Source organism: Streptomyces sp. AP-93 (assembly GCF_022808175.1).
Taxonomy (GTDB): Bacteria; Actinomycetota; Actinomycetes; order Streptomycetales; family Streptomycetaceae; genus Streptomyces.
This window is the reverse complement of the sequence record NZ_JALGBX010000009.1, coordinates 230686-311853: the sequence shown is the minus strand read 5'-3', so window position 1 is coordinate 311853 and position 81168 is coordinate 230686. Positions and strand designations below refer to the sequence as shown.

At 70.6% G+C, this 81168-nt stretch carries 81 protein-coding genes, 1 tRNA gene and 3 pseudogenes (1 of these 85 only partly in view); 38 read left to right on the top strand and 47 right to left on the bottom strand.

What is annotated here, in order from left to right:
• Window positions 1–270, top strand: a pseudogene (locus tag MTF69_RS17825) (IS982 family transposase); the annotation flags it as partial.
• 379 nt (window positions 271–649) lie between these two features.
• Window positions 650–793 carry a hypothetical protein gene (locus MTF69_RS17820; RefSeq protein WP_243335597.1) on the top strand — a complete coding sequence of 48 codons (144 nt, stop codon included), beginning with the start codon at window positions 650–652 and terminating at the stop codon, window positions 791–793.
• Between the two features lie 77 nt (window positions 794–870).
• Here MTF69_RS17820 and MTF69_RS17815 read toward each other — a convergent pair.
• Window positions 871–1475, bottom strand: a pseudogene (locus MTF69_RS17815) (CBS domain-containing protein); the annotation flags it as partial.
• Between the two features lie 123 nt (window positions 1476–1598).
• Between MTF69_RS17815 and MTF69_RS17810 the strand changes: the two are divergent.
• Window positions 1599–2474: a site-specific integrase gene (locus MTF69_RS17810; RefSeq protein ID WP_243335672.1), complete on the top strand. Its 876-nt coding sequence runs from the start codon at window positions 1599–1601 to the stop codon at window positions 2472–2474.
• On the opposite strand, the gene MTF69_RS17805 is transcribed toward MTF69_RS17810, so the two are convergent.
• The 5 genes from MTF69_RS17805 to MTF69_RS17785 form a co-directional block, all read right to left on the bottom strand.
• Window positions 2436–2508 (bottom strand) — tRNA-Arg (locus tag MTF69_RS17805). The genes MTF69_RS17810 and MTF69_RS17805 overlap by 39 nt on opposite strands.
• Before the next feature lie 122 nt (window positions 2509–2630).
• Entirely contained in the window at window positions 2631–4148 is a 1518-nt protein-coding gene (locus MTF69_RS17800; RefSeq protein ID WP_243335596.1) for a hypothetical protein, read from the bottom strand.
• Complete coding sequence (locus tag MTF69_RS17795) at window positions 4138–5073, bottom strand: hypothetical protein (RefSeq protein WP_243335594.1); 936 nt, start codon at window positions 5071–5073, stop codon at window positions 4138–4140. Before MTF69_RS17795 ends, MTF69_RS17800 begins: the two co-directional genes overlap by 11 nt.
• Window positions 5074–5437: 364 nt before the next feature.
• The gene (locus tag MTF69_RS17790; RefSeq protein WP_243335591.1) at window positions 5438–6208 is read right to left on the bottom strand and encodes a hypothetical protein; all 771 of its coding nucleotides are present in this window, start codon (window positions 6206–6208) and stop codon (window positions 5438–5440) included.
• A 182-nt stretch (window positions 6209–6390) separates the two neighbouring features.
• Window positions 6391–6867: a hypothetical protein gene (locus MTF69_RS17785; RefSeq protein ID WP_243335589.1), complete on the bottom strand. Its 477-nt coding sequence runs from the start codon at window positions 6865–6867 to the stop codon at window positions 6391–6393.
• Between the two features lie 544 nt (window positions 6868–7411).
• Between MTF69_RS17785 and MTF69_RS17780 the strand changes: the two genes are divergently transcribed.
• Window positions 7412–7696: a helix-turn-helix domain-containing protein gene (locus MTF69_RS17780; RefSeq protein ID WP_243335587.1), complete on the top strand. Its 285-nt coding sequence runs from the start codon at window positions 7412–7414 to the stop codon at window positions 7694–7696.
• Window positions 7697–8273: 577 nt separating this feature from the next.
• Here the strand turns inward: MTF69_RS17780 and MTF69_RS17775 are convergent.
• Both MTF69_RS17775 and MTF69_RS17770 read right to left on the bottom strand, forming a co-directional pair.
• The gene (locus MTF69_RS17775) at window positions 8274–9518 is read right to left on the bottom strand and encodes an MFS transporter (RefSeq protein ID WP_243335576.1); all 1245 of its coding nucleotides are present in this window, start codon (window positions 9516–9518) and stop codon (window positions 8274–8276) included.
• A gap of 5 nt (window positions 9519–9523) precedes the next feature.
• Complete coding sequence (locus tag MTF69_RS17770) at window positions 9524–10879, bottom strand: NAD(P)-binding domain-containing protein (protein WP_243335574.1); 1356 nt, start codon at window positions 10877–10879, stop codon at window positions 9524–9526.
• Between the two features lie 116 nt (window positions 10880–10995).
• Between MTF69_RS17770 and MTF69_RS17765 the strand changes: the two genes are divergently transcribed.
• From MTF69_RS17765 to MTF69_RS17755, 3 genes are all read left to right on the top strand, one after another.
• Window positions 10996–11355, top strand: a complete 360-nt coding sequence (locus MTF69_RS17765) for a helix-turn-helix transcriptional regulator (RefSeq protein ID WP_243335572.1) — start codon at window positions 10996–10998, stop codon at window positions 11353–11355.
• A 79-nt stretch (window positions 11356–11434) separates the two neighbouring features.
• A complete protein-coding gene (locus MTF69_RS17760; RefSeq protein WP_243335570.1) occupies window positions 11435–11758 on the top strand; it encodes a helix-turn-helix transcriptional regulator in 324 nt (107 codons plus the stop codon).
• 11 nt (window positions 11759–11769) lie between these two features.
• Window positions 11770–12243: a GNAT family N-acetyltransferase gene (locus MTF69_RS17755; protein WP_243335567.1), complete on the top strand. Its 474-nt coding sequence runs from the start codon at window positions 11770–11772 to the stop codon at window positions 12241–12243.
• On the opposite strand, the gene MTF69_RS17750 is transcribed toward MTF69_RS17755, so the two are convergent.
• Both MTF69_RS17750 and MTF69_RS17745 read right to left on the bottom strand, forming a co-directional pair.
• The gene (locus MTF69_RS17750) at window positions 12236–12784 is read right to left on the bottom strand and encodes a DinB family protein (RefSeq protein WP_243335565.1); all 549 of its coding nucleotides are present in this window, start codon (window positions 12782–12784) and stop codon (window positions 12236–12238) included. The genes MTF69_RS17755 and MTF69_RS17750 overlap by 8 nt on opposite strands.
• 90 nt (window positions 12785–12874) lie before the next feature.
• Window positions 12875–13858 (bottom strand): alkylmercury lyase family protein, encoded by a 984-nt coding sequence (locus MTF69_RS17745; RefSeq protein WP_243335563.1) that lies wholly within the window; start codon window positions 13856–13858, stop codon window positions 12875–12877.
• 83 nt (window positions 13859–13941) lie between these two features.
• Here MTF69_RS17745 and MTF69_RS17740 point away from each other — a divergent pair, with 83 nt between their 5' ends.
• The 7 genes from MTF69_RS17740 to MTF69_RS17715 all read left to right on the top strand — a co-directional run bounded on the left by MTF69_RS17740 (window position 13942) and on the right by MTF69_RS17715 (window position 17924).
• Window positions 13942–14340 (top strand): heavy metal-responsive transcriptional regulator, encoded by a 399-nt coding sequence (locus MTF69_RS17740; protein ID WP_243335554.1) that lies wholly within the window; start codon window positions 13942–13944, stop codon window positions 14338–14340.
• Window positions 14341–14596: 256 nt separating this feature from the next.
• Window positions 14597–15721, top strand: coding sequence for an ACR3 family arsenite efflux transporter (arsB, locus tag MTF69_RS17735; protein ID WP_243335553.1), 1125 nt, complete (start codon window positions 14597–14599; stop codon window positions 15719–15721).
• Window positions 15721–15921, top strand: a complete 201-nt coding sequence (locus tag MTF69_RS43740; protein WP_374323256.1) for a DUF2180 family protein — start codon at window positions 15721–15723, stop codon at window positions 15919–15921. Before arsB ends, MTF69_RS43740 begins: the two co-directional genes overlap by 1 nt.
• A gap of 108 nt (window positions 15922–16029) precedes the next feature.
• On the top strand, window positions 16030–16386 hold the full coding sequence (locus MTF69_RS17730; protein ID WP_243335552.1) for a helix-turn-helix transcriptional regulator: 357 nt from the start codon (window positions 16030–16032) through the stop codon (window positions 16384–16386).
• 133 nt (window positions 16387–16519) lie between these two features.
• Entirely contained in the window at window positions 16520–17410 is an 891-nt protein-coding gene (locus tag MTF69_RS17725; protein ID WP_243335551.1) for a permease, read from the top strand.
• Between the two features lie 48 nt (window positions 17411–17458).
• Entirely contained in the window at window positions 17459–17605 is a 147-nt protein-coding gene (locus MTF69_RS17720) for a hypothetical protein (protein WP_243335550.1), read from the top strand.
• Window positions 17606–17684: 79 nt separating this feature from the next.
• Window positions 17685–17924: a hypothetical protein gene (locus tag MTF69_RS17715; RefSeq protein ID WP_243335671.1), complete on the top strand. Its 240-nt coding sequence runs from the start codon at window positions 17685–17687 to the stop codon at window positions 17922–17924.
• 73 nt (window positions 17925–17997) lie between these two features.
• Here the strand turns inward: MTF69_RS17715 and MTF69_RS17710 are convergent, their stop codons facing one another.
• The 3 genes from MTF69_RS17710 to MTF69_RS17700 are packed head-to-tail and all read right to left on the bottom strand — an operon-like array spanning window position 17998 to window position 20203.
• Window positions 17998–19059 (bottom strand): ArsO family NAD(P)H-dependent flavin-containing monooxygenase, encoded by a 1062-nt coding sequence (locus MTF69_RS17710; RefSeq protein ID WP_243335549.1) that lies wholly within the window; start codon window positions 19057–19059, stop codon window positions 17998–18000.
• Complete coding sequence (locus MTF69_RS17705) at window positions 19056–19850, bottom strand: MIP/aquaporin family protein (protein ID WP_243335548.1); 795 nt, start codon at window positions 19848–19850, stop codon at window positions 19056–19058. Before MTF69_RS17705 ends, MTF69_RS17710 begins: the two co-directional genes overlap by 4 nt.
• 38 nt (window positions 19851–19888) lie before the next feature.
• Window positions 19889–20203: a helix-turn-helix transcriptional regulator gene (locus MTF69_RS17700; protein ID WP_243335547.1), complete on the bottom strand. Its 315-nt coding sequence runs from the start codon at window positions 20201–20203 to the stop codon at window positions 19889–19891.
• Between the two features lie 76 nt (window positions 20204–20279).
• On the opposite strand from MTF69_RS17700, the gene MTF69_RS17695 reads away from it, so the two are divergent.
• Genes MTF69_RS17695 through trxB form a run of 3 tightly spaced genes read left to right on the top strand, consistent with a single transcriptional unit; the run spans window position 20280 to window position 22388 of the window.
• On the top strand, window positions 20280–20912 hold the full coding sequence (locus MTF69_RS17695; protein ID WP_243335546.1) for a low molecular weight phosphatase family protein: 633 nt from the start codon (window positions 20280–20282) through the stop codon (window positions 20910–20912).
• Between the two features lie 44 nt (window positions 20913–20956).
• Window positions 20957–21388: an arsenate reductase ArsC gene (locus MTF69_RS17690; protein WP_243335545.1), complete on the top strand. Its 432-nt coding sequence runs from the start codon at window positions 20957–20959 to the stop codon at window positions 21386–21388.
• 7 nt (window positions 21389–21395) lie between these two features.
• Complete coding sequence (trxB, locus tag MTF69_RS17685) at window positions 21396–22388, top strand: thioredoxin-disulfide reductase (protein WP_243335544.1); 993 nt, start codon at window positions 21396–21398, stop codon at window positions 22386–22388.
• Window positions 22389–22504: 116 nt separating this feature from the next.
• Here trxB and MTF69_RS17680 read toward each other — a convergent pair whose 3' ends face one another.
• From MTF69_RS17680 to MTF69_RS17670, 3 genes are all read right to left on the bottom strand, one after another.
• Window positions 22505–23197: an ATP-binding cassette domain-containing protein gene (locus tag MTF69_RS17680; RefSeq protein ID WP_243335543.1), complete on the bottom strand. Its 693-nt coding sequence runs from the start codon at window positions 23195–23197 to the stop codon at window positions 22505–22507.
• Window positions 23185–24927 (bottom strand): phosphate ABC transporter permease subunit PstC, encoded by a 1743-nt coding sequence (gene pstC, locus MTF69_RS17675; protein WP_374323272.1) that lies wholly within the window; start codon window positions 24925–24927, stop codon window positions 23185–23187. The genes MTF69_RS17680 and pstC overlap by 13 nt, the downstream gene beginning before the upstream one ends.
• A 110-nt stretch (window positions 24928–25037) precedes the next feature.
• Window positions 25038–25946, bottom strand: coding sequence for a phosphate ABC transporter substrate-binding protein (locus tag MTF69_RS17670; RefSeq protein ID WP_243335541.1), 909 nt, complete (start codon window positions 25944–25946; stop codon window positions 25038–25040).
• A 281-nt stretch (window positions 25947–26227) separates the two neighbouring features.
• On the opposite strand from MTF69_RS17670, the gene MTF69_RS17665 reads away from it, so the two are divergent.
• Window positions 26228–26617: a metalloregulator ArsR/SmtB family transcription factor gene (locus tag MTF69_RS17665; protein ID WP_243335540.1), complete on the top strand. Its 390-nt coding sequence runs from the start codon at window positions 26228–26230 to the stop codon at window positions 26615–26617.
• Between the two features lie 63 nt (window positions 26618–26680).
• On the opposite strand, the gene MTF69_RS17660 is transcribed toward MTF69_RS17665, so the two are convergent.
• The 5 genes from MTF69_RS17660 to MTF69_RS17640 are packed head-to-tail and all read right to left on the bottom strand — an operon-like array spanning window position 26681 to window position 30954.
• On the bottom strand, window positions 26681–27388 hold the full coding sequence (locus MTF69_RS17660) for a hypothetical protein (protein ID WP_243335539.1): 708 nt from the start codon (window positions 27386–27388) through the stop codon (window positions 26681–26683).
• Window positions 27385–27759, bottom strand: coding sequence for a hypothetical protein (locus MTF69_RS17655; protein WP_243335538.1), 375 nt, complete (start codon window positions 27757–27759; stop codon window positions 27385–27387). Before MTF69_RS17655 ends, MTF69_RS17660 begins: the two co-directional genes overlap by 4 nt.
• Entirely contained in the window at window positions 27756–29294 is a 1539-nt protein-coding gene (gene gpmI, locus MTF69_RS17650; protein ID WP_243335537.1) for a 2,3-bisphosphoglycerate-independent phosphoglycerate mutase, read from the bottom strand. Before gpmI ends, MTF69_RS17655 begins: the two co-directional genes overlap by 4 nt.
• Window positions 29291–30601: a 3-phosphoshikimate 1-carboxyvinyltransferase gene (gene aroA, locus MTF69_RS17645; RefSeq protein ID WP_243335536.1), complete on the bottom strand. Its 1311-nt coding sequence runs from the start codon at window positions 30599–30601 to the stop codon at window positions 29291–29293. Before aroA ends, gpmI begins: the two co-directional genes overlap by 4 nt.
• A gap of 35 nt (window positions 30602–30636) precedes the next feature.
• The gene (locus tag MTF69_RS17640; protein WP_243335535.1) at window positions 30637–30954 is read right to left on the bottom strand and encodes a hypothetical protein; all 318 of its coding nucleotides are present in this window, start codon (window positions 30952–30954) and stop codon (window positions 30637–30639) included.
• Window positions 30955–31498: 544 nt separating this feature from the next.
• On the opposite strand from MTF69_RS17640, the gene MTF69_RS17635 reads away from it, so the two are divergent.
• Entirely contained in the window at window positions 31499–32470 is a 972-nt protein-coding gene (locus MTF69_RS17635) for a helix-turn-helix transcriptional regulator (protein WP_308401413.1), read from the top strand.
• A gap of 11 nt (window positions 32471–32481) precedes the next feature.
• Here the strand turns inward: MTF69_RS17635 and MTF69_RS17630 are convergent, their stop codons facing one another.
• The 4 genes from MTF69_RS17630 to MTF69_RS17615 all read right to left on the bottom strand — a co-directional run bounded on the left by MTF69_RS17630 (window position 32482) and on the right by MTF69_RS17615 (window position 36130).
• Window positions 32482–32778, bottom strand: coding sequence for a hypothetical protein (locus MTF69_RS17630; RefSeq protein ID WP_243335533.1), 297 nt, complete (start codon window positions 32776–32778; stop codon window positions 32482–32484).
• A gap of 869 nt (window positions 32779–33647) precedes the next feature.
• Complete coding sequence (locus MTF69_RS17625; RefSeq protein WP_243335532.1) at window positions 33648–35192, bottom strand: GNAT family N-acetyltransferase; 1545 nt, start codon at window positions 35190–35192, stop codon at window positions 33648–33650.
• Window positions 35193–35276: 84 nt separating this feature from the next.
• Window positions 35277–35531, bottom strand: coding sequence for a hypothetical protein (locus MTF69_RS17620; RefSeq protein WP_243335531.1), 255 nt, complete (start codon window positions 35529–35531; stop codon window positions 35277–35279).
• 248 nt (window positions 35532–35779) lie between these two features.
• Window positions 35780–36130, bottom strand: a complete 351-nt coding sequence (locus MTF69_RS17615; RefSeq protein ID WP_243335530.1) for a helix-turn-helix transcriptional regulator — start codon at window positions 36128–36130, stop codon at window positions 35780–35782.
• 116 nt (window positions 36131–36246) lie between these two features.
• Here MTF69_RS17615 and MTF69_RS17610 point away from each other — a divergent pair, with 116 nt between their 5' ends.
• Window positions 36247–37311: a permease gene (locus MTF69_RS17610; RefSeq protein WP_243335527.1), complete on the top strand. Its 1065-nt coding sequence runs from the start codon at window positions 36247–36249 to the stop codon at window positions 37309–37311.
• A 117-nt stretch (window positions 37312–37428) separates the two neighbouring features.
• Here MTF69_RS17610 and MTF69_RS17605 read toward each other — a convergent pair whose 3' ends face one another.
• On the bottom strand, window positions 37429–37734 hold the full coding sequence (locus MTF69_RS17605; RefSeq protein WP_243335524.1) for a helix-turn-helix transcriptional regulator: 306 nt from the start codon (window positions 37732–37734) through the stop codon (window positions 37429–37431).
• A gap of 189 nt (window positions 37735–37923) precedes the next feature.
• Here MTF69_RS17605 and MTF69_RS17600 point away from each other — a divergent pair, with 189 nt between their 5' ends.
• On the top strand, window positions 37924–38148 hold the full coding sequence (locus tag MTF69_RS17600) for a hypothetical protein (RefSeq protein ID WP_243335522.1): 225 nt from the start codon (window positions 37924–37926) through the stop codon (window positions 38146–38148).
• A complete protein-coding gene (locus MTF69_RS17595; protein WP_243335520.1) occupies window positions 38145–39392 on the top strand; it encodes a pyridoxal phosphate-dependent aminotransferase in 1248 nt (415 codons plus the stop codon). The genes MTF69_RS17600 and MTF69_RS17595 overlap by 4 nt, the downstream gene beginning before the upstream one ends.
• Before the next feature lie 14 nt (window positions 39393–39406).
• Here MTF69_RS17595 and MTF69_RS17590 read toward each other — a convergent pair whose 3' ends face one another.
• The 6 genes and pseudogenes from MTF69_RS17590 to MTF69_RS17565 all read right to left on the bottom strand — a co-directional run bounded on the left by MTF69_RS17590 (window position 39407) and on the right by MTF69_RS17565 (window position 50711).
• Window positions 39407–40495, bottom strand: coding sequence for a hypothetical protein (locus MTF69_RS17590; protein ID WP_243335518.1), 1089 nt, complete (start codon window positions 40493–40495; stop codon window positions 39407–39409).
• Window positions 40496–41451: 956 nt separating this feature from the next.
• A pseudogene (locus tag MTF69_RS17585) lies at window positions 41452–42366 on the bottom strand (IS982 family transposase).
• Between the two features lie 78 nt (window positions 42367–42444).
• Complete coding sequence (locus MTF69_RS17580; RefSeq protein ID WP_243335517.1) at window positions 42445–45732, bottom strand: type I restriction endonuclease subunit R; 3288 nt, start codon at window positions 45730–45732, stop codon at window positions 42445–42447.
• Window positions 45729–46916: a restriction endonuclease subunit S gene (locus tag MTF69_RS17575; protein WP_243335514.1), complete on the bottom strand. Its 1188-nt coding sequence runs from the start codon at window positions 46914–46916 to the stop codon at window positions 45729–45731. The genes MTF69_RS17580 and MTF69_RS17575 overlap by 4 nt, the downstream gene beginning before the upstream one ends.
• Window positions 46913–48544 carry a class I SAM-dependent DNA methyltransferase gene (locus tag MTF69_RS17570; RefSeq protein WP_243335512.1) on the bottom strand — a complete coding sequence of 544 codons (1632 nt, stop codon included), beginning with the start codon at window positions 48542–48544 and terminating at the stop codon, window positions 46913–46915. Before MTF69_RS17570 ends, MTF69_RS17575 begins: the two co-directional genes overlap by 4 nt.
• 16 nt (window positions 48545–48560) lie before the next feature.
• Window positions 48561–50711: a hypothetical protein gene (locus MTF69_RS17565; protein ID WP_243335510.1), complete on the bottom strand. Its 2151-nt coding sequence runs from the start codon at window positions 50709–50711 to the stop codon at window positions 48561–48563.
• Between the two features lie 245 nt (window positions 50712–50956).
• Between MTF69_RS17565 and MTF69_RS17560 the strand changes: the two genes are divergently transcribed.
• Complete coding sequence (locus MTF69_RS17560) at window positions 50957–51625, top strand: EcsC family protein (RefSeq protein WP_243335509.1); 669 nt, start codon at window positions 50957–50959, stop codon at window positions 51623–51625.
• Between the two features lie 44 nt (window positions 51626–51669).
• Here MTF69_RS17560 and MTF69_RS17555 read toward each other — a convergent pair whose 3' ends face one another.
• Window positions 51670–53028, bottom strand: a complete 1359-nt coding sequence (locus MTF69_RS17555; protein WP_243335507.1) for an NAD(P)-binding domain-containing protein — start codon at window positions 53026–53028, stop codon at window positions 51670–51672.
• 189 nt (window positions 53029–53217) lie between these two features.
• Here MTF69_RS17555 and MTF69_RS17550 point away from each other — a divergent pair, with 189 nt between their 5' ends.
• Entirely contained in the window at window positions 53218–53583 is a 366-nt protein-coding gene (locus MTF69_RS17550; RefSeq protein WP_243335506.1) for a helix-turn-helix transcriptional regulator, read from the top strand.
• Window positions 53580–54074, top strand: coding sequence for a GNAT family N-acetyltransferase (locus MTF69_RS17545; protein WP_243335504.1), 495 nt, complete (start codon window positions 53580–53582; stop codon window positions 54072–54074). Before MTF69_RS17550 ends, MTF69_RS17545 begins: the two co-directional genes overlap by 4 nt.
• A 77-nt stretch (window positions 54075–54151) precedes the next feature.
• Here MTF69_RS17545 and MTF69_RS17540 read toward each other — a convergent pair whose 3' ends face one another.
• Together MTF69_RS17540 and MTF69_RS17535 are read right to left on the bottom strand one after the other, a co-directional pair.
• Window positions 54152–54928: an MIP/aquaporin family protein gene (locus MTF69_RS17540; RefSeq protein WP_243335502.1), complete on the bottom strand. Its 777-nt coding sequence runs from the start codon at window positions 54926–54928 to the stop codon at window positions 54152–54154.
• Window positions 54929–54965: 37 nt separating this feature from the next.
• The gene (locus tag MTF69_RS17535; RefSeq protein WP_243335501.1) at window positions 54966–55280 is read right to left on the bottom strand and encodes a helix-turn-helix transcriptional regulator; all 315 of its coding nucleotides are present in this window, start codon (window positions 55278–55280) and stop codon (window positions 54966–54968) included.
• Window positions 55281–55394: 114 nt separating this feature from the next.
• On the opposite strand from MTF69_RS17535, the gene MTF69_RS17530 reads away from it, so the two are divergent.
• Window positions 55395–55832 carry an arsenate reductase ArsC gene (locus tag MTF69_RS17530; protein ID WP_374323246.1) on the top strand — a complete coding sequence of 146 codons (438 nt, stop codon included), beginning with the start codon at window positions 55395–55397 and terminating at the stop codon, window positions 55830–55832.
• Between the two features lie 78 nt (window positions 55833–55910).
• On the opposite strand, the gene MTF69_RS17525 is transcribed toward MTF69_RS17530, so the two are convergent.
• From MTF69_RS17525 to MTF69_RS17515, 3 genes are all read right to left on the bottom strand, one after another.
• Entirely contained in the window at window positions 55911–57101 is a 1191-nt protein-coding gene (locus tag MTF69_RS17525) for an MAB_1171c family putative transporter (RefSeq protein WP_243335499.1), read from the bottom strand.
• Window positions 57102–57103: 2 nt separating this feature from the next.
• Window positions 57104–57778 (bottom strand): hypothetical protein, encoded by a 675-nt coding sequence (locus MTF69_RS17520; RefSeq protein WP_243335497.1) that lies wholly within the window; start codon window positions 57776–57778, stop codon window positions 57104–57106.
• Between the two features lie 192 nt (window positions 57779–57970).
• Complete coding sequence (locus MTF69_RS17515; protein ID WP_243335495.1) at window positions 57971–58849, bottom strand: helix-turn-helix transcriptional regulator; 879 nt, start codon at window positions 58847–58849, stop codon at window positions 57971–57973.
• 164 nt (window positions 58850–59013) lie between these two features.
• On the opposite strand from MTF69_RS17515, the gene MTF69_RS43735 reads away from it, so the two are divergent.
• The gene (locus MTF69_RS43735; protein ID WP_374323243.1) at window positions 59014–59460 is read left to right on the top strand and encodes a response regulator transcription factor; all 447 of its coding nucleotides are present in this window, start codon (window positions 59014–59016) and stop codon (window positions 59458–59460) included.
• Between the two features lie 72 nt (window positions 59461–59532).
• Here the strand turns inward: MTF69_RS43735 and MTF69_RS17510 are convergent, their stop codons facing one another.
• Window positions 59533–60480: a hypothetical protein gene (locus MTF69_RS17510; protein ID WP_243335493.1), complete on the bottom strand. Its 948-nt coding sequence runs from the start codon at window positions 60478–60480 to the stop codon at window positions 59533–59535.
• Window positions 60481–60600: 120 nt separating this feature from the next.
• The gene (locus MTF69_RS17505) at window positions 60601–60999 is read right to left on the bottom strand and encodes a hypothetical protein (protein WP_243335491.1); all 399 of its coding nucleotides are present in this window, start codon (window positions 60997–60999) and stop codon (window positions 60601–60603) included.
• A gap of 260 nt (window positions 61000–61259) precedes the next feature.
• Here MTF69_RS17505 and MTF69_RS17500 point away from each other — a divergent pair, with 260 nt between their 5' ends.
• Genes MTF69_RS17500 through MTF69_RS17490 form a run of 3 tightly spaced genes read left to right on the top strand, consistent with a single transcriptional unit; the run spans window position 61260 to window position 64974 of the window.
• On the top strand, window positions 61260–62894 hold the full coding sequence (locus MTF69_RS17500) for a peptidoglycan-binding domain-containing protein (protein ID WP_243335490.1): 1635 nt from the start codon (window positions 61260–61262) through the stop codon (window positions 62892–62894).
• Complete coding sequence (locus tag MTF69_RS17495; protein ID WP_243335487.1) at window positions 62891–63703, top strand: ABC transporter ATP-binding protein; 813 nt, start codon at window positions 62891–62893, stop codon at window positions 63701–63703. Before MTF69_RS17500 ends, MTF69_RS17495 begins: the two co-directional genes overlap by 4 nt.
• Entirely contained in the window at window positions 63700–64974 is a 1275-nt protein-coding gene (locus MTF69_RS17490) for an ABC transporter permease (protein ID WP_243335486.1), read from the top strand. The genes MTF69_RS17495 and MTF69_RS17490 overlap by 4 nt, the downstream gene beginning before the upstream one ends.
• A 69-nt stretch (window positions 64975–65043) precedes the next feature.
• On the opposite strand, the gene MTF69_RS17485 is transcribed toward MTF69_RS17490, so the two are convergent.
• Both MTF69_RS17485 and MTF69_RS17480 read right to left on the bottom strand, forming a co-directional pair.
• Entirely contained in the window at window positions 65044–65772 is a 729-nt protein-coding gene (locus MTF69_RS17485) for a tyrosine-protein phosphatase (RefSeq protein WP_243335484.1), read from the bottom strand.
• Between the two features lie 64 nt (window positions 65773–65836).
• Window positions 65837–67600 carry a PucR family transcriptional regulator gene (locus MTF69_RS17480; protein WP_243335482.1) on the bottom strand — a complete coding sequence of 588 codons (1764 nt, stop codon included), beginning with the start codon at window positions 67598–67600 and terminating at the stop codon, window positions 65837–65839.
• 289 nt (window positions 67601–67889) lie between these two features.
• Between MTF69_RS17480 and MTF69_RS17475 the strand changes: the two genes are divergently transcribed.
• Window positions 67890–68147, top strand: coding sequence for a WhiB family transcriptional regulator (locus tag MTF69_RS17475; RefSeq protein ID WP_243335481.1), 258 nt, complete (start codon window positions 67890–67892; stop codon window positions 68145–68147).
• 34 nt (window positions 68148–68181) lie between these two features.
• Here the strand turns inward: MTF69_RS17475 and MTF69_RS17470 are convergent, their stop codons facing one another.
• The 3 genes from MTF69_RS17470 to MTF69_RS17460 form a co-directional block, all read right to left on the bottom strand.
• Window positions 68182–68661: a RidA family protein gene (locus tag MTF69_RS17470; RefSeq protein ID WP_243335479.1), complete on the bottom strand. Its 480-nt coding sequence runs from the start codon at window positions 68659–68661 to the stop codon at window positions 68182–68184.
• Entirely contained in the window at window positions 68658–69587 is a 930-nt protein-coding gene (locus MTF69_RS17465; protein ID WP_243335478.1) for a zinc-binding dehydrogenase, read from the bottom strand. Before MTF69_RS17465 ends, MTF69_RS17470 begins: the two co-directional genes overlap by 4 nt.
• A 150-nt stretch (window positions 69588–69737) precedes the next feature.
• The gene (locus MTF69_RS17460) at window positions 69738–71018 is read right to left on the bottom strand and encodes a M6 family metalloprotease domain-containing protein (RefSeq protein ID WP_243335476.1); all 1281 of its coding nucleotides are present in this window, start codon (window positions 71016–71018) and stop codon (window positions 69738–69740) included.
• Window positions 71019–71416: 398 nt separating this feature from the next.
• Here MTF69_RS17460 and MTF69_RS17455 point away from each other — a divergent pair, with 398 nt between their 5' ends.
• The 3 genes from MTF69_RS17455 (at window position 71417) to MTF69_RS17445 (ending at window position 74662) form a co-directional block, all read left to right on the top strand.
• On the top strand, window positions 71417–72106 hold the full coding sequence (locus tag MTF69_RS17455) for a TetR/AcrR family transcriptional regulator (RefSeq protein ID WP_243335667.1): 690 nt from the start codon (window positions 71417–71419) through the stop codon (window positions 72104–72106).
• A gap of 85 nt (window positions 72107–72191) precedes the next feature.
• Complete coding sequence (locus MTF69_RS17450) at window positions 72192–73727, top strand: MFS transporter (RefSeq protein ID WP_243335475.1); 1536 nt, start codon at window positions 72192–72194, stop codon at window positions 73725–73727.
• 134 nt (window positions 73728–73861) lie between these two features.
• Window positions 73862–74662: a dioxygenase gene (locus tag MTF69_RS17445; protein WP_243335473.1), complete on the top strand. Its 801-nt coding sequence runs from the start codon at window positions 73862–73864 to the stop codon at window positions 74660–74662.
• A 360-nt stretch (window positions 74663–75022) separates the two neighbouring features.
• On the opposite strand, the gene MTF69_RS17440 is transcribed toward MTF69_RS17445, so the two are convergent.
• Entirely contained in the window at window positions 75023–75667 is a 645-nt protein-coding gene (locus MTF69_RS17440) for a Uma2 family endonuclease (RefSeq protein ID WP_243335472.1), read from the bottom strand.
• Between the two features lie 498 nt (window positions 75668–76165).
• Here MTF69_RS17440 and MTF69_RS17435 point away from each other — a divergent pair, with 498 nt between their 5' ends.
• Window positions 76166–77125 (top strand): RNA polymerase sigma factor RpoD/SigA, encoded by a 960-nt coding sequence (locus MTF69_RS17435; RefSeq protein ID WP_243335470.1) that lies wholly within the window; start codon window positions 76166–76168, stop codon window positions 77123–77125.
• A 244-nt stretch (window positions 77126–77369) separates the two neighbouring features.
• Here the strand turns inward: MTF69_RS17435 and MTF69_RS17430 are convergent, their stop codons facing one another.
• The gene (locus tag MTF69_RS17430) at window positions 77370–78383 is read right to left on the bottom strand and encodes a YafY family protein (protein WP_243335468.1); all 1014 of its coding nucleotides are present in this window, start codon (window positions 78381–78383) and stop codon (window positions 77370–77372) included.
• Window positions 78384–78649: 266 nt separating this feature from the next.
• Here MTF69_RS17430 and MTF69_RS17425 point away from each other — a divergent pair, with 266 nt between their 5' ends.
• The 3 genes from MTF69_RS17425 to pfkB all read left to right on the top strand — a co-directional run.
• Window positions 78650–80053, top strand: coding sequence for an MFS transporter (locus MTF69_RS17425; RefSeq protein ID WP_279345897.1), 1404 nt, complete (start codon window positions 78650–78652; stop codon window positions 80051–80053).
• Between the two features lie 151 nt (window positions 80054–80204).
• Window positions 80205–80966, top strand: coding sequence for a DeoR/GlpR family DNA-binding transcription regulator (locus MTF69_RS17420; protein WP_243335464.1), 762 nt, complete (start codon window positions 80205–80207; stop codon window positions 80964–80966).
• A protein-coding gene (gene pfkB, locus MTF69_RS17415; protein WP_243335463.1) for a 1-phosphofructokinase crosses the window boundary here: on the top strand, window positions 80963–81168 show its 5' end (the start). 748 nt of this gene lie beyond the right edge of the window; only the first 206 of its 954 coding nucleotides appear in the window; its start codon is at window positions 80963–80965; its stop codon lies beyond the right edge, outside the window. The genes MTF69_RS17420 and pfkB overlap by 4 nt, the downstream gene beginning before the upstream one ends.

Here is an 81168-nt window from a genome sequence, read left to right as displayed (position 1 = left end):
GCTGAGCGTCACCTGAACCTGCTGCGACCGGCCCGCAAGGGAGAGGCCGAGCGGGCCGGCTCGCATCTGTTCAGGCCGCTGCGGCAGGTCATCGAGTCGATCAACCAGACCCTCAAGGGGCAACTTGACCTGGAAAGACATGGCGGCAAGAGCCCGGCCGGGGTCACGGCCCGTGTCCTCTGCCGAATCCTCGCGCTCACAGCGGCGATCTGGCACAACGACAAGACCGATCAACCAGTCAAGCGGTCACTAACCGCCTACGATCACTGACCGCAACGACACCCCTTGGACTCATTCATCTAGCGGCCTCCAACCGTCACGCACGTTGCGGTACCGCGCGCACGCGGCCCTTGTGTCCCTGCCCGTGGGCTGGCGACAATCCGGGCTTTCGGCAGTCGGGGGGCGTCGGTGGGCGGGACCATCATGATTTTGGTCGTCGGGTTCTTGGTGTTCGCGTTCTCGACGGGTTTCTACCTCCACTCCAGCCCGCTGTTGAAGCGTGGGGTGCGGACGTCCGATGTGAACGTCGGTCAGGTCGCGCAGGGGTCCGTGCTTCTGCTGGAGTACACCCCGGTGGGCGGGCCCGCGCGGCAGTACACCGTCGGCCCGTTTCCTGTTTCCGCCCGTCGCGGTCGGGGGGCGTCTTGACGTGATCTACGACCCCAAGCGCCCTCAGGAAGTCACGCTCCCGGAACGCCTCCCCAAGGGGACGCGTGGGCTGTTGATCACGATGCTCGTCTCCGGCGCGGTCGTCGTGGGATGCGTGACAGCCGTGGTGGTGGCCGCCAACTGAGCCCCGGCGAGCGCCGAGGGCGAAACGCGAAGAAGGCCGGCACGTGGTGCACGTGTCGGCCTTCTTCGCGCGTGGGATCAGGCGTCGCCGTCGTGGGCGGCGCCGACCAGTTCCTCCAGGAGGTCTTCCATCGTGACGAAGCCGATCACCGTGCCCGTGGCTGCGGCGACGGCCGCCAGGTGGGTGCCGGCGTCGCGCATCGCGGTCATGGTGTCGTCGAGTGGGGTGTCGAGGGCGACCGTATGACGGGGCGCATCGCGCTGCGCGGGAAGGGGGCCGCGCGGTCGCCGGCGGCCAGGGCGTCCTTGATGTGCAGGTAGCCCCAGATCTCCTCGCCCGGTCCGTTGACGGGGAGGCGGGAGTAGCCGTGGTCGGCTGCTGTCCGTTCCAGGCGGCGGGGGGTGATGTCGCAGGGGACGGTGACCACCTTGTCGAGGGGGAGCATCACCTCGCCGACAGGGCGGGTGCCGAGTTCGAGGGCGTCCCGGAGACGTTCCCCGTCCTCGGGGCCCAGGAGGCCGGCGGCGCTGGAGTCCTTGACGAGGCGGGCGAGTTCCTCATCGGTGAAGACGGAGCCGACCTCGTCCTTCGGTTCCACCTTCATCAGCCGCAGCAGGGTGTTGGCGAAGGCGTTGATGCCGAAGACGAACGGCTGCAGGGCCCTGGTGAGGGCGACCAGCGGCGCCCAGCAGCTCCTCACCTTCAACCCGGCCGCGCCCCGCCTGGCAAGCGGCCGAAGGCGCTCGTCTGGACCGGCGAACGCATCCTCCACTGGCAGCGGACCGGCGAGAAGCCCTCACCGGTGATGGTCTGGACGCCGGAACACACCGGCCTCTTCCTCGACCACATCGCCGAGGACCGCCTGTACGCGCTGTTCCACCTGATCGCCTTCCGCGGACTGCGGCGCGGTGAGGCGTGCGGCCGGCGATGGACCGACACCCACCGGGACGCCGGGCTCATCACGGTCGCCAAGCAACTCGTCGTCAACGGCTGGGAGGTCTACGAGGACGACCCCAAGACCGACTCCGGCGCCCGCACCATCGCCCTCGACTCCGACACCGTGCAGGCCCTGCGGCGCCACCGGGCCCAGCAGGACAAGGACCGGGCCCAGTGGGAGAGCGCCTGGGTGGAGACGGGCCGGGTCTTCACCCGAGAGAACGGGGAGCTCCTCCACCCCGCGAACGTCACGCGCCGCTTCATCGAGCTGTACGAGGAGATCGGGCTCCCTCCGGTCCGCCTCCACGACCTGCGCCACGGCGCCGCGACGCTGGCCCACGCGGCGGGGGCCGACCTGAAGGACATCCAGGAGATGCTCGGCCACGCCTCGATCACCATCACGGCGGACACCTGCACGAGCCTGCTCCCCGAGGCCGACCTCGCGATCGCCGAGGCCGCAGCCCGGCTCGTACCGCTCGCTCGGGCGACCGGCCAGGGTGCCCCTGCCAAGGCTTCCAAGGGCGCCGAGCTCGGAGAAGAAGGTGCGGCGCCCGTGCCGGATCGTGCTGATCCATCAGCAGGAATCCCGGAGCCCGCTGACACGTCCGCTCACGCACCGCTCACGCAAACGGCCCCGGACGAGGAGTCCGGGGCCGAATGGGGTGCATCCCTGGGGAGAAACCCCAGGTCAGCGACTGGCGTGCTGTGCCCTCGGCAGGATTCGAACCTGCGACACCCGCTTTAGGAGAGCGGTGCTCTATCCCCTGAGCTACGAAGGCGGGCCTTGCGTGAAACGTGGCTGAATACTCTGCGTGAGAGTCCGGCTCGCCTCGGCAAGGTCCTGGGCTGCCACAAGGGCAGCCCAGGGACAGGGTAGCGGATCAGGGCGGGGCTCCGCGGCTCAGTTCTTGGGGGATCGGGTGAGGCCTTCTGTGGTCTCGGCGTCCGCGTCGGCGTAGGTGGGGTCTTCCCGGTAGCGGGCTGCGCTGGTGGCGTTCTGGGCGAGGAGGAAGCCGAGGATCACCAGGCTCTGGGCGTCGGCGCCGAAGGCGATCATGCGGCGGTTCCAGAGGGAGCGGTCGAGCTGGGAGAAGCCGGACTCGGTGTCCTCGCGGCCGCCGTAGAGGTGTTGGTGGGTGGCGGTGTTGCCGGGGATCTGGAGGAGGTGCTCGGCGCGGTGGAAGCCGGTCTCGGTGTCGCTCTGGCCGTCTTCGCGTTCGCCGGGGGTGGTGGTGATGGAGACGGGCTCGCGGTGCTCGTGGGCGCCACGAGGGCAGGGGACGGCGATCAGGTGGTACCAGCGGTGGGTGTTCGGGCTGGCCCGGCGCTGAAGCTTGAGGATGGGCAGGGGCAGCAGTTTGGTGGTGCCGGTGTCGAGGAAGACGCGTTCGTGGGCACGGCCTTGCTGTGACCACAGCTCGTGGCGGCACAGGCCGTAGTCGAGGGTCCGCAGGTAGCGGGGTCGGGCGCCCTTGTGCTGTTTGTTGATGAGGAGGCGTCCGCGGCGGGCGATGACGTCACGGTGCATGCCGCGGAAGGCTCCGTCGTACAGGACACCGAGGCAGCCGTCCGCGGCGTCGAGGATGGCGCAGGCGAGTTCGAGGGCGACTGCGGCTTCGCCGCCCTCGGTGTTGCGGGGGACGTGGGCGTAGCGCAGAAAGACGCGGCGGAAATAGCCGCGGTGGCGGGTGGAGAAGACTACGAACTTGCTGCCCAGGACCAAGGCGGTGCCATCGTCGGTCCCAGACGACGGGTTTTCCTCGTCGTCCCTGTTCCCGCCGCCTTCCTTCTGCCAGGAGGAGGCGGGGTCGACGCGATGGCGGCGCCGTACTCCGTCCTTTTCGGTGTAGGGGACGGTGGCGAGGGTGGGTGATTTGGCGACGGTGCCGTCGCCGGCGATGAGCTGGTGGCGTTCGGGGCGGGACCAAGCGCGGCGCGCTTCGGGCGGCAGGAGCCCCTGGCTCAGGGCCTGGGCAAGAGCGAGGTCGGCGAAGGTTTCCGAGAGCTCTTCGCGCCGGGGGATGAGCAGGGTCTTCTGGGCGTGCTGCCACTGGTGACGGGTGGGTCCCTGATCGGGAAGGCGGGCGGCCTCGTCGTGGCCGAGATGGTGGGCGACGCCCTGACGAATCTGGTTCCAGACGTCCGCGTCGTTCAGCTCGGCGGCGCAGTAGCGGGCGGACCCGTGGATGCCGCGCAGGGTGAGGAAGAGGAGGTAGACGTACGGGGGGAAGGCGGGCGGGCGGCCTCCGCGTCCGCTGCCGGGAGCGTCGAGGACCGAGGCGAGCCGGTAGATGTCCTCGAAGAAGGCGACGTCCTTGATGCGGCGGGAGACGGTGCGAATGTCGGATTCCAGGGCCCGGCGTGCGGCCTTCTTGCGGACGGTGCGCGGGGCGGGGTCACCGAAGAGGTCATCGGGCATCGCGGCCGGCCTCCCTTTCTGCGGTCGGGGTCTGCCAGTGGTGCCCGATGAGGGCGGCGGTGCTGTCCAGAGAGGCCAGGCCGAGATGACGCGCGGCAGCCTCGATGCGGCCGGTGCGGGTGAAGGTCTCCCAGCCGGCGTACGCGGTCACGGAGGCAGGGCGCACGCTGCTGTCGGAGCCGAGCCCGATCCGTTTGAGGAGGTCCCGGAGCGCGACACACACCCTCGCCTGGACCTGTTCGTCGGAGCCTGCCTGGGCGGAGACCGCGAGGGGGCTAGGGCCGGCAGCGGCGATGTTCTCTAAGTGCCGGGTACGGGCGACGAGTACGCGCATGCCCCAGGCATCCAGAGGACACCATCGCGGCAGCGTCTTCGTCGAGCCGTGCATCCATACCCGGTGCCCGGTGACGTCGAGGTCGGCGGGGCGGATGTGCCCGATCTCTCCGCTGAATCCGCCGGCCAGAGCGAGAGCCGCCGCGGCGGCGTGCCGGGTGGGACGATCGACGTACTCGGCAGCGCGGCGGATCGCGATGGCCTCGTCGTCGTTCAGCGGGCGGGTGCCACCCTTCACCCGTGGCGGCAGTTCGATGCCCCAGGTCGGGTCGGTTTCGGTGAGGTGGAGCTCGCGGGCGGTGGTGAAGCACATCCGCAGGACGCTGCGCCGCAGGTAGCGGGTGGCGAGGGCGGCCGGTGCGACGTGTCCGTGCCGGGTGCGGCCGTGGGCATCGATGAATCCGGCTGCAACGGACTGGGCGATGCCGCCGAACTTCGACACGCCGTGAGCGGCGGCGAAGTGCTCGAAGCGGTGGAGGAGCTGGACGAAGCGGCCGAAGGACTGCTTCGACATCTCACCCCTGACAACCAACTCCTCCCAGACGGCCAGGACCTGGGCGAAGCCGTCGGAGAGGGGGACCTCACCCGCCATGGGGTACCGCCTGAGCGGCGCATGGGACGGAAACTGGGGTTTCGGACACGAGGGGACCTCCACGCGATTGGTGCGAACATGCACCACGGTGTGGAAGGGTCGGTCGGTCCGCAACAGGAGGGTGCCGTAGGAGTGAGCGCTACGGCCGTGCGACTGACGGACTGATGTGCGGTCAGAGAACTGGTCGTACTGGCTTGGTTCGCATGCGTACTGGTTCCTCTCGGTGGCTGGGTGTCATGCTGGTCGGCAAGGGGTGGATGGCGAGGGGATCGAACCCTCCGCGTGCGGGTCCAGAGTCCAGACGCGGACACCAGCCGCCACCCTGGAGGCGCCGGTCCGGCCGAGTGCCGGTCCGGCGCTTCCTTCAGGCGGCGGGCGAGTGGGCTCCGCGCAGGGTTTGCAGGACACCCTCCATGAAGGCGATGTAGCGGGCGTCGGGCAGCTCCTGGATCTCGCGGAGGGTCAGGCCGAACAGGAAGGCGGGGTCGGGATCTTCGGCCTCCGGCTCGGGTTCTTCTGCCTGCGGCGCGGAATGCGGGCCCGAGTGGGGCGGAGCCTGGCCGGGAAGGTGGATGTGCAGGCGGTCGTCGCGCTCGACCACCAGGCCGATGACCAGCCACTCGACGAGGTACACGCCGCGCATGGGCATACCGCGCAGGCCGGCACGCAGCAATCGGGCCAGCTCCTCCTGAGGCAGTGCTCCGCCGGCCAGGTGGTGGGCCACGGCGGCGGTGGACCAGTGGGCCCGCATGAGTGGATGGAGCAGGAGGCGGGCCTGGGCGGAGTCGCGCTGCCAGACTTCGGCGAAGACGCGTCCTTGATCGGTCAGCTCGTACCGGCCGCGCCCCGGTTCGGCCAGCCCGACCTCGGCCAGGAACCCCATGCAGTCGCTCACCGTGTCCAGGCTCCTGCCGGTACGCGCCGCCACGGCCGCACGCCCGACCTCCTTGCCGTCGGCGCCCAGCTCGGCGAGAGCGAGAATGAGCTGGATCTGCTGGGCGGGACTCGTCCGGCCGCTGGGTAGGGTCCGACGGGGTGCCTGGGAGTCGTCGCCTTCGCGCTTTCCTCCCGAATGCGCCGGCCCACCGCGAGCGGACCAGTCCGAACTGGAATCGGCGTGGGAAAAGAAGGACATGGTGAGCCCAATCCCGGCCACTGGGGGCCGAATTCTCGCAGGGCTCTCGCGTCATCGGGTGTCAGCACCTAGAATGACGGAGATGCGTGCGCCAGAAGAACGCGCGTCCATGTGCCGCCGACTGGTTCCGACGCCTCGGCGGCACTCGCGCGTTTGAAGTCATATTGGAATTCAAGCTCCCTCTACGCATCACCACCCCGGGCATCAGGCGGAATCGCGTAGGTGCCCAGCCCGACGCGGATCAGCGCTCCTGTCCTCGTCAGTCTGGTGAGCTCGGGCCCGACGCCGGTGAGCTTGATGTCGGGGCGCGTGGAGCTGAGGTGCCCGAGGATCTCCGTCCGCGTGACGTGTCCGCCGGCGCGAGCAAAGGCGAGCAGTTCCTCGCCGAGCGTCCTGACCCCATGCTGGTGGGAGGACTTGCCTGATGAGGGTGTGTCGGCCTGCTCCTCGGCGCCGAGGGGCAATAGCTCCTCGGCCTCCTGAGCCACCCGCTGTGAGATCTCGGCGCGGGTGTCCGCCGACTCGAAGAGCGAGCGGGCGAACGAAGCTTCCTGCTCCGCCTGCACGAGGCGGTCCTTCGCTTCCGTGCGCTTGGATGCGTCACTGGCGGCCAGGCGCCTCAGCTGTTCAAGTACGCCCTGCGCTCGGCGTGTGTGCATGAAACACCTCCCCGCAATTCTCCGAACCTGAATTCCTGTTGAGCGTAGCGACTGGCCTAAGAGGCCGGTAGGGCATCTCCGCAATTGCCTTTCCTGAAGCTGCAGCACAAGATATGAAAAATAATCGAACGAGACCTGGAACATGTGGCCCGCGCTTCACTGAAACAAGATGTTTCACAAAAGCGCCACCATTCTGGCCTGCGTATTCTTCTCGGCCCCTCAACTACCCAGAGTCAGTGAGGCAAGCACGCTCGGGGTGGGGGCGCACGGGAGTGAATTGGGGAGGCGGCTCCCCTGGTGCGGGGGGCAACTGCGTGTCGACGGCTGCGTCGGGTCACACTTCGCTCCGACTGCCTGATCTTGTGAAGTGTTCACGCCCCTGCGTGCCGTCGTGTCTGTGGGCGCCGAACGTGAAAGATTCATTTTGCTGCATGTATGCACCGCTCGTGACTGAATCCACCACGCGGAGAAGGGAACACCAATGGGTGCATGGGATGATCCAGGCATGCCCCGGAGCAGTAATGACAAGGTACCCAGCGCGTATGTGGCTGACGGCACCTGGCCTCACGCCGCTCTCGCCCCCGACGCGCCCGTCAGTGCCCACTTCGCGCAGGCCCTGGCCCGCAACCTCGAGCGCGGGCTCGCCTCCAGCGGGCAGAGCCTGCGAACTCTGGCGGAAACCACGGGGATCAACCACACGACGATCGGTCGCGTCCTCGGCGGCAAAGTGCTGCCGGATATCGGCACCCTGGCGCGCCTTGAGGTCGCACTAGGCTTTCAGATCTGGCCTGGGCTCGCAGCCCTGCCGGCCAGCCCTCCAGTCGAGTAGGTCCGACACGGCGGTCACCCGCCCGGCCCGCTGCGAATGCGGGGCGCCGCGCTCGGTCCTACGCTCGCGATTATGTGCATGTATGCCCCGATGGTGCGGCCTGACGTGTTCCTTGTGTGCTTCGATCAGCGCCACCGAGTGGCCCTGTTCCGAGCCGGGGCGCCAGGCGCTGATGGCCACTGGGCGCTTCCCGCGGAGCGGCGATCTGAAGGGGAGCCTCATGTTGGGGCGGCCCGTCGCCTGGCTGCGGTGATGGCGCCGGTTGGTGGGGTTCGGTTGGGGAGCCTGATGGGCAGGTTCAGGGCCGCCGAGGGCGCAGTGGGCGCTGGCGCTCATCGAAGTGAGGCCCGGATCTTCACCGGGCATGTCGGCCCCGGGGTCCCGCTTGCGCATGTCCAGGGCGGCGCGGAGTTGTGCTGGGTTCCCTACAGGCAAGTTCCCCTGGAAGTAGGGCACGTGGGCATTCCGGACTTGGGGCTGTTCCTCGAGGGCTATGTGCAGGGGTGGATCCCGGACGGCTGGATCACCCTGTGCTGAATGGACGCGCCTGATGGTGCCGATACCGGGAGCCGGCTGCTCAGTTGCGTTGCGAGCGGTGGTGAATCTCCGTCTGGGTGCTCCTCGCCTTGGAGGTGCCGAGCGCGAGGCAGGCAGCCACGACCGAGAGTGAGGCCAGGGCTGCGAAGAGGTGGGGATAGCCGCCGAGAGGGCCCGCGAGGGCGGCGCCGGCCCAGGGGGCCAGTGCTCCGGCAATGTGGGCTGGGGCGCCGAGGAGCCCGGAGAGGCGGCCGTAGTGGGTGGTGCCCCAGCGGTCGGTGACCGCGGTGGCCTGGAGCAGGGTCAGGTTGCCGCGTACGACACCTGCGATGACCGCGAGGGTGATCAGAAGGGGCATCGGGCCGGGGACGAGGGCGAAGGCCGCGCTCGTTGCGCCACCCAGGGCGATCAGGAGGACGGTGCGGGTGGTGACCGAGGTGCGGGAGGACAGGCCGGTGTACAAGGTGCGGCCGAGGGTTTGGCCTGCGCCGCCGAGTCCGAGTGCCCAGGCGGCCGTTGTCGCGTCGGCGCCGCGTTCGGTGAGGAGCGGGATGAGGCCCATGACGACGGCGTACATGGCGAAGCCGGAGAGGGTGAAGGCGACGGCCAGGAGGAGGAAGGGGCGGCTTCGGGCGACCGGCGTACGGTCGGTTGAGGGTGGGGAGGGCGGGGCCGGGGGCCAGGGGGCACGTAGGGCGAGGGCGTGGGCGGGGATGGTGACGGCGGCGAGGATCACGGCAAGGGCGGCGTAGGTGGCGCGCCAGCTGAGGTGTTCGGCCAGGGCCGCGGTCAGTGGGGCGAAGACTGTGGAGGCGAGTCCTCCCGCGAGCGTGACGATGGTCAGGGCCCGGACCCGGTCGGGGCCCCACCAGCGGGTGAGGGCGGCGAAGGCGGGCGGGTAGAAGGTGGCGGCCATAGTCAGACCCGCGAGCACCCAACCCAGGGTGAAGACGGCCAGGTTGGGGGCGGTCGCGATCACGAGGAGGGCGAGGGTGCCGAGGGCGGAGCCCGCGGTCATCACCGCGCGCGGTCCTCGGCGGTCGAGGATTCGGCCGATGGGGATGCCGGCGACGGCGGAGACGAGGAGCGCGAGGGAGAAGGCGGCTGTCGCGGCGTTGGTGGACCAGCCGGTGTCGGCCGTCAGGCGCGGGAGCAGGACGGGGAAGGCGTAGTAGACGATGCCCCAGCTGGTGATCTGTGTGGCACACAGGGCGGGCAGCGCAGCGCGCGGCCGCGACCGGACCCCCGTCCCGGTCGCGGCCGCGTCGGCCTGGGTGTGTGGCACGGAGGTCAGCAGCCGCCGGAGGGGGCCGGGGCGCCGATCGTGAGGGTGGCCGGGGCCGCGCAGCAGCCTCCGCCGCTGGTTTCCTCGGCAGCCTGGGGCTGGTCGAAGAGGCCGGCTCCGCCGCAGACTCCGGTTTCGGGGAGGGTCAGTTCGACGCGTTCGGCGGCTTCGTGGTCGCCTGCGAGGTGGGCTGCGATGGAGCGGACCTGCTCGTAGCCGGTCATGGCGAGGAAGGTGGGGGCGCGGCCGTAGGACTTCATGCCCACCAGGTAGACGTCCTTCTCCGGGTGGGAGAGTTCCTTCACGCCGTGGGGGTAGACCGTGCCGCAGGAGTGCTGGTTCGGGTCGATCAGCGGGGCGAGCGCGGCGGGGGCCTGGAGGCGGTCGTCGAGGCCGAGGCGCAGCTCGTTCAGGAAGGTGAGGTCGGGGCGCAGGCCGGTCAGGACGATGACCTCGTCTACGGGGTCCAGACGGCGGCCGTCCTCGGCGACCAGGACCAGCTGCTCTCCGGTCTTCTCGACGGACGAAGTGCGGAAGCCGGTGACCGCGTCGGCGTGGCCGTCGTCGACGGCGGCCTTGGCGGCGAGGCCGAGGGCGCCGCGCGCGGGGAGCTGGTCGGCGCTGCCTCCGCCGAAGGTGGAGCCGCTGATGCCGCGGCGGAGGATCCAGACGGAGTGGGTGCCGGACTCCTCCTTGGAGAGGTCGGCCAGGTAGGCGAGGGCAGTGAAGGCGGAGGCTCCGGAGCCGATGACGGCGGTGCGCTTGCCCGCGTAGCGGGCGCGGACGGCCGGGTCCTTGAGGTCGGGGATCCGGTACGAGATCCGGTCGGCGGCCGCCTTCTCGCCGAGGGCGGGCAGGCCGTCGCCGCCGATGGGGCTGGGGGTGGACCAGGTGCCGGAGGCGTCGATGACGGCTCGGGCGGTGAGGCGTTCCTCGGTGCCGTCGGCGTTCAGGATGCTGACGGTGAAGGGCTGGGCCTCGCGGTCGGCGTCGACGATGCGGTCGCGGCCGAGGCGGGAGACGCCGGTCACCGTGGTGCCGTAGCGGACCCTGTCGCCGAGGACGTCGGCGAGCAGCTGGAGGTACTGCTCGGCCCAGTCCGCGCCGGAGGGGTAGGTCGCACCGTCGGGAGCGGTCCAGCCGGTGGGGGCGAGGAGCTTCTCGGCGGCCGGGTCCACGAGCTCGGACCAGGTGGAGAAGAGCCGTACGTGACCCCATTCGCGGACTGCGGCGCCGGCGGCGGGCCCGGCCTCCAGCACCAGGGGCTCGATGTCCCGCTCGACCAGATGGGAAGCCGCAGCGAGGCCGGCGGGGCCGGCACCGATCACGATGACGGGCAGGTCTTCGGTGGATGCGCTCACGGCAGGCTCCCGGTTTGATTCGATGAACGTCGATGTCCTTCTGGACTCAGCATCCCACCGTGCATCGACGTACGTCAACATAGACATCCGTCGAATTTGGAGGGAGGATTGCTTTCATGCCCTCCACGAAGCTGCTGCCGATGCTCGAAGACGAAGCCACGGCACCCTGCTGCCCGCCGCTGACCGAGCGCCCGCTGACGGCCGAAGAGGCCGAGCGGACCGCGTTGATGTTCAAGGCCCTCGGTGACCCGGTACGCCTACGGCTCTTCTCCGCGATCGCCTCGCACGAGGGCGGCGAGGCGTGCGTCTGCGACATCTCCGACGTCGGCGTCTCCCAGCCGACGGTGTCCCACCACTTGAAGAAGCTCAGGGAGGCGGGCCTGCTGTCCTCGGAGCGTCGCGGCACCTGGGTCTACTACCGAGTGGAGCCCTCCGTCGTCGCCGCCATGAGCCAGATGCTGGGCCGCTCCGCCTGACCTGCTGGCCTGCGCCCCCACGCCTGTGTCGGCTGACGGCCTTCCGGGCATCCTATTCATCGACTATCGTCGATTATCGATGAATGAGACGACGAAAGCCGGTCAAGGACTGAGCCCCGAGGACGCACAGACGTACTCCGGGTGGTTCAGGGCCCTGGCGGACCCCATGCGCGTACGACTGCTGAACCTGCTGGCGGAGGAGCGGCGCCCCCTGACGGTCGGGGAGATCACCGAGCGACTGCCCATCGGCCAGTCGACTGTGTCCCACCACCTCAAGCTGCTGGCCGAGGTGCGCTTCGTCCTGCCCGAGAGGCAGGGCACTTCCGTCAGTTACGAGGTCAACACCGCGTGCCTGGAGTGCTTCCCGGCAGCCGTCTCGGCGATCCTCGGGCGGCGGCCGTGAACATCGCCCCCATGACACGGGATCACGCCGACAGGGTCCTGGAGATCTACCAGGCCGGCATCGACGAGGGCAACGCCACCTTCGAGACCGAGGCCCCCACCTGGGCGGAGTTCGACGCGGCGAAGCTGCCCGAGCACCGCTTCGCCGCTCTCGGCACCGACGGCAAGCTGCTCGGCTGGGTCGCCGCCTCCAAGGTGTCCGACCGGTGCGCGTACGCGGGGGTCGTCGAGCACTCCGTCTACGTCCACCCCGGCGCCCGGGGCCGAGGCGTGGCCCGCGCCCTGCTCGATGTGCTGATCGCCTCGACCGAGGTGGCGGGCATCTGGACGATCCAGGCCGGAATCTTCCCCGAGAACACCGCGAGCCTAGCCCTGCACCAGCGGGCCGGCTTCCGCGTCATCGGCACCCGCGCACGCATCGGCCGCCACCACGGCGTGTGGCGCGACGTCGTCCTGTTGGAGCGCCGCAGCCCGGCGATCAGCTGACCGCGCGCCCGCCGTCGAGGGTGAGCTGGCGGTGGTGGAAGTCGAAGTGCTGGGTCGGGTAGCGGTAGATGTCCGCGAGGGTCATGTAGTCCTTGAAGAAGGGGTCCCACCGGACGGGGTAGTGCATGCCGTGCGTGAGATCCGCTTCTGACTCCGCCGCGAGATGGTGGAGCAGGGAGTCGGTGACCCGGTCGAATGCGGCGCCCATGCGACGCAGGCCGTAGACCTTCACCGCCCCGCACGGACCGGCGTAGTTGATCAGGTCGAACGGAACCGTCGCCGCGTTCAGCACGCGCGTGAACACCATGCTCACCCTGCGCGGGAGCCGACCGAAGACGCGCACGAGGACGAGCAGCGCTCGGACGACCATGTAGCCGAAGAGCATGTGCCACAGCAGCTGCTCGTTGGTCCACTTGGTGCCGCTGGAGGGCCTGGCGAGGTCGTCCGGCGACGCGGTGTCGAGGAGGCGGTGGAAGGTCTGGCGGGCGCGCGCGTAGTCGTCGTACACAGCCTGCCGGTCCATCGGGGTCGGATTCGCCATGGCCTGCCGGCTCTCGGTCGGGGTCCGGGGCTCAGCCCCGGGCTTTGATGATGCCCGCTCCGGGGCTGTCTCTCACCGGCGCCGGGCGCGTCAGTCGCCCTGGAGGAGCGGGCCGAAGGTCTGCTCGGCGATCTGGACGGCCCGGTCTTGACCGACGGCCTGGCCGTTCACCTCGGGGTGCTCTTGCCGCCACTGCCCGGCCGAGGCGCGTCCGGTGAAGAAGTTCAGCGTGTCGCAGCACACCGTCGCGGCAGGGCCCGCGCCCGCGCGGCGGCCGACGAACACGACGGCGTCCGCCGGCTTCCATCGTGCGGTGCCGCCGGTGAAGGTAACGGTGACCGGCTCGCCGTTGACCGGGTCCGATGAGGAGATCCGTACGTCCTGGCCGCCGAGCATGGCCGAGATGCCCAGGGCGTCGACGGCGCACATCGACCACACCTCCACGCCTTCGGGCAGCCGCACGCGATGCCGGGTCCGGACCGCGGAGAACGGGTACGCCGCCCGGATCCGACCCGCACCGTCGAGGGTCAGGAAGTCCTCCCGGGCCAGTTCGGCCAGTACGTCGGCGGCAGTCCGGCCGGCGAGGGCGGCGACGGCCTCCAGTACGGACGGCGCCGGTGCCGTGCCTTCGGTGGTGAAGTGCCGCAGCACCGCCTGGTGGACGGCGCGCAGACCGCGCTCGTCCGGGGCTCGTCGGCCCCGGCCGGCCCGCCCGATCGGATCGAGCAAGTCCGCCTCGCAGCACTCCTGGTCCCCGGCGGACTCCCGGGCGAGAACCGCACCGGACAACACCTGGCGCAGGTCCTCCACGCTGGGCGCCCCGTCCACGCGGCCGTCGGCGTCCCGGTAGAGGCGGCAGGACACGCTCGGCGGAGCACCGGCCACCGCGAACGGGTCGGCCCCGTCGAGCAGCACGGTCGGCGAGCCGGTCATGCCCCAGCGGGCGGCCTCGCTCTGCTCGCGTACTTCGACGACCTCCACCTCGGCGCTCCGGCCGCCGAGCGCGGTGGTGATCCGCTCCCGGACCACGGGCTCGTTCGGGCAGTCCGGCACCGTCAGGATGGTGATCCGCATGTCCGCTGTGCTCCCCATTCGTGGCTTGTCGCCCGACGGTAGACCTTCCAGTGCGCTGGAAGGTCAAGGCGTAGCGTGGAGGGATGCGCATCGGTGACCTCGCGGCGGCCGGCCACGTGACGGCCAAGACCATCCGCTTCTACGAGCAGGCCGGACTCCTGTCCGCCCCGCCGCGCACTGCAGCGGGGTACCGCGACTACGCACCCGATGCCGTGAGCAGGCTGGTGTTCATCCGCGACGCACAGGGCGCGGGCCTCACGCTCGCCGAGATCCGCTCGGTCCTCGAACTGCGCGACAGCGGCGAGGCCCCGTGTGGCCACGTCGCCCGGCTCATCAGCACACACCTCGACCAGATCGAGCAGCGCATGGCCGAACTCCGCAAGACCCGCACTTTGCTGACCGGTTTGGGGCGCAGGGCAGCCGAGACGGATCCGGATTCCTGCACGGAAGGCGACATCTGCACCATCTTCCGGCAGCCCTGACGTCTGGCTGGACGGGTGGGCCGCCGAAGGGGCGGGGGATCCCCCACTGGGCCGTTCGGGGCTGATGTCAGGCTCGAATGGCATCAGCTCACGCTGATGTGAGAACATCAGCGTGAGCTGACTTCAGTCGATGCTGATGTGATCGGTCCGCCCGGTGCACCATGCAGGGTGCACCCTGCGGACTGCGGCTCCTCGACGTCGCAGCGCATCGCGCCGCGCGTTCGCCCTCACCGCAGAACCGAAAGCGAGTGCCCTCATGACCGCGACCGAACCCGGCCCGACCGTGCGGCCGCCGGGCGCCGAAAGCTCCTCGATCGTGCGGAAGCTGTCCACCTTGGACCGCTTCCTCGCGGTGTGGATCCTCCTCGCGATGGGTGTCGGCCTGGGGCTCGGCCGGCTCGTCCCCGGCCTGAACGACGCCCTCGCCAAGGTCGAGGTCGGCGGGATCTCCCTGCCCATCGGGATCGGGCTGCTGGTCATGATGTACCCGGTGCTGGCCAAGGTCCGGTACGACAAGCTCGATGCGGTCACCGGCGACCGGAAGCTAATGGTCTCCTCGCTGGTCATCAACTGGGTCGTCGGTCCGGCGCTGATGTTCGCGCTGGCCTGGGTCTTCCTGCCGGACCTGCCCGAGTACCGCACCGGGCTGATCATCGTCGGCCTGGCCCGCTGTATCGCCATGGTCATCATCTGGAACGACCTCGCCTGCGGCGACCGCGAGGCCGCAGCCGTCCTGGTCGCCCTGAACTCCGTCTTCCAGGTCGTCGCCTTCGGCGCGCTGGGCTGGTTCTACCTGGACCTGCTGCCCCGATGGCTCGGACTCGGCGACGGCCAGGGCCTGGACGTACCGGTCTGGCACATCGCCCTGAACGTCATCGTGTTCCTGGGCATCCCGCTCCTCGCGGGCTTCCTCACCCGCCGCATCGGCGAGAAGAAGCTCGGACGCACCGCCTACGAGGCGGACTTCCTGCCGAAGATCGGCCCCTGGGCCCTGTACGGCCTGCTCTTCACGATCGTCATCCTCTTCGCCCTCCAGGGCAAGACCATCACCTCGCAGCCCCTGGATGTCGCCCGCATCGCACTCCCGCTCCTCGTCTACTTCGCGGTGATGTGGTTCGGCACCTTCGCCCTCGGCAAGGCCATCGGCCTGCCCTACGACCGCACCACCACCCTCGCCTTCACCGCCGCCGGCAACAACTTCGAGCTGGCCATCGCCGTCGCCATCGCCACCTTCGGCGTCACGAGCGGCCAGGCCCTCTCCGGAGTGGTCGGCCCCCTCATCGAGGTACCGGTCCTGATCGGCCTGGTCTACGTATCCCTGGCCTGGCGCAAGAGGTTCACGGCGGGGCGGGCGGCAGCGAACCCCGGCGAGGCCCGCTGATGCACTGCCTCGACTGCCACACCCGGGACGCCCAAACCCCGGCCATCGGTGTCTGCCGCAGCTGCGGCGCCGCCGTCTGTGCCAACCATGCGCGCGTGGTCGCGTACGAGGTCCGCAGGCGTCCCCTCCTCGCCCCGCCGAGCGAGGCACCGGCCCGCAGCGTGCGCTGCTTCCCCTGCGCACAGGCCGACAGCCGCTGACTGGCCCGAACGCGCCGGATCGCCAGGGCCCGGCGGCAACACCATCGCCCGCAGCTATCAACAGCAACTGCTGTTGATAGCTGCGGGCGATGGTGTTAGCGTGTGGGTATGACAACGACTCTCCCGGTCGCGGTGACCACCCCGGCCGCCCTGCTCTCCGAAGGCGACCAGGCCCGGCTCCTGGCCCCCAAGCTCCGCGCCCTGGGGGACGAGACCCGCCTGACCCTGATGCTCCTGATCGCCGAGCGCCCGCGCACGGTCAAGGAGCTCCAGGAGGCCACCGGACTGAGCCAGACCCTGGTCAGCCACCACCTGGCCCCCCTGCGCGAGCAGGAGCTGATCAGCTCCAAGCCCCGCGGGCGCAGCAACGTCTACTCCCTGTGCTGCGCCGAGCTCGGCGGCCCGGTTCAGCTCCTGGCGAGCCTTGCCGCCCAGGCCCCCGAGGGCGCGGCGTCCTGCCAGTGACCTGAGCCGGACGGATCCCGCCCGGCCCCTCCCCGTACAGCCCCAAGACTGAACTCACCCCCCACCCGTCGGCAGCGCGTCCACGCCGGTGGGACGGCACAGCGATGTCTGCAAGCCCTGAGGTGCACCACCCGTGAACCACGTCCTCGAAGTCCTCAAGACGTTCGCCGTCATCACCGCGGAACTCGTCGCGCTCTTCATCGCGATCACCTTCCTCGTCACCTTGCTGATGCGCAGAACGGGACCCGAGAAGCTCGCCCAGTGGCTGGGCGGCAGCCACCTCAAGGGCATGGTCAAGGGCACCGCCTTCGGCGCACTGACCCCCTTCTGCTCGTGCTCGACGATCCCGGTCCTGGCCGGCATCCTGCGCGCCGGAGTGCCGTTCTCCACCGCCGTGGCCTTCCTGATCGCCTCGCCGATCCTGGACCCGTTCGTGTTCGTGGCCGTCGGAGCGCTGTTCGGCTGGAAGATGGCCGTCAGCTTCACCGCGGTCGCCGCCGGCGGGACCCTGCTCATCGCGCACGGCATGCACCGCTTCGGCTTCGCCTCGCAGGTCAAGCGCGTACGGGTCACCGGTGGTCAGGAGAAGGAGTACGTGCCCTGGCGCGGCCTGCGTGCCGAACTCCCCGGCGCCTGGCGCGAGGCCGTGATCGAGCTGAAGCCCATGGTCAAGCCGATGCTGATCGGCGTATCGATCGGCGCGCTCATCTACGGGGCCGTGCCCACCGATCTCATGGCCGCCGTGGCCGGCGACGGCAAGTGGTACGCCATCCCGCTCGCGGCGCTGATCGCCATCCCCCTCTACATGCGGGCCGAGACGGCACTTCCCATCGGCTTCGCCCTGATGGAACGCGGCATGAACCTCGGCGCCGTCTTCGCCTTCGTGATCGCGGCGGCCGCCATCAGTCCGCCCGAACTGACCCTCCTGACGAAGCTGTTCAAGCCCAAGCTCCTGACCACCTTCGCCACCTCGGTCTTCGCCCTCGCGCTGGCCGGCGGATTCCTCGTCCCCCTGGTCGCCTGACCGACCCGCAGCCCCAGTTCTCAACCCCCACGCAAGGAAACACACCTCATGAGCACCAAGACCGGCCTCTTCGCCAAGCTCTTCGGTAAGAAGGACACCGCGCCCGCCTCCGACTGCTGCGATGTCCAGATCATCGAAGAGGACGAGATCCCTCCCCAGCAGCCGGCCGATGCCCACGGCGGCTCCAACAGCTGAGCAGTACGCGGACTATCCGCACGGCAGAGGTGTACGTATGGCTGCCGCATCCTCACGCGGTCCTGGTCGTTCCCCCGTCATGAAGAAGATCATGCTCGCGGTACTGCCCGTGCTCGCTCTGTCCCTCGCCGCTCCCGTGGCGCACGCCGACAACGATTCCAACTTCGGGGGTGGCGTGAACGCGGCGAACAACTGGAACTTCACGGCCGCCGCCGTCTGCCAGCAGGAAACCGCCGTCGTACCGGTCCTCGGCGACTGGGCCGGCGACCACGCAAACAACTGCTCCAACGGCAACGTGATCGACCACTCCGGCAGGTGACGGGCCTACACGAGGGCGGGACACCCCGACCGGTACGCCGGTCGGGGTGTCCCGCCCTCCGCCGTGCCGCGCGTCAGCAGCGGCCCAGCAGCTCGGCGATCTCGCGGGCCGCGTCGCGGGCGGGGCGGCCGACGCCGATGAGGGTGGCGGAGGCGGGGCCGGTCCAGTCGCCGTAGCCGAGCAGGTGCAGGCGGGGTTCGTCGGCGGCGCGGGTGCCGGCGGTGGCGATGTGGCCGTGGCTGCCGCGCAGGCGCAGCGGGGCGAAGGGGGCGAGGGCCGGGCGGAAGCCGGTGCACCAGATGACCGCGTCGGCCTCGGCCCGGGTGCCGTCGGCCCATTCCGCACCGGTGGCGGTGAGGTGGGTGAACATCGGCTTCGCCGCCAGGAGTCCGGCGTCGCGGGCCGCGCGGACCGGGGGCACGGCCACGATGTCGCCGAGCGAGGCGACACCGCCGGTGTCGGTACGGCCCGCGTCGAGCGCTTGGCGCCGGGCGGTTGCGGCGTCGAAGAGGGCCCGGCCGTCGATGTCGTCGGGCAGGTAGCGGGGCGGACGCTGGGTGACCCAGGTCAACTCGGCGACAGGGGCGAGGTCGGCAGCGATCTGCGCGCCGGAGTTCCCGCCACCCACCACGATGACGCGCTGACCGGCGAACTCGCCGGGACTGCGGTACTGCACGGTGTGGAGCTGACGGCCCGCGAACTCGCGCCGTCCAGCGACCGCGGGCAGGAACGGGCGGGTCCAGGTCCCGGTGCCGCTGACGACCGCACGGGCTCGCCAGTCGCCGGAGTCGGTCTGCACGCGCAGGTGGTCGCCGTCGCGGTGGACGGCCGAGACCCATGCGCCCCGCTGGACGGGAAGCTCGTACCGCTTCTCGTAGTCGGCGAGGTACGAGACAACGTGCGCCGCGTCGGGATAGACCTCACCCTCCTGGACGGGCATGAAGCGGCCCGGCAGTGAGGAGTACGCGGCCGGTGAGAACAGCCGCAGGGAGTCCCAGGTGTGCTGCCAGGCCCCGCCGGCACCCTCCTGGGCGTCGAGGATGACGTGCTCGACGCCCAGTCGGCGCAGGTGGTAGCCGGCGGCGAGCCCGGACTGACCGCCGCCGATCACCAGCACGTCCGTCTGCTGCGTCATGCGGAGGCCGACCCGCCGTCCGTCTTGCCGCGCATGAAGATGACGGCGACCAGAGCCAGGCCGACGACCGCGCCCACGAGCTGCACGCCGACGAAGGCGGGGACCGAGGCGGGGGCGATGCCCGCGAAGGTGTCGGTGAAGGCGCGGCCGATGGTGACGGCCGGGTTGGCGAAGGAGGTGGAGGAGGTGAACCAGTACGCGGCGCCGATGTACGAGGCCACGGCGACGGGCGCGAAGCGCAGCCGGTCCGTCCGCGCCAGGCCGAAGATCAGCAGGATCAGCCCGGCGGTGGCCACGACCTCGCCGAGCAGCAGGTTCCCGGCGGAGCGGTCGTGCGTGGCCCACTTCACCAGGGGCTCGCCGAACATCGCGTCGGCCAGGATCGCGCCCGCGACGGCGCCGACGATCTGCGAGGGGACGTAGACGGCCAGCTCGCGCGCCGTGACACCCGCACCGCCGCGGCGGCCGGTCCACCACTCGGCGAGGCTGACCACCGGGTTGAAGTGGGCTCCGGAGACCGGGCCGAGGAGGGCGATGAGGACGCCGAGGCCGAAGACGGTGGCGGTGGAGTTGGCCAGCAGCTGGAGCGCCACGTCCTGGGTGAGCTGCGTGGCCTGGATGCCGGAGCCGACGACGACCGCGACGAGCGCGGCCGTCCCGACCAGTTCGGCGGCGGCGCGGGCCACCAGCGGGATGGCGGGCGGGCTTGCGCCGGGTGCGGGTTGGGGCGCGTCGGCGGGTATCGCGGTGACCCCTGCGGGTGGGGTGCCGACGGGCTCGGTGACGGACAACGGTTCTCCTCGGGCAGGTGAGGGGGAAACCAAGCGGGCTATGGGCAGGACCGCTTGAGGTTCGCTTCGGAAGTGGCACGCGCGGCCTGCGCGAGGTCGGCGAACTGACCGGCGATGGCCTCGACGACTTCCGGGCGGAGTCTGTAGTAGATGAAGCGGCCGCACGGTTCGGTCTCCACGACCCCCGCCTCTCTGAGCACCTTCAGGTGGTTGGAGAGGTTGGTCTGCTTGGCACCGGTCTCCTCCACGAGGTGTGTGGTGCACAGCGTCTCGCGGGAGAGCAGGGTCACGATCTGAAGCCTGAGGGGGTCTGCCAGGACTCGGATCAGTTCAGTGTCGACTGACGTCATCATGTGCTGATACTGTCACATCAGTAGGGGCTGACACCAGCCCGAGCTGACCTTACTGGCTCCTTGGAACAGGATCGCCATGCCCACGCCCTCCTCGCCCCTCCTGCCGGACGAACGCCTGGCCGCGGGGGCAGCCCGCCTCGCCACCCGGTACACCGGCCGCTTCGCGCCGGAAACCGTGCTCGGCCTGCTCGCCGACTCCTATGGACGTCTGGCCGAGCCCGCCCGGGTCCGTACGCACCTGGTCGTGCTGGCGGAACGGCTGGCCGCCGAGCGGCTGGACGCCCTCGCCCACACCCGGGGGCTGACGGGCGGCGGTCCGACGCGGGTCCTGTTCGTGTGCAGCCACAACGCCGGCCGCTCTCAGCTGGCCGCCGCCCTCCTCGCCCACCGTGCGGGCGAGCGCGTGACCGTCTCCTCCGCGGGTACCCACCCCGCCGACGAGGTGGAGCCGCACATCGCCCAGGCCCTCACCGAGGCGGGCGCGGACCTCTCGGACGCTTACCCCAAGCCGCTGACGGAGGAGGTCGTCGAGGCCGCCGACATCGTGATCACGATGGGCTGTGGTGACGCCTGCCCCGTGGTGCCCGGCCGCCGCTACCTCGACTGGCCCGTCGCCGACCCGGACGGTGCGCCGATCGCCGTCGTACGCGACATCCGCGACGCCATCGACGCCCACGTCGGCGAGCTCCTCACCCAGCTCGCCCCCTGAAACCCGCACGCTCCCCGCAGTCGCCTCACCCCAAGGAAGAACTGATGTCCTCCGCTCCTGCCGCCTCTGTCCTGTTCGTCTGCATCCACAACGCGGGCCGCTCCCAGATGGCGGCCGGGTTCCTGCGCCACCTGGCCGGCGACCGCGTCGAGGTCCGCTCCGCCGGCTCGGTCCCGGGCGACCAGATCAACCCCTCGGCCGTCGCCGCGATGGCGGAGCTGGGCATCGACATTTCCGACCAGAAGCCGAAGGTGCTGACCCCCGAGGCCGCGCAGGCGTCGGACTACATCATCACGATGGGTTGCGGCGACGCCTGCCCGTACTTCCCCGGCAAGACCTACCTCGACTGGCAGCTCGAAGACCCGGCCGGCCAGGGCGTCGAGTCCGTCCGCCCCATCCGGGACGAGATCAAGGGCCTCATCGAGGGTCTCATCGCCGAGATCGACACCAAGACCGCGAAGAAGCAGGAGAGCTGACCGCATCATGACGACGAACACCGACGCCGGCACCGACGAGGTGCGCGAGGTCATCATCATCGGCTCCGGCCCGGCCGGTTACACCGCGGCCCTGTACACGGCCCGCGCACAGCTGAAGCCCCTGCTGTTCGGCAGCTCCATATTCGTCGGCGGCTCGCTCACCACGACCACCGAGGTCGAGAACTTCCCCGGCTTTCCCGCCGGGATCGACGGCCCGGACCTGATGGACAACATGCGGGCCCAGGCGGAGAAGTTCGGCGCCGAGATGATCGACGACGACATCGTGTCGGTGGACCTGAGCGGCGACATCAAGCTGCTGACGGACTCCGAGGGCACGGTCCACCGCGCGAAGACCGTGATCATCGCGACCGGCTCCGGCTACCGCAAGCTCGGCCTGCCCAACGAGGACGCGCTCTCCGGCCGTGGAGTGTCCTGGTGCGCGACGTGCGACGGCTTCTTCTTCCGCGACCGCGACATCGTCGTGGTCGGCGGCGGCGACACCGCCATGGAGGAAGCCACCTTCCTGACCCGCTTCGCCCGCTCGGTCACCATCGTCCACCGCCGCTCCACCCTGCGCGCCTCCAAGGCCATGCAGGACCGGGCGTTCTCCGACGACAAGATCTCCTTCGCCTTCGACAGCGAGGTCGCCGAGATCAAGGAGACCGGCGGCATGCTCTCCGGCGTCGTCCTCCGTGACGTACTGACCGGCAAGACGCGAGACCTCGACGTGACGGGCCTGTTCGTCGCCATCGGCCACGACCCGCGTACGGAACTCTTCGCCGACCAGCTCGAACTGGACGCCGAGGGCTACCTCAAGACCCAGGCGCCCACGACCCGTACGAGCATCCCCGGCGTCTTCGGCGCGGGCGACGTGGTGGACCACATCTACCGCCAGGCCATCACCGCGGCCGGCTCCGGCTGCGCCGCCGCGCTGGACGCGGAGCGGTACCTGGCCGCGCTGGCCGACGTACGCGTGGAAGCCCTCGCGCCAGTCGCGTGACGGCAGCGCCGGGGCCGAGAAGCTCGGTCCCGGCAACGGACTCCGGGCCCGGTCCGTCGTGATTGCGACACGACGGACCGGGCCCGGTTCTCATTTCCTGCTGCGGTGCTCTGTGCTCAGGCGGCTGCCGCAGGAGAGCACGTCAGGGTTTCCGGCAGCTCCAGCCGTACCGTGCGGTCGCAGAGGCGCTCCACCTGCGCCGGATCGTGCGAGACGAGGAGAACCGTGCGGTTGCCGCGGAGGGCGGCCACCGATGCCTCGACCGTGTCGCGGCTCCGCTCGTCCAGCGCGCTGGTGGGTTCGTCCAGCAGCAGCGCGGCCGGTTCCAGGGCCAAGGCGCGGGCCAGGCACAGCCGCTGGCGCTGGCCGTTGGAGAGCGACTGGGCAGGAGTGTCCAGCCGGTTGCAGACCTCGTTCCACAGGCCGGCCTCCTTCAGGGCCTGCTCCACCCTGTCGTTCAGGTCGGAGCGGGAGGCGCGCACCAAGTGCCGCAGCCCGAAGAGGGCGTTGTCCAGGATGCTGCCGCCGAAGACGACGGGCGTCTGCGGCACCAGGACGACGGTGCTCCGCAGGCCGGAGTCGCCCTTGCCGTGGCGGAAGGGGCGGCCCAGTACCTCCAAGTGGCCGTCGCGGACGAGGCCGTGGGGCAGCAGGTCGACCAGGGCGCGCAGCACCGTCGACTTGCCGGCGCCGGAAGGGCCGCACAGTCCTGTGGTGGAGCCCTGCTTCAGATCGAAGGTGACCGGGCCCACCAGGGTCTTCTTGCCGTCGAGGACCCGCAGGTCGCGGACGGATATCACGTGGTCCATCGTCGTGCTCCTTCGAAGCGGTTGCGCAGGGCCACCGCCAGGCTGAGAAGTACTGCGGTGATCAGGACCAGGACCAGGGCGCTGCCCCATGCCTGAGTGATCGCCTCGGGGGCGCCGGAGTCCTGGGACAGGGTGAAGATGTGGGTCGGCAGCGCCTGCACCGGGGCGTTGACGATCCCGGTCGGCAGAGCGGGCGCCCCGAAGAACACCGTCGCGGTGAAGATCAGCGGAGCGGTCTCGCCCGCCGCGCGGGCCAGGCCGAGCAGCAGGCCCGTGAGGGTGGCCGGCCAGGTGTACGGGATGACCACGGAGCGGATGTACTGGGCGCGGGTCAGGCCGAGTGCCAGGGCGCTCTCGGTGATTTCCGGCGGCATGCTGCGGATGCGTCCCGCCGTGGTGAGGGCGATGACGGGTACGACCACGGGCACCAGCACGATGGCTCCGGCCAGCCAGGAGCGGCCCCAGCCCATGGCGGAGGAGAACAGGACGTAGCCGGCGAGGCCCAGCAGGATGGTGGGGGTTCCGCCGATGGCCACGGTGAGGGTCTCCAGCACGCGTGCCGTCTTCCCCGTAGCCCGGGTGCCAATCAGGACGCCCGCCGCGTAGCCGAGGGGCAGGGCGATCAGGGCCGTGGTCGCCAGGAGCAGGAGCGTGCCGAGGATCTGGTCGCGCACGCCACCGCCGGCGGCGCCGGTGGAGGGTGAGAACCAGAACGCCGGGTTGAGCGCGGACCCGCCCCGGGTCAGGAGGATGCCGAGCATGCCGAGGAGGAGGGCTCCCGGCAGCGCCAGTGCCCCCATCCGCAGCGCCGTCGTGAGGCGGTCGCGCGGGATGCGCATGCGGGCAGCGGCACGGTGTCCGCGCAGGCCGCGCTTCGCGGGACGGTTCGAGGACTTCCGGGTGCCCCACACGGTCGCCGCAGCCACCAGGAGGAGCAGGATGATGCCCAGGGCGCACAGCGCCGCGAAGTACGGGCCGGAGGTGCCGGCGAGCATCGGCTCAGGGCCGGCCAGCTTGGTGGTCAGCGTCTGGCCGGGGCGGACCAGGGAGGAGAAGAAGTCTCCGGCTGCCCCCGGGAGCCTTCCGTCGGCACGGCCGATCACCATGAAGACCGCTATGGCCTCGCCGAGTCCGCGGGCCAGGCCGAGCAGGACGCCGGCGCGCATGCCCGCGCGTGCCTGGGGCAGGAGGACCGACCGTACGACCTCACGGCGGGTCAGGCCGAGGGAGTACGCGGCCTCCCGGTAGCGGGCGGGGACGGCCGACAGGGCGTCGACGCTGACCGCGACGATCGTCGGCATGATCATCACGGCGAGGACGATGCCCGCGGCGAGCAGGCTGTCGCCGCCCGGTACGCCTCCCAGCATCGAGACGAACGGCCGGATCACCATGATGCCGATGAGGCCGTAGACGATGGAGGGGACCGCCGCCAGCAGTTCGACGCTCAGGCGCAGGGGCTTGGCGAAGCGGGGCGGGAGGTACTCCGACAGGGCGATGGCCGCCGACCAGCCGACCGGAACGGCCAGCAGCAGCGCCAGGACGCACACGACGGCCGAGCCGTAGATCATGGCCAGGGCGCCGAAGGCCCCGTTGACCGGGCTCCACGACGGGTCGGAGACCAGGTTCAGCCAGTCGACGTCACCGCTCGCGATGCCGGTGCCGAGGTACCCGATCAGTACCGCGAGGACGAGGACCACCGAGAACATCCCGGTGTACACCCATCCCCACACCCACCGCGCCCGCCGCGGGCGGCCGCCCTGGACGGGCGGCCGCGACGCGGCGGGGGCTGGCGTGCTGGGTCCGGGCGCCTCGACAGGGCGCTCCAGAGTGACGCTCACGGTCAGAGACCCATCTGCCGGCGCGTCAGGTAGCCGTGGACGGGCAGGAGCTTCTGGCCTTCGGGCGAGAGCAGGTAGTCGATGTACTGCTTGACGGCGCCCTTCGGCTGACCGTCGGTGATCATGAAGAGCGGGCGGGTCATCGGGTACTTGGAGGACGCGACGTTCTCCAGCGTCGGCGCGACGCCGTCGAGGGCCACGGCCACCAGGCCGTCGCGGCCGTCGATGAAGCCGGTCGACAGGGGCGCGATGGAACCCCGGGTCGAATCCAGCTTGTTGCGGGTCTCCAGGTTGCCGCCGACCACGGCGTAGTTCGCGGACTGCGGGGGCAGCGGGGGCTTCCCCTTGCCGTAGACGAACTTGTCGAGCACCTCGCGGGTGCCGCGACCGGGCTCCTTGTCGTAGACGAAGACGTTCAGGTCCGGACCGCCGACCTGCTTCCAGTTGGTGATGGTGCCCTCGAAGAGGCCCTTCACCTGCTCCTTGGTGAGGTTCTTTACGCCGGCGTCGGCGACCTCCTTGGTGATGATGATGCCGACCGCGTCCGCGCCGATCTGGGTGGGCACGAAGTCCGTGTTGGGGTACGTCTTGCGGTCCGCGTCGGCCAGCGGCTTGGAGCTCAGCGCCACCTGGATCTGCTTCGAGCCGAGCTGGGAGATGCCACCGGCGGAACCACCCTGGGTGGCCACCGTGATCTTCAGGCCCTGGCCCTTGAGGGCCTCGGCGGCGTCCGAAGCGACCGGGGCGACGGTGGTGGATCCGCTGGCCTGCACCGCGGAGGAGCTGGCCTGGGCGGAACCGGCGCAGCCCGTGAGGACGACTCCGAGGAGCAGCGCGGCGGACGAGGCGAGGCCGGCCTGCTTCCGCTTTCCGGTGAGGAGGGACGGCGCCCGGTGAAGGGTGGTGGTCATGGCAGACATGGCGGTGCCTTTGCTGGTGAACGGTGGATGGAAGGGGGCGGGTGGAGGGTGGACCACCCTGACGATCAAGAGTCTGATCGGTGGGAGAGCGCTGGAGAAGAGGTTCCGCGTGGCATGAACCGCGCCCGGCACCCACCTGCCGGGCGGCGGCCGGAGGGTGGTTGGCAGGTGGTCGGATGGAGGTCGGGATCCGGCTTAATGACGGGCCAACAATGGGTGAACAGAGTGATCTTCGATGTGGGCGTTCAACTGGTGGACGTAGGGTGACCTGTATGTCCGTAGAACAGGTGACCGGGCAGCCACCTCGGCTCCTGACCTTCATCGAAGAGGATCCGACCTGCGGGCCGCCCCTCGAAGTGGATCCGCTGCCCAGGGAGCGGGCGGAGGTTCTCGCCCGGACCCTCAAGGGCCTCTCCGATCCGACCCGCCTGCAGATCCTCAGCGTTCTCCTGGCCGCTCCGGACGGCGAGGCGTGCGTCTGTGACCTGACGCCACTGCTGGGTTTGGCCCAGTCCACGGTCAGTCAGCACATGAAGGTCCTCTCCGACGCCGGCCTCGTCACGCGCAGGAAGCGCGGCACATGGGCCTGGTACGCGGTCGCGCCCGAGCGGCGTGAGGTGCTCAACTCCCTCATCTGGGGCGACGAGGACCAGCAGCCGTAGACGCGGGGCCTGGCGGGTCGGCGCGGAGCCGACGACCCGCCCATGGCGCGTCATCGGGGAGCGTCAGGCGGCGACGACCGCGCGGGCGGCCACCTCGGCCGTGAACGCCTTGATCAGCGGGTGGACGTTGCCCGGGCCCGAGACCAGCTCCGGCTGGAACAGCGTGCCGATGAAGAACGGGTGGCCGGGGACCTCGGCGGCCCGCGGGGCCCCTTCGGTGTCCCAACCGCTGAACAGCACGCCCGCGTCGGCCAGTCGCTCGACGAAGTCGGAGTTCAGCCCGTACTTGCAGTGGTAGGTCTCGGTGGTCATCTCGGCGTCGTCATAGACGGCGGCGAGCCGACTGCCGGCCGTGAGTAGGAGCGGGGCCTGCTCGCCCGCGAGGCAGCAGGTGAGCGGCACGATGAGCGGGGTCGGCGCCTCCGGGTCGTACTGCACGTCGTCCGCGTCCGTGAGACCGACGACGGTACGGGCGTACTCGATCAGCGCGTGCTGGAAGCCGCCGCAGGTGCCCAGGTAGGGGATGCCGTTCTCGCGGGCGTGCCGGACGGCCGAGAGCACGCCGTCCTTGTTCTCGTACGGGGAACCGGGCACGACCCAGATGCCCTGGAAGCCCTGCAGGGACTCGGGCCCGGTGATGGTCTCGCTGGGCACCCATTCCGTGTCCACGTCGAGCTCGTGCCGGAAGCTGTCGAGGCGGGCGTGGGCGGGGGACTTGCCGTGGTCGCCGATCAGCGCGATGCGCGGGCGGGGGCCGGTGGCGGTGGTCATGCGGGCTGCTCCTGTGTGGCGTCGTCGGTGAGGGGGAGTTCGTCGGTGATCCGCCCGAGGCGGACGTGTCCGTACGGGGCGAGGTGCGCGACGAGCCGGCCGTCGCGCTCGGTGGTGGTGGAGGCTCCGCCGAGGAAGAGCAGCGGTCCGCGCCCGTCCGGCAGCAGCGCCTCGGGGTGGAGCTCTTGGTCGCCGTCGGTGGCGTTGCGCACGGTCAGGACGTGCACCCGGCCGGCGGTGTCGCTCGCGACGAACGCCTCCAGGGCGGGGCTGCCGGCGTCGACGGCGCGTACGTCCGCATCATCGGCGAAGGCGGGGGCGAAGGGGGCCCCGCCCGGGGTCGGGTGGCTGAGGGCGGCGGTTACGGTCACAGCAGACTCCGGCCGGTCATGGCGGGGCCGTTCGGGCGGCCCAGCAGGTGGAGGACGGTGGGTGCGATGTCGGCGAGGCTGCCGCCGTCGGTGAGGCGCTCGCCGAGGAGTTGCCCGGGGGCCGGGACGACGACGGCCGGTACGGGGTTGGTGGTGTGGCCGCCGTACGGGCGCGGGGACCCGTCGCGACCGGGCTTCGACATGCGCTCGGCGTTGCCGTGGTCGCCGACGAGCAGGACCCAACGGCCGGTGGCTGCTGCCGCGGTGAGAATCTTCTCCACCTCGCGGTCGGTGTGCTCGGCGGCCTTGACGGTCGCGTCGTGGTCGCCGGTGTGGCCGACCACGTCGATGTTGGCCAGGTTGGCGATGACCAGGGCCACGTCGTCACGCCGGGCGGCGGCGGTGATGGCTTCGGTGACCTGCACCAGGTTCATCTCGGGCCGGGCCACGTAGTCGGGAGCGGTGTCCGCGGTGATGCGGACGTGCTCCTCGACCTCGCGGACCCGGTCGTCGCGGCCGTTGACGTAGTAGGTGACGTGCTCGAACTTCTCCTGCTCGGCGATGCGTACGGAGCGCAGGCCGTGGGATTCGAGTGCGTCGGCCAGCCCGCCGGAGGCGTCCGCGCGCCCGACGAGGGCGGGGATGTCCGCCTTGGTGTCGTACTGGGTCAGGGACAGGACGTCGACGTCCGAGTCGGCCAGGACCACGACGAGGTCGTCGGCGAGCTGCTGGATGCGGTCGCTGCGGAAGTTGGTGAACAGGACGGTGTCGCCGTCGCGGACGGTGGCAAGCGGCTCGCCGTCGGCGCCGGTGAGGACGGTGGGGACGACCCACACGTCCCCGTTCTCGGCTCCGGCCAGCACCTGCCCGTAGTCGCGGGCGGTGGCGCCCTTGCCGTCTGCGATGGCCTCGCTGACCTTCGCGGTCAGCTCCAGGTCGCCGCTCTTGTCGAGGCCGTAGCCCCGCCCGGAGACGGTGGCCAGGGCGCCGATGCCGGTCGAGGCGAAGAATTCCTCGACGCGAGCCAGGTAGTCGCCCGCGGTGTGGTCGGCGACGTCGCGGCCGTCGGTGATGGCGTGCACCCACACGTGCTTCACACCGCGGGACGCCGCGATGGACAGGAGCGCGTGGAGGTGGTCGACGTGGGAGTGGATCATCCCGTCGGAGACCTGGCCGACCAGGTGGAGCGCGCCGCCGTTCCCGGCGAGCCGGTCGAGGGCTTCGGTCAGGCGGGGGTTGTCGCCGAGCTCGCCGCCGTCGATCTGCCGCTGGACCAGGACGCTGTCGTAGTCGAGCGGGCGGCCGGCGCCGATGACCATGTGGCCGATCTCGGAGTTCCCGACGGTGCCGGGCAGCAGCCCGACGTGTTCGCCGGAGGCTTCCACGAGGGTGGAGGGGTGCTTGGCGGCGATGGCGTCGAGCACGGGGGTGTCGGCGTTGGTGAGGGCGTTGCCGGGTCCGGGGGTGGCGTGGCCCCAGCCGTCGAGGACGAGCAGGATGCCGGGGGTGCCGTTCGTGGCGTGGTCGACGGTCATCGCAGGGTGTCCAGGGTGTTCCAGAAGGCCGGGAAGGACTTGGCGACGCAGCCGGGGTCGTTGATGACGACGCCGGGAGTGCGCAGGCCGATGATCGCGAAGGTCATGGCGATGCGGTGGTCGTCGTAGGTGTCGATGACCGCGCCGTGCGGGGTACCGCCGTGGATGGTCATCGCGTCGTCGTACTCGTCGACGGTGATGCCCATCTTGCGCAGCTCGGTGGTGACGGCCGCGATGCGGTCGCACTCCTTGACGCGCAGGCTGGCGATGTTCGTGATGTGGGTCTTGCCCTGCGCGAAGGCCGCGACCGCCGCGAGGGAGGGGACGACGTCGGGCATGGCGTCCATGTCGACCTCGATGCCGTGCAGTTCGCCGCCCTTGACGGTGATGGAGTTCTCGGCGATCTCCACGTGGGCGCCCATCCGGCCCAGGACCTCGGCGAGGCCGACGTCGCCCTGGTGGGAGGTGGAGCCGATGCCGGGGATGGTGACCCGGCCGCCGAGGATCGCGGCGGCGGCGATGAAGTACGACAGGCCGGAGGCATCGGGCTCGACGACCGCGTGGCCGCCCTTGAAGGACTGGCCGGCCGGGACCTTGAAGCTGCGGTAGCCGTCGCGCTCGACGGTGATGCCGTGCTCGGCGAGGGTGGCCAGCGTCATCTCGACGTACGGCTTGGAGACGAGCTCGTCGACAATCTCGATCTCGGTGTCCTGCTGGGCGAGGACCGAGCTGATGAGGATCGAGGAGGTGTACTGGGAGGAGATGGCGCCGGAGATCTTCGTCTTGCCGCCGACGAAGTTGCCGCCGGTGACCTGGATCGGCGGGGAGCCGTTGCCGCGGACCGCGACCGCTTCGACGCCGAGGGCCGGGAGGGCGGCGAGCAGGTCGCCGAAGGGGCGCTCCTGCATGCGGGAGTTGCCGGTGATGGTGGTGATGCCCTCGGCGAGGCCCGCCATGGAGATCAGGAAGCGCAGCGGGGTGCCGGCGCCGCCGACGAAGATGTCGTCCTCGGGGGCGGTCATCGGCTTGCCGGTGGGCGTGAGGGTGAAACGGTAGTTCTCGTGGTCCACCTCGACGGCGACGTGCCCGAAGGAGGCGACGGCGTTCGCGAAGTAGATGGTGTCGTCGGAGACCAGGGCGCCGTCGATCACGCCGGTCTTCCCGTCGAGGGCAGCCAGGGCCGCGATGGCGATCTGCCGGTTGGTGTAGCTCTTCGAACCGAGTACGCGAACCTCGTGGTCGATCGAGTCGATGGTCTCGACGGCGAGCTGTTCGGCCTTCAGGCGGGGGTCGTTGAGAGCGCTCATGGGGTGGGACTCCTGATGCTGGGGTGTGATCTGGGTCACGCGAGTACGGTGCCCGAGCCGGGCATGGCGTCGGGAAGCTGAGGGGTGACGGCAATTCGCCATTGCGCCAAGGTGGGGCTGGAATTCAGTGCACGGCGGCAAATCTCGGCTGCCGCGGACAATGCGCCGTCGAGGCTGCTCGTGCGGTGGAAGAAAGTCAGCTCGATGCGTCCGGAAGCCGTCTTCGCGTGGACGTGTTCGAGGTCGTCGCCCGGCATTGCGGCGGCCCACACGATGTCGGTGACGATGGCCGATTCCAGCTTCGCGGCCTCGGCTTCCCGGGCGGCGACGAGCGTGGCGGTGGCCATGAACATGGGCCCTCCAGGCCGGGCGGTAAGTCCTGGTACAGACCACACGTGCTGGTCGGCCTCGGCCTGCGTGATGGCGCTGTAGTGCTCCGTGTGGCGGCACTTGGGGCCGCAGCCGTGCCCACCGGCGGGAGAGAAGCCCAGCATGACCGCAGCCGCTCTGTTCATCAGGCGCAGGGCTCTCCGCGCAGCAGGCATGACTGTCCTCCGTGTGTGGGGGGTGGATTTGGTTTCGGGCGGGGGGCGTTCTCGACGCGCTGCGGATTCCGTTTCCAGGGACTTCCGCTGCCCTGCGATCACTAGTTTGCTGAGCATTCCGAGGGGGCGGAAGAGTTCCCCGCTGGCATGAAGTGCGACCGGCAGGCACCTGCCTGGAGGTGGCCTGAATTCCGGCCTTCGAAGACCCGAAGAACGCCCTGAAGGCTGCTCATCCTGCGGACATCTCTTGTCGGCCGCATCCCTGACCTGCCAAGATCGGCCCCCGCCGATGTATTTGAGGGGTTGTCTCGACATCTGAGACATCAAGCGGGGGGTCGCTGTGCTGGCGAGTTTGGGACTGGATGCCGAAGCCGAGTCGGTCTACCGACTGATGCTCACCCAGCAGGACTGGGGAGTTGCGGAAATCGCAGTCCACTTGGCCTGCCCGGAGGAATCCATACGCCGCTGTCTGGACCGGCTGGCCGAACTGAACCTCCTGCGAAGATCCGTACAGGCACCCGGCGGACTCAGACCCGTCAGCCCGGACCTTGGCTTCCAGCTCCTGCTCCAGCGCCAGCAGGCCCATCTGCTCGCCCAGCAGCAGCAGTTCGCCGAGAGTCAGGCCGCCATCAGCAAGCTCCTGGACGAATACTCCGAGCTGCGGACCGGTGAGCGCCACGGAGTCGAGTACCTCCAGGGCATGGACGCCATCCAGGCCCGCCTCGAAGAGCTCGCCCACCGCTCCACCAGCGAATGCCTGTCCTTCATGCCCGGCGGCGCGCAGTCCGTGGCCAGCCTGGAGGCAAGCCGCCCGCTGGACGCAGACCTGATGCGCCGGGGCGTACGGGTCCTGACCGTCTATTTGGACAGCGTCCGCAACGACAACCCGACGGTCGAGTACGCCGAGTGGCTCCACGGCAACGGCGGCGAGGTCCGAACGGTGCCGGCCCTACCCCTGCGCATGGTGCTCTTCGACCGCGAGGTGGCCCTGTTGCCGGTGGACCCGAACAACACCAAGAAGGGCGCGGTCCAACTGACCGGCCCCGGAGTACTGACCGCGCTGGCCTCCCTCTTCGAACAGGTGTGGACGGGCGCCGCCCCCATCGGCAGCGCCCGCGACCGCGACGAGGCGGGACTAACCGCGCAGGAGCGGGAGTTGCTGCGCCAGCTCACGCAGGGCGCCACCGACGAGATCGCCGCCAAGAAGCTCGGCATCGGCTTGCGCACCGCCCGCCGCATGATGTCGGAGATGATGGCCCGCCTCGGCGCCCGCAGCCGCTTCGAGGCCGGGGTCCTGGCGACGAAGGCCGGCTGGACCGACTGATCACGTACCGCCTACGGCCCCAGGTAGGACATCAGCAGGTCCGGGCCGGTCGTCCGGAGCCGCGGGTAGATCAGTACGGCGACCACAGCGGCCGGGACCAGGGTCCAGGGACTCTCGATCCCGAGCTTGGCTCCGTACCAGGTGCCCAGCCATCCGACGGCGCCCACCAGCGCGAGCGCGGCCGCGAGGTGGAGCGTCTCCTTCAACGCGGTGCGGTCCCGCACGGGTTGCAGGTCCTTGAGGTCCTCCTCGGGGAGCAGGGCGCCGAGTCTGCCGAGGGAGTAGTTCTCCGCCACGCTGAGGAGCATGCGGGACAGCTCCTTCGCGCCTTGGACCGGATCCGTGTCCAGGCGGAGCTCGGCCTGCCGGAGCGCGGCCACGACCAGGCGTGCGTGGAGCCTGAGCTGTTTGCGGCGAGGAGAGGAGCGCGGCGCTGACCCAAATCGGCTCGGGCCGAGCAGGAGGGAGCGTTCCGAGCTGCGAAGGGTCCTCGACACCCTGTTCACGTGTGCATGGCGTGAAGCAGGCGGGGTGGTCAGCAGCGTGGCACAACTCCGTATCGTGCGGATGGCGAAGACCACCGGCGCGAACTGCCGCAAGGAGCGCAGGTTGCCGCGGGCGAAGTAAGTGACCCAGAGCCTCCACAGCAGCAGCGTTGTGTACAGGACGAAGACGGGGCAGAGCCAAAGGAACGTCGCGTGACTCCCAGGCCCCTCCCCAGCTCGGGGCTGCGCATTGCCGAACGCCACCAAGCTGGGGAGGCACAAGACAGCGATCGGGATCATCGTGATGAAGGTGACCTGGTTGGCGCTGGCTTCCGCGAAGACCCGCTTTCTGATGACAGCGCGCACGGCTGGGGGCACGGCAGTTGTTGAGGTGGCGCTTTGGAGGTCCCGGGACAAGGAGGCGGTCAAGGTGATGACGCGCCTGCGAAGGTGCGGCCAGCTGCTTCGATGCGTCCCCCTCAGCATCCACCAATCGAACTTTGCCCGCTGACCGACCACTTCGCCTCACTTTCTCGGCTGCTCCCCCCTCACCGTGGCACCGCCCCTGCTCTGCGTACGGTGGTGTTTCCGACCTGTGACAGCTTCGGCCCGGCAGCCGCACGACCGGCAGGCCCGGCGCGCATCGCGCACCGGGCCTGCCCTGGGGGTGTGGAAATGTGGATCAGTGGTGACTAGCCGCAGCAGCCGCCCTCCGGCTGGAGGGGCTGGATCGGCTCGTATGCGGAGCCGCCGAGGAGCTTGGCCTTCAGGCGGCCGATCGCTGTGGTCGGCTCCTCCTCGGTGGTGGCGCCCAGCGCCTCGCGGCGGGCCGCGCCGAAGGCGGCGTGCAGCTTGGCGACCTCGGGACGCAGCGCCGTGTCGGTGACGAGGATCGCCGAGCGGATCTGGTGGGGCTTGAAGCCGCGCAGCCGCTTGGCCTCGTCCGCGCCCGGACCGGCCTCGATGGAGGTGACACCCTCGGCGTACGCGTCGCGCAGCGGGCGGTCCAGGACGATCTCGAAGTAGATGCCGCTGCGCTCGCCGAGCGCCTCGTAGTCGAAGCCGGCCCACTTCACGAACAGCCGCTTGCCCTGGCGGACGGTCACCGAGACCGCGGCGGCCACGTCGTCCTTGTAGGCGATGTAGGCGCGCACGTCGGCGCCGCCCTCGACGAGCGCGCTGAGCAGGGCGCCGATGTGCGCCTCGTCCTCGCCGCCGCCGTACTTCTGCCGGTTCTGCGTGATCAGCTCGGAGATCCGGCCGACCAGCGGACGCAGCTCCTCGCCGTCCTTGCGCTCGATGCGGGTGCCGGAGTTCGCGGCGCGGTCGCGGTCTTCCTTCACCCGGCGGCGCTTGCGGGCCGGGAGGGAGGCGAGGTACGCGTCGTAGCTGTCGTGCTGGAGGTCGAGGAGGTTGTTCTCGCCGTGGAAGGCGACGTCACCGCCGTACGCCTGGAGGGCGAGCGCGAGGACCTCGCTGTACGGGCTGTCGTGCAGCCAGGGCGCGACGATCGAGCGCACTCCGGCCTCGGTGGCGGCCGGGACGATGCGGTCGATCAGGTCCGCGACCAGCAGCGGGTCCTCGACCGAGGCGGAGGCCTCGGAGCGGTATCCGAGGGGGGAACCGAGCAGCAGCGCCGGGAAGAACGCCTCCGCCCCGAGCGCCTCGACCGTGTCGTTGGTGGTGTCGCAGCAGGACGTGGCCGAGCAGCAGGCGATGGCGCCGTTCTTGGGCTGCCAGCCCAGGTAGGTGCGCGGGTCGGCGTCCACGATCGGGTCGGCGTCGAAGAGGAAGCCGGGCAGGAAGGCGAGCTCGCCCTCTCCGCGGTCGGCCACCGTGTACCAGGGCTTGGCGCCTTCGAGGCTGGCCTCGGTGGCCTTGAGCCAGTGCGGCAGAACGTACGGCGCCGGGTCGGTGACCTGCGGAACGCTGCCACCGAGGGCGGCGACGGCGTCGTCGAGCGTGAGGCCGGTGCGTACGTCCGCCGGGTCCTCCTGCTCGGCGCTGCTGCCGCAGCAGGAGACGGGCTCGGGCTTGGCGGGGCCGCAGCAGCCGGAAGCGGCCTCGGGCTCCGGCTCGGGGGCGGGACCGCAGCAGCCGGAGGGCTCCTCGGCCTTGGCGGCCTCAGGTGCTTCCGCAGCCTCAGGGGCCGAGCAGCAGCCGGTGGCCGGCTCGTCCAGCACCACGAGCACCGGGACCGGCTCCTCAGTGGTGGCGCTGCAGCAAGTGGTGCTCATCTGTTCTTCTCCTCGGGTGGGGGCGGCTCTGGGGTGTGGGCCGGGTCAACGGGGTTCGGTACGGATGCGGGTGCGGGCCGGGGATCAGTCCCAGCCGGCGCCGTTGGTGGAGGGGTTGATGGGGGCGGCGTCCCAACCGGCGCCGTCCGTGGTCACCGGGGCGGTGTCCCAACCGGCTCCGGCCAGGGTCACGGGGGCGACGTCCCAGCCGGCGCCCGTCGGGGCGGTGTCCCAGCCGGCTCCGGCGACGGAGGCGAGCTGTGCAGAGGAGGAGCCGAGTCCGATCACGGCAACCAGGACGGTGGCGGCAAGGCTCATCGAGGTACGCGAAACAGACATGGCTATCCCCTTGGACGTGGCGTTGGCTTTTTGATGACCGGCGGCCAGCGGCCTACTGGCCGGTTCCCGCGGTCCCGGGGGCTTGTCGCCCTCCCGGTGTTCATGAGTCTGGCCGAGGTCACCCAGGGTGCGGAAGGGATCACTGCTGGCAGGAAGCGCGCCCGGCACCCTCATGCCTGAGCATGCCGAAAGGGCCGGCTGTCCGCGCGTGGCGCGAAGACAACCGGCCCTTGGCTCAAACGAGTTGGTCAGGCGGTGAGCAGCTCCGGCGAGGGGTCCAAGGCCTGGCACAGCACGGTCATGCTGCCGGTCGCGATCCGGTAGTACGTCTGACGTCCACGACGCTCGCGCTCCAGGAAGCCCGCCTCGAAGAGCACCTTCAGGTGGTGCGTGACCGTGGGCTGGGTCAGTCCCAGCGGCTCGGTGAGGTCGCAGGTGCACGCCTCCCCGTTCGGCTGGGTGCGGATCAGCCCGAGCAGACGCAGTCGGGTCGAGTCGGCGACGACCTTCAGTGCGGCAGCGAGGTCGTCGGCCGCCTCGGGGGTGAGGGGACCGGCGAGCACGGGGGAGCAGCAGAGCTCCGAGATGGGCGTAGGCATACCCGATCCAACGATGGCCATCTATGGATTGTTCCCCAAACGCATTGACAGTCATCTATGAGTCCGACAGAGTTCAACCCATCGACAGCCGTCTATGAGTTGAGTTGGAGCTCTCCGTGTTCGACACCGTCCTTGACGTCCTGGGCAAGACAGCCCAGGACGTCGGCCACACCCTTGCGGCGAACTGGCCCTTCCTGCTGATCAGCGTCATCGTGGCCTCGGCCATCCCGGTGTACATCGGCGCGGAGCGACTCTCCTCCTGGCTGCGACGCAAGACCCTCTGGGCTGTCATCGGGGCCGTCGTCCTCGCGACGCTCACCCCGTTCTGCTCCTGCGGAACCACCGCGGTCGTCCTCGGCGCCCTCGCCTCCAGCGTCCCGTGGGCTCCGGTCGTCACCTTCATGGTCGCCTCGCCGCTGACCAGCCCCGAAGAACTCGTCTACTCCATAGGCCTCTTCGGCCCCGACTTCGCCTTGACCTTCTTCATCGCGGCGATCGTCCTCGGCTTCCTCGCCGGTGCCGTCACCTGGCTCATCGAGAAGACCGGCTGGCTCGAGGGTCAGGCCCGCCTGACCTCCACCGAGGCGGAGAAGAAGGCCGAGGAGAGCTGCTGCAGCAGTGACGACGCGGAAGACGGGATCTCGGGTGGCGGCGGCGTGAGCGCCCCGGCCGGCTCCGGTGGTGGCGGCGGTCTCGCCCGTACCGCCCTGCTGAACCGCCCCATCGCCCCGGCGCCCGCCCCCGCGCCGGTCGAGACCAGCCTGATCAAGCGCTGGAAGCTCGACGAGTTCGGCAACGAGCTCAAGATCACCAGCAAGCGCCTCGCGCTCTACTTCCTGGGCTTCGCGACGCTCGGCTTCCTGATCATCAACTCGATCCCGACCCGCTACCTGACCGAGTACCTCGGTGGCGACAACTGGTACTCCGTCCCGCTCGCCGCACTGATCGGCATCCCGGTCTACCTGAACTCCGACGGCTCGCTGCCGCTCATCGCCGCCCTGATGAAGGGCGGCATGGGCCCCGGCCCGGCGATCGCCTTCCTGATGACCGGCGCGGGCACCAGCGTCGGCGCCATCAGCGGCATGCTCCTCATCGCCCGCTGGCGCGTGGTGGCCCTGGTCGTCGGCATCCTCTTCACCGGCGCGGTCATCCTCGGCTACACGGCCCCCATCTGGCTCTGACCCCCCTGCGGGTCTGATCACCACTGCACGAACGCACCAACGCACCAACACGTAAGACGGCAACGGCCCGCCCCCTGCTCCGGGGCGGGCCGCAGCCGTATGTAGGGACAGGCGCCCTCAGCAGACTGGGCTGACCGTCGCCTTCATGGCGGCCAACTGGGCTATCAGCGCATCCAAGCGGTCCGAACGCACCTGGTAGTACACCTCGTTTGCCCGCCGCTCGGAGGACAGCACGCCCGCTTCGCGCAGCTTCTTCAGGTGATGACTGATGGTCGGACCGGAGACGGAGAACTCCGAGGCGATCTCTCCCATGCAGACCTCGCCGGCCGGGCAGCAGGCCACGATGCTCGCGATCCGCAGCCGCACCGGATCGGCCAGGGCCTTGAACGCGGCCGCCAGGTCCTCTGCTTCGGCGGCGGTCATGGGCGCGGGGCAGCAGGAGGCGGATATCCCGGCAGGTGCAGGCTCGATCATGCGCACAATCTGGCCGATCGAAGCCCCCTGCGTCCAGATCTGCCCGAGAGGCGGGACGTTCCGCAAAACCCATTGACAGTCATCTATGCATTCCGACATCCTCAATCCATAGACAGTCATCTATGAATCGAGGATGTCATGCCGTTCATCCGCCGCTCCATCCGCAACCTCCGCCGGACCCGCAACGCCGCCTTCGTCGCCCGCGTCAGCTTCTGCGACAGCTGCGCCGAAGTCAGCAGCCCCGTAAGCCGCTCCAACGAGTTCCGCCGCGCCCAGGACTCCGCGATCGCCGCCTACGGCATCCGCATCTGGCCCCCACCTCCACCCCCGCCCCACCCAATCTCACCCCGAGGAGCGCCGTGAGCACCGCAACGCCCACCCCCGAAGAGGCAGGCCGCATCCGCCTCGCGCACCGTGCGGCGCAGATCCCGCCGTCCGCGACCGCGGCTCTGGACGCTCAGGCGAAGGCGCTGATCGCGCTCGGGGTGGACGTCATCAACCTCACCAGCGGCGAACCGGCCTTCCCGACCGTCGAACCCGCCGCCCAGGCCGCCACGCAAGCCATCGCCGAAGGCTTCACCCGCTACACCCCGGCGGCCGGCATCCCCGAGCTCCGAGCGGCCATCGCCGCACACCTCAACCGCCACGGCACCACGTACGAACCCTCCGCCGTCGTAGTCACCGCAGGCGCCAAGCAAGCCCTCCACTACGCCTTCACCGCCCTCCTGAACCCGGGCGACGAGGTCCTGATCCCGGCCCCGTACTGGGTCAGCTACCCCCACCTGACCACCCTGGCCGGCGGCACTCCGGTCCCGGTCCACCCGTCCCCGGACGCCGCCCTCAAGGTCACCCCCGACCAGCTCCGCGCGGCCGTCACCACCCGCACCCGGGTCCTCCTCCTCAACAGCCCGGCCAACCCCTCCGGTGTCGTCTACAGCCGCGCCGAACTGGCGGCCCTGGCCCAGGTCGCCGTCGACCACGACCTCACGATCATCAGCGACGAGATCTGCGACCACTGGGTCTTCGGCACCGCCGCCTTCACCGCCGTCGCCTCCCTCTCCGAGGAGATCGCCGCCCGCACCCTCACCGTCGGAGCCGTCTCGAAGACCTACGCGATGACGGGCTGGCGCATCGGCTGGGTAGCGGCGCCCACCCCGGTCGCCCACGCCATCACGGCCCTCCAGAGCCACACCGCCTCGGCCCCCTCCTCCATCGCCCAGAAGGCAGCCCTCGGCGCGCTCACCGCAGACCTCACCACCGAACTGGAACACCGCCGCCAGGCCCTGGACGCCCGCCGCCTGACCACCATCAAGGCCCTCGCGGACGTCCCCGGTATCGAGGTCGGCGGAACCCCGGAGGGAGCCTTCTTCCTCCTTGCCGACGTCTCCGCCACCTACGGCAGCACCCACGCGGGCCGCACCATCACCTCGGCCGCGGACTTCGCAGAACTCCTCCTCACGGAGTCCAACGTTGCGGTGGTCCCCGGCGCCGACTTCGCGGCCCCGCACCACGTCCGCATCTCCTACACGGTCCCGCCGGACCGCCTCGAGGAGGCACTGACCCGCATCGCGGACTTCGTGGCGGGCCTCGCCAACGGGCCCGTGTGAGGCAGTCCTCCGACCTATGGCCAGGGCGTGCCCTCGACCTCGCCGGCCAGGCCGCGCTTCCGCGATAGGTTCTGGTGGGGGCCTCGGTAGCCGAGCGACTCGAGGATCAGCAGGGACAGGTAGTGCCGAGTCACCAGCCACACCTCTGTGACCAGTCCTGGAATTCGATAGAGCTTCTTCTGGTCTTCCTTGGGGTGGACCAAGAAGTTCCGTACCTCCGTCACCACGGAGGGCCCGTCCCAGTCCTTCCCGGACCGTCGCTGCATTTCATCGGCGAAGGCTGCCATGGCCGGGAGCTGGTTGCGGTCCAAGGAAACCGGGACGTTGATCTCACGGAGGACCCTCCGAAGCTTCTCGTGGGCCGGCCAATCGTGCGTGTTCCGGTACTCCGCAGTACTGAGGGCGCCGCTCAGGCGGAGCCTCTGCCACATGACGTGCTCGAGTCCGGCGGCCCCGATCATGATGCGCTGTTCGACGAAGCCCTGGTCACGGATTGCCGTGATCGCGTACTTGATCTGCAACGTCAGTGACTCGCCCTGCGCGGGATCCGTGATGACCGGGACGAGTCCATCCAGGAACCTGCCGAGGGCATCGAGGTCCCACAGATCCCACCAGCCGGAAGAGTGCTGCCGCGCCGGGTCGCAGTGCAGGGCACCCCACGTCTCCCAGAGGACCTCCCCCTCGGATCCGAGGCCAACCGGGAGGAGCGGAGCGGTCCAGCGCCCGAGAGAGAAGGACATCCCGAGGTGCAGGGCCGTGAGGAGAGGCTCAGCCTCGGTGGCGGTGAACTGCTCGCCGCTGACACGGCTGATCTCCATCGTGTGCGTCATCGCGTAGAGCCGGGTCTTCAGGAGTTCCTTCCAGACCGAATCGTGATCGGGGCGCACGTCCAACACGATCTTCCAGCCGTCGACCTCGTGAGACCAACGGCCGCGGTCCCAATAACGGTCTCCGCCCTCGCTCCGATCCGTCAGGTGATGCTGCCCGCGGAACCGCGGGAGATTGAACCAGTGGGCCACGATGCGGGTCACGGGCGCTTCGCCGTCGCCCAGAGTCATTCCGTTGATCCAACCCTCGTCGAAGCCCCGGACCCAGGCGTCCACCCCGACCTCTCCATAGGGTCGTTGGAGCTGCAGCACGGCTGTGTCCGAGGAGTGCGGATACGAGTCCGGCTCGGGAGTGACGCTCCAGTCGACACTGAGAACCGGCGAGCACCGAAGGCTGACCTCCCCTGGCACCGGGGTGTCGCGCGCACCACCGATTTCCCCGTAGTGCAGCTGGACCGGTTCGCCAACGCCATTGAACGGGTGGAACGGCTTGACCGGCGGCAGAGCAGAATCCCAGCGTGAATCGGGCATGGCCCTCCTGCTTCCAGGGTCTACAGCCGGCCTCTGCGCGAGACCTGGGGCTACCGACAGGAAGGCTAGTGGGGCGCTATGAGCTGTGGTGGCGAATCCGCCCGGTTCGCTCCTCCGGGCCGGTCCGGTCGGCGCCCCTGCTGACCTGCGAAGGAGCCCCATGCGTTCCCGAAACGGGGGAGGGGCGTTCCTGAGGGCTTCCCGGTCGGGGCTCTGATCTGCGGTTTCGGAGTTTTCCGCAAGGCCCACGAAGGCGTGAGGAGCCGTCTGACCACCGACAGCGTAGCGGATCGTGCTGAAGGGGCGCGCCCCCATATGGCCACGAGTTGCCGGCGTGGCCTGTAGGGCCGCTGACCTGCGGTGGGGCTCCTTCGGGTCAGAGCCGCGGTAGGGCGTGGGAGTGGCTCGGGGGTGGCTCGCCAAGGTGGCGCGGACGACGCGACGGCGCCGCGGCCCACAGGCTGCGGCGGCGTCGCGTCGTCCGGCCGGCCGCTACTCCCCGAGGAGTGCAGCCTCGGCGTCGTAGCCGTACAGCCAGTCCTGCTTGCGCAGGTTCTGGTTGCGAGATCCACGCCCTGCGCGGGCCGCACTTCTCCTCCCTGCAGTTCCACGCCGAATCGCTGCTCACCCAGGACGGCTCGCGGATCCTGAGGGAGGCGATGACCCGCATCCTGGCCGACTAGATGATTGATTCCAAGGCCTCAGTGGTCGTAGGCGGTCAGTGATCGGATGGCCGGTCCACCGGTGTTGTGGTTGTGCCAGATCGCCGCGGTGAGGGCGAGTAGTCGCTGCAGGACCCGGACGGTGACCCCGGCGGGCGTGCGGCCGCCGTGCCGTTCGAGGTCAAGTTGTCCCTTGAGGGTCTGGTTGACCGACTCGATCAGCTGACGCAGCGGCTTGAACAGCTCGGCTCCGGCCCGCTCGGGTTCACCCTTGCGGGCCGGCCGCAGCAGCCGGACCCCGAGGTCGGCGAGGCCCCTCTCGAAGGCACGGCCGTAGTAGTTCCTGTCCGCCAGCAGCGTCGGTGGCGGCCGGTTGGCGAGCAGACCCGGTTCCACATGGAAGATGTCCAGCAGCACTTCGCGTTCGACGGCCTTGGCGCCGGTCAGCGCGAACGCTATGGGCAGGCCGTGCTGGGTGCAGACCAGGTGCAGGCGCAGCCCCCAGAAGAACCGTGAGTGGCTGGCGCATTAGCCGTACTCGGCCCATCCCGCCAGGTCGGAGCGTTTCGCGGTCTCGCGGGAGCGTCCGCACTCCACCGGTGTGGAGTCCACGATCCACACGTCATCGCCCCACAGGGCGGTGTCTGTGGCCAGCTCCCGCAGGACCCCTCTGACCAGGTCTGACGCCCGCCGCAGACGCTTGTTCCAGCCCAGCTGCTGGGGCAGGTACGGGAAGAGGTGCCGCAGGTGGGCGTGGGCATGACGCAGCCAGCGGGCCTCGGAGACGAAACCCAGCAGGGCCTGCATCACCGCGAGGGTGACCAGCTCCGCGTCGCTGAGTTTCGGTGGCCGGCCCACCCGTGGCCGCCACGGAGCAAGATGCGGCGAAGCCTTCAAAAGGTCATCGACCCGCACGTACAGTGCAGTTGCGAGGGTGTCTATCTCGGTCGTCACAAACTGAGAGTGGGCACCCTCGCGTCCGTGCAGCTACCCCTTGGAATCAATCATCTAGGCCGGGTGGGCCGGGTGGGCTCACCGTGCCGGGGGAAACGGAGCCGAGCCGTCCGGGGTGGCGTTCGTGGACCACTCGTCGGCGAAGTGCTCCATCTGCTTCAGCACCAGTTCGATGGCCTCCGGGGCCTGGTCCGGCGGGTAGTTGCGGCGGGCCAGCAGGCGCTTGATGGCGCTGCGGAGGCGGGCGCGGACCGGCTCGCGGGCGATCCAGTCCGGCTTGAGCTTGCTGCGGACCTCCGCGACCAGCTCGCGGGCGATGCCGGCCAGCACCTCGTCGCCCATGACCGAGCGGGCCGTGCCGTGGTCGGCGACCGCGTCGTAGAAGGCGAGCTCGCGCCAGTCCAGCGGCGGCTCGAACTTCTCGCCGCGCCGGGCGTCCTCCATGACCTCCCTGGCCATCTCCACGAGCTTGGCGATGAGCTCCGCGCTCGTGCACTGCTGGCGCATGTACCGGACCATGAGGTCCTGCAGCCGCTCGGAGAACGTCGTCCGCCGGACGATGTTGTGCCGGGTCACCTCGCGCATCTTCCGCTCGATGAGCCGCCGCAGGGCCTCCGCCGCCAGGTGCGGGGTCTCGCTGCTCTGCAGCTTCAGGGCGAGCGCGTCGTTGAGGTGCGTCAGGTCGGCGGTCTCCAGACCGGCCTCGGCGAGCAGGTCGCTCACCCCGCCGGTCTCGACGACCGAGGACGTCAGCTGCGCCAGGTACAGCTCGACGTCGCGGGCGACGGGGAGGCCGCGGGCCTCGCGGTTCATCGCGTCGATCTTCGCCATGTAAGCGCGGACCTCGACGAAGAACTGGATGTCCCGTCGCCAGGCCGGATGGTCCGGGAAGCGTTCGCCGATGTCGGTGGCGCTGCCGCAGAGCGCGTAGAACCGCTCCAGACGGTGGGCGTGCTCGCGGTAGCGTCGGCCGAGCGTCTGGCGGGGGTCGTCGAGCTTCTCCGGGTCGTTGCCCGCGGTGGCCGGGTCGAGAAGGTGGTTCGCGACCCGGAGCGCGGCATCGATGAACGCCGTCTTGGAGGGCACGTCCAGCCGGGGCCGCCAGGCGAAGCCGCGCAGCAGGTCGTCCAGGATGCCGTACTCGTTGCGCAGCTCGTCCAGCGCCCGGCCGAGGTCCTGGCCGAGCGTACGGTCCTCCCGGTCGGCGTCCGTGTACTCGGCGATCGCCCGCCGGAGGTTCTCGGTGAGCGGCGCGTACCCGACGAGGAGCCCGTCCTCCTTGCCCCGGAAGCGCCGGTTGACGCGAGCCAGGGCCTGCATCAGGCCGGCTCCCTTGAGGGGCCGGTCCAGGTACATGGTGTGGACGGGCGGCGCGTCGAAGCCGGTCAGCAGCATGTTGTTGACGATGAGCAGCTGGAGCTCGTCCTGCGGGTCCTTGGCCCGGTTGATGACGGCCTTGCGGCGGCTGTCGCTCAGGGCGTGGGCGAGGAGCCGCGTGGAGTCCTTGCGCGTGTTCGACGAGAACACGATCTTCATCGCGCCCTTCTCGAAGTCGTCGCTGTGCCACTCTTCCCGCAGCTCGCGCAGGGCGTCGTACACGCTGACGCAGATCTCGCGGGTGGTGCACACGATCAACGCCTTGCCGGGCGCGCCGCCCGCCCCGGAGGCGCCGACGAAGGGCTGCATCGCCTTACGGCGCGTCTCCCAGTGCCGTACGAGGTCGTCGGCGAGGTCCCGGATGCGGGCGGGCGCGCCGTACATCGCGTTCATCGTGGCGACGGCCTGCTCGACGCGGGTGCGCTCGACGTCGTCGAGGCCGTCGGTGATCCGGTCGGCCTCCTCGTCGATGGTCGTCGGATCGACGTCCCTGTCCATGACGAGCTGGATGACCCGGCTCTCGTGGAAGACCTTGACCGTCGCTCCGTCGTCGGCGGCCCGCTTGAGGTCGTAGCGGTCGATGTAGTCGCCGAAGACCTCGCGGGTGTTGTGGTCGGCCGCGGAGATCGGCGTGCCGGTGAAGGCGAGGAGCGTGGCGTGCGGGAGCGCGTCGCGAAGGTGGCGGGCGTAGCCGTTGAGGTTGTCGTAGTGGCTGCGGTGCGCCTCGTCGACGACGACGATGATGTTCCGGCGGTCGGAGAGGAGCGGGTGGTCCGCGCCGGACTCCTTCTCCTCCTTGGTGCGCCCGAACTTCTGGAGCGTCGTGAAGAGGATGCCGCCGACCCGCTTGGCCGCGAGCTCCTCGCGCAGCTCGGCCCGGGTGAGGACCTGCTTCGGCGACTCCGGGAGGATCTCGCTCTCCAGGAACGTCGAGTACAGCTGGTCGTCGAGGTCGGTGCGGTCCGTGATGACGACGACGGTCGGGTTCAGCAGGGCCGGGTCCTTCATCACCATGGTGGTGGTGAGGACCATCTCCTCGGACTTGCCCGAGCCCTGCGTGTGCCAGACGACACCGGCCTTCCCGTCCCTCGCCGCGGCCACCCGTACGGCCTCGGAGGCGCGGGTCACGGCGTGGTACTGGTGCGGCTTCGCGATCCGCTTCATCCGCTTCGACGGCACGAAGTTGATGAAGGACTTGATGAAGGAGAGGAAACGGTCCCGGGTGAACAGGCCGTGCAGGGCCAGGTTCTGGCCCGATTCCCCTATGCCCTCGGCTTCGAGCGGCTCGACCCGCTTGCCGAGCTCGTCCGTGTTCCACGGCGCGAAGTGCTCGTACGGCGTGAACGGCGTGCCGTACTTGGCGGTGATGCCGTCCGAGACGAGGACGACCGCGTTGTACCGGAACGCGGTCGGGAACTCCTCGACGTAGCGGGCGACCTGGGAGTGCGCGTCCTGGAGGGTCGCGTCCTCGTCGCCGGCGCGCTTGAGCTCCAGGACGGCGAGCGGCAGCCCGTTGACGTACAGGACGGCGTCGAAGCGGCGGCGCTTCTCACCGTCGATGACGGTGACCTGGTTGAGGACGCGGCAGACGTTCCCGTCCGGGCCGTCGAGGTTGACGAGCCGGATGGTCGGGTTGTGCTCGGCCCCGAAGGAGTCGGTGTACGTGACGGACCGGATGCCGGCGGTCAGGTGGCCGTGCGCGGTCCGGTTCTCCTCGTACGTGTCCTGGGAGCCGGGCGTCGTCGCTGCGCCGAGCGCGTCCCGGACGGCGTCCGGCGGCAGGGCCGGGTTGAGCCGCTCCACCGCCTCGCGGAGGTCCGGGTACAGGATGAGGTCCTTCCACGACTTCCGGTGCCCGGATCCGGGCGCGAACTCGTTGCCGGGGGCGGGCTCCCAGGCGAGACCGGCCAGCTCTTCGAGGGCGAGGAGTTCCCAGTCGGCCTCGTAGGGGCGGTGGTTCTGATCGGTGTCGTCGGGGGCGTCGGTCATGCGTGGTCCTCGACGGTCTTCTCGGCGTCACGGACGCGGAGGCGGCCGGACATGAGCTGGGGGAGGAGGGTGTCGCGGAGGGCGGCGAGGGTCAGCGATTCCTGCTCGGCAACGAGGGCGCGGTCCCAGAGGGGGCCGATCTCGGCGTTCAGGGTGCGCAGAGCCCCGGGCGCCGGAACGTGCACCGGTTCGTCCAGGTGCTTGCGCTGGATGTGGCCCATGGTGGTTGCCTTGTCCGCGGCGATGGCCCGGAACTCGTCGATCTTCCGGTGCACGAGTTGGCTGACCAGCCACTGCGGATACCCGTTCTTCGGGATGCACTTGAAGATGTGCTGGTTGATGATCGCCTCAGGGCGGAACCAGCGTGCCACGGTCAGCGAGCCCGACCAGGCGAACAGCACGTCGCCGGGCCTGGCGAGGTGCTTCTCCGGCACATCGATATCGTTGTACACCGTGGAGCTCCCCGGACCGCTGTTGATCTCTGCGATCCGCACCACCATGCGGCCGGTTCCGGTGGAATCCTTGGTGAATGCGCGGCCGTTGACGAATTCGGACGTCTCCGACAGGGGGCGCGCGGTGGACTGGTCCGGGGAGTGCAGCACGGCGCGGCGGAAGAGGGAGCCGGACAGTTCGTCGGCCGTGGCCGTGATGCGCTCGTTGACGGCGATCTTGTCGTCCAGGGCTCCCAGGACCGAGGCGATCGCCCGCTGTTCCTGGAGCGACGGAAGGGGAATCTCTACCGCGCGCAGTTCGCTCAGGCTCAGGTTGGCCTGGACGGACTGCACGACCCTCGACTGCGCCTTCTGTACGCGCTGCTTGTCGCGGAGGCAGTAGAGGACGAAACGCGGCTCCACCACCCGGCGATCGGGCCTGATGATGGCCACGGCCTGGTTCGTGTTCCCCGGCGTGACGTCGGCGGTCACCTGAGCCGCCCGCCCGATGGTTCCCGCGATGGTGAACAGGATGTCGTCGACCTGGAGCGCCGAGCGGCTCAGGGCCCGGTGGGTCTCCTCGTCGATGAACGCCGTCTTCCGCAGGTCGACGAGGCCGTCCGTCTGGATCGACTCGACCTTGACGAAGGGGATTCCGGACTGCGTGAATGTCCGTCCGATGCTGGTCGGGGTCGTGCCCTTGGTGACGACCAGCGATGCCCGGCCGATGGTGGTGACGTCCCACGAGGTCATTCGAGGCCTCCCGTCAGGTCTCCCAGCGCCTTGCGGACCGCCTTCTCCCGCTCCGCCGACTCGTCGAACAGCCCGAGCAGTTCCTCCGTCAGCGCGGCGATCCGCTCCGCCACTGCCTCCGGGCCGTGCTCTTCCACCTCGACGGCGCCCACGTACCGCCCCGGGGTCAGCACGTACCCGTGTTCGCGCACGGTCTCCAGGCCGGCCGAGAAGCAGAAGCCCGGCTCGTCCGCGTACGTCAGGCGCTCGTCCTGCGCCGAGGCCGTCCCCCGCCACGCGTGGTACGTGTCCGCGATCTTCGCGAGGTCCGCGTCGGTGAACGCACGCTCCGTACGGTCGACCATCTCGCCCATCTCGCGGGCGTCGACGAAGAGGATCTGCCCCCGCCGGTCCGCCAGGCCCTTCGCCCCCTGCGGCGACTTGTCCTTCGCCAGGAACCACAGGCACGCCGGAATCTGCGTCGTACGGAAGAGCTGGGCCGGCAGCGCGACCATGCACGCCACCAGGTCCGCCTCCACCATCGACTGGCGGATCTCGCCCTCGCCGCTCGACCGGGAGCTCATCGAGCCGTTCGCCAGGACGATGCCGGCCGTGCCGCGCTCGCCCAGCTTCGCGACCATGTGCTGGAGCCAGGCGTAGTTGGCGTTGTTCTTCGGCGGGACGCCGTACTTCCAGCGTGCGTCGCTCTCGTCCCTCGCCCAGTCCTTGATGTTGAAGGGCGGGTTGGCCATGACGAAGTCGGCCCTGAGGTCCGGATGCTTGTCGTCGGCGAAGGTGTCGCCCCAGCGGGCGGCCAGGTTGCCGTCGATGCCGTGGATCGCGAGGTTCATCTTGGCCAGGCGCCAGGTGCGCTCGTTGAGCTCCTGGCCGTAGACCGCGATGTCGGCCTTGTGGCCGCGGCCCCGGTGCGCCTGAATGAACTTGCTCGCCTGCACGAACATGCCGCCCGAGCCGCACGCCGGGTCGTACACGCGCCCGCTGTACGGCTCCAGGATTTCCACGATCAGCCGGACGACCGACTGCGGGGTGTAGAACTCGCCGCCCCGCTTGCCCTCGGCCCGCGCGAAGTTGCCGAGGAAGTACTCGTACACCTCGCCGAGCACGTCCTGCGCCGGCTTGTCCTCGGTGCCGCCGAAACGCGCGTCGCTGATGAGGTCGACGAGTTCGGCCAGGCGCTTCTGGTCCACGTTGTCGCGGTTGAAGATCTTGGGGAGGACGCCGGTCAGCGCGGCGTTCTCCCGCATGACCGCGTCCATCGCCTCGTCGAGGAGCTTGCCCACGCCCTGGCTCTTGGCGTTGGCCGCGATCCAGGACCACCGGGCGGTCTCCGGGACCCAGAAGACGTGGGCGCCGGTGTACTCGTCGCGGTCCTCCAGGAAGTCGCCGATCTGGTCCTCGGAGATGCCGTCCTCGGCGAGCTCCCTCGCCAGTTCGGTGCGGCGCTCCTCGAAGGCGTCGGAGACGTACTTCAGGAAGATCAGGCCGAGGACGAACTCCTTGTACTGCGCGGCGTCGATGGAGCCGCGCAGCTTGTCGGCGGCCTTCCACAGGATCGCCTGGATCTCCTTGGCGGTGGAGGCGCTGAACAACTCCTCCTGCTCGGTGGGCTTCTTCTTGCGCGGGGGCATGAGGTGGGCCACTCCTTCAGTCGTCGGTTCCGGGAAGTCCGGGCAGGTTCTGGATGGTCAGGGTGCCGTCGGCCATGCCGCCGGCCGTGATGCGGGCCAGGTCGTCGAGGGCCTCGGCCTGCTGCCGCAGCAGCTCCGCCCGGCGCTCGATCCCGGCGAGCACGGCCTCGTAGCGCTGCAGCTCCTCGCTCCCCAGGTCCGGGACGCTCAGTTCCTCGATGCCGCGCGAGGCCCGTACGGCCCCGCTGGTCCGGCCGTGCCCGGAGGCGGCGGCCCGCAGCAGCGCCGCCAGGACCCGGGGCCGGAGCGGAGGGTCGGCGTCGGGGTGCACGCGCAGGATCCGGGCGGGGGTGACGACGATCGACAGGCCCTCGGTGTCGACGCGGACGCCGAAGCGCGGGCTCGTGGTGACGACGAGGTCGCCCGGCTCGGTGAACTGGACGTGTTCGTACGCCGTGAGGACCAGGCCCCGGTCGATGCGACGGCTGCCGAATCGCGCGCTGCCGAGGATCTCCTCCGGCCCGATCACCGCGTAGTGGCCGGCGGACGAGAGGTGTTCGGGGGCGATGCGGTGGCCGGGGCGGCGGCGCAGGCGGCGGTCCTTGAGGAGACGGCGGATGGTGGTGCGGCGCACCGGTTGGTCCTCGGGGCGCAGTACGGCCCCGGTCTTCACAGGGCCGTCGGTGCCGGCCCGGCGCGTCACGCGCTCGTCGAGTGCGGCGAGGTGCCGCTCCACATCGGCGATGCGGGCGGGGCGTTCCACGACGGCGCTGGTGTACCGGGCCTCGGGGGAGCGGTGCTGAGGGCTGAATCCGGAGCCGGGCCGGTCGTCGAGTTCCTTCGCGGGGACGACGGCCGCGTGGCGGGGCTCGTGCCGGCGGTCTCCCCGCCAGTCGGATGCCCGCCAGATGGCGATGTCCTCGGCGAGCACGTCGAGGACCGTCCCGGTGAGCGGCTGGGCGGAGTAGTCGGCGAGGAGGACGCGGCCCGCGCGCTCGTCCTCGGGAGTGCGGGCCAGGATCCAGACGGCGGTGCGGTAGCCCGGGCGGTAGGCGAAGGCCCCGTCGGGCAGGCTGATCGCCGCCTTGAGGAGCCCCTTGCCGAGGAAGGAGCGGCGCAGCCGGTCCGCGTCGCCGTGCCGGGGAAGTGGGCGGACGAGCGCGTCGGCCGGGCCGAGGACGACGGCCGTCGAGCCGTCGGCAAGGTGGTCGGCGAGGTCCTGGATCCGTTGCAGAGCCCGGTGTGCGCTGCGGGTCTCGCCCGCTTCGTAGGGGAGGGCGCAGACGAGCACGTCCGGGTCGCCCCAGTCGTCCGTGGACAGCTCCTCGCCCTCGGCGACGTCCAGCGAGAACTCGAACACGCCCCGGACGAGCATCCGGCGCCGGACGAGACGGGCGAGCGTCGGATCGGGCTCGGCCGCGAGGTAGGTGTGGCCGGAGTCCTCGGGCGCCGCCGCGTGCAGGGCGGCGAGCAGGTCGCCGCTGCGGGCGTACGGGGTGGCGAGGACGGACTCGTCGGCCAGGGTGCCGACGCCGGCCAGGGCCGCGAGGGCGCGGGCCACCACGGGGGTGGGCTCGTCGGCGGCCAGGTCGTGGGAGCCGAGGCGGCGGCGGGCCTCCAGGACCCAGTCGCAGGCTTCGGCGGGGGTGTAGGCGGCCTCGGTCAGTTCGTCGGCGAGTGCGCCCAGGGCCGGGCCCAGGTGGTCCGGGTCGGGGACGGCCCGTAGCTCGGAGAGGAGGAAGGTGTCCTCCGCGTCGAGGCCGGCGGCCTGATCGAGGAGGTCGCCCCAGGTGTGCTCGCCGACGGGGGCGTCGCACTGCTGGCGCAGGCAGATCAAGGCCGTCAGCGCACCCACCAGAACGGGGGCGGAGAGGCCGGAGGACCGCCAGGCGGAGAGGGTGTGCAGGGCGGCCTCGGCCCGCAGGCGGCGGGGCTCGGCGTTGCCGCGGCCGGTCCGGACCAGCCAGTCCACGACCTCCCGGGCGTCGAAGAGCGGGCTGCCGCCCTCGCGGGTCACCGGTGCGGGGAAGTCGCGGTGGCGCCGGCTCCAGGTGGTGGGTACGGGCCGCTTCACCTGCGCGAGGGCGGCGATCTCGGCGTAACCGATACGCCAGGACAGGGGGCCGGGCAGGATGGGGGATCCGCCGACCGGCGTCGGGGTGCTCATCGGTCTCCCCTCCCGTGGGCTTGGGCTTGGGCTTTCGCGGACGCCCACGCAGCTCCGTGGAATCGCGTCCGCCGTGACGGCTCAGGGGAGCCGTCGGCGACGGACTGCAGAAGCCTACCGCCGGTCAAGAAGAGACCCGTTGATGTCCTGGTAACCCCTCTTATCAAAGCGGGGAGTTGATTTCTCCGCGTGCACAGTCCACGTTGTCCTCTGCCTGCGGTGCAACGGATCTGGTGAGGAAGCAAATGAACGACGCGACAGACGAGATCGAACCGTCCCGGCTCCAGAAGGCCGTCGAGACGATCGCTATCACGCCGGAGGCGGCCACTCAGCTCGTGGGCGGTTACCGGGCGGCTTTCGAGAAGAAGTTCAAGCGGGAGCCCGAGAGCCTGGAGGACAAGCGCAGGATCGCCGCCAAGCTCATCGGCCGGTACTCCAAACTCTCGGCAGCCGCCGGGGCGGTCACCGCGGCCCCGAGCGTGATACCGGGGGTCGGGACGGCGGTCGCAGTCCTGGGCGGCGGTCTCACTGATATCGCCGTGGTGCTCAAGCTCCAGGTCGACATGTGCATGTGCCTGGTCGAGGTGTACGAGACCGAGTTGAGCAGTGAGGACAAGAAGCACCTCGCCTTCGTGCTCGCGTTGGCGGGTTCGGCGGAACAACTGGCGGCGAAGGGCGGCAAGGCGGCGGTCCTGAAGATCGCCGAGAAGCTCGTCTACCAGTACCTGCGAGGCCCCGCCCTGATCACGATCAAGCAGTTGTTCAAGCGGGTGTCCATCACCTTCACCCAGAAGGCCATGGCCAAGGCGATACCCGCCGGCGTGGGCGTCGCTTTCAGCAGCTCGACCAACTACGTCCTGACGACGGTGGTGGGCAAGGTCGCCGTCGCCGTCCTGGCCAAGGACGTGAAGTAGCAGCGCTGCGTCGGGTGCCGGCCCGGCGGCCCGGCGCCGGTCGGTCAGCAGCCGCCGGAGGCCGTGGCGGGGGCGCCGATGATGAGGGTGGCCGGGGCGGAACAGCAGCCGCCGTCGGTCTTATCGGCTGCGGTGGGCTGTTCGAAGAGGCCGGCTCCGCCGCAGACACCGGTTTCGGGGAGGGTCAACTCGACGCGTTCGGCGGCTTCCTGGTCGCCGGCGAGGGCGGCGGCGATGGAGCGGACCTGCTCGTAGCCGGTCATGGCCAGGAAGGTGGGGGCGCGGCCGTAGGACTTCATGCCGGCGAGGTAGACGTCCTTCTCCGGGTGGGAGAGCTCGGCGGCGCCGTGGGGGCGGACGGTGCCGCAGGAGTGCTGGTTGGGGTCGATCAGGGGGGCGAGGGCCGTGGGGGCCTGGAGGCGTTCGTCCAGGCCGAGGCGGAGCTCGTCCAGGAAGGTGAGGTCGGGGCGGAGGCCGGTCAGGACGATGACCTCGTCGACCGGGTCCAGGCGGCGGCCGACCTCGCCGACGAGGACCAGGCGGCCGTCGGAGTCCCGCTCGACGGCTTCGGTGCGGAAGCCGGTGACGGCGTCGGCGTGGCCGTCGTCGACGGCTGCCTTGGCGGCGAGGCCGAGGGCGCCGCGCGCGGGGAGCTGGTCCGAGGCGCCGCCGCCGAAGGTGGAGCCGGAGATGCCGCGGCGCAGGATCCAGGCGGCGTGCGTGCCGGACTCCTGCTTCGCGAGGTCGGCCAGGTGGGCGAGGGCGGTGAAGGCGGAGGCTCCGGAGCCGATGACTGCGGTGCGCTTCCCCGCGTATCGGGCGCGCACGGCCGGGTCCTTGAGGTCCGGGACGCGGTACGTGATGCGGTCGGCCGCTGCGTGCTCGCCGAGGGCCGGAAGGCCGCTGCCGCCGGCCGGGCTCGGCGTGGACCAGGTGCCGGAAGCGTCGATCACGGCGCGGGCGAAGACGCGGGCCTCGCTGCCGTCGCCTGCGGTGTAGTGGATCACGAAGGGCTGGGCCTCGCGGTCGGTGTCGACGATCCGGTCACGGCCGGTCCGGGACACGCCGGTGACGGTCGCGCCGTAGAGCACGCGCTCGCCGAGGACGTCGGCCAGGGGCTGGAGGTAGAGCTCCGCCCAGTCCCCGCCGGAGGGGTAGGTGCCGGCGTCGGGCTTGGTCCAGCCGGTGGGGGCGAGGAGCTTCTCGGCGGCCGGGTCGACGACCTCTCCCCAGGTGGAGAAGAGGCGTACGTGCGCCCACGCGCGGACCGCGGAGGCGGCGGTGGGGCCAGCCTCCAGTACGAGGGGCTCGATGTCCCGCTCGACGAGCCGGGTCGCGGCCGCGAGGCCGATCGGTCCGGCGCCGATCACGACGACGGGCAGGGCTTCGGTGGACGCGTTCATGACGGGCTCCCCTGGCTGCTTCACTGGGCCACTTCACTGGGCCACTTCACTGGGCTGCTTCACTGGGCCGCTTCGCGCGGCCCGCTCTCTGATTCGACATCCATCGATGCCCTCGCACCTCCAGGCTGGCACGCTGTATCGACGTTCGTCAACATAGACATCCATCTAATCGCCGGGGATGATGGGCGCATGTCCCTTTCCGAGGTGATGCCGCTCCTGGAGCCGCAGCCCATTGCGCCCTGCTGCCCGCCCCTGTCGGAGCGCCCGCTGACGGCCGAGGAGGCCGAGCGGACCGCGGTGATGTTCAAGGCCCTGGGTGACCCGGTGCGCCTGCGGCTGTTCTCGGCCGTCGCCTCGCACGAGGGCGGAGAGGCCTGCGTGTGCGACATCTCCGACGTGGGCGTCTCCCAGCCGACGGTCTCCCACCACCTGAAGAAGCTCAAGGACGCCGGCCTGCTCTCCTCCGAGCGGCGCGGCACCTGGGTCTACTACCGTGTGGAGCCCGCCGTCCTCGCCGCGATGGGCGCCCTGCTGACCCGGGCGGCCTCGGGATGAGCATCCGCATCGAGCCGCTGGCCCGGGCGCACGCGGACGAGGTCCTGGCGATCTACGAAGCCGGGATCGACGAGGGCAACGCCACCTTCGAGACGGAGGCCCCCGCCTGGGAGGCCTTCGACGCGGCCAAACTGCCCGGACACCGCTTCGTCGCGGTCGGCCAGGAGGGGAAGCTGCTCGGCTGGGTGGCCGCGTCCAAGGTCTCGGACCGGTGCGCGTACGCGGGCGTGGTCGAGCACTCCGTCTACGTGCACCCCGGCGCCCGGGGCCGCGGCGTCGCCCGCGCCCTGCTCGACGCGCTGATCGCCTCGACCGAGGCGGCGGGCATCTGGACGATCCAGTGCGGGATCTTCCCCGAGAACACCGCGAGCCTGGCCCTGCACCAGCGGGCCGGCTTCCGCGTCATCGGCACCCGCGCGCGCATCGGCCGCCACCGCGGCGTGTGGCGCGACGTCGTCCTGCTGGAGCGCCGCAGCCCGCGGATCGACTGAAGACTTCGGATCGACTGAAGACTTCGGGCGCGCCGAACTCCTCGGCGCCTGGATCACCACCACGTCCGTCTACTGCGTCATGCGGAGGGCGACCCGCCGTCCGTCTCGCCCCGCATGAAGATGACCGCGACCAGGGCCAGGCCCATGGCGGCACCGAGCAGCTGCACGCCGACGAATGCCGGGACCGAGGCGGGGGCGATGCCCGCGAAGGTGTCGGTGAAGGCGCGGCCGATCGTCACCGCCGGGTTCGCGAAGGAGGTGGAGGAGGTGAACCAGTACGCGGCACCGATGTACGAGGCCACCGCTACGGGCGCGAAGCGCAGGCGGTCTGTCCGCGCCAGGCCGAAGACGAGCAGGATCAAGCCCGCCGTGGCCACGACCTCGCCCAGGAGGAGGTTCCCGGCGGAGCGGTCGTGCGTGGACCACTTCACCAGCGGCTCGCCGAACATCGCGTCGGCGAGGATCGCGCCCGCGACGGCGCCGACGATCTGCGAGGGGACGTAGACGGCCGCCTCGCGCGCCGTGACGCCCGCTCCGCCGCGGCGGGCGGTCCACCACTCGGCCAGGGTGACGGCCGGGTTGAAGTGGGCGCCGGACACCGGGCCGAGGAGGGTGATGAGGACGCCGAGGCCGAAGACGGTGGCGGTGGAGTTGGCCAGGAGCTGGAGCGCCACGTCCTGGGTGAGCTGCGTGGCCTGGATGCCGGAGCCGACGACGATCGCGACCAGGGCGGCGGAGCCCACCAGCTCGGCGGCGGCGCGGGCGATCAGCGGGGTGCGGGGCGGGGTCGCGCCGGGTGCGGGCTGGGGCTCGTCACCGGCTATGGCGTCGGTGGCGGGCTCGGGGGCGGTCACGGCAGGTTCTCCTCGGGCAGGTGAGGGGGTGAGCGGGCTACGGACAGGACCGCTTGAAGTTCGATTCGGCAGTGAGGCGCGCGGTGGACGCGAGGGCGGCGAACTGACCGGCGAGCGCTTCGATGACGTCCGGGCGCAGGCGGTAGTAGGTGAACCTTCCGCACGGCTCCGTCTCCACGAACCCGGCCTCGCGCAGCACCTTCAGGTGGTTGGAGAGATTCGTCTGCCTGGCACCCGTCTCCTCGACCAAGTGCGTGGTGCAGAGCGTTTCCCGGGCGAGGAGGGTCACGATCTGGAGCCTGAGCGGATCGGCGAGAACCCGGAGCAGATCAGTGTCGACTGACGTCATCATGGACTGATACTGTCACATCACCCAGGGCTGATACCAGTCCAGGCTGATCCGTTGCCGCCTGAGCGCGATGGCCGGCCCGGTCGACCCTTGGCCCTGCTGATGAAGGAAGTACCGATGCTGTCCACCCCGCCGCTCGCCTCCGTGCTGTTCGTGTGCATCCACAACGCGGGCCGCTCGCAGATGGCTGCCGGCTTCCTGCGCCACCTCGCGGGAGACCGGGTCGAGGTCCGTTCCGCGGGATCCGTTCCCGGCGAGCAGATCAATCCCTCGGCCGTCGCCGCCATGGCCGAGCTGGGCATCGACATCTCCGACCAGAAGCCGAAGGTCCTCACCCCCGAGGCCGCGCAGGCCTCCGACTACATCATCACCATGGGCTGCGGCGATGCCTGCCCGTACTTCCCCGGCAAGACCTATCTGGACTGGCAGCTGGAGGACCCCGCGGGCCAGGGCGTCGAGGCCGTGCGCCCCATCCGGGACGAGATCAAGGGCCTGATCGAGGGCCTCGTCGCAGAGATCGACGCCACGAACACGCAGCAGGAGCAGGGGAGCTGACCGCATCACGGTCGGCGCCGAGATGATCGACGACGACATTCGTCTCCGACCCGCGTACGAGTGGGCCGGCCGAGAGGGTCATTCGCTGTGCCCGGCCGGTGTGGTGGCCTGCCGTGTCGCTTGCACCCGTGGGGAGTGCCGCATGGCGGTGGCCATGTCGAGGAGGTCTTCGGAGTCTTCGGTGGAGGTGACGGTCCATCGTTGTTCCGGTGTGACCGGGGGCAGGGTTGAGCCCTTCTGGATGACTGCGCGGGCCAGGACGGAGGCGTCGGCTTCGCTGCGGGCCCGGCGGTTCTCGGAGTGCTCGGCCAGGGCGAGTCCGTAGGCCTTCGTGCCGGTGGCGTGGTCGAACCACGGGGTCAGTCGCAGTACTGCGTCGAAGATGTCCGTCTCCCGCTGCATGAGCCGGCGTTCGATGGGCTTCCACCACGGCATCGGTGGTGGGCTGGCGGGGGGTACTTCGGGGCGGATTTCCGACCAGAGGGGCTGCAGGCGGCGAAAGCGGTGAAGGGCCCGCCAGCGGGAGACTGCTCCTTGCCCGACGGCGGGCACCAGGAAGCCGATCGTCGTCAGGGCGGCGCCGAGTCCTGCGAGGGGAGGCGCGACATCGGTGCTGAGCGAGTCCCATCCGTCCGTACCGGCCCATCGGGCACCGACGGCCAGGAGTTTGAGCAGGGCGAACGACAAGCCGAAACCGAACGCGACCACAAGGATGAGCAGGCCCCTGTGGGTCCATGCCGCCTGGAGATCCCGAAGCTCACGGGCCCACCGCCAGCACCTCGTTGCCACCACGAGAGTCGTGGCGAAGTGCGCGACCAGATAGAGCACGATCACCTCCCGCACGAACGGCGTGTTCGCGTAGAAGGTGTCGAAGTCGCGCGGCCGCTCGACGGGCACGCTGCCGAGGTAGAAGAGAACGCAGAACGTCACGATCAGTGCAGCGGTTGCTGCGATCCACATCCTGGTGCGCCCCCGGAGGACCTCTTCGGCACCCCCGCGCCAGTGGATGAGGAGCACATTCGAGCCGCACGACAGGCACGGCAGAACGCAGTAGACGATGAGCGCCGAGATGTTCGGGACACCGGTGAACCGGTTGACCCGCTCGATCGTCGGCGGAGCGCCGAACACGAAAGCCGCTGCCGACGCCGTGAGCATCACGAAGATCGATTTGGTCATGGGCGAGTGCCGACTGCGCCAGAAGGAAGGAGACTTCACCACCAGAGCGATGGCCAAGGCGCCGGCCGGAACGTAGTAATCCGATCCGGTCATGCTCAGTAGCCTCTGCTTCGGCCTATGCTCGACTGGATCCGGCCGGCCAGACCAGTTGTCGGTACGGTACCGCCGCCTTTCAGGCAGTCCCGCAGCCGGGCTCCCATCTGCAGCCCGAACTCCTCCGCGTCGCTTTCCTCCTGGGTGTCGACGTGGCTCCTTGCGGCCAGGGCTATGAGGTCGTCGCCTGCCAGTTCGCCGCCGAGTGACCTGGCAGCTGCCGAGGCGGTGTCGCTGTGGGCCCCGTGAGAGAGGCACTCTCCCTTCAGGACGTGCCACATTTCGTGCGCGAAGATCACGAATTGGTGGAGTGTGGTCGTTCGGCTTTCGATGATGATCGCGATCCGGTCGTCGAACGTCGCGGTGAGGCCACTGGCCGTATCCACGGGGAACCTGCGGAAGTACAGGAGGACCGGACGGAACGGGAGTTCCGCGTGCTGCTCGTTGAAGCGCCGCTCCACGTCGGCTCTCAGTACCTCGAACAGGCTGTCCGGGTCCGTGGGAATCGGCCTGTCGAGGCCCGCGAGAACCGCGTCGGAGAACTTTGCGATCTCCCGCGCGCTGGATCGTCGTGCCAGGTGGGTTCCCGGCGCGGCGAGCAGGCCCTGACGGGATGGCAGCCGGCCGAGAGCCGCGAGCACCCTCCGGCGAATGCCGGTCATCCGCCCGTCGTTCATCCGTGTGCCCCCACTGTGCGTTCCCCTCCGATGGGCGGTGGAGTCGCGCCCCGCCCCGCCGCTTTCTGTGACTGAAGGTCAGATCGGTTCCAGCGTCCGGACCGACTCTAGGGGCCGGGAGTCTTCTCGTGTGATCGCGTCCAGGAAGGGCATCAGTGCCGTGATCTCGGCGGTCGCGTCCGGGTCGTGGAATCAGCTCGAGGCCTGGGGCGGGGAGGCGTCACCGCCCTGGAGCCCTCCTCCGAACATGTAGGCGGCCCAGCGCATGAGTTCGGCGTTCTGTGAGTCGCTCTCGGCTCCGCGGGCCGCCATGGCGGTCAGGCCGATGCGCGCCGCTCGCAGGCTGGTGACGACGGCCGTGACCTCCGCGTCGCCGGTTTCGAAGAACATGGCGGGCACGTCGAGGGCGGCTGCCAGGGCTTCCAGGACCTCGGGGTCGGCGTGCGTCGACCGGCCGAGGCGGAGGCTCGTCACGAGGGGGCCGCTCAGGACCGCGCGGCCCGCCTGGGCGTTGCCGCGTGCGGCGAGTTCGGCATCCGTGGGACGGTCCTGCTCGGCGGTCCCCTCGAGGAGGGTCGTGATCCTCTTCGCGATGCTGTACGGCCCCACGGGCTGCCGGGCCTGGGGATGCTGCGGCGCTGCCGCGACGTCCTCGCCGAAGGAACGCTCCTCCGCGGCGAGCAGCTCTTCGACGCTGACGCCGTACGCCTCCGCCAGAGGGGCGACGTAGTGGGGGGCCAGTCTGCGCCGTCCTCCTTCAGCCGCCCGCACGGGAGAGGGCGAGCCGGTCTGCGTGACGGCCGCGGTGTCCTTCTGCGTCATGCCCGCGTCGCACCGGAGGTCCGCGAGGGTCGGCAGGCCGGAGCGCGGGAACAGGTCGTCCACGCGCTCGCCCACCAGTGCTGCGAGCCGAGCCAGCTTCTCCGGGGGCGGGGACGCGTCTCCGCTCTCGTAGCGCGAGACGACGGACGGGTCCTTGACTCCGAGCGCGGCGGCCACCTGCGCCTGGGTCAGGCCCTTCACGGCGCGTGCGCTGCGGAACCCGGAGGCGTCAAAGCGGCGTTCGGGCATGGGTACTCCACGGTGCGGTGCCGGGACGGCGACCTAAACTGCTTGATCAGATCGCTGGATGCATATAACTTGCATCTGGCGACCTCGAGGGGGGATCCCGCGTAGCCCTCCACGCTATCAAGCACGCCTGTCGGATCGGCCCGCCCATCGTCCGAAGGGACGTCATGAAACTCATCCCGGGAGGAGCTCGGGGCGGCCAGACCGCCACCGGCGATGCGCGGGCTCCCTTAGGCGGGTCCTTCTCTCGCTGCGGGAGAAGGAGCGAGTGCGACGTGAGTCCGTGCTGCACCTCCCGCGAACCCGGCGAACAGGGGCGACGGGAAAAGGAGACGGAATGGATCCGTCAAGGGTTTCTCCGGCTGCCCGATCTCACGGACCGGGAGCTCCAGATGTTCCACGCGATGGCGTACGGCCCGTCGAATGACGAACTCGCAGTGAGCCTCGGCTTGTCCATTCGCACGGTGAAATTCCATCTGGAGAACATCCGCGGAAAGCTGGGTGGGATATCCCGTGTCCAGACCTGTCTCCTCGCGGTGCACCACCGCTTGGCCACCTGCTCCGCCGGACAAGGCTGTGGGGATGCTCGCGGCACTGACAGCCCGTGCGCGTAGCGGCCGTTCGCGTGGGGCGGATGACGGCGGCGGGGCCATGGCCGCGCCGATACGGCCTCACTCGTCCACGGTTCAGGTGCCGGCGATGAGCGTGGCGGCGAGCTTCAGGCGCGCGTCGAGTTGCTTCCTGGCCCGGTCCAAGGTCTCGGCGTTCTGCTCGATGACCCGGTTCTCGTAGGCGACTTCCACCGTGTACCAGATGCCGACGAGGTTGGTTTCCCTCTTGCATCCCACGTCCTGCTTGGCCATGGCGATCGCCTGGGGGCTGCTGATGCCGGAGCTGTCAATGCCGGGCGGCTGGCCCATGGGGCTGTCGTCGGTGTATCCGTGCCTGCCCATGCACTCGCTCCATGACTTGAACGCCCCGACGACCCTGCTGTCCTTCTGGGAGCGGGCGTAGGAGTCAAGGCCGAAGCCCTGTACATCCGTGGACGCCACCGAGTCCTTGGTGGGTGAGAACAGCTTGAGGGCGCTTTCACGCAGGCAACCGCCCGCCGGTACCTTCTGGCCGGCGACGACCGTGGTCGCCACGTCGGACTTCTCCGCCTCGTCCTGGCTCATCGGGACGGGCAGGGACGGGTCCACCTCCAGTCCGTGCAGCACGAGCTGCTCGTTGGGACCGAGGGCCTGCTGCGGAGGTCTCTGGGCCTGGCCTTCCGGCGGGTTGGCGTACCCGTACCGGGCAGCCTCGGCCGGATCGGAAAGTCCGTACAGCCGATTGTTGTCCCGTTTGACCGCCGGCTCCTTCCGCCGCAGCTGGTAGCGGAAGCCGAAGCGCTGCATGCACTGGTCGACGAGTACGTCCTGTGCCTCGCTGAGCATCGCGTGCTGCCGGTTGTCCGGGAGGTAGGAGGCCATCGGCAAGGTGAGGTTCCGGCTTTCGAGGAGCGTCGGCACAGCGCCGATCCCGGGTTCCGCGTCGGATCCGCCGCCGTCCGACTGCGCGCACCCGGTCAGGAAGAGCGCCAGTGCGGCTGCGGAGGCCGTCAGGACGGGACGGGGGGAACGCGGCGAGAACATGGTGGCTCCGATGCGGGGACGGCTAGGGTGCGGGGAGCGGCAGCTCCGCCCGGCGCTTACGGGCGGAGCTGCCGTCTCACATGTGCGGGTCTGGGCGGATGTGCTTAGAGGCGGATGTGGTTAGAGGCGGATGTACGCCGAGGAGAGCTTGTTCCCGTAGAGCGAGTTGAAGTTGCCCTTTTCCGTGGGGTTGAGGTGCGTCTGGTAGCCGCCGCGCTGCGGGTCGGTGTAGACGTCCCACGTGAAGGTGTCGCGGTTGTGGTAGGACTCGGTGTAGTCGTCCGTGGTGTGCCCGGCGCAACTCTGCGAACCCTTGAAGAAGTCGTCCGGGAAGTAGCCGTCGGAGGTGTAGAGGTCGAAGACCGAGTTCCCCTGGTTCGCGGTGCAGAACAGGCCGAACTCGCCGGCCTCGAGCCAGCCGTCCTTGCCGGCGGCGGAGGCCGAACCGGCGCTGACGGCGACGGCGCCGAGGATAAGGCCGGCAGCCGCGAAGGTGCGCAGGGAATTGCGGAGCTTCATGGTCTTCCTTTCGATTGGGGCAAGACGGATTTCGGCGGGTGAGGCCCCTGTTGTTTCAGGCCGAACCCGACGACCCGGAGTCGATCACGTGGCAGATTGCTTTCACAACTGTCCCTGAGTACAGGTTGGTTGATCACTTCTCGGTTTAGGGTGACCGTGATCGCAAGATGTCCCAGGAGGTCTGCTGTGCCGTTTCGACGGGATTCATCCGTAGTCGCCCCACTGTTGGGTTCGGCCACTTTTCTGCTGTCCGGCTGCTAATGAAGGGCGACACGCAAGACCTTGAACCGGCCGAACTCGTCCCGCCTCCTCAGCAGTCCGGGCAGGTCGGGGAATCCGGGGGCGCCGAGCCCTCCGCCGGGCTGTCGGCCGGGCCCTCCGCCGGGCTGTCCCGGCGACGTGCGTGGCTGGCGGCCGTAGCGGCGGGGGCCGTGCTGCTCTCCGCCGCCGGTGTCGGCGCCTCGCTCGTGATCAAGTCGCCGGCGCAGGCCGCGGCCGAGGCGGGCCCGCCGCCCTTGGACGTACTCGTCGCGCGGGTCGAGAAGCGCGTGCTGCGCGACACCCTCATCGTGCGCGGCACGGTCACCTCCGCCCAGGCCGTCCAGGTCACCCCGACGGTCGCGGGCGGGGAGGGCTCCGCCCAGCCTGTGGTCACCAAGGTCGCCGTTCGGCAGGGGGATCCCGTCCTGGCGGGCAAGGTGCTCCTGGAGGTGTCCGGGCGCCCCGTCTTCGCGCTGCCCGGGGCGCTGCCCGTGTACCGGGACCTGAAGCCGGGTGCCACCGGTGATGACGTGAAGCAGCTCCAGAAGGCCCTCGCCGGGCTCGGCCACGGCACGGGATCCGACAAGGCGGGCACCTTCGGCGCGGGGACCAAGGCCGCGCTCGGCGCGTTCTACAAGTCGATCGGCTACGACCCGCTGCCCGCGGTGGCCGACGGCGGCGAGGCCCTCAAGGCTGCCGAGGACGCGGTCACTTCTGCCGAACGAGCCCTGGAGGACGTCAAGGCCGCCGCCAGGTCCGCCGGGGGTGGCACCGGTACGGCCGCTACGACCGGTGGTACGGGTAGCACCGACGGCAAGGGAACCTCGGGTGCCACGGGCACCACCGGCGGCAAGGGCGCCGCCCAGGACGCTGCCCGCGCCCTGGCCCGCGCCAAGGAAGACCTGACCAAGGCCCGCGAGCGCCTCACCGAGGCCCGCGCGGCGGCCGGACCCATGGTCCCGGCCGGCGAGGTCGTCTTCCTGGAGTCCTTCCCCGCCCGCGCCGACTCCGTCGGCGTCCGCCCCGGCTCCCCGGTCAGCGGCGCCGCGATGACCCTGTCCGCCGGCGCGCTCGTCGTGCGCGGGCAGCTCGCCGAGCACCAGAAGGGCCTGGTCCGCACCGGCCAGAAGGTCGAGATCCTCTCCGAGACCAGCGGGGTCACGGCTGCCGCCGAGGTGCTGTCGGTCGCGGACACCGCGTCGGCGCCACCCGCCGCGCCGAACGGCGGCCAGGGGGACGGGCAGGGCCAGCAGGCTCCCGCCCCCGGCGGTCCGAGCGGGTACGAGATGCTCGTACGCCCCCTCGCCGCGCTGGACGCCAAACTCGCCGGCCAGGACGTACGGCTGACCGTGGAGGCCGCCGCGACCGACGGGAACGCACTGGTCGTTCCGGTGACCGCCGTCTCCGCCGGGACCGACGGCCGTACCAGTGTCACCGTCGTGGACGGTACGGGAGCCCAGCGCCGGGTCGAGATAAGGCCCGGGACGACCGGTGACGGCTACGTGGAGATCCGGCCCGCCGGGGACGGCGTGATCGCGGACGGCGACTCGGTCGTCATCGGAGTCAACCCCGGCGTCGCGGGCAAGCGGACCGGTGGCAAGACCGACGGCGGCAAGAGCGGCGACGGTTCATGACCGGGACCGCCGACGAGACCGCGACCGAGCCCGCCACCCAGACCGCCACCGACACCGCCACCGACACCGTCACCGTCACCGTCACCGTCACCGTCACCGTGACCGCCACCGAGACCCTCACCGAGGCCGTGCCGCCCGTCATCGAGTTCCGGCAGGTGGGCCTCACTTACCCGGGCCCCCCGCCGGTGGCCGCCTTCAAACCGTGTGATCTCACCATCCAGCGCGGGGAGTTCGTCACCGTCGTCGGCCCCTCCGGCTCCGGCAAGTCGACCTTCCTCAACATCGCCGGCCTGCTCGACGCACCCACCACGGGCCACTACCTCATCGACGGCATCGACACCGGCGCGCTCGGCGACAGCGACCGGACCGCCCTGCGCGGCCGCCGCATCGGATTCGTCTTCCAGTCCTTCCACTTGCTGCCGCACCGCTCGGCCCTGGAGAACGTCGCCCTCGCCATGCTCTACAACGGCGTACCCCGCAAGGAGCGCCCCGCCCGGGCCCGTGAGGCCCTCACCCGGGTCGGGCTCGCCCACCGCCTCGACGCGCTGCCCTCCCGGCTGTCCGGCGGCGAACGCCAGCGGGTGGCCATCGCCCGGGCCCTGGTCGCCCGGCCGTCGCTGCTGTTGTGCGACGAACCCACGGGGAACCTCGACTCCGTCAACGCCGACACCGTGCTGGCCCTCCTCGACGAACTCCACGCCGACGGGATGACGGTCCTCGTCATCACCCACGACCAGGAGGTCGCCGCGCACGGTGGCCGGACCGTGGCGATCCGCGACGGCATACTGCGCGAACAGGCCCCCGCATGAACCTGCCCCAGCTCCGCCGGACCGTGCGGCGACGATCCCGCTCCGCCGTCCGTGTCGAGCCCTCCCGTTTCACCGCACGCGACAACGTCGCGGAGGCCTTCGCCGGGATCCTGCAGCGCCCGGCCCGCTCGGCGCTGACGGCGCTCGGAACGGTCCTCGGCGTCGGCACCTTCGTCGCCGTCCTCGGCCTGACCGCCACCACCTCGTCCCAGATCGACGGCCGCTTCAACCTGCTCACCGCCACCGAGGTGACCGTCGAAGACGTCGCCCGGAGCAAGGACCCCTTCGCCGGCCCCGGATTCCCGGTGGACGCCGACCTCCGCGTCGGGCGGCTGGGCGGGGTCCAGCACGCGGGCGTCTTCTACACGGTCCGGCTCGATGCCACGGCCGGCAAGGTCCGTTCCGCCCCGGTCGGCGGGGGCGGCGGCGGGGGCGACACCAGCGAGGTGGTCGCAGCCTCACCCGGCGCCCTGCGGGCCGCCGTCCCCAAGCTGGCCCAGGGCCGCCTCTACGACGAGTACCACTCGAGTACCAGGCAACGCGTGGCTGTCCTCGGCTCGTCCGTCGCCGCACGCCTCGGCATCACCACCCTCGACACCCGGCCGGCCGTCTTCATCGGCTCCGAGCCCTTCGCCGTGATCGGGATCATCGAGGACGTGCAGCGCAAGTCCGACCTCCTCCTCTCGGTCGCGGTGCCCCGCACCACGGCCGAGGAGATCTGGGGCGCGCCCGAGAGCGACGGCACCAGCATGCTGATCGCGACCGATATCGGCGCCGCCCAGCAGGTGGCCCGCCTCGCCCCCACCGCACTGCGCCCCGACCACCCCGAGTACCTGAAGTCCGTACCGCCGCCGGACCCGCGGATGTTGCGCAGCGGGGTCACCTCCGACCTGGAACAGCTCTTCCTGATCCTGGCCGGGATCTGCCTGGTCATCGGGGCCGTCGGCATCGCCAACACCACCCTGGTCGCCGTCCTGGAACGCACCGGCGAGATCGGCCTGCGACGCGCGCTCGGCGCCCGCGGCCGCCACATCACCACGCAATTCCTCGCAGAATCAGGGGCCTTGGGCATCCTCGGCGGTCTCGTCGGCACGTCCCTGGGCGCCCTCACCGTGGTGGGCGTCGCCGTCCTCCGCGACTGGACCCCCGTCGTCCACCCCGGCACCGTCGCGGTCGCTCCGTTCCTCGGGCTGCTCACCGGAGTCCTGGCCGGCCTCTACCCCGCCTGGCGCGCTGCCCGCATCGAGCCGGCGGAGGCCCTGCGCCGCTGATCCCTGCGCCGCCGAGGCCCGGGCCGCCGAGGCCCGGGCCCGTCCGGGCGGGGGCGGCGAGGGGGGGGCTCACCGTGTCAGGAACCGGGCCCGCAGCCGCTCCGTCGTGGCCGGGGTGATGCCGACCTCGTCCGCGAGGTAGGACCGGACCGAGCCGTAGCGGGTGGCGAGACCGGCCAGGGTCAGGCTCAGGATTTCGGCGGGCGCACGGCCGTACGAGGGCCAGCGCATCGTGCGGCCGGGGTTGGCGGTGTGCCAGTCGGCCGTGAGGCGGGCGGTCGCCAGCTCGGTCAGGGCGAAGTCCGCGAGGATCTGCTCCTCGTCCACACCGAGGAGGGTCAGGACGAGCGCGGCGATCAGCCCGGTGCGGTCCTTGCCGGAGGTGCAGTGGAAGACCGCCGGGCCCGGGCCCTCGGCGAGCAGCTCGATCGCGGCGCGGATCTCCGCCACCCCGTCCTCGGCGACCTCGGCGAACCGGTCCGCGAGGAACCGCCACGGGTCGGTGTCCGGGTCGATCTCGGCCTGGTCGTACGGCCGGTGCTCGATGCTGTGGTTGGCGTACGTGAACCGCTCGGGCTCCGGTATCCGGCCCTTCGCCTCGATCTCCCAGGGGTAGCGCAGGTCGATGACCGTCCGCACGCCGAGCTCCAGGAACCGCTCCCAGTCGGCGCCCGCGAGCTTGCCGAGCGAGTCCGCCCGGTAGAGGGCGCCCCACACGACGGTGGAGCCGTCCCGCGTGCGATAGCCGCCCAGATCGCGGAAGTTGTGCAGTCGCTCGAACTCGATGTGACGGGTCATGCGCGGATCCCCCCGATGCCATGCCGATGATCTTCCTGCGGACCGAGAGGCTACTCCGGCCGCCTCAGCCCATCCGCAGGGCCGCCGCGAAGTCCATCTTGTCCTCCAGCCGGCTCAGGTTGCGCCCGGTCAGCGCCTCGATGCGGCTGATCCGGTAGCGCAGCGAGTTCACGTGCAGGTGCAGCGCCTCGCCGCAGCGGGCCCAGGAGCCGTCGTGTTCCAGGAAGGCCCGCAGGGTGGGCACCAGGTCGGAGCGGTAGCGCCGGTCGTAGTCGGTCAGCGGGGCCAGCAGCCGACGGCTGAACTCCCGCCGGACCTCGGCCGGGATCAGCGGCAGCAGCGCCATGACGTGCGCGGCGAGATCGTCCGGCCCGCAGGCGGCGACCGCTTCCGAAGGGGCCGCGACCTGCCGGGCGTTACGGGCCTGCGCGAGCGCGTGCCGCAACTCCGCGGCCCCGCCCACCGGGTCGCTGACGCCGAAGGCCAGCCGCTCCCCGGCCCGCAGCCCGCGCGGCAGCGAGCCGCCGGCGACCCGTACGACCGCGTCGGGGGTCAGCAGCGCGTTCGCCCCGACGAGCACGAAGGCGACGGCCTCGGCCCCGTCCCCGGCCGCCGTGACGGCCATCCGCGGTCCTGCGTCGGGCCCCAGGCACCGCGGATGCAGCAGGACCTCCTCCAGCAGGTCGCGCACGGACGCCGCTACGGGAAACCCGTGCACCCCCTTCGGATCCAGCCGGGCCGACACGGCCTGCCAGCGAAGCCGGCTTTCCGGGCCTCCCGGGCCTCCAGGGCCTCCCGGCCCGCCCGCCCCCGCGGCCCCCGCCGTGAGCCGGGCCGCCGCCTCTTCCTCGTCGAACAGCGCCTGCCGGCTCTCCCCGTCGGCGGCGGCAGCGGCCGAGCCGACCAGCGCCAGCAGCCGTTCGGCGGCGCGCCGCCGCATCGTGCGGTCGGTGTCGCGGCCGCCGCGCTCCACCGCGACCAGCCGCGCGAGCCGGTCCAGCAGGTCGACGCGTTCGTCGTTCCAGTCGGAGCTGTCGGCCTCGACGGCGATCAGCCAGTCGGTCAGCGCCGCACCGGGAGCGGAGTCCCCCTCCCCCTCCCCGGGCCCGGAGCGGACCGGGAACAGGGAGAAGGCCGTCCCGCGCGCGACCGTACGGTGCGGGGCCCGCTCACCCGCCCGTTCGGCGGCCAGGAACCGCCCGGCCAGCGCCGAGGCAGTCTTCTCCGGCAGCGGCGGCCGCGCGCCCGCGATCTGCCGGCCGGTCGGGGAGAGGATGTGCGCGCGCAGGTCCAGCTCGGCCAGCAGCAGTTCGAGCAGGGCGTCCGCCCCCGCACCGGCCTGCCGGTCCGTGCTGAAGCGCCGGTGCCGGTCCACGAGCGCGGCGAGACCGCCGATCCGCTCCTCGGTCCGGCCGCGCGCCACGTACTCGGTGACCGAGGTGAACGGCACCTCCACGCCCACCGCGAGCAGCGGCAGCCCGTGCCGGGCGCAGGCCTCCACCAGATCCTCGGGGACGTGGCCGAACCGCGCCTCGCCCGCGCCCAGCGCCACGGCGCCCGCCTCCACGAGGACGCGGACGAACGCGTCGGACGGGTCGGCCGCTGCGTCCTGCCGGCCTTGGCGGTGCCGCCGGTGCCAGGCCAGTCCGGACAGCACCAGGTCGCCGGGGGACACGAAGCGCCCCGGGTCGGGCAGGTCGATGGTCACCGTGCCCAGCACGGGCCGGTCGAGGTCCCGCTCGCCGCCCGGCAGGCGCAACAGGCGCAGCAGACACGGGTCCGCAGGCGCCTGGGCCTCTTCGGACGACAGCAGATCACGCAGCCTCATGGGCACCAGACTGCCATGCGCCGGCCCCTCCACGTTTCCCGGCCTCTCCCCGCTGCATCGCAGGTCAGGCCTTTACGTTGGGGTAATTCCACGGAAATCGGGGTGAGTCCGATGGGCCCGGTTCATGGGATCGGTGACTGCCGGACACCGCGGCCGGGGACCCTTCGCCCGGCGCAGCGGAACGCAGTACGGCCGATCGGCACGGCCAGCTGGTGCCGATCGGCCCTCATCCCGGCCGTCCGCCGCTGTCAGCCTGGAGTGGACGGCGACGCGAAGGAGAGTGCCGGCCATGGGGATCACGCTTCCGCGGCCCGCCGGGGACGACGACTGGTGGAAGAAGGCGGTGTGCACCTCCGACGAGGAGTGCGCCGAGCTCTTCTACTCCGAGGCCTCGGGCTCCGCCGCCCGGGCCAAGCGGATCTGTTTCTCCTGCCCGGCCCGCAGCGCCTGCCTCGAGCACGCCCAGGAGACCGGCGAGAACTTCGGGATCTGGGGCGGACTCACCGGACACGAGCGCCGCGCCCGCAGACAGTACGGCCGCCCCTGACAGCCGCCCTGACGGCCGCCCCTGACGGCAGGCGCTAGAAGCCCATCGGGGCGTGCAGTTCGACGACGACCTCCACCTCGACGGGGGAGTCCAGCGGCAGCACGCTCACGCCGACCGCGCTGCGGGCGTGGATGCCCGCGTCACCGAAGGCGGTGCCCAGCAGCTCGCTCGCGCCGTTGAGCACGCCGGGCTGTCCCGTGAAGTGCGGGTCACTGGCCACGAAGCCGACCACCTTGACCACGCGCTTCACGGCGGACAGGTCCCCCGCGACGGAGGTGATGGCGGCCAGCGCGTTGAGCGCGCACTGCTGCGCCAGCTCCTTGCCCTGCTCCGGCGTGACCTCGGCGCCGACCTTCCCGGTGAGGGGGAGGGCGCCGTCGACCATCGGGAGCTGGCCGGAGGTGTACACGTAGTGCCCGCTCTGTACGGCGGGGACGTAGACGGCGACCGGCGAGGGCGTCGGCGGCAGCTTCAGGCCGGCGGCGGCGAGGCGCTCTTCGGGGGTGCTGCTCATGGGCGGATCTCCTTGTGGTCGCTGTCGCTATCGCTGACGCCGTCGCTGTCCGGCCGCGGGAAGATGATGACCGGTTTGATCATGCCCGGCTCCTTGGCGGCGAGCCGCCCGAAGGCCTCCCCGACCCGGTGGAACGGGAATTCGTGCGTGGTGATCACCGTCGGGTCCACCAGCCCGTCCCCGATCAGGTGCAGCGCCCGCGCGAGCCGCGCCCCGCTGCTCTGCGGCGGCCGGCAGCGGGCGTACGTGATCTTCCCGCTCCCGGACAGCCCCGCGCGGGCGGCCCTCGCGGCGGCGGGCGCGGCCGTCGCCATGATCGCGCGGTCGGCGCCGGCGCCGCCGGTCAGCTCCAGGATCCGCGCGGCGGTGTCCTCGTAGGCCGGGTCGATCACCACGTCGGCCCCGAACCGCAGGGCGAGGCGCTGGCGCTTCATCTCCGGCTCGACGGCGATGACGCGGGCCCCGCGCAGCCGGCCGGCCGCGATGGTCGCGCTGAGCCCGACCGCGCCCTGGCCGAAGACGACGACGCTGCCGCCCGGGGGCGGCCCGGACTCCTCGGCGGCGGCGAAGCCGGTGGGGAGCGCGCCCGCCGCGTAGAGCGCCTGGTGGTCGGAGATGGTGTCGGGGAGCGGTACCAGCCCGGCCCCGGCCGCCGGGGCGCGGAAGAACTCGGCGAGCCGCCCGTGGCCCTCGACGCCGACGCGCCGGCCGACGTAGGACGGGCAGACGCCGGGGCCGACGGCCTCGACGACGCCGACGGCCTCGTGGCCCAGCCCGGTGGGCGCCCCGGCGGCGGTGTGCCCGCCCCAGGCGCAGATGAGCGCGGCCGTGGTGCGTACGAGGACCTCGCCCGCCCGGGGGTGGGGGACGGGCCGTTCCAGCACGGCGGGCGGCTCACCGGCACGGCGCAGCGCGAAGGCCTTCACTAGTCTCCTTACTACGTCGTTACGCGGCTGGGTTTCCAACCATGCGGGTACGGATCCGGCCCGGCGGGGGGCCGTAGGTCGGAACCTGCCGGGCCGACCGGCCGCACTTGGTCCCGCTGCTCGTCCCGTTCCACCTGCGGAGCAGACCGCTCACGGGCGGGTGACCCGGACCTGGTAGCTGCCGTTGCGCAGCTCGCCCACGACCGAGACGCTGATGCCCGACTTCTCGTCGGTGAAGGTCTCGCCCGGCCGGAACGGCGCGTCGGAGAGCTCCGCGTGCACGTTGGACCGCCGGGTGCAGCCGCCGCTCGCGGAGGAACTGTCGGAGACGGTGACGGGACCGCGGCCGGTGTCGACCTCGGAGTCCACCCTGTAGATGAGCACTCCGGGCCTGCAGACGGCCTCGTCGTTCCCGGCGAGGGTGCGCACCTCGACCGCGTACCCGGCGCTCTCCGAGACGGGGATGAAGGCCAGCTTGGTGCCGCCCTCCACGGACAGCGGGCTCAGCACGTGGTCGCTGACCCCGGACTTCCCGGCGCAGCTGATCTGGTTGCTGTCGAGCCAGCCCAGCTTCCACTTGTGCCAGCCCAGCAGGTCGTTGTTGGCGCCCCAGTCCTCGCTCATGATGTCCCAGTGCCCCACCGTGCCGCCGCCGTCGGCGGTGTAGAGGTCGGGCAGTCCGAAGACGTGTCCGTTCTCGTGGGGGAGCACCCGGTAGCCGGTCTCGCGGTAGGAGCCGGAGCCGTCGTCCTGGCGGCTGTAGACGAAGGACGTGTTGGCGAGCGGGACGCCGTCGGCCATCGGGGCCTCGCCGTTGCCGGAGAAGGTGACGGAGAGGACGGTGTCGAGGGCGGAGGGGCCTGCGTTCGGGGTGACCAGGATGTTTATCAGGTCATACCGGGAGAAATCGACCTCACCATCGGAGGTTTTGATGATGTGTTCGACGAGCTGGCGGTAGCCGGGCTCGTACGCGGAACCCCGCTCGATCCCGTAGGCCGCGAACGGCATCGGCATCCGCAGCCAGTTCTTTATCGGCGCCTCGGCCCGGTAGGTCAGCCGCCCGTAGGAGCTGATGCGAAACCAGTCGGACGTCTGCGGGAAGAACTCCGCCATCCGGTCGGCCGCCGTGCCCTCGCCCTTGGCGTCGGGGAAGTCGATCATCAGGTTCAGTGCCCGGACCTCGCCCGTCGAGCGCGAGTACCCCGGCGCGGTCGGCAGCCCCTCGGACATCTGCACGCCCATCGCGCCGGAGATCCGGCAGGGGGCGAGCATCGACTCGGCGCTGGTCGCGGCCACCGGCCCGGCCGCCGAATGGCTGCGGCCGGATATGCCCGCGCTCGCCGTCGCCGTGATGCCGAGGGCCAGCGCGGTGATGCCGATGTAGGCGCTGGTGCGGCGTGGCTTGCGTATCCGGTGGCGCGTCTGCGGCATGGAGATCGGCCTTCGGGTCCGCGGCAGCCGGCCGGGTCCGGACTGCGCTCTGTGGGCTCACCCTCCGACGGCTGGAGCGGGCCCGCGCGCCGGAAGAGGCCAAACGGGGACCGGAGAGGTGTGACTCAGGTCACACGGAAGAGTGAAATAAGCGGGGACCCTCTCCCCGTTTGAACCAGAGTCCCCATGAACCGGGGAGCTGCTCCCCGTTTCGGCGGACGAGCGACTCGCCCGGACGTACGCATCACCCCGCCAGGGAGTCGTCCATGAAGAGCCCCGCCACCACCGATCCGGCGGCCCTGCCCGTACCGGGCCCGGAGGCCGACCTCGACCTCACGGCTCCGGCCGCGGGTGGCGCGGGCTCGGGTGCGGGTGCGGGTGCATGTGTGGGCGCGGCCATGGGGGCCGCCGTGGGCAAGATCAAGGCGGCCGGCAAGCGTGCCCGCGCCCGGACCGGCACGGACGCCGTCCCGCGTCCGCGCGCCGACGCTGTCCGCAACCGGGAACGCATCCTGACCGCCGCCCGTGACGTGCTCGTGGAGTTCGGCCCCGCCGCCCCCCTCGACGAGATCGCCCGCCGGGCCGGCGTGGGCAACGCCACGCTCTACCGGCACTTCCCCGACCGCCCGGCCCTGATCCACCACGTCGTGCTCTTCGGCCTGAACCGGGTGGCGGGGCTCGCCGTCGACTCCCTCGCCGAGGAGCCGGACGCCTTCGCCGCCCTGTGCCGTTTCACGCACGCGGCGGCGGACGAGCGGATCGGCGCGCTGTGCCCCGTGCTCTCCAGCGACTTCGACCACGACCACCCCGAACTGCTCGTCTCCCGCGAGGCCTTGGAGGAAGCGGTCGAGGCCCTGCTGGCCGCCGGCCGCTCCTCCGGGCTCGTGCGCACGGACATCGGAGTCGGCGACCTGATGATCGCGCTGTCCCAGCTCAGCCGCCCCCTCCCGGGCAGCGGCTGCTTCGACGCGGACGTCTTCGTCCACCGTCATCTCCAGCTCTTCCTCGACGGGTTGAGGGCCCCGGCCGGCTCCGAACTGCCGGGCTCGGCGACCACGCTGGCGGACCTGAGGCGGAAAGCCATGTGACGCCCCCGGGTCGCGCCCTTTAGCGTCGTAAGACCGCCCTGATTATCACTTTTCAGTCATCTCGCACCATGAAGTGGGTACCCCCATGTCAAAAACAGCCGCGAACCCGCCGCTGTCCGTAACCGCAGCCGATCCCAGTCGCTGGAAGGCCCTGGTCTTCATCGCGCTCGCGCAGCTGATGGTCGTCCTCGACGCCACCATCGTGAACATCGCCCTGCCGTCCGCCCAGACCGACCTCGGCATCTCGGACGGCAACCGCCAGTGGGTCATCACCGCGTACGCGCTGGCCTTCGGCGGACTGCTCCTCTTCGGCGGCCGCATCGCCGACAAGTGGGGCCGCAAGAACGCCTTCATCGTCGGTCTCATCGGCTTCGCCCTGGCCTCCGCGCTGGGCGGCGCCGCACAGGGTGAGGCCATGATGCTGGGCGCCCGCGCCCTTCAGGGAGCCTTCGGCGCACTGCTCGCGCCCGCCGCGCTCTCGCTGCTGGCCGTCATGTTCACCGACGCCAAGGAGCGCGCCAAGGCCTTCGGCATCTACGGTGCGATCGCCGGTGGCGGTGGCGCCGTGGGCCTGATCCTCGGCGGCGTCCTCACCGAGTACCTGAACTGGCGCTGGACCTTCTTCGTCAACATCCCGTTCGCGATCGTCGCCGCCGTCGGCGCCTGGATGATCATCCGCGAGCCGGCCGGCGGCCGTAACCGCGCACCGCTCGACATACCCGGCGTCGTGCTGTCCACGACCGGTCTCGTCGCCCTCGTCTACGGATTCACCCGCGCAGAGTCGGCCGGCTGGTCGGACGGCCTCACCGTAGGCATGTTCATCGCCTCCGTCGTGCTGCTCGCCGCCTTCGTCCTCGTCGAGTCCCGTACGGCCCACCCGCTGCTCCCGCTGCGCGTCCTGCTGGAGCGCAACCGCGGCGGCGTCTACCTCTCGCTGGGTCTCGCCGTCATCGCGATGTTCGGCCTGTTCCTCTTCCTCACCTACTACCTGCAGGTCGTCAAGGGCTTCTCGCCCGTCACGACCGGCTTCGCCTTCCTCCCGATGATCGTGGGCATGATCGCCGGCTCCACGCAGATCGGCGCCCGCCTCATGACGCGGGTCCCGCCGCGCCTGCTGATGGGCCCCGGCTTCATGGTCGCCGCCAGCGGCATGCTGCTGCTGACGCAGCTCGAGGTCGGCTCCTCCTACCCGGCGCTGATCCTGCCGGCGCAGCTGCTGCTGGGCCTCGGCATGGGTACGGCGTTCATGCCCGCCATGTCCCTGGCGACGTACGGGGTGAACCCGGCCGACGCCGGTGTCGCCTCCGCGATGGTCAACACCTCGCAGCAGGTGGGCGGCGCGATCGGCACCGCCCTGCTGAACACGATCGCCGCCTCCGCGACGACCGCGTACCTGACCGACCACGCGGCCGAGGCCGCGGCGGGCGGCCCGGCGGCGCAGCTGATCCAGGCCCAGGCCATGGTCGAGGGCTACTCCTCCGCGATCTGGTGGGCGGTCGGCATCCTGGTCGCCAGCTCCCTCATCGCCCTGACCCTCATCACCACGGGCAAGCCGGGCGCGGGCGACCCGGTCGCCGAGGGCGCGGACGCCGACATGAAGATCCCGGTGATCGCCCACTGACCCCACATTCACCAGAGGGCGCGGACCCCGCTCAGGGGTACGGGAATGACTGATGACCCCGCATCGTTCAAATTTGAACGATGCGGGGTTAGTCTGTGTGTGGCGGCCCGCCGTGACGATTCCTGGAGCCCCTGATGACGACGTCCGACCCGAACCACGGTGCGACGGCGCGTATGCCGGCGCTGTACCTGAGCCACGGAGCCCCGCCCCTCGCGGACGACCCGCTCTGGCCCGGCGAACTGGCCGCCTGGTCCGCGGACCTGCCCCGCCCCCGCGCGATCCTTATGGTCTCCGCCCACTGGGAGGAGGCCCCGCTCGCCCTCGGAGCCACCGAGCGGGTCCCGCTCGTCTACGACTTCTGGGGCTTCCCCGAGCACTACTACCAGGTCCGCTACGAGGCCCCGGGCGCCCCCGAGCTGGCCGCGTCGGTCCGCAAGCTCCTCAAGGCCCCCGGCACCCCCGTCCAGGACATCCCCGACCGGGGCCTGGACCACGGCGCGTACGTCCCGCTGGTGGAGATGTTCCCCGGGGCCGACATACCGGTGCTCCAGATATCCATGCCGACCCTCGATCCGCGCCGCCTGATGGAGATCGGCCGCCAGCTGGCCCCCCTGCGCGACGAGGGCGTCCTCATCGTGGGCAGCGGCTTCTTCACCCACAACCTCGCCGCCCTGCGCCACACCGGCCCCGGCGTCCCGTCGTGGTCCGCCGAATTCGACGCTTGGGGCCACGAGGCACTGGCCGCCTCCGACATCGACGCCCTGCTGGACTTCGAAGCCAAGTCCCCGGCCGGCCGCCTGGCCCACCCCCGTACGGAACACTTCGCCCCCCTCTTCGTCACCCTGGGCGCCGCGCAGTCCGACCTCACCACCCCCACCACCCCGGTCTCGGGCTTCTGGATGGGCCTCTCCAAGCGCTCCCTGCAATTTGGCTGACCGCGAGCAGCTCTGGTGCCCCAGCGGCTCGGCGTACGCGCCAGAGTCGCTGGTCCTCGCGGTCCGCGACGGCCTCGACGGGCCCCCGGCCTACCTCCGCGCACCCCGCCCGGCGGCCGAGGCCCTGGCCGGACTCCCGCCCGACGTGGAACCGCGCCGCCTGCTGCGCCTGGCCTCCCACTGCGTCCCGCACTGCCTCAACCGCGCGGGGGAGGCCTGCACCCTGGCCGCCCGCCTGGCCGCGTCCGCGAGCCCCCCGGCCCCGCTCCCGCCCTGCCACCTCCGCCCTCGCTGCACGTGGTGGACCCAGTCGGGCCCGCCGGCCTGTCACGCCTGCCCCCAGGTTTCCGCCCGCCCTGGTCAGGGGGCGCGGAGCGGCCCGGTGATGTCCTCGCCGATGCTGAACCCCTTGACGGGCCCGCTCGGGATGGTGGCCGTGGTGCCATAGGCCGCCCGGACCTCGTCGCCGTAGATGGCCTGGTCAGGATCGGGGGAGGTCAGCACGGTCACGATGCCGTGCTCGTCGTGGTCGTCGATGAGGACGTAGACGGGGATGCCCGCCCGTGCGTATTCACGCCGCTTGCGGGTGCGGTCGCGCGTAACGCTGTCGCTGCCGGGAGAGACGACTTCGACGATCAGTTGGACGGCGGAGGCCTTGATGCCGATCCCGTCCTCGCTGCTGTGTTCTTCCGCGTCCTCGGGTGCCACCAGGACATCGGGGATCCAGGCCTTCCGTGCCTGAATGACATTGGTGTCCTGGAACGCCGCGAACTCGCTCCGGTCCAGGAACTTGTCCACAGCACGGCGAAGACGGTTGGCGATCTGGCTGTGCGACAAGCGACCCGTGGGTGACACCTCGATGAGCCCCTCGATGATTTCGGCGTGGTAGCCCTCGGGGAGTTCGATTGCTTTCCATGCCTGCCACAGGACGTCTTCAAGGTCCGACGGGGGGGTCGCGACCTTCGGCATTACGGCCTCCAGCGTCTCGTGGGCGAGAGCGGTCATGTGCAGCACCTCCTCTGAGTGTGGGCGTCGCAGGCCGGACGGCACAAGCGACTCTCCGATGCTCCGGGAGTCGTCGGTCATGCCGCAGGAATATGCCGCGCCTTCACTCGGACGGGTAGGCCGTCGGGCGGGGAGGCAACCAGAAGCCCCCGAGGTTCGTCTCCCGGGGTGGGAGTGCGGCCCGGGGACGTCGCTGCGACAGGGGCGGGAACGGCCCTGTCAAGTGTGACGGTGGTCTCATCGCCACCCCGCTCGTGCGGGCCTCCGGCCCTCTGGGGTCGGCCCCAATTCGCGCCCTGACCTGCGCCTCTTCGAGTCCGACGGCATCGCTGATCCGCTCGGATCGGGGGGCGGCGGGGCAGGATACTGCAAGATCTCGAAAAACAGGGAGCGACGTGGGAATTCTGTCCCGATTCCAGTCGTTGTTTCCTTCGGAAGCGGGCACTCGGGAGAGTGTCCAGGCACCACCGCGACCGAACTCATCGCAAGGGAGCACGCATGGCAACCCGCGCCGTCGCCCGTCGTCAGTCCACGAGCGGGGAGATCGCAGACCGCGACCTGGTCGGCATGTACCTGGACGAGATCGCGCGCACCCCGCTGCTCGACGCGGCCAAGGAAGTCGAGCTCTCGCAGATCATCGAGGCGGGCGTCTACGCCCAGCAGATCCTCGACGGCGCGATAGAGCGCAAGGGCAGGCAGCCCTCCCAGGAGGAGCTCGAAGTCCTGGCCGCCGAGGGCGAGCGCGCCAAGGAAGTGTTCATCCGCTCCAACCTCCGCCTGGTCGTCGCCGTGGCCCGCCGCTACCCGCGCAGCGGGCTGCCGCTCCTCGACCTCATCCAGGAGGGCAACGCCGGCCTCGTCCGCGCGGTGGAGAAGTTCGACTACGCCAAGGGCTTCAAGTTCTCCACGTACGCCACGTGGTGGATCCGCCAGGCGATCACCCGCTCCATCGCCGACCAGTCCCGCACCATCCGCCTGCCCGTCCACCTGGTGGAGGAGCTCGGCCGGATCCGCCGGGTGCAGCGCGAGTTCAACCGCGAGAACGGCCGGGACCCGGAGCACGCGGAGATCGCCGCCGAGCTGGACACGACGGAGAAGCGCGTCGGCGACGTCCTGGACTGGGCGCGCGACCCGGTCAGCCTGAACATGGGCGTGGACGACGACGGCGACACGCAGTTCGGCGACCTGCTGGAAGACACCTCGGCGATTTCCCCCGAGCAGTCCGTCCTCTCCCTGCTGCGCAGCGAGGAGCTGGAGGACCTGCTGGGCAAGCTCGACCAGCGAACCGCGTCGATCATCAAGATGCGTTACGGCATTGACGACGGTCGAGAGCGTACGCTGACAGAGGTCGGCAAGCAGCACGGGCTGACCCGCGAGCGAATCCGCCAGATCGAGAAGCACGCGCTGCTCGAACTGAAGCGAATGGCCCGCGACACCGGCTTCGACGCGGTGGCCTGACCGGCCCCACGTCGCAGCCCCCCATACGAGCCCCCGGCGCCTATCCCCCCCAGGCGCCGGGGGCTCCCCTTCACCCGCTCCACCCCCACCGTCGTCCGAGGCACCCCTCAACCCCTCCGCCCCCCCATCCCCCCTCCGCCCCATCTCAGCCCCTCCGGCGTTTGAGGAGCGGGGTCTGGGGCGGAGCCCCAGGGAACGGGCGAAGGGTGGGTAGGGGACAGCCCCGCAGGGCCGGCGGCCCCCGCTACGGCCCCGCCGCCTCCGCGAGCCGCGCACCCAGCGCCCGCGCGGCCTCCACCAGAACCCCCGGCCCGTGCACGGTGAACGGCACCCCGGCCAGCGCCATCCGCGCCACAAGCCACTCCGGCGAGTCAGCCGACTCGAACCGCACCCGCACCCCGGCACCCTCCCCGCCGCCGGTGCCGCCCCCGGCCACCGGCACCGGCACCGGCACCGGCACCGGCACCGGCACCGGCACCGGCACCACAAACTCCCGCACCCACTCCGGCAACCCCACCGCCCCCGCGAAGGTGACATCGACCTGGTAGGTCGACTCCCTGCCCCGCAGCCCCCGCCGCACGAAGTCCACCGCGTCCATCGGCAGCTCCCGCCCCACGAACCTCGCCCCCGTCCCGCACGGCTCGCTCATCCGGTCCACCCTGAAGGTCCGCCAGTCCCCGCGCTCCATGTCGTAGGCCACGAGGTACCACCGGCTCCCGGTGCTGACCAGCCGGTACGGCTCTACAAGCCGCCGCGAGTCCACCCCGTCCCGCGCCCGGTAGGCGAACCGCAGCCGCTCCGGACCCGCCACCGCCGAGGCGATCGCCGTCAGCGTCCGCGGATCCACGCTCGCCCCGTCGCCCCGCGTCACCGCGACCGTCGCCGACTGCAGCGCGCCGACCCGCCGCCGCAGCCGCCCCGGCAGGACCTGTTCCAGCTTCGCGAGGGCGCGTACGGAGGCCTCCTCCACTCCCTCGATCGCATGCCCGGCCCCCGCCCTCAGCCCCACCGCGATCGCCACGGCCTCCTCGTCGTCCAGTACGAGCGGCGGCATCGCGGCGCCCGCCACCAGCCGGTAGCCGCCCTCCGCGCCCAGCGTGGCCTCCACCGGATACCCGAGCTCCCGCAGCCGGTCGATGTCGCGCCGGATCGTACGGGCGCTCACGCGCAGCCGCTCGGCCAGCTCGCTCCCGGGCCATTCGCGCGGGGTCTGGAGCAGGGAGAGCAGGGAGAGGAGGCGGGCCGGGGTATCGGTCATGGTTCAAAGGTGCCAGCCAAATAGGACACCAACTGACCTACATGCCGTCTAGGTTTCTCCTCATGAGCACCGAGACGACCCAGTCATCGCCCGAAGGAAAGAACGGGCCCGTACAAGAAGAGCGGACCGACCCTCCCGCAGAGACCACCTCGATCAGCAAGACCAGCGCAACCGGCGCAACCGGCAAGACCAGCGAAACCGGCGTGATCACCGAGTCCGAGTCCGGGCCCGCCGACCGCCGCCGCTGGATCGCACTCGCCATCGTGATGACCGCGGCCTTCATGGACCTGGTCGACGTCACGATCGTCAACATCGCGATACCCCGGATGCGCGAGGACCTCGGCGCCTCCACCAGCGCCATCCAGTGGATCACCGCCGGCTACGCGCTCGCCTTCGCCGCCGGCCTGATCACCGGCGGCCGTCTCGGTGACATCTACGGCCGCAAGCGCCTCTTCCTCATCGGCATATCCGGCTTCACCGCGGCCTCGCTGCTCTGTGGCCTTGCTCCCAACCCCGAAGTGCTCGTCGCCGCCCGCATCCTCCAGGGCGCCATGGCGGCCATGATGGTCCCGCAGGTGCTCGCGATCATCCACGTCACCTTCCCGCCGCACGAGCGCGGCAAGGTCTTCGGCCTCTTCGGTGCGATCATCGGCCTCGGCGCCGTCTCGGGCCCGATGCTCGGCGCACTGCTCACCGAGTGGAACATCGCCGGTCTCGAATGGCGCCCGATCTTCCTGATCAACCTGCCCGTCGGCATCGCGGGCGTGATCCTGGGCCGCAAGTTCATCTCCGAGTCCAAGGCCCCCAAGGCGCTGCGCCTGGACCTGGTGGGCGTCGTGCTCGCGACCCTCGCCCTGGTCATGCTGATCTTCCCGCTCACCAACGGCCGCGAGAACGACTGGCCCGTGTGGGGCTTCGTCTGCATGATCGCCTCGCCGCTGGTCTTCGGCGGCTTCATCGCCTACGAGAAGTACAAGATCAAGAAGGACGGCTCCCCGCTCGTCGAGCTCTCCCTCTTCAAGGTCAAGAGCTTCGCCGGCGGTATCGCCGTCCAGCTGACCTTCGGCATCGCGACCGGCATCTTCTTCCTGGTCTGGACGCTCTACATGCAGATGGGCCTCGGCTGGAGCGCCCTGAAGGCCGGCTCCACCGGCATCCCGTTCTCGATCGCCGTCTCGACCGCCGCGGGCGTGTCCGTACAGAAGCTCGTACCGCGCTTCGGCCGCAAGGTGCTCCAGGCCGGCGCGCTGGTCATGGCCGCGGGCGTGCTCCTCTACATCTGGGAGTCGGACCGCTACGGGATGGCCATCACCTCCTGGCAGATGGCCGCCCCGCTGATCGTCATGGGCGCCGGCATGGGCCTGATCATCGCGCCGCTGACCGACACGGTGCTCTCCGAAGTGCCGCGCGAGCACGCCGGTTCGGCGTCCGGGCTGATCAACACCACCGGCCAGATGGGCAACGCGCTGGGCCTCGGCCTGACCGCCGTCGTCTACTTCGGCTTCATCGAGGACGACCGGGTCTTCGGGCCGCCCTACGTGGACGCGTTCCACCACGCGATGTGGTGGGTCGTGGCCGTCCTGGTCGTGATCTTCTCCGTGATGTTCATGCTGCCGCGCAAGGCCGTCCCCATGGCCGAGCGCGAGGGCGGCACGGAGCACGCCGGCTAGTACCGCGCCTGCGCACTTCACGCACCTCACTGACGGGCATGTCCGCTTCTGTTGGCGGATATGCCCGTTTGTGTTCCTTTCAGGCGCAAATGGGCGTACGATCCAAGGGAACCCACAGAGTCGGGCATCGAACGGATCTGGAACGAACCGCATGTACGCACCGGAGCGCCAGCAGGAGATCCTCCGCCTCGCCCGCGAGGCGGGCCGGGTCGACGTCCTGTCCCTGGCCGACCGGTTCCAGGTCACGGCCGAGACCGTGCGCCGCGACCTCAAGGCCCTGGACCGGGCCGGGCTCGTACGCCGGGTGCACGGCGGTGCCATACCGGCCGGCCGCCTCGACTTCGAGCCGGACCTCACCGAGCGCGAGGCCACCGCCGCCGACGAGAAGGACCGCATCGCGGCCGCCGCCCTCGCCGAACTCCCCGACGGCGGCAGCATCGTCCTCGACGCGGGCAGCACGGTGGCCCGCCTCGCCGCCGCCATCCCGGTCGACACCGCGCTCACCGTGGTCACCCACGCGCTGCCCGTCGCCGCCCGGCTCGCCGACCACACCGGGATCGACCTCCACCTCGTCGGGGGCCGCGTCCGCCACCGCACCCGCGCCGCGGTCGACGCCTGGGCCCTGCGCGCCTACGCCGAGATCCGCGCCGACGTCGCCTTCCTCGCGACGAACGGCTTCACCGCCGGGGGCGGCCTGACCACGCCCGACCTCGCCGAGGCCGCCGTCAAGCGGGCCGCGATGGCCGCCGCCCGCCGCGTCGTCCTCCTCGCCGACTCCGCGAAGGCGGGCCAGGAACACTTCGCCCGCTTCGGCTCCTTCGCGGACGTCGACCTCCTCATCACGGACCCGGGGCTCGACCCCGCTCAGAAGGCGGCGATCGAGGCCGCCGGTACGGAAGTTGTGCTCGCATGATCCTCACCGTCACCCCCAATCCGTCCCTCGACCGGACCTACGAGGTCCCCTCGTTGGACCGCGGCGAGGTGCTCCGCGCGAGCGGCGACCGGGTGGACCCCGGGGGCAAGGGCGTGAACGTCTCCCGCGCGGTGGCCGCCGCGGGCGTCCGTACGACGGCGGTCCTGCCGCTCGGCGGCACGCAGGGCACGATGATCGCCGA

Coding starts and splice junctions, on each gene's coding strand:
- MTF69_RS17800 (WP_243335596.1), bottom strand. CDS start 4,148: ATGCCCGATGACCTCTTCGGTGACCCCGCCCCGCGCACCGTCCGCAAG.
- MTF69_RS17505 (WP_243335491.1), bottom strand. CDS start 60,999: ATGAAGCTCCGCAATTCCCTGCGCACCTTCGCGGCTGCCGGCCTTATC.
- MTF69_RS17570 (WP_243335512.1), bottom strand. CDS start 48,544: ATGCCCCCGCGCAAGAAGAAGCCCACCGAGCAGGAGGAGTTGTTCAGC.
- MTF69_RS17710 (WP_243335549.1), bottom strand. CDS start 19,059: ATGACGCAGCAGACGGACGTGCTGGTGATCGGCGGCGGTCAGTCCGGG.
- MTF69_RS17695 (WP_243335546.1), top strand. CDS start 20,280: ATGCCCACGCCCTCCTCGCCCCTCCTGCCGGACGAACGCCTGGCCGCG.
- MTF69_RS17670 (WP_243335541.1), bottom strand. CDS start 25,946: ATGACCACCACCCTTCACCGGGCGCCGTCCCTCCTCACCGGAAAGCGG.
- MTF69_RS17520 (WP_243335497.1), bottom strand. CDS start 57,778: ATGAACGACGGGCGGATGACCGGCATTCGCCGGAGGGTGCTCGCGGCT.
- MTF69_RS43735 (WP_374323243.1), top strand. CDS start 59,014: ATGAAACTCATCCCGGGAGGAGCTCGGGGCGGCCAGACCGCCACCGGC.
- MTF69_RS17810 (WP_243335672.1), top strand. CDS start 1,599: ATGGTCTGGACGCCGGAACACACCGGCCTCTTCCTCGACCACATCGCC.
- MTF69_RS17665 (WP_243335540.1), top strand. CDS start 26,228: ATGTCCGTAGAACAGGTGACCGGGCAGCCACCTCGGCTCCTGACCTTC.
- MTF69_RS17745 (WP_243335563.1), bottom strand. CDS start 13,858: ATGCGGATCACCATCCTGACGGTGCCGGACTGCCCGAACGAGCCCGTG.
- MTF69_RS17435 (WP_243335470.1), top strand. CDS start 76,166: ATGGCAACCCGCGCCGTCGCCCGTCGTCAGTCCACGAGCGGGGAGATC.
- MTF69_RS17630 (WP_243335533.1), bottom strand. CDS start 32,778: ATGCTCCTCAGCGTGGCGGAGAACTACTCCCTCGGCAGACTCGGCGCC.
- MTF69_RS17600 (WP_243335522.1), top strand. CDS start 37,924: ATGCCGTTCATCCGCCGCTCCATCCGCAACCTCCGCCGGACCCGCAAC.
- aroA (WP_243335536.1), bottom strand. CDS start 30,601: ATGAGCGCTCTCAACGACCCCCGCCTGAAGGCCGAACAGCTCGCCGTC.
- MTF69_RS17640 (WP_243335535.1), bottom strand. CDS start 30,954: ATGTTCATGGCCACCGCCACGCTCGTCGCCGCCCGGGAAGCCGAGGCC.
- MTF69_RS17720 (WP_243335550.1), top strand. CDS start 17,459: ATGAGCACCAAGACCGGCCTCTTCGCCAAGCTCTTCGGTAAGAAGGAC.
- MTF69_RS17450 (WP_243335475.1), top strand. CDS start 72,192: ATGTCAAAAACAGCCGCGAACCCGCCGCTGTCCGTAACCGCAGCCGAT.
- MTF69_RS17545 (WP_243335504.1), top strand. CDS start 53,580: ATGAGCATCCGCATCGAGCCGCTGGCCCGGGCGCACGCGGACGAGGTC.
- arsB (WP_243335553.1), top strand. CDS start 14,597: ATGACCGCGACCGAACCCGGCCCGACCGTGCGGCCGCCGGGCGCCGAA.
- MTF69_RS43740 (WP_374323256.1), top strand. CDS start 15,721: ATGCACTGCCTCGACTGCCACACCCGGGACGCCCAAACCCCGGCCATC.
- MTF69_RS17480 (WP_243335482.1), bottom strand. CDS start 67,600: ATGAGGCTGCGTGATCTGCTGTCGTCCGAAGAGGCCCAGGCGCCTGCG.
- MTF69_RS17460 (WP_243335476.1), bottom strand. CDS start 71,018: ATGCCGCAGACGCGCCACCGGATACGCAAGCCACGCCGCACCAGCGCC.
- MTF69_RS17760 (WP_243335570.1), top strand. CDS start 11,435: ATGAATGAGACGACGAAAGCCGGTCAAGGACTGAGCCCCGAGGACGCA.
- MTF69_RS17565 (WP_243335510.1), bottom strand. CDS start 50,711: ATGAGCACCCCGACGCCGGTCGGCGGATCCCCCATCCTGCCCGGCCCC.
- MTF69_RS17455 (WP_243335667.1), top strand. CDS start 71,417: ATGGGGGCCGCCGTGGGCAAGATCAAGGCGGCCGGCAAGCGTGCCCGC.
- gpmI (WP_243335537.1), bottom strand. CDS start 29,294: ATGACCGTCGACCACGCCACGAACGGCACCCCCGGCATCCTGCTCGTC.
- MTF69_RS17440 (WP_243335472.1), bottom strand. CDS start 75,667: ATGACCGCTCTCGCCCACGAGACGCTGGAGGCCGTAATGCCGAAGGTC.
- MTF69_RS17475 (WP_243335481.1), top strand. CDS start 67,890: ATGGGGATCACGCTTCCGCGGCCCGCCGGGGACGACGACTGGTGGAAG.
- MTF69_RS17445 (WP_243335473.1), top strand. CDS start 73,862: ATGACGACGTCCGACCCGAACCACGGTGCGACGGCGCGTATGCCGGCG.
- MTF69_RS17615 (WP_243335530.1), bottom strand. CDS start 36,130: ATGCCTACGCCCATCTCGGAGCTCTGCTGCTCCCCCGTGCTCGCCGGT.
- MTF69_RS17680 (WP_243335543.1), bottom strand. CDS start 23,197: ATGGACCACGTGATATCCGTCCGCGACCTGCGGGTCCTCGACGGCAAG.
- MTF69_RS17755 (WP_243335567.1), top strand. CDS start 11,770: ATGACACGGGATCACGCCGACAGGGTCCTGGAGATCTACCAGGCCGGC.
- MTF69_RS17425 (WP_279345897.1), top strand. CDS start 78,650: ATGACCGCGGCCTTCATGGACCTGGTCGACGTCACGATCGTCAACATC.
- MTF69_RS17490 (WP_243335486.1), top strand. CDS start 63,700: ATGAACCTGCCCCAGCTCCGCCGGACCGTGCGGCGACGATCCCGCTCC.
- trxB (WP_243335544.1), top strand. CDS start 21,396: ATGACGACGAACACCGACGCCGGCACCGACGAGGTGCGCGAGGTCATC.
- MTF69_RS17530 (WP_374323246.1), top strand. CDS start 55,395: ATGCTGTCCACCCCGCCGCTCGCCTCCGTGCTGTTCGTGTGCATCCAC.
- MTF69_RS17790 (WP_243335591.1), bottom strand. CDS start 6,208: ATGTCCTTCTTTTCCCACGCCGATTCCAGTTCGGACTGGTCCGCTCGC.
- MTF69_RS17730 (WP_243335552.1), top strand. CDS start 16,030: ATGACAACGACTCTCCCGGTCGCGGTGACCACCCCGGCCGCCCTGCTC.
- MTF69_RS17430 (WP_243335468.1), bottom strand. CDS start 78,383: ATGACCGATACCCCGGCCCGCCTCCTCTCCCTGCTCTCCCTGCTCCAG.
- MTF69_RS17660 (WP_243335539.1), bottom strand. CDS start 27,388: ATGACCACCGCCACCGGCCCCCGCCCGCGCATCGCGCTGATCGGCGAC.
- MTF69_RS17605 (WP_243335524.1), bottom strand. CDS start 37,734: ATGACCGCCGCCGAAGCAGAGGACCTGGCGGCCGCGTTCAAGGCCCTG.
- MTF69_RS17620 (WP_243335531.1), bottom strand. CDS start 35,531: ATGTCTGTTTCGCGTACCTCGATGAGCCTTGCCGCCACCGTCCTGGTT.
- MTF69_RS17500 (WP_243335490.1), top strand. CDS start 61,260: ATGAAGGGCGACACGCAAGACCTTGAACCGGCCGAACTCGTCCCGCCT.
- MTF69_RS17555 (WP_243335507.1), bottom strand. CDS start 53,028: ATGAACGCGTCCACCGAAGCCCTGCCCGTCGTCGTGATCGGCGCCGGA.
- MTF69_RS17420 (WP_243335464.1), top strand. CDS start 80,205: ATGTACGCACCGGAGCGCCAGCAGGAGATCCTCCGCCTCGCCCGCGAG.
- MTF69_RS17535 (WP_243335501.1), bottom strand. CDS start 55,280: ATGATGACGTCAGTCGACACTGATCTGCTCCGGGTTCTCGCCGATCCG.
- MTF69_RS17510 (WP_243335493.1), bottom strand. CDS start 60,480: ATGTTCTCGCCGCGTTCCCCCCGTCCCGTCCTGACGGCCTCCGCAGCC.
- MTF69_RS17785 (WP_243335589.1), bottom strand. CDS start 6,867: ATGCACACACGCCGAGCGCAGGGCGTACTTGAACAGCTGAGGCGCCTG.
- MTF69_RS17740 (WP_243335554.1), top strand. CDS start 13,942: ATGCGCATCGGTGACCTCGCGGCGGCCGGCCACGTGACGGCCAAGACC.
- MTF69_RS17550 (WP_243335506.1), top strand. CDS start 53,218: ATGTCCCTTTCCGAGGTGATGCCGCTCCTGGAGCCGCAGCCCATTGCG.
- MTF69_RS17485 (WP_243335484.1), bottom strand. CDS start 65,772: ATGACCCGTCACATCGAGTTCGAGCGACTGCACAACTTCCGCGATCTG.
- MTF69_RS17495 (WP_243335487.1), top strand. CDS start 62,891: ATGACCGGGACCGCCGACGAGACCGCGACCGAGCCCGCCACCCAGACC.
- MTF69_RS17560 (WP_243335509.1), top strand. CDS start 50,957: ATGAACGACGCGACAGACGAGATCGAACCGTCCCGGCTCCAGAAGGCC.
- MTF69_RS17580 (WP_243335517.1), bottom strand. CDS start 45,732: ATGACCGACGCCCCCGACGACACCGATCAGAACCACCGCCCCTACGAG.
- MTF69_RS17625 (WP_243335532.1), bottom strand. CDS start 35,192: ATGAGCACCACTTGCTGCAGCGCCACCACTGAGGAGCCGGTCCCGGTG.
- MTF69_RS17525 (WP_243335499.1), bottom strand. CDS start 57,101: ATGACCGGATCGGATTACTACGTTCCGGCCGGCGCCTTGGCCATCGCT.
- MTF69_RS17795 (WP_243335594.1), bottom strand. CDS start 5,073: ATGGCGGGTGAGGTCCCCCTCTCCGACGGCTTCGCCCAGGTCCTGGCC.
- MTF69_RS17750 (WP_243335565.1), bottom strand. CDS start 12,784: ATGGCGAATCCGACCCCGATGGACCGGCAGGCTGTGTACGACGACTAC.
- MTF69_RS17575 (WP_243335514.1), bottom strand. CDS start 46,916: ATGACCTCGTGGGACGTCACCACCATCGGCCGGGCATCGCTGGTCGTC.
- MTF69_RS17765 (WP_243335572.1), top strand. CDS start 10,996: ATGCCCTCCACGAAGCTGCTGCCGATGCTCGAAGACGAAGCCACGGCA.
- MTF69_RS17515 (WP_243335495.1), bottom strand. CDS start 58,849: ATGCCCGAACGCCGCTTTGACGCCTCCGGGTTCCGCAGCGCACGCGCC.
- MTF69_RS17700 (WP_243335547.1), bottom strand. CDS start 20,203: ATGATGACGTCAGTCGACACTGAACTGATCCGAGTCCTGGCAGACCCC.
- MTF69_RS17470 (WP_243335479.1), bottom strand. CDS start 68,661: ATGAGCAGCACCCCCGAAGAGCGCCTCGCCGCCGCCGGCCTGAAGCTG.
- MTF69_RS17690 (WP_243335545.1), top strand. CDS start 20,957: ATGTCCTCCGCTCCTGCCGCCTCTGTCCTGTTCGTCTGCATCCACAAC.
- MTF69_RS17715 (WP_243335671.1), top strand. CDS start 17,685: ATGAAGAAGATCATGCTCGCGGTACTGCCCGTGCTCGCTCTGTCCCTC.